At 71.2% G+C, this 115,343-nt stretch carries 92 protein-coding genes, 5 tRNA genes and 1 pseudogene (2 of these 98 cut by a window edge); 62 read left to right on the plus strand and 36 right to left on the minus strand.

Annotation, left to right across the window (positions count from 1 at the left end; all coding sequences use genetic code 11):
• From IF29_RS0105935 to IF29_RS0105965, 7 genes are all read right to left on the minus strand, one after another.
• Positions 1 to 916 carry the 5' portion of an N-acetylglucosamine kinase gene (locus tag IF29_RS0105935; RefSeq protein ID WP_380520838.1) on the minus strand. 113 nt of this gene lie to the left of the window's left edge, so only the first 916 of its 1,029 coding nucleotides appear in the window; the start codon lies at positions 914 to 916; its stop codon lies beyond the left edge, outside the window.
• A gap of 143 nt (positions 917 to 1,059) precedes the next feature.
• Positions 1,060 to 2,343 (minus strand): 6-phospho-beta-glucosidase, encoded by a 1,284-nt coding sequence (locus tag IF29_RS0105940; RefSeq protein ID WP_030250557.1) that lies wholly within the window; start codon positions 2,341 to 2,343, stop codon positions 1,060 to 1,062.
• A 41-nt stretch (positions 2,344 to 2,384) separates the two neighbouring features.
• Positions 2,385 to 3,323, minus strand: coding sequence for a carbohydrate ABC transporter permease (locus IF29_RS0105945; RefSeq protein ID WP_030250559.1), 939 nt, complete (start codon positions 3,321 to 3,323; stop codon positions 2,385 to 2,387).
• A 69-nt stretch (positions 3,324 to 3,392) separates the two neighbouring features.
• Positions 3,393 to 4,391, minus strand: a complete 999-nt coding sequence (locus IF29_RS0105950) for a carbohydrate ABC transporter permease (RefSeq protein WP_084713622.1) — start codon at positions 4,389 to 4,391, stop codon at positions 3,393 to 3,395.
• Between the two features lie 100 nt (positions 4,392 to 4,491).
• Positions 4,492 to 5,868 (minus strand): ABC transporter substrate-binding protein, encoded by a 1,377-nt coding sequence (locus IF29_RS0105955; protein WP_232242039.1) that lies wholly within the window; start codon positions 5,866 to 5,868, stop codon positions 4,492 to 4,494.
• Between the two features lie 116 nt (positions 5,869 to 5,984).
• Complete coding sequence (locus IF29_RS0105960) at positions 5,985 to 7,214, minus strand: ROK family transcriptional regulator (protein ID WP_084713624.1); 1,230 nt, start codon at positions 7,212 to 7,214, stop codon at positions 5,985 to 5,987.
• A gap of 189 nt (positions 7,215 to 7,403) precedes the next feature.
• On the minus strand, positions 7,404 to 8,513 hold the full coding sequence (locus IF29_RS0105965; RefSeq protein WP_051725006.1) for a mechanosensitive ion channel family protein: 1,110 nt from the start codon (positions 8,511 to 8,513) through the stop codon (positions 7,404 to 7,406).
• A 281-nt stretch (positions 8,514 to 8,794) separates the two neighbouring features.
• Between IF29_RS0105965 and IF29_RS0105970 the strand changes: the two genes are divergently transcribed.
• Positions 8,795 to 9,364, plus strand: coding sequence for an HNH endonuclease (locus IF29_RS0105970; protein WP_042402598.1), 570 nt, complete (start codon positions 8,795 to 8,797; stop codon positions 9,362 to 9,364).
• A gap of 37 nt (positions 9,365 to 9,401) precedes the next feature.
• Here the strand turns inward: IF29_RS0105970 and IF29_RS0105975 are convergent, their stop codons facing one another.
• Complete coding sequence (locus IF29_RS0105975; RefSeq protein ID WP_198037312.1) at positions 9,402 to 9,806, minus strand: YrdB family protein; 405 nt, start codon at positions 9,804 to 9,806, stop codon at positions 9,402 to 9,404.
• On the minus strand, positions 9,803 to 13,957 hold the full coding sequence (locus IF29_RS43235) for a glycoside hydrolase family 84 protein (protein ID WP_051724944.1): 4,155 nt from the start codon (positions 13,955 to 13,957) through the stop codon (positions 9,803 to 9,805). Before IF29_RS43235 ends, IF29_RS0105975 begins: the two co-directional genes overlap by 4 nt.
• A gap of 250 nt (positions 13,958 to 14,207) precedes the next feature.
• Between IF29_RS43235 and malQ the strand changes: the two genes are divergently transcribed.
• The gene (gene malQ, locus IF29_RS0105985; protein ID WP_408640789.1) at positions 14,208 to 16,448 is read left to right on the plus strand and encodes a 4-alpha-glucanotransferase; all 2,241 of its coding nucleotides are present in this window, start codon (positions 14,208 to 14,210) and stop codon (positions 16,446 to 16,448) included.
• Positions 16,449 to 16,487: 39 nt separating this feature from the next.
• On the opposite strand, the gene pepN (IF29_RS0105990) is transcribed toward malQ, so the two are convergent.
• Positions 16,488 to 19,082 carry an aminopeptidase N gene (gene pepN, locus IF29_RS0105990; protein ID WP_030250581.1) on the minus strand — a complete coding sequence of 865 codons (2,595 nt, stop codon included), beginning with the start codon at positions 19,080 to 19,082 and terminating at the stop codon, positions 16,488 to 16,490.
• 108 nt (positions 19,083 to 19,190) lie between these two features.
• Between pepN (IF29_RS0105990) and IF29_RS0105995 the strand changes: the two genes are divergently transcribed.
• Positions 19,191 to 19,877, plus strand: coding sequence for an alpha/beta hydrolase family protein (locus IF29_RS0105995; protein WP_030250583.1), 687 nt, complete (start codon positions 19,191 to 19,193; stop codon positions 19,875 to 19,877).
• A 15-nt stretch (positions 19,878 to 19,892) separates the two neighbouring features.
• Here IF29_RS0105995 and IF29_RS0106000 read toward each other — a convergent pair whose 3' ends face one another.
• Positions 19,893 to 21,560 carry an outer membrane protein assembly factor BamB family protein gene (locus tag IF29_RS0106000; protein ID WP_030250585.1) on the minus strand — a complete coding sequence of 556 codons (1,668 nt, stop codon included), beginning with the start codon at positions 21,558 to 21,560 and terminating at the stop codon, positions 19,893 to 19,895.
• Between the two features lie 311 nt (positions 21,561 to 21,871).
• Complete coding sequence (pepN, locus tag IF29_RS0106005) at positions 21,872 to 24,493, minus strand: aminopeptidase N (protein ID WP_030250588.1); 2,622 nt, start codon at positions 24,491 to 24,493, stop codon at positions 21,872 to 21,874.
• Positions 24,494 to 24,702: 209 nt separating this feature from the next.
• On the opposite strand from pepN (IF29_RS0106005), the gene IF29_RS0106010 reads away from it, so the two are divergent.
• The 6 genes from IF29_RS0106010 to IF29_RS0106035 all read left to right on the plus strand — a co-directional run bounded on the left by IF29_RS0106010 (position 24,703) and on the right by IF29_RS0106035 (position 29,216).
• A complete protein-coding gene (locus IF29_RS0106010; RefSeq protein WP_030250591.1) occupies positions 24,703 to 25,338 on the plus strand; it encodes a DsbA family oxidoreductase in 636 nt (211 codons plus the stop codon).
• Positions 25,339 to 25,547: 209 nt separating this feature from the next.
• Complete coding sequence (locus IF29_RS0106015; RefSeq protein WP_030250593.1) at positions 25,548 to 26,147, plus strand: biotin transporter BioY; 600 nt, start codon at positions 25,548 to 25,550, stop codon at positions 26,145 to 26,147.
• A 48-nt stretch (positions 26,148 to 26,195) separates the two neighbouring features.
• Positions 26,196 to 26,681 (plus strand): ribose-5-phosphate isomerase, encoded by a 486-nt coding sequence (locus IF29_RS0106020; RefSeq protein WP_030250596.1) that lies wholly within the window; start codon positions 26,196 to 26,198, stop codon positions 26,679 to 26,681.
• 11 nt (positions 26,682 to 26,692) lie between these two features.
• Positions 26,693 to 27,556: an Fpg/Nei family DNA glycosylase gene (locus IF29_RS0106025; RefSeq protein ID WP_030250599.1), complete on the plus strand. Its 864-nt coding sequence runs from the start codon at positions 26,693 to 26,695 to the stop codon at positions 27,554 to 27,556.
• 50 nt (positions 27,557 to 27,606) lie between these two features.
• On the plus strand, positions 27,607 to 28,764 hold the full coding sequence (locus IF29_RS0106030) for a PP2C family protein-serine/threonine phosphatase (protein ID WP_030250601.1): 1,158 nt from the start codon (positions 27,607 to 27,609) through the stop codon (positions 28,762 to 28,764).
• A gap of 254 nt (positions 28,765 to 29,018) precedes the next feature.
• Positions 29,019 to 29,216 (plus strand): hypothetical protein, encoded by a 198-nt coding sequence (locus IF29_RS0106035; RefSeq protein WP_030250604.1) that lies wholly within the window; start codon positions 29,019 to 29,021, stop codon positions 29,214 to 29,216.
• A 35-nt stretch (positions 29,217 to 29,251) separates the two neighbouring features.
• Here the strand turns inward: IF29_RS0106035 and IF29_RS0106040 are convergent, their stop codons facing one another.
• Both IF29_RS0106040 and IF29_RS0106045 read right to left on the minus strand, forming a co-directional pair.
• Positions 29,252 to 30,016, minus strand: coding sequence for a DUF6348 family protein (locus tag IF29_RS0106040; RefSeq protein ID WP_030250606.1), 765 nt, complete (start codon positions 30,014 to 30,016; stop codon positions 29,252 to 29,254).
• A 239-nt stretch (positions 30,017 to 30,255) separates the two neighbouring features.
• A tRNA-Gly gene (locus tag IF29_RS0106045) sits at positions 30,256 to 30,326 on the minus strand.
• 167 nt (positions 30,327 to 30,493) lie between these two features.
• Between IF29_RS0106045 and IF29_RS0106050 the strand changes: the two genes are divergently transcribed.
• The 6 genes from IF29_RS0106050 to clpX all read left to right on the plus strand — a co-directional run bounded on the left by IF29_RS0106050 (position 30,494) and on the right by clpX (position 36,981).
• Positions 30,494 to 30,570 (plus strand) — tRNA-Pro (locus IF29_RS0106050).
• Between the two features lie 67 nt (positions 30,571 to 30,637).
• Entirely contained in the window at positions 30,638 to 32,137 is a 1,500-nt protein-coding gene (locus IF29_RS0106055; RefSeq protein ID WP_051724945.1) for a DHA2 family efflux MFS transporter permease subunit, read from the plus strand.
• Positions 32,138 to 32,381: 244 nt separating this feature from the next.
• Complete coding sequence (tig, locus tag IF29_RS0106060; protein WP_030250612.1) at positions 32,382 to 33,767, plus strand: trigger factor; 1,386 nt, start codon at positions 32,382 to 32,384, stop codon at positions 33,765 to 33,767.
• A gap of 308 nt (positions 33,768 to 34,075) precedes the next feature.
• Positions 34,076 to 34,693, plus strand: coding sequence for an ATP-dependent Clp protease proteolytic subunit (locus IF29_RS0106065; protein WP_030250614.1), 618 nt, complete (start codon positions 34,076 to 34,078; stop codon positions 34,691 to 34,693).
• 75 nt (positions 34,694 to 34,768) lie between these two features.
• Entirely contained in the window at positions 34,769 to 35,431 is a 663-nt protein-coding gene (locus tag IF29_RS0106070) for an ATP-dependent Clp protease proteolytic subunit (RefSeq protein ID WP_030250617.1), read from the plus strand.
• 266 nt (positions 35,432 to 35,697) lie between these two features.
• Positions 35,698 to 36,981, plus strand: coding sequence for an ATP-dependent Clp protease ATP-binding subunit ClpX (gene clpX / locus IF29_RS0106075; protein WP_030250620.1), 1,284 nt, complete (start codon positions 35,698 to 35,700; stop codon positions 36,979 to 36,981).
• Between the two features lie 79 nt (positions 36,982 to 37,060).
• Here clpX and IF29_RS0106080 read toward each other — a convergent pair whose 3' ends face one another.
• Positions 37,061 to 38,047 (minus strand): serine hydrolase, encoded by a 987-nt coding sequence (locus tag IF29_RS0106080; protein ID WP_030250623.1) that lies wholly within the window; start codon positions 38,045 to 38,047, stop codon positions 37,061 to 37,063.
• A gap of 71 nt (positions 38,048 to 38,118) precedes the next feature.
• The gene (locus tag IF29_RS0106085; RefSeq protein WP_030250625.1) at positions 38,119 to 38,817 is read right to left on the minus strand and encodes a peptidylprolyl isomerase; all 699 of its coding nucleotides are present in this window, start codon (positions 38,815 to 38,817) and stop codon (positions 38,119 to 38,121) included.
• A 390-nt stretch (positions 38,818 to 39,207) separates the two neighbouring features.
• Between IF29_RS0106085 and IF29_RS0106090 the strand changes: the two genes are divergently transcribed.
• From IF29_RS0106090 to rodA, 9 genes are all read left to right on the plus strand, one after another.
• On the plus strand, positions 39,208 to 41,790 hold the full coding sequence (locus IF29_RS0106090) for a valine--tRNA ligase (RefSeq protein ID WP_051725007.1): 2,583 nt from the start codon (positions 39,208 to 39,210) through the stop codon (positions 41,788 to 41,790).
• 235 nt (positions 41,791 to 42,025) lie between these two features.
• Complete coding sequence (folC, locus tag IF29_RS0106095) at positions 42,026 to 43,384, plus strand: bifunctional tetrahydrofolate synthase/dihydrofolate synthase (protein WP_051725008.1); 1,359 nt, start codon at positions 42,026 to 42,028, stop codon at positions 43,382 to 43,384.
• A gap of 70 nt (positions 43,385 to 43,454) precedes the next feature.
• Positions 43,455 to 43,787 (plus strand): DUF4233 domain-containing protein, encoded by a 333-nt coding sequence (locus tag IF29_RS0106100; protein WP_030250633.1) that lies wholly within the window; start codon positions 43,455 to 43,457, stop codon positions 43,785 to 43,787.
• A 104-nt stretch (positions 43,788 to 43,891) separates the two neighbouring features.
• A complete protein-coding gene (gene ndk / locus IF29_RS0106105) occupies positions 43,892 to 44,305 on the plus strand; it encodes a nucleoside-diphosphate kinase (protein ID WP_030250636.1) in 414 nt (137 codons plus the stop codon).
• A 252-nt stretch (positions 44,306 to 44,557) separates the two neighbouring features.
• Positions 44,558 to 45,583, plus strand: a complete 1,026-nt coding sequence (locus tag IF29_RS0106110) for a rod shape-determining protein (RefSeq protein ID WP_030250637.1) — start codon at positions 44,558 to 44,560, stop codon at positions 45,581 to 45,583.
• Positions 45,584 to 45,671: 88 nt separating this feature from the next.
• The gene (gene mreC, locus IF29_RS0106115) at positions 45,672 to 46,577 is read left to right on the plus strand and encodes a rod shape-determining protein MreC (RefSeq protein ID WP_037594420.1); all 906 of its coding nucleotides are present in this window, start codon (positions 45,672 to 45,674) and stop codon (positions 46,575 to 46,577) included.
• Positions 46,578 to 46,581: 4 nt separating this feature from the next.
• Positions 46,582 to 47,280 (plus strand): rod shape-determining protein MreD, encoded by a 699-nt coding sequence (mreD, locus tag IF29_RS0106120; protein ID WP_030250643.1) that lies wholly within the window; start codon positions 46,582 to 46,584, stop codon positions 47,278 to 47,280.
• Between the two features lie 55 nt (positions 47,281 to 47,335).
• Positions 47,336 to 49,549, plus strand: a complete 2,214-nt coding sequence (gene mrdA, locus IF29_RS0106125; RefSeq protein ID WP_063757440.1) for a penicillin-binding protein 2 — start codon at positions 47,336 to 47,338, stop codon at positions 49,547 to 49,549.
• Positions 49,546 to 50,769 carry a rod shape-determining protein RodA gene (gene rodA / locus IF29_RS0106130; protein ID WP_030250647.1) on the plus strand — a complete coding sequence of 408 codons (1,224 nt, stop codon included), beginning with the start codon at positions 49,546 to 49,548 and terminating at the stop codon, positions 50,767 to 50,769. The genes mrdA and rodA overlap by 4 nt, the downstream gene beginning before the upstream one ends.
• 54 nt (positions 50,770 to 50,823) lie before the next feature.
• Here rodA and IF29_RS0106135 read toward each other — a convergent pair whose 3' ends face one another.
• Positions 50,824 to 52,401, minus strand: coding sequence for a S53 family peptidase (locus IF29_RS0106135; RefSeq protein ID WP_030250649.1), 1,578 nt, complete (start codon positions 52,399 to 52,401; stop codon positions 50,824 to 50,826).
• A gap of 174 nt (positions 52,402 to 52,575) precedes the next feature.
• Here IF29_RS0106135 and IF29_RS0106140 point away from each other — a divergent pair, with 174 nt between their 5' ends.
• On the plus strand, positions 52,576 to 53,271 hold the full coding sequence (locus IF29_RS0106140; RefSeq protein WP_037594422.1) for an AfsR/SARP family transcriptional regulator: 696 nt from the start codon (positions 52,576 to 52,578) through the stop codon (positions 53,269 to 53,271).
• Between the two features lie 37 nt (positions 53,272 to 53,308).
• The gene (locus IF29_RS0106145) at positions 53,309 to 55,279 is read left to right on the plus strand and encodes a TIGR03960 family B12-binding radical SAM protein (protein ID WP_030250655.1); all 1,971 of its coding nucleotides are present in this window, start codon (positions 53,309 to 53,311) and stop codon (positions 55,277 to 55,279) included.
• 56 nt (positions 55,280 to 55,335) lie between these two features.
• On the opposite strand, the gene IF29_RS0106150 is transcribed toward IF29_RS0106145, so the two are convergent.
• Positions 55,336 to 55,920: a TerD family protein gene (locus IF29_RS0106150; RefSeq protein WP_030250657.1), complete on the minus strand. Its 585-nt coding sequence runs from the start codon at positions 55,918 to 55,920 to the stop codon at positions 55,336 to 55,338.
• A gap of 279 nt (positions 55,921 to 56,199) precedes the next feature.
• Here IF29_RS0106150 and IF29_RS0106155 point away from each other — a divergent pair, with 279 nt between their 5' ends.
• The 11 genes from IF29_RS0106155 to IF29_RS0106205 all read left to right on the plus strand — a co-directional run bounded on the left by IF29_RS0106155 (position 56,200) and on the right by IF29_RS0106205 (position 69,790).
• Entirely contained in the window at positions 56,200 to 56,991 is a 792-nt protein-coding gene (locus IF29_RS0106155) for a TIGR03936 family radical SAM-associated protein (RefSeq protein WP_030250660.1), read from the plus strand.
• A gap of 215 nt (positions 56,992 to 57,206) precedes the next feature.
• Positions 57,207 to 60,953 (plus strand): Rne/Rng family ribonuclease, encoded by a 3,747-nt coding sequence (locus IF29_RS0106160; RefSeq protein ID WP_030250662.1) that lies wholly within the window; start codon positions 57,207 to 57,209, stop codon positions 60,951 to 60,953.
• A gap of 278 nt (positions 60,954 to 61,231) precedes the next feature.
• On the plus strand, positions 61,232 to 61,546 hold the full coding sequence (rplU, locus tag IF29_RS0106165; RefSeq protein ID WP_030250665.1) for a 50S ribosomal protein L21: 315 nt from the start codon (positions 61,232 to 61,234) through the stop codon (positions 61,544 to 61,546).
• A 12-nt stretch (positions 61,547 to 61,558) separates the two neighbouring features.
• Entirely contained in the window at positions 61,559 to 61,813 is a 255-nt protein-coding gene (gene rpmA, locus IF29_RS0106170) for a 50S ribosomal protein L27 (RefSeq protein ID WP_030250668.1), read from the plus strand.
• A 223-nt stretch (positions 61,814 to 62,036) separates the two neighbouring features.
• Positions 62,037 to 63,521, plus strand: coding sequence for a GTPase ObgE (gene obgE, locus IF29_RS0106175; protein WP_030250670.1), 1,485 nt, complete (start codon positions 62,037 to 62,039; stop codon positions 63,519 to 63,521).
• Between the two features lie 5 nt (positions 63,522 to 63,526).
• The gene (locus IF29_RS0106180) at positions 63,527 to 64,558 is read left to right on the plus strand and encodes an adenosine deaminase (protein WP_051724946.1); all 1,032 of its coding nucleotides are present in this window, start codon (positions 63,527 to 63,529) and stop codon (positions 64,556 to 64,558) included.
• An 81-nt stretch (positions 64,559 to 64,639) separates the two neighbouring features.
• Positions 64,640 to 65,779, plus strand: a complete 1,140-nt coding sequence (gene proB, locus IF29_RS0106185; RefSeq protein ID WP_030250674.1) for a glutamate 5-kinase — start codon at positions 64,640 to 64,642, stop codon at positions 65,777 to 65,779.
• 108 nt (positions 65,780 to 65,887) lie between these two features.
• Positions 65,888 to 66,379, plus strand: a complete 492-nt coding sequence (locus IF29_RS0106190) for a hypothetical protein (RefSeq protein WP_030250682.1) — start codon at positions 65,888 to 65,890, stop codon at positions 66,377 to 66,379.
• 133 nt (positions 66,380 to 66,512) lie between these two features.
• Positions 66,513 to 67,859 (plus strand): glutamate-5-semialdehyde dehydrogenase, encoded by a 1,347-nt coding sequence (locus IF29_RS0106195; RefSeq protein WP_084713634.1) that lies wholly within the window; start codon positions 66,513 to 66,515, stop codon positions 67,857 to 67,859.
• 103 nt (positions 67,860 to 67,962) lie between these two features.
• A complete protein-coding gene (locus tag IF29_RS0106200) occupies positions 67,963 to 68,442 on the plus strand; it encodes an SCO2583/SCO2584 N-terminal domain-containing protein (protein WP_030250685.1) in 480 nt (159 codons plus the stop codon).
• A 109-nt stretch (positions 68,443 to 68,551) separates the two neighbouring features.
• On the plus strand, positions 68,552 to 69,790 hold the full coding sequence (locus tag IF29_RS0106205) for an SCO2583 family membrane protein (protein WP_051724947.1): 1,239 nt from the start codon (positions 68,552 to 68,554) through the stop codon (positions 69,788 to 69,790).
• Positions 69,791 to 69,841: 51 nt separating this feature from the next.
• On the opposite strand, the gene IF29_RS0106210 is transcribed toward IF29_RS0106205, so the two are convergent.
• Positions 69,842 to 70,936: a M48 family metallopeptidase gene (locus tag IF29_RS0106210; RefSeq protein ID WP_030250688.1), complete on the minus strand. Its 1,095-nt coding sequence runs from the start codon at positions 70,934 to 70,936 to the stop codon at positions 69,842 to 69,844.
• A 233-nt stretch (positions 70,937 to 71,169) separates the two neighbouring features.
• Here IF29_RS0106210 and IF29_RS46750 point away from each other — a divergent pair, with 233 nt between their 5' ends.
• From IF29_RS46750 to IF29_RS0106250, 8 genes are all read left to right on the plus strand, one after another.
• Entirely contained in the window at positions 71,170 to 71,313 is a 144-nt protein-coding gene (locus tag IF29_RS46750; protein ID WP_166682523.1) for a hypothetical protein, read from the plus strand.
• Between the two features lie 115 nt (positions 71,314 to 71,428).
• Positions 71,429 to 71,584, plus strand: coding sequence for a hypothetical protein (locus tag IF29_RS46755; RefSeq protein WP_198037314.1), 156 nt, complete (start codon positions 71,429 to 71,431; stop codon positions 71,582 to 71,584).
• A gap of 109 nt (positions 71,585 to 71,693) precedes the next feature.
• Positions 71,694 to 72,326, plus strand: coding sequence for a nicotinate-nucleotide adenylyltransferase (nadD, locus tag IF29_RS0106225; RefSeq protein WP_030250691.1), 633 nt, complete (start codon positions 71,694 to 71,696; stop codon positions 72,324 to 72,326).
• 16 nt (positions 72,327 to 72,342) lie between these two features.
• Complete coding sequence (locus tag IF29_RS0106230; RefSeq protein WP_030250693.1) at positions 72,343 to 74,031, plus strand: LCP family protein; 1,689 nt, start codon at positions 72,343 to 72,345, stop codon at positions 74,029 to 74,031.
• Positions 74,032 to 74,113: 82 nt separating this feature from the next.
• Complete coding sequence (gene rsfS / locus IF29_RS0106235; RefSeq protein WP_051724948.1) at positions 74,114 to 74,584, plus strand: ribosome silencing factor; 471 nt, start codon at positions 74,114 to 74,116, stop codon at positions 74,582 to 74,584.
• The gene (locus IF29_RS0106240) at positions 74,581 to 75,234 is read left to right on the plus strand and encodes a histidine phosphatase family protein (RefSeq protein ID WP_030250699.1); all 654 of its coding nucleotides are present in this window, start codon (positions 74,581 to 74,583) and stop codon (positions 75,232 to 75,234) included. The genes rsfS and IF29_RS0106240 overlap by 4 nt, the downstream gene beginning before the upstream one ends.
• A 91-nt stretch (positions 75,235 to 75,325) precedes the next feature.
• Positions 75,326 to 75,398, plus strand: a tRNA-Ala gene (locus IF29_RS0106245).
• 27 nt (positions 75,399 to 75,425) lie between these two features.
• A tRNA-Ala gene (locus IF29_RS0106250) sits at positions 75,426 to 75,498 on the plus strand.
• Between the two features lie 86 nt (positions 75,499 to 75,584).
• Here IF29_RS0106250 and IF29_RS0106255 read toward each other — a convergent pair.
• The 7 genes from IF29_RS0106255 to IF29_RS0106285 form a co-directional block, all read right to left on the minus strand.
• A complete protein-coding gene (locus IF29_RS0106255; protein ID WP_030250706.1) occupies positions 75,585 to 76,322 on the minus strand; it encodes an NPP1 family protein in 738 nt (245 codons plus the stop codon).
• Positions 76,323 to 76,661: 339 nt separating this feature from the next.
• Positions 76,662 to 77,918, minus strand: coding sequence for an MFS transporter (locus IF29_RS0106260; RefSeq protein WP_030250708.1), 1,257 nt, complete (start codon positions 77,916 to 77,918; stop codon positions 76,662 to 76,664).
• A 5-nt stretch (positions 77,919 to 77,923) separates the two neighbouring features.
• Positions 77,924 to 78,472 carry a GNAT family N-acetyltransferase gene (locus IF29_RS0106265; RefSeq protein WP_030250709.1) on the minus strand — a complete coding sequence of 183 codons (549 nt, stop codon included), beginning with the start codon at positions 78,470 to 78,472 and terminating at the stop codon, positions 77,924 to 77,926.
• Complete coding sequence (locus IF29_RS0106270) at positions 78,462 to 79,694, minus strand: type III PLP-dependent enzyme (protein ID WP_051724950.1); 1,233 nt, start codon at positions 79,692 to 79,694, stop codon at positions 78,462 to 78,464. Before IF29_RS0106270 ends, IF29_RS0106265 begins: the two co-directional genes overlap by 11 nt.
• The gene (locus IF29_RS0106275; RefSeq protein WP_030250717.1) at positions 79,691 to 81,022 is read right to left on the minus strand and encodes a DUF6271 family protein; all 1,332 of its coding nucleotides are present in this window, start codon (positions 81,020 to 81,022) and stop codon (positions 79,691 to 79,693) included. Before IF29_RS0106275 ends, IF29_RS0106270 begins: the two co-directional genes overlap by 4 nt.
• Positions 81,004 to 82,104, minus strand: coding sequence for a phytanoyl-CoA dioxygenase family protein (locus IF29_RS0106280; protein WP_030250719.1), 1,101 nt, complete (start codon positions 82,102 to 82,104; stop codon positions 81,004 to 81,006). Before IF29_RS0106280 ends, IF29_RS0106275 begins: the two co-directional genes overlap by 19 nt.
• 556 nt (positions 82,105 to 82,660) lie before the next feature.
• Entirely contained in the window at positions 82,661 to 83,548 is an 888-nt protein-coding gene (locus IF29_RS0106285; protein WP_030250720.1) for a helix-turn-helix transcriptional regulator, read from the minus strand.
• 218 nt (positions 83,549 to 83,766) lie between these two features.
• Here IF29_RS0106285 and IF29_RS0106290 point away from each other — a divergent pair, with 218 nt between their 5' ends.
• Together IF29_RS0106290 and IF29_RS0106295 are read left to right on the plus strand one after the other, a co-directional pair.
• Positions 83,767 to 85,146: an MFS transporter gene (locus IF29_RS0106290; protein WP_232242041.1), complete on the plus strand. Its 1,380-nt coding sequence runs from the start codon at positions 83,767 to 83,769 to the stop codon at positions 85,144 to 85,146.
• Positions 85,147 to 85,226: 80 nt separating this feature from the next.
• Positions 85,227 to 85,299: transfer RNA gene (locus tag IF29_RS0106295), tRNA-Ala, on the plus strand.
• 61 nt (positions 85,300 to 85,360) lie between these two features.
• On the opposite strand, the gene IF29_RS0106300 is transcribed toward IF29_RS0106295, so the two are convergent.
• From IF29_RS0106300 to IF29_RS43250, 8 genes are all read right to left on the minus strand, one after another.
• On the minus strand, positions 85,361 to 85,627 hold the full coding sequence (locus IF29_RS0106300) for a hypothetical protein (protein ID WP_030250730.1): 267 nt from the start codon (positions 85,625 to 85,627) through the stop codon (positions 85,361 to 85,363).
• A 518-nt stretch (positions 85,628 to 86,145) separates the two neighbouring features.
• On the minus strand, positions 86,146 to 87,105 hold the full coding sequence (locus IF29_RS0106305; protein ID WP_157623624.1) for a helix-turn-helix domain-containing protein: 960 nt from the start codon (positions 87,103 to 87,105) through the stop codon (positions 86,146 to 86,148).
• A gap of 56 nt (positions 87,106 to 87,161) precedes the next feature.
• Complete coding sequence (locus tag IF29_RS43240; protein ID WP_030250736.1) at positions 87,162 to 87,731, minus strand: nucleoside 2-deoxyribosyltransferase; 570 nt, start codon at positions 87,729 to 87,731, stop codon at positions 87,162 to 87,164.
• Positions 87,732 to 88,136: 405 nt separating this feature from the next.
• Positions 88,137 to 89,123 carry a LuxR C-terminal-related transcriptional regulator gene (locus IF29_RS0106320; protein WP_198037316.1) on the minus strand — a complete coding sequence of 329 codons (987 nt, stop codon included), beginning with the start codon at positions 89,121 to 89,123 and terminating at the stop codon, positions 88,137 to 88,139.
• Positions 89,124 to 89,175: 52 nt separating this feature from the next.
• A complete protein-coding gene (locus tag IF29_RS43245) occupies positions 89,176 to 90,213 on the minus strand; it encodes a LuxR C-terminal-related transcriptional regulator (RefSeq protein WP_030250741.1) in 1,038 nt (345 codons plus the stop codon).
• 252 nt (positions 90,214 to 90,465) lie between these two features.
• Complete coding sequence (locus IF29_RS0106330) at positions 90,466 to 91,227, minus strand: methyltransferase domain-containing protein (protein ID WP_030250743.1); 762 nt, start codon at positions 91,225 to 91,227, stop codon at positions 90,466 to 90,468.
• Between the two features lie 67 nt (positions 91,228 to 91,294).
• Positions 91,295 to 92,815: an NADH-quinone oxidoreductase subunit NuoF family protein gene (locus IF29_RS0106335; protein WP_198037318.1), complete on the minus strand. Its 1,521-nt coding sequence runs from the start codon at positions 92,813 to 92,815 to the stop codon at positions 91,295 to 91,297.
• Entirely contained in the window at positions 92,812 to 94,275 is a 1,464-nt protein-coding gene (locus tag IF29_RS43250; RefSeq protein ID WP_051724951.1) for a hypothetical protein, read from the minus strand. Before IF29_RS43250 ends, IF29_RS0106335 begins: the two co-directional genes overlap by 4 nt.
• Positions 94,276 to 94,589: 314 nt before the next feature.
• Between IF29_RS43250 and IF29_RS0106345 the strand changes: the two genes are divergently transcribed.
• The 13 genes from IF29_RS0106345 to holA all read left to right on the plus strand — a co-directional run bounded on the left by IF29_RS0106345 (position 94,590) and on the right by holA (position 113,178).
• Entirely contained in the window at positions 94,590 to 96,716 is a 2,127-nt protein-coding gene (locus IF29_RS0106345; protein ID WP_084713640.1) for a S53 family peptidase, read from the plus strand.
• Positions 96,717 to 96,979: 263 nt separating this feature from the next.
• A complete protein-coding gene (gene leuS / locus IF29_RS0106350; RefSeq protein ID WP_030250752.1) occupies positions 96,980 to 99,910 on the plus strand; it encodes a leucine--tRNA ligase in 2,931 nt (976 codons plus the stop codon).
• Between the two features lie 151 nt (positions 99,911 to 100,061).
• On the plus strand, positions 100,062 to 100,658 hold the full coding sequence (locus IF29_RS0106355) for a hypothetical protein (protein WP_051724952.1): 597 nt from the start codon (positions 100,062 to 100,064) through the stop codon (positions 100,656 to 100,658).
• A 57-nt stretch (positions 100,659 to 100,715) separates the two neighbouring features.
• On the plus strand, positions 100,716 to 101,555 hold the full coding sequence (locus IF29_RS0106360) for a DegV family protein (protein ID WP_030250756.1): 840 nt from the start codon (positions 100,716 to 100,718) through the stop codon (positions 101,553 to 101,555).
• Positions 101,556 to 101,658: 103 nt separating this feature from the next.
• Positions 101,659 to 102,522: a ComEA family DNA-binding protein gene (locus IF29_RS0106365; protein ID WP_198037319.1), complete on the plus strand. Its 864-nt coding sequence runs from the start codon at positions 101,659 to 101,661 to the stop codon at positions 102,520 to 102,522.
• Entirely contained in the window at positions 102,519 to 104,648 is a 2,130-nt protein-coding gene (locus IF29_RS0106370) for a ComEC/Rec2 family competence protein (protein ID WP_051724953.1), read from the plus strand. The genes IF29_RS0106365 and IF29_RS0106370 overlap by 4 nt, the downstream gene beginning before the upstream one ends.
• A gap of 181 nt (positions 104,649 to 104,829) precedes the next feature.
• Positions 104,830 to 105,714: a TnsA-like heteromeric transposase endonuclease subunit gene (locus IF29_RS0106375; protein WP_232242042.1), complete on the plus strand. Its 885-nt coding sequence runs from the start codon at positions 104,830 to 104,832 to the stop codon at positions 105,712 to 105,714.
• Positions 105,711 to 107,969 carry a DDE-type integrase/transposase/recombinase gene (locus tag IF29_RS0106380; protein WP_030250766.1) on the plus strand — a complete coding sequence of 753 codons (2,259 nt, stop codon included), beginning with the start codon at positions 105,711 to 105,713 and terminating at the stop codon, positions 107,967 to 107,969. Before IF29_RS0106375 ends, IF29_RS0106380 begins: the two co-directional genes overlap by 4 nt.
• Positions 107,966 to 109,225 (plus strand): AAA family ATPase, encoded by a 1,260-nt coding sequence (locus tag IF29_RS0106385; RefSeq protein ID WP_030250768.1) that lies wholly within the window; start codon positions 107,966 to 107,968, stop codon positions 109,223 to 109,225. The genes IF29_RS0106380 and IF29_RS0106385 overlap by 4 nt, the downstream gene beginning before the upstream one ends.
• A 9-nt stretch (positions 109,226 to 109,234) precedes the next feature.
• Positions 109,235 to 111,139, plus strand: a complete 1,905-nt coding sequence (locus IF29_RS0106390) for a TniQ family protein (RefSeq protein WP_030250771.1) — start codon at positions 109,235 to 109,237, stop codon at positions 111,137 to 111,139.
• Between the two features lie 451 nt (positions 111,140 to 111,590).
• On the plus strand, positions 111,591 to 111,887 hold the full coding sequence (locus tag IF29_RS0106395; RefSeq protein ID WP_030250773.1) for a ComEC/Rec2 family competence protein: 297 nt from the start codon (positions 111,591 to 111,593) through the stop codon (positions 111,885 to 111,887).
• Positions 111,877 to 112,158, plus strand: a complete 282-nt coding sequence (locus IF29_RS0106400; RefSeq protein ID WP_030250776.1) for a hypothetical protein — start codon at positions 111,877 to 111,879, stop codon at positions 112,156 to 112,158. Before IF29_RS0106395 ends, IF29_RS0106400 begins: the two co-directional genes overlap by 11 nt.
• Before the next feature lie 36 nt (positions 112,159 to 112,194).
• Positions 112,195 to 113,178, plus strand: a complete 984-nt coding sequence (gene holA, locus IF29_RS0106405) for a DNA polymerase III subunit delta (protein WP_030250779.1) — start codon at positions 112,195 to 112,197, stop codon at positions 113,176 to 113,178.
• Positions 113,179 to 113,438: 260 nt separating this feature from the next.
• Here the strand turns inward: holA and rpsT are convergent, their stop codons facing one another.
• Both rpsT and IF29_RS0106415 read right to left on the minus strand, forming a co-directional pair.
• Positions 113,439 to 113,705: a 30S ribosomal protein S20 gene (rpsT, locus tag IF29_RS0106410; protein WP_030250781.1), complete on the minus strand. Its 267-nt coding sequence runs from the start codon at positions 113,703 to 113,705 to the stop codon at positions 113,439 to 113,441.
• Positions 113,706 to 113,847: 142 nt separating this feature from the next.
• Positions 113,848 to 114,156, minus strand: a complete 309-nt coding sequence (locus IF29_RS0106415) for an antibiotic biosynthesis monooxygenase family protein (protein WP_030250784.1) — start codon at positions 114,154 to 114,156, stop codon at positions 113,848 to 113,850.
• Between the two features lie 60 nt (positions 114,157 to 114,216).
• Between IF29_RS0106415 and IF29_RS0106420 the strand changes: the two are divergent.
• Positions 114,217 to 114,609, plus strand: a pseudogene (locus IF29_RS0106420) (DoxX family protein); the annotation flags it as partial.
• Between the two features lie 175 nt (positions 114,610 to 114,784).
• A protein-coding gene (gene lepA, locus IF29_RS0106425; protein WP_030250787.1) for a translation elongation factor 4 crosses the window boundary here: on the plus strand, positions 114,785 to 115,343 show its beginning. It continues 1,313 nt past the right edge of the window; only the first 559 of its 1,872 coding nucleotides appear in the window; its start codon is at positions 114,785 to 114,787; its stop codon lies beyond the right edge, outside the window.

A 115,343-nucleotide genomic window follows, 5' to 3' on the forward strand; every position in this document is an offset into this window, starting at 1 on the left:
CCAGTCCCAGCAGGGCGGCGCCCACCACCGGCGGGGTGGTCACGATCCGCGGCAGCGCCTTGGGGGCGTCCGCGGCCAGCCGGGCGTTGATGCCGTCCAGCAGCAGCGGCTGCCGGGAGGCCAGCACCCCGCCGCCCAGCACCACGTCGGCGGGGGAGTCCAGCAGGTCCAGCCGCCGCAGCGCGACCACCGCCAGCCGCACCACCTCGTCGGCCTGACGGTCCACCAGCTCCAGCGCGATCGGGTCCCCGGCCTCCGCGGTCGCGAACAGCACCGGCACCAGCTCGTGCAGCCGGGCCTCGTCGATGCCGCCCAGGTGCACCGCCTCCGCCACGGCCAGCGTCGTCTCCAGGCCGAAGTGGGCGGCGGCCGCGGCCGCGAGCGCGGTGTGCGGCCCGCGTCCGTCCTCCGCCCTGGCGGCGGCCCACATCACCTCGTTGGCCAGGCCGCCACCGCCGCCCCAGTCCCCGGTGATCATGCCGAGGGCCGGGAAGCGTGCGGTGCGCCCGTCCGGGAGCAGCCCCACGCAGTTGATGCCGGCGCCGCAGACCACGGCCACCCCGCGCGGGGCGTCCGTGCCGGAGCGCAGCAGCGCGAAGGTGTCGTTGGCGACGACCGTGGTCCTGGACCAGCCGTAGCCGGCGATCAGCTCCTGCAGCCGCTGCTCCTCGACCGGCAGGTCGGCATTGGCCAGGCAGGCCGAGACATGGGTGGCCAGCGGCCCGCGACCGGCGCCGATGTCGAGCCCGGCCTCGGCCGCGGCGGCCGCGACCAGCGGCGCCAGTCCGGCCACGGCGACCTCGCTGCCGACGATGTGCGGGACGAAGCCGCCGCCGCGGGCGGTGCCGAGCACCTGCCCGTCGGCACTGACCAGCGCCACGTCCGTCTTGCTGTTGCCCGCGTCGATGGCGAGCACCCCGGGGACCAGTTCCCGCCCCACCGCACCGACGCTGCCGGCCCCCAACGGGTTGCCGACGGTGCTCTCCCCGTCACTCACTTGCTGCTGCCCCACTGGGATTCCGCTCTCCGTACCGGTAGTCGGCCGCTCGTCGATCGTGGTCACGCCCATGCCAGATGTTCATGGTTGTGCGCGATCAGACGGTCGGTCAGGCCGTCGGCGAGGTCGATCTGACCGACCAGCGGGTGCGCCAGCAGGGCCTGGAAGACCCGGTCCCGGCCCCCGCGCAGCGCGGCGTCGAGCGCCAGCTGCTCATAGGCCGTCACATGGGCGATCAGCCCGGCGTACAGCGGCTCGACGGCGGGGACGGGCAGCGGGGCCGCACCGGTGGCGTCCACCGTCGCGGGCACCTCGATCACCGCGTCGTCCGGCAGGAACGGCAGGGTCCCGTTGTTGGGGACGTTGACGACCTGCACCGCCCCGGCCGGCGAGCCGGTCCCGAGCAGCGAGGCCACCAGGTTGACCGCCGCCTCGGAGTAGAACGCGCCGCCGCGCTTGGCCAGCAGCGCCGGCTTCTCGTCCAGGTCCGGGTCCCCGTACATCTCCAGCAGCTCCCGCTCGATCGCGGCCACCTCGGACGCGCGCGAGCCCTTGACCCTGAGCTCCTCCACCACCCGGTCGTGCTCGTAGAAGTAGCGCAGGTAGTAGGACGGCACCGTGCCCAACTGCCGTACCAGCGACAGCGGGAGCTCCAGGTCGTCGGCGATCTCCGGGCCGAACCGCTGCAGCAGCTCGGGCAGCACGTCCCGGCCGGTGGAGCCGCCGGGCTGGTCGAGCAGATGGACGCCGCGCTCCCAGGTGAGGTGGTTCAGCCCGACGTGGTCCAGCCGGATCCGCTCCGGCACCACACCCAGCAGCGAGGCGAACTTCCGCTGGAAGCCGATGGCCACGTTGCACAGCCCGACGGCCTTGTGGCCGGCGGTCTGCAGGGCGCGGGTGACGATGCCGACCGGGTTGGTGAAGTCGACGATCCAGGCGTCCGGGTTGGCCCGGCGGACCCGCTCGGCGATGTCCAGCACCACCGGGACGGTACGCAGCGCCTTGGCCAACCCGCCCGCGCCGGTGGTCTCCTGGCCGATGCAGCCGCACTCCAGCGGCCAGGTCTCGTCCTGGTTGCGGGCGGCCTGGCCGCCGACCCGCAGCTGCAGCAGCACCGCGTCGGCGCCCTGCACCGAGGCGTCCAGGTCGCCGCTGGTGGTGATGGTGCCGGGGTGCCCCTGCTTGGCGAAGATCCGCCGGGCCAGCCCGCCGACCAGCTCCAGCCGGTCGGCGGCCGGGTCGACCAGCACCAGCTCGCCGATGGGCAGGGAGTCCCGGAGCCGGGCGAACCCGTCGATCAGCTCCGGGGTGTAGGTCGACCCGCCGCCGACGACGACGAGCTTCAGCGGGCCGGGAGCGGCCGGGCCTGTGGTGGACGTGCGGCTCATCAGCCCTTGACCCCTGTCAGTGTCACGCCTTCGATGAAGGCTTTCTGTGCGAAGAAGAAGACGACGATCACCGGTGCCATGACCAGCAGGGTGGCTGCCATGGTCATGTTCCAGTTGGTCTGGTGCGCCCCGTGGAAGGACTGGAGCCCGTAGGAGAGGGTCCAGGCGGCGGGGTTGTCGGAGGCGTAGATCTGCGGGCCGAAGTAGTCGTTCCAGCAGGAGAAGAACTGGAACAGGGCGACCGCCGAGATGGCCGGCTTGGCCATCGGCAGCACCACCTTGAGCAGGGTGCGGACCTCGCCGCAGCCGTCCACCTTGGCCGCGTCCAGGTACTCCTTGGGGATGGTCAGCAGGAACTGGCGCAGCAGGAAGATGGAGTACGCGTCACCGAAGGCCATCGGGATGATCAGCGGCCACAGCGTGCCGTCCAGGTGCATCTGCTTGGCCCAGAACAGGTACATCGGGATGATGATGACCTGCGGCGGCAGCATCATCATCGAGATGACCAGCAGCATCGCCAGCCGGCGGCCGGGGAAGCGGAACTTGGCCAGCGCGTAGGCCACCGGCACCGACGACAGCACCGTCAGCGCGGTGCCGAGCACCGCGTACTCGATGGTGTTCTTCCACCAGGTGCCGAAACCGGGGACGTTGAAGACGGTCCGGTAGTTGCTCCAGACCCAGTGCTGCGGCCAGAAGTTCGTCGTGAGGGCCTGACTGTCCGTCATCACCGAGGTGAGGAACAGGAAGACGAACGGCAGGATGAAGAGCAGCGCCACGGTGATCGCGATCGAGTGGACCGCGATCCACTCGAGCCGACGCTGCCGCTTGGCCTTGCGCCAGGCCGCGTCCGAGCTGGACGGGACCCCGCTGCGGGACCGGACGGTGACCGGGGCGCCCCCGGGAGCCTCGCCCGGGGTCTGGACTGCTGTGTCGCTCATGGTTGGGGGACCCGACCTTTCGGGGGACTGCGGCGTGCGGGGGGACTGCTGCCTTTCGCTGGACACAGCTCAGTCCTCGCCCACGAGACCGGCCCGGCGGCGCATGAGCAGGGCGGTGAAGGCCATCGCGACCACGAACAGGATGATCGAGATGACACAGGCGGAGCCGTAGTCGAAGTTCTGGAAGCCGATGTTGTAGACCAGTTGCGGCAGGGTCCAGGTGGAGCCGCTCGGGTAGCCGGGCTGGAACTGCTGCCCGGAGTTGCCGACCACGCCCGAGGCGACCTGCCCCGCGACGATCGCCTGGGTGTAGAACTGCATGGTCTGGATGACCCCGGTGACCACCGCGAACATGATGATCGGGGTGATGTTGGGCAGGGTGACGTAGCGCCAGCGCTGGAACGCGTTGGCCCCGTCCAGCGAGGCCGCCTCGTACTGCTCGGTCGGCACGTCCAGCAGCGAGGCCATGAAGATGACCATCAGGTCGCCGATGCCCCACAGCGTGAGCAGCACCAGCGAGGGCTTGGACCAGGTAGGGCTGGTGAACCAGCCCGGCTGCGGCAGGCCCAGCTCGCCGAGGAAGTGGTTCACCGGTCCGGTGCCGGGGTTGAACAGGAAGGCGAAGCCGATGGTCGCGGCCACCGGCGGGGCCAGGTACGGCAGGTAGAACGCGGTGCGGAAGAAGCCGGAGCCGCTGCGCACCTTGACGATCAACTGCCCGATGCCCAGCCCGAAGACGGTGCGCAGCGTCACCATCACCACGACCAGCCAGGCCGTGTTGCGGGCGGCCTGCCAGAAGTCCGCGTTCTTGCTGAGGATGTAGGTGTAGTTCTTGAAGCCCACGAAGGTCGGCGCGTTGAAGCCGTCGTAGTGGGTGAAGGAGAAGTACACGGTGGAGATCAGCGGGTACGCGAAGAAGACCGCGAAGCCGATCAGCCAGGGGGAGAGGAAGCCGACCGCGGTCGACAGCTCCTTGCGGCGCTTGCGGCGCAGGGCGGGCGGAACCGGCAGGCTCGCGGCGCTGCCGGAGCCGCGTGGGCCCCTGCCGATTCCGAGGACGGTTGCCATCTGAGTGTCACCACCAGGTCAGGACGGGTAGGAGGAGGGAGTAGCGGGGGGAGGGGGCCGGTGCCCTCGCGGACACCGGCCCGGGTCCTGCTCCGTACTGCTACTGACCGGCTTGCGCCAGGTCGTTGTCGATGGTGGTGTCCAGGTTCTTCAGCCCGGCCTGCAGGCTGGGCACCTTGCCGGACTCGAAGTCGTACTCGAAGTTCTGGATCGAGGTCAGGTACTTGCCGCCGTTGACGGTGGCCGGGGTGGTGTTGGTGTTGGGGTTGTTGGCGATGTTCAGGAAGGTCTGGAACTGCGCCGAGTGGTCCAGCCCCGGGTCCTGCAGCGAGGCGAAGGTGCTGGGGACGTTGGAGATCGCGTTGGCGAACTGGACCAGCATCTTGGTGTCGGTGGTCATGAACTTCAGGAACTTCCAGGCAGCGGCCTGCTTGGTGCTCTTGGCGTTCATGCCGATGATGGTGCCGGTCTGGTAGCCGCGGCCGTAGGTGCTGGCCAGCGCGTCCGGGACCGGGAACGGCGCGGTGGCGTAGTGCAGGTCGGGGGCGTCGGTCTTGAGCATCGAGACCCGCCACTCACCGTCCATCGCCATGGCGACCTTGCCGGTCTCGAACGGGTTCTTGGCGCTGAACTCGTCGCCGAAGGTGTTGCGGTACTTCTCCAGCTTGCTGAAGCCGCCGAGCGACTTGGTCAGGCCCTGCTCCCAGGTGAGCATCTGGGTGAAGGCCGGGTCGGCGGCGACGTTGGACTTGCCGTCCGCGGTGAAGTAGGTCGGGCCCCACTGGCCCATCAGGTGCTCGGACTGGTTCTCGTAGCCGTGGAAGTTGGGCATGAAGCCCAGCTGGCTGTAGCTGCTGCCGCTGACCTTGGTGAGCTTGACCGCGTCGGCGTCGAACTCGCTCAGGGTCTTCGGCGGCGAGGCTATGCCGGCCGCCTTGAACATGTCGGTGTTGTAGTAGAGGCCGTAGGCGTCGCCCAGCTCGGGCAGCGCGCACTGGTCGCCCTTGTAGTTGGTGTAGTCCAGCATCGACTTGGGGAAGGTCTTGGCCGGGTCCAACCCGTCCGCCTTCATGAACGGCGTCAGGTCCGCGAAGGCGTGGCTGCTGCAGTACTCGCCGACGTTGTTGGTGGAGAAGGTCGACACGACGTCAGGGGCGTTGGCACCGCCGGCCCGCAGCGCCTGGTTGACCTTGTCGTCGGTGTCGTTGCCGACCGCCTTGACCTTGATGTTGGGGTTGGCCGCCTCGAACGCCGCGATGCTGGTGTTGATCGCCTTGAGCTCGTTCGGGGCGCTCCAGCCGTGCCAGAAGGTGATGGTGACCGGGGCCGCCGAACTGCCGACGTTGCCGGCCGAACCGGCGTTGCTGCTGCCGGTGCAGGCGGCGGCGGTCAGCGTGAGCGCCGCCGTACAGGCGAGGGCGGCGGTGGCGCGCCGGAAGCTTGCGCTGCGGATTCTCTCGGAGGGAGAGGTCGTCACGGGTTTCCTCCAGTGCTGCTGTGTGGACCTGGCTGATGCTGCGTCTGGGTGTGCTGATCCACGGCCCCGGCGCCGCGCGCCGGTCCGAGGAGAATCGTGGGGGTGGTTACTGCTGGTCAGTGGGTACTGAAAACGCGTTCCCTGGCCGTCGTCAGCGCCGACTGCAGCGCTCCGACGACCACCGGTGAGCCTTCGACGGTGCTGATCCCCAGCCGCGGCCGGGACACGGCCAGACCGGTCAGCTCCTCCTGGACCAGGAAGCGCAGGCGCTCCCCGCCCGCCTGCGGGATGTCGCCGCTGAGCAGGACGAGCTCCGGGTCGACCACCGCGACGATCGCGGCCAGACCGGTCGCCAGCCGCCGCGCCAGCGCGGCCAGCATGGCGTCGTCGCCGCCCTCGGCCGCGGCGACCGCCCCGGTCACGGCCTCCGGCGCGGTGCGTCCGCCGATGCCGTGCTCCTTGGCCAGCGCCAGCACGGCGGGGGCGCCGGCCAGCATCTGGAACCCGCCGGCGTTCTCCCGGCGGACGTTGCGGACCAGCGGTGCGCCCGGAAGCGGCATGTAGCCGACCTCGCCCGCGCCGCCGGTGTGGCCCCGGTGCAGCTTGCCGCCGAGCACGACCGCCGCGCCGACCCCGTCCTCGACCCACAGCAGGACGAAGTCGTCCACGCCGCGGGCCTGGCCGACGCGCTGCTCGGCCACCGCGGCCAGGTTGACGTCGTTCTCCAGCGCGACCGGCACGCCCAGACCCTCGGTCAGCTCCGCCAGCAGGCGCGGCGAGTGCCAGCCCGGCAGGTGCGGGGCGTAGCGCAGCTTGCCGGTGGTCGGGTCCAGCGCGCCGGGCGTGCCGATCACGACCTGCCCCAGCACCCCCAGGTCCAGCCCGGCCGCGTCGGCGGCCGCCGAGACGGCCTCGCGGACCCGGTCCACCGTTCCGGCGGCGTGCCGCCCCGGGGTGGCCAGCCGGTACTCGCCGACGACCTGACCGGTGATGTCGGCCACCGAGGCGCGGATCCGCCACGGGTTGACGTGCAGACCCGCGACGAAGGCGGCCTCGGGGTTGATCTCGTACAGCTGCGCCCCGGGACCCGGCCGTCCGGCGGTGGTGCCGACCGGCACCACCAGCCCGGCGCTCTCCAGCCGCGCCAGCAGCTGCGACGCGGTCGGCTTGGACAGTCCGGTCAGGCCCCCGAGCTGGCTCCGCGACAGCGGCCCCTGCTCAAGCAGCAGCTCCAGCGCGGCCCGGTCGTTGATGGCGCGCAGCAGGCTCGGCGTCCCCGGCTGCCCGGCACCGCCGCCGGTCGCTCCGTTGCCGCTGTGGCTGCTGCTGTGGCCTGTGGCGGACATCTGCCTCTTCACTCCTCACACCGGACCACCGGGACACCTGAACTATTAGGAAACTTTCCTAACTGTGGGCAGGAACGTACGGCCCCCGGCAAGAGCGTGTCAATGCCCCGCACGCGCTCGGGCCCCCAGGAAACCGAAGCGTTACCTGGGGGCCCGATGTGTACCGGAGTGCGTCCGGCGCGCCGCCCGCTACCGCCCGTCCTCGTGTCCCGGCTGCCGGGTGTTGGACTCCGTCTGCGTCGGCGTCTGCGTCGGCGAGGCCGCGGGCGCTATCGCGGTGGCGGCGCGCGACTGGGCCGAGGTGGGGTCGGCCAGTACGGACGGCGCGGCGATCTCCGCCGCCGCGGCCGACTCGTCCTCGGTCCTGGCCGCCGGCAGCGACACCGTCCCGACCTGGATGCCGTTCTCGTCCAGCACGGTCTTGATCCGGCGGCGCAGCTCTCGTGCCACCGGCATGGCCTTGCCCGGCATGGTCTTCGCGGCCACCTTGACCACCACCGTGTCCGCACCCAGCGAGTCCACGCCGAGCACCTTCACCGGCTCCCAGAGCTGTTCGGTCCAGGGGTCGTCCTTGGCCATCTCCTCCGCGGCGGCCAGGATCAGCTCCTCCACCCGGCCGAGGTCCTCGTGGTAGCCGACCGGGACCTCGACCGTCGCGGTGGCCCAGCCCTGGCTCATGTTGGCGATCCGCTTCACCTCGCCGTTGCGGATGTACCAGATCTCACCGCCGTCGCCGCGCAGCTTGGTCACCCGCAGGCCGACCTCCAGCACCGTCCCGGAGGCGACGCCGGTGTCGATCTGGTCGCCGACCCCGTACTGGTCCTCCAGGATCATGAACACGCCGGAGAGGAAGTCGGTGACCAGGTTGCGCGCGCCGAAGCCGATCGCGACGCCGGCCACCCCCGCGCTGGCCAGCAGCGGGGCCAGATTGATGCCCAGCACGGACAGCGCGGTGAGCGCGGCGGTGCCGAGGATCAGGAACGAGGCGACGCTGCGCAGCACCGACCCCATCGCCTGCGAGCGCTGCTTGCGCCGCTCCGCGTTCTCCAGCAGGTTCGTTATCAGCGCGGGCTGGTTCTCCCGGTGGGCCTGGGCCATCCGGGTCACCATCTTGCTGATCATGGTCCGGATCACCGCGCGCACGACCATCGCGACCACCAGAATGAAGATGATCTTCACCCCGCCGGTGACCCAGCCCTCCCAGTGGCTGCTGAGATAGCCGACGGCCTGACCTGCACTCTTCGTCGCGTCGTCGATCGAAGGGGCCGACGGTGTGGGAGAGGGAGTCTGCGTAGCCATCAGCACACCCTACCGAGGGCGGCTGTCGTCCCCCGGCGGGGAAGCGCGGGGGAAGCGCCGGGGAGCACCAGGAAGTGCAGCTCATGAAGATCTGGGGCATGAAGGATGTGGGACAGGACACACTGTCCCTGTTCTTCCGGTTTAGTGGCGCCACGGGGAGGCCTGCGGCGACACTGAGGGGAGATCGTGAAGCGAACCATGTGTGACCGGTACGGAGTCCGTCCGGACTGCGTGCTCGTCCCGGCGCGAGCCACGCGCCGTCGGCGTAAAGGGAGGCCCTCGTGCCGCATGTCCTGGTCCTCAACGCGTCGTACGAGCCACTCGGCGTCGTATCGATGCGCCGCGCCCTCGTTCTGGTCCTCGACAAGAAGGCTGTCAGCCTTGAGGACTCCGGGGTTCTGATGCATAGCGCCACCAGCGCCATTTCGGCGCCGTCCGTCGTTCGTCTGACCCGCTTCGTGCGGGTCCCTTTTCGTGGTCCTGTTCCGCTCACCCGGCGTGCGCTCTTCGCCCGCGACGGGGGCCGGTGCGTGTACTGCGGTGCCGTCGCAACCAGCGTCGACCACGTGGTGCCCCGCAGCCGGGGCGGGCAGCACCGCTGGGACAACGTGGTGGCGGCCTGCCGCCGCTGCAACCACGTCAAGGCCGACCGCCACCTCGCCGACCTCGGTTGGCGGATGAAGCGGCCTCCGGCCCCGCCCAGCGGCCTCGCCTGGCGGATCATCGGCACCGGCCACCGGGACCCCCGTTGGCGCCCGTATCTGGAGCCCTACGGCTCCCGTGAGGAGGTTTCCCACGTCGCCCCCGACGTCCCTCGACCGGAGGCACCGACCGAACGACTGTCCGCCTAGCCGTCGCAGCGGCGAGGCTCCCGTGTCGAACCCTCCGTCACCCGTTCAAGCCGGTGACGGGGGGTTCGGTGCTGTCCGGGCGCCGGCTGTGGAACAGCGCGTTGCGGTCCACCGTCGCCAGCGCGGTGTTGACCAGGGCGACGACGCCGAAGGCGATCGCCCAGCCGCCGTGGCCGAGCACCGCCAGGCAGGCGGCCGCACCGCCGAAGACCGCCGCCTTGAGCAGCAGCACCCCCGGCAGGGGGACCCGGAACTTCGCCTTGGGCGCGGCGATCAGCCCCCACAGCACCATTGCCGCGGCTGGCGTGCCGAGACCGAGCAGCAGGTGCACCGCCACCCCGCTCCCGGTGCTGAAGCCCCACCAGGCCAGCACCGCGAAGGCGGCCAGCTCCAGCAGGAAGGCCAGGCCCTCGTTCACCACGTGCACCTGTCTCGGGATCACCCGTCAGCCCCTGCTCCCGGATCCGGTGTGGCCGATGCGCTCGTGCTCGCCCCGGTCGTCGCCCCGCCGGTGCCGGTCGGGTCGGTGCTGGGCGGAGCCGAGGCGGTGCCGGACGCGGAGGCGCCGGCGGACGGGGTCGCCGTGGCCGAGGCGGACGGCTGGGTACTCGCGCCGGTGCCGGGAGCCTGCGACGGGGTCCCGGTCGGCGGGACGCCGGAGCCGCCGGTGGACTGGGTCCCGGCGACCGCGTAGAGCTCGATCCCGAAGAGCGAGTAGCCGAAGCGGGTCCCCCGCTGCACCCCCTGCATCCTGACGAAGCGGACATTCGGGGCGTCGAAGTGGACCGTCTCGTCGCCGCCCTGACCGTTCGGCACAGTGGCGACCGTGGTCCAGGTCACCCCGTCCGTCGAGGTCTCGATCCGGTACTGCGCGGCGAAGGTGTCCGGCCAGTGCAGCACCGCGGCGCCCAGCGTCGCGGCCTGCGGGAGCTCCAGCTGGACCCAGGCGTCGTCCTCGGCGGGCGAGAGCCAGCGGGTGGTCTCGTCGCCGTCGTTGACGTTGCCCGCCCCGAAACCGTTGCCGGCGTCGCCGGAGGCGGTGGCAGTAGCGGTGGGTGCCAGATCGGGCCCGGAGGTGCGCGGATACACGTGCACCTGCACCGTCCGGCTGATCTTCTGACCGCCCGCGGACGGTGTGAACACCACCGGTACGGCGTAACTGCCCAGCGGGGTGCCGGCCGCCGCGGTGATGTGCACCGCGGTCGCCGCCGTGCCGCCGCGCGGCAGAGCCACCGCTCCCGAGGTGGTCACCGCCAGGCCCTTGAGGCCCTTCGGCAGTTCGGCGGCCAGGGTGCCGGAGGCGCCGGAGAAGCCCAGCGCCTGGAGGTCGCCGGTCAGGTCGACCGAGTCGCCGCCCGCCTCGACGTCGACGCTCTGGTCGGGCAGCTGCAGCGTGGCCACCGGGGTGTCCGCGTACCAGGGCACCACCTGGTCCACCACCGGCGGGGGGCTGCCGGCGGCCCAGACCAGCCGGATCTGGTCGACGTCGGCGCGCGGGTCGGCGGCCAGCTCGGTGTAGCCGGCACTGAGCGGACCCAGCCGCACCCAGCCGGTCGCGGGCGCGGCGCTGGTGGCGCCCTTCGCCGTGCCCTTCGCCGGCGTCGCGGCCTTGGCGCCCTTGGCCGGCGTGGCGGCCTTCGCGGCCGTCTTCGGCGCCACCTGGTGCACCTCGATCCAGCCCTTGGCCGCCACGGTGGGATCGGTCAGCACCACCACCCGGCTCAGCGCCCGCGCGGTGCCCAGGGTCACCGTCAGCGCGTCGCCCGCCTGGGGCGCGGCCACGGCCCGGTAGGCGCTGTTGAGGTCACCGTCCGTCACGTTCGAGACCGGGAAGCCGGGCTGGCCCACCGGGCCGCCGCTCGCGGTCAGCGGGTCGCTCGGCGCGGTCACCGTGAACTCGCGCACCGCCACCGCGTTGGCCTGCGTCGCCGTGGCCCGCAGCCGGACGTAGCGGGCGGTGGTGCCGGCCGGCAGCGTCGCCCTGATGGTCTCCTGGTCGTGGTAGGTCCCGACGGTGTGCCAGCCGCCGTCCCCGGTGGAGTACTCCAGCACCGCGTCGTGCAGGTAGTCCCCGGCCGCCGGACCGTCGTCGCCCGAGCCCATCAGCACCGAGACGGTGCCGACCTGCTGCGCGCTGCCCAGGTCCACCCCGATGGTGTCGGACACCTGCGGCGGCGCGTCGCTCCAGTAGTAGGTGCTCGGGTCGCCGTCGACCATCAGCGAGGGGTCGTGGTCCTGGGAGGTGCCCAGGGTGCTGGTCGGAACGGTCGAGCTGGCGCCGAGGCCGGCCCAGCTGTTCGACGCCACCAGGACCCGCTTGAGGAACGCGTCGAGCACGCCGCTGCCTATGGTCGCGTCCGACTGGGACAGCTGCTGCATCAGCTGACGCAGCTTCAGCTGGTCCGCCCAGGCCGAGGCGCCGGCGCCGGAGCGCTGCGCCGTGAGCATGTCCACGGCGGTCTGCCCGGCCCGGCCGTACAGCGCGAGCTGGGCGAGCCAGTCGCCGTCCTCGGCCGGGACCTCCCCGGCGGCGAGGGCGGCCGGTGCCCCCGCCATGGTGGTGAAGGCCGCCCGCAGCGCGGCGGCGGAGCCGTTGCCGCCCAGGGTGGACCAGAAGGCGCTGATCAGCGGGCGCAGATAGGCCGACTCCTGCTGGTCCGCGGTCGGCGTCGTGGCCGCCTGGGTCCCGCCGGCCTGGAAGTCCCCGGTCTTGGCCGCCTGCGGCGCGAGGTTCTCCGCCGGCGAGGCGCTGTTCCCGGCCAGTGCCGCCAGCGCCGCCGCGGCCTTGGGCTGACCTGACGCCAGGTCCTGCTCCGCCGCCCGCCAGGACGCCTGGGCGTCGTAGCCGGTCGGGTTCCAGGCGAAGTCGGCCGCCGTGAACAGCGGTATCCGCGAGATGACCGGCTGCTGCATGGCATTGACCAGCAGTGCCGCGGAGCCGATGGCCACCCCGCTGTCCCGGCCGGCGTAGGGGCCGAGGTAGAGCCGGTCCGGGGTGGAGTCGTTCACCAGGTAGTTGTCCTGGGTCACCAGCGGATGCCCGAACGCCTGCGCGGCGGCGCTGGTCTGACTGCCGGTGATGGTCGTCGGCTGCACCCCGACACCGGTCCAGGCCACCTGCACCGACGGGTCCAGGTCCTTGGCCAGCGCGGTGCGGTACGGCGTCGCGCCGTCCTGGTAGTACTCGGTCGGCAGCAGCATCAGCGGAGCAGCGTCCGGATGGCCGGAGAGGAACCGTTGGATCACCACTGCGGCCAGGTCGCTCTGGGCCCTGGCCATCGCGGCCGCGCCCCGGCCGTACCGGGCCACGTCGGCGTCGCAGTGCCAGTGGCTGAAGCTGCTGTCCTGGAACTGCAGCTGGAACGAGCGGAAGCCCAGCGCCCAGAGCGACTCCAGCTTGGCGATCAGCGCGTCCTGGTCCTTGGCCGAGCTGAAGCAGACCGAACCGCCCAGGGACAGGCCGTAGCCCAGGGTCACGTGGTTCAGCGACGCCGCCTGACCCAGCGTCCGCAGTTGCTGCCGCTGGTCGGCGGGGTACTCCTCGCGCCAGCGCGAGGAGCGGAACGGGTCGTCGCCGGGGGAGTAGAGGAAGTAGTTCTGCTTGGTGCGGCCGAGGAAGTCGACCTCGTCCAGGGTCTGCTGCTCGGTCCAGGGGGTGCCGAAGAATCCCTCCTCGGTGCCGCGCACCGGGGTGGTCGGCCAGTCGCTGACCCGGACCCCGGGGAGCTCCGCGCCGGTCCCGGTCCGCACGAACAGCTGCCGCAGCGACTGCGCCGCGTTGTAGGTGCCGTCGGCGTCGACCCCGGCCAGCACGGCGGCGCCGGCGGTGCCCCCGGCGACCTGCTGCCGACCCACCGCCAGTACGTAGCCGCCGGCGGGCAGCCCGGCCGGGCTCAGCGGCTCCTCGGTGCCGCCGGAGGCCGCGATCCCGCGCAGGGCGCGGTCGGTGGCGCCGCCGGCCCCCTCGGCCAGGCCGCCGACGTAGACGGTGAGGCTGCCGGGCGCCGGGTCGGTGGTGGGGGTCGCGGTCGACTCGTCGATCTGCTGCACCCCGGCCGCCTTCAGCGCGGCCCGCACCTGCTCCAGGGCGCCGGGGTCGGCCTGCGGCGCGGCCACGACCGCGACCCGTTCGGGCACGGCCACCGCGGCGCCGTAGGACTCCTGGGACTGCGGCCGGGGGTAGATCTGCGGCGTCGTCACCGCACCGGACTGCACCGTCGTCGTCGCCTTCGCGGTCCCCGCCGTCGCCCCCGCGGACGGGGTCGCGGCGAGGGCGGTCTGCGGTCCGGCCGCGACCATCCCGCCCACCACGGCGGCCACGGTCAGTGCCGCGCTGGCCCGCAGCGCGGCCCCGCGCCGCCGGGTCCGGGCCGCGGCCACCCGCACCCGGTCCAGCAGCGGTTCGGTGCCCTTGAACTCCGAGATCAACCGGTCCGCCGTGGCCGGCGCCAGCCGCCGTACGGTCCTGGCCGCGGTACGCCGAGCGCTGAGCGCGGGCCCCGAGTACACCACCGACTGGAGCGCGGAACTCTGCTCCAACTGCCGACGGAGTCCGCTGCCGACGGTGGCGGGGAGGGAAGGCCGGTGCTCCACGCGGTCTCCTGGTGCCTGCGGTCAGTGAGTGGGCGGGCTAAGACCATCAGAGAGCCGTGTCCACTGTCAACGAGCGTGCTTCCCGCGAACGGCCGCCGATCCGGAACTCCACGAGTGAACCCCGGCGCTGCCGGTGTCGTTGTACCCCATACCCGGGTAGGAGCCTGGAGGCTGCGGAAGGTCCAGCCCGCTCCGATCACCGCTCCGCCCGCCCTGCCCCGCCTCCCTGCGCCGAGGAGCCCCCGTGGCCATTGCCGCCTCCGTCCCCGCCGACGTGCCGTCAGCATCCGCCGAGTCCGGCGCAGCCGGCCCCGCGCTGCTCGCGCTCGCCCGCGCGCACGGCGTCGACTCCGTCCGGGAGGGTCCCGAGGGGCGTGCCGCCGTCTCCGGCGACACCCTGGTCGCGGTCCTGGCCGCGCTGGACGTCGACGCCTCCACCCCGGACGCCGCCGCCCGCGCCCTGGACGCGCTGCACCACCGCACCGCGACCCGGCTGCTGCCGCGGGTCGTGGTCACCCGGGCCGGGCAGCCGCACGACCTCACCGTGCCGATGGACACCGAGGTCTGGATCGAGTTCTCGGACGGCCACCCGCCGCGCAACCTGGACCACCGCCCCGCCACCGGACGCATCCCCGGCGACCTCCCCCCGGGCCGGCACACCCTGTGCGCCCGCCGCAACGGCCGCGCCTCGGCCGCCCCGCTGCTGGTCACCCCGGCTCGGCTGCCGGGCGTGCGGCAGCGCAGCTGGGGCTTCCTGGCCCAGCTCTACTCCGTGCTCTCGCAGCACTCCTGGGGCATGGGCGACCTGGCCGACCTGGCCGATCTGGCGCAGTGGGCCGGCCATGCCCACGGCGCCGGCTTCGTCCAGGTCAACCCGCTGCACGCGGGTCTGCCGGCGACCCCGGGGGCGATGACCGACCCGTCCCCCTACCGTCCCTCCTCGCGCCGCTTCGCCGACCCGGTCCATCTGCGGGTGGAGGCCGTCCCTGAGTACCCCTACCTGGACGCGCCCGCCCGCGACCGCGTCCACGAGCTGGCCCGGCACGGCGCGGCGCTGCGCGACGCGGTGCTGCTCAGTGACGGACTGGTGGACCGCGACGCCACCTGGACACTCAAGCACGAGGCACTGACACTCCTTCACCAGGTCCGCCGCAGCCCCGGCCGGGAGGCCGCCTACCAGGCCTTCCTCCGCCGCGAGGGGGCCGGTCTGGAGGCCTATGCCACCTGGTGCGCGCTGGCCGAGGTGCACGGTCCGGCCTGGCGCTCCTGGCCGGCCGGGCTGCGCGACCCGGGTTCGGCCGCGGTCCACCGGGCCGCCGCCGACCTGTCCGGACGGGTCGAGTTCCACCGCTGGCTGGCCTGGCTGGTGGACGATCAGCTCGCCGCCGCCCAGTCCGCCGCCCGCGGCGCCGGGATGCCGGTGGGCCTGATCCACGACCTCGCGGTCGGCTGCCACCCCGAGGGCGCCGACGCCTGGGCCCTGCAGAACTGCCTGGCCACCGGCATCTCGGTGGGCGCGCCCCCGGACGCCTTCAACGCCCGCGGCCAGGACTGGGGCCTGCCACCCTGGCGTCCGGACGCGCTCGCCGACGCCGCCTACGAACCCTTCGCGGCGCTGCTGCGCGGCGTGGTGCGGCATGCCGGCGCGCTGCGGATCGACCACGTGATGGGCCTGTTCCGGCTCTGGTGGGTGCCGGAGGGCCGCCCGCCGACGGAGGGCACCTACGTCCGCTACGACCACGAGGCGATGCTGGGCGTGCTCGCCCTGGAGGCGGAGCGCGCGGGCGCGGCCGTGATCGGCGAGGACCTGGGCACGGTCGAGCCGGGCGTCCGCGAGCAGCTCGCCGACCGGGGCATCCTGGGCACCTCGGTGCTCTGGTTCGAGCGGGACTACGGCGACGACGCCAAGGGCACCCCGCTGCCGCCGGAGCAGTGGCGCGAGCAGTGCCTGGCCACCCTCACCACCCACGACCTCCCCAGCACCGCCTCCCGGCTCAGCGGCGAGCACGTCGAACTGCGGCACCGGCTGGGCCTGCTGACCCGTCCGCTGGCGGAGGAGCAGGCCGACGCCGAGTCGGACGTCGAGGAGTGGCTGGGCGAGCTGGCCGGCGAGGGGCTGCTCTCGGTCTCCCCGTACGGCGACGGGCCGGCCGCAGACCTGACCGAGCCGGCCGAGGGAGAGGTGGTCCCGGCGGCGGTCGCCGCCCTGCACCGCTACCTGCTGCGCACCCCGGCCCGGCTGCTGGGGGTCTGGCTGCCGGACACCCTGGGCGACCCGCGCCCGCAGAACCTGCCCGGTACCTCCAGCGAGTACCCCAACTGGCGGCTTCCGCTCGCCGACGCCCAGGGCCGGCCCGCCTCGCTGGAGCAGGTCACCGCCTCCCCCCGGACCGAGGCGCTCACCGCCGTCATGAACGAACCGGCCCTCGCCCCCCGCACCGGCGAAGCGGTGGGGGAGCAGGGGCCGGGAGCGGAGTCGAGCTACAGCTGACCAGCCGTCAACCCGACGACGGGTCAGCCGGTGGAAGGGTCAGCGCTGCCCCGCCGCCCGGTCGACGGCCTGGGCGCGCAGCGCGCGCTCCACGCCGGCCCGGCACTCGACGACCATCCGGCGCAGCGCCGGCGCCGGGTCGGCCGAGGCCAGCCAGGCGTCGGTGGCGTCCAGCGTCGCCTGCTCGACCTGCAGCGACGGGTAGAGCCCGACGATGATCTGCTGGCCCATCTCGTGCGAGCGCTGCTCGAAGATCCCCTTGATCGCGGCGAAGTACTTCGCCGTGTAGGGGGCCAGCAGCTCCCGCTGGTCGGCCTGCTCGAAGCCGGCGATCGCCGCCTCCTGGACGGTGTTGGTCAGCGTCTCCGCCTCCACCACCGAGGCCCAGGCCGCAGCCTTGGCGGCCGCGGTCGGGAGCGCGGCCCGGCAGGACGCCGCGTGCTGCTGCCCGGCCGCGGTGTTGTCGCGCACCAGCTCGTCGACGATGGTGTCCTCGTCGACCCGGCCGGTCGCGGACAGCCGCTCCAGGAAGGCCCAGCGCAGCTCGTCGTCGACGGTCAGGCCCTCGACGGTGCTGCTGCCGTCGAGCAGCCCGGCCAGCAGGTCCAGCTGCTCGTCGGTGCTGGCCAGGCCGGCGAAGGTGCGGGCCCAGGACAGCTGGTGGTCCCCGCCGGGCTCGGAGGAGCGCAGCAGCTCCAGCGCGGTGCCGGCGAAGCGGGCCAGGCCCTCGGCCCGCCACTCCGGGTCGGCGTAGAGCTCGACGGCCAGCTTGGCCTGCCGCTGCAGCGACTGGACCACACCGATGTCGGACTCCCGGCCGACGCCGCTGATCACCAGGGCCAGGTAGTCCCGGGTGGCCAGCTCGCCGTCGCGGGTCATGTCCCAGGCGGAGGCCCAGCACAGGGCGCGCGGCAGCGACTCGGTGAAGTCGGCGATGTGCGCGGTGACGTTGGCCAGCGACTCCGCGTCCAGGCGCACCTTGGCGTAGGACAGGTCGTCGTCGTTGAGCAGGACCACGGCCGGCCGCTTGCGCCCGGCCTGCACCGGCACCGACGTGAGCTCGCCGTCGACGTCCAGCTCGATCCGCTCGGCGCGCACCAGCGCGCCCTTCGCGTCCAGGTCGTACATGCCGACCGCGATGCGGTGCGGCCGCAGCACCGCCTCGCCCTTGGCGCCGGCGGGCAGCGCCGGGGCCTCCTGGCGGATCGAGAACGAGGTCAGCACGCCGTCGGCGTCCACCTCCAGCTCGGGGCGCAGGATGTTGATCCCGGCCGTCTCCAGCCAGGCCTTGGACCAGGAGGCCAGGTCGCGTCCCGAGGTCTCCTCCAGCGCGCCCAGCAGGTCGCTGAGCCGGGCGTTGCCCCAGGCGTGGCGCTTCATGTAGGCCTGCACGCCGGCGAAGAAGGCGTCCTGGCCGACGTACGCCACCAGCTGCTTGAGCACCGAGGCGCCCTTGGCGTAGGTGATGCCGTCGAAGTTGACCTGGACGTCCTCCAGGTCGTTGATCTCCGCCATGATCGGGTGCGTGGACGGCAGCTGGTCCTGCCGGTACGCCCAGGTCTTCATCTGGTTGGCGAAGGTGGTCCAGGAGTTGGGCCACTTGGTCCCGGGCGCCTCGGCCAGGCAGATGCCCTCGGCGAAGGTCGCGAAGGACTCGTTCAGCCACAGGTCGTTCCACCACTCCATGGTGACCAGGTCGCCGAACCACATGTGCGCCAGCTCGTGCAGGATCGTCGAGGCGCGGACCTCGTAGGCCGCGTCGGTCACCTTGGAGCGGAACACGTACTGGTCCCGGATGGTGACCGCGCCGGCGTTCTCCATCGCGCCGGCGTTGAACTCGGGCACGAACAGCTGGTCGTACTTGCTGAACGGGTAGACCGTGTCGAACTTCTCCTGGAAGTAGCTGAAGCCCTGCTTGGTCACCTCGAAGATCGCATCGGCGTCCAGGTACTGCTCCAGCGAGCGCCGGCAGTACACGCCCAGCGGCACGCTCTGGCCATCGGCGCCCTGGTAGCTGTCGAAGACACCGGCGTAGGGGCCGGCGACCAGGGCGGTGATGTAGGTGGAGATCCGCGGGGTGGCCGCGAAGCGGTGCACCTCGGTGCCCGCGACCGCGCCCTTCTCCGGCTCGGGGGAGACCTCGTTGCTGATCACCTTCCACCCGGTCGGGGCGGTGACGGTGAACCGGAAGGTCCCCTTGAGGTCGGGCTGCTCGAACGACGCGAACACGCGCCGGGCGTCCGGGACCTCGAACTGGGTGTAGAGGTAGGTCTCCTTGTCGACCGGGTCCACGAAGCGGTGCAGGCCCTCGCCGGTGTTGGAGTAGGCGCAGTCGGCGACGACGCGCAGCTCGTTCTCGGCGGCGAGCGACGGCAGCGCGATCCTGCTGTCCCGGAAGACCTCGGCGGGGTCCAGCGCGGTGCCGTTCAGGACGACCTCGCGCACGCCGGGCGCGACCAGGTCGATGAAGCTGGACGCTCCCGGAGTGGTGGCGTTGAAACGGACCACGGTGGTGGACCGGAACGTGCCCCCGTCGGTGGCCGTGCTCAGGTCGAGCTCGATCTCGTAGGCGTCCACATGGAGGAGCTGGGCCCGGGTACGGGCCTCCTCACGGGTCAGGTTGGTGCCAGGCACGCTGCGTGACTCCTTCGTCTCGGTGTCTGCCCGGCATCCTCCCATGTCGCACGGACAGCGGCCCGTGCCTCCGCGCACGGCGAACGCCGCCGTCCTAGGGTTCCCCCCATGAGCACCTCCAGCCCCGCCCCGACCCGGACCCTGGTCAGCACCCCCGCGGGGGACGCCAGGATCACCACCCACCCGGCCGGCACCGCCCGCCCGCTCGCCGTGCTGGCGCTCGGGCACGGGGCCGGCGGCGGCATCGAGGCACCGGATCTGCGGGCCCTCGCCGTGGCGCTGCCACCGCTGGGCGTCACCGTCGCCCTGGTGGAGCAGCCCTGGCGGGTGGCCGGCCGGAAGGTCGCCCCGGCCCCGAAGACCCTGGACACCGGCTGGCTGCCGGTGCTGGCCCGGCTGCGGTCCGGCCCCGCCGCCGGGATCCCGCTGATCAGCGGCGGCCGCAGCGCCGGCGCCCGGGTCGCCTGCCGCACCGCGGAGCAGGGCGGCGCCGACGCGGTGCTGGCGCTGGCCTTCCCGCTGCACCCGCCGGGCAAGCCGGAGCGCAGCCGGGCCGAGGAACTGCTCTCCTGCCCACGCCCGGTGCTGGTGGTCCAGGGCGCCACCGACCCCTTCGGCGCCGGATCCGACTTCCCGCCGCTCCCGGCGCACCAGCGGCTGCTGGCGCTCCCGTACGGCAACCACTCCTTCGCGGTCCTCAAGTCGGCCCCGGTCAGCGCCGAGGAACTGCTGGACCGGATCACCGGGGCGGTGGCGGAGTGGGCGCTGGGCCCGGAGGTGCGAGCGGCCGGGTAGCACCCTGATCCACCGTCACTTGTGGTACATGGACACCGCAGCCTCGTCGCCGTAGCTGCTCAGCGCGATGAGGCCGCCGTCGTTGGTGGCGTAGAGCATCCCGTCCGAGAAGGTCCAGCCGTCGGTGTCCGACGGCAGCGCGCCGAGCACGGTGGACTTGCCGGTCGTCGGGTCCAGGCTGACGAAGTGCGGCGAGCCGCTGTACGTCCCGGTGGACAGGGCGTAGAGCTTGCCGTCCCCGGTGGACTGGGCCAGCAGTGCGCCGTGGTTGCTCTCACCGTCGTAGGTCCAGGCCTCGGCGCCGGTGGCGAGGTTGAAGGCGACGATGTTCCCGGCGGTGCTCCCGTTGTCCGAGCTCAGGTCCTCGTCACCCTGCACCACCAGCAACTGCCCCGGCAGCGAAGCGGTCACCTCGTGGTACTCGTTCAGCTTCAGGTTGGGGGTCTGCAGGGTCTTGCCGTTGCCGCCGTTGGCGTCGTACATCTGCAGCGAGGTGTCGCCGCTGGTGGAGACCACGCTGACCAGGGGCGAGCCGTTGAGCAGGCTGCTGACGTCGGTGTGGTCGCTCTCGGTCTTGCGCCACATCTGCTTGCCGGTACTGGCGTTGAGGGCGGTCAGCGTGTACGACGGCTTGACGTCGGCGCAGAAGTCGTCCACCAGGACGATGCCGGTCGTCGCCACCGACGACTCGTTGCAGTAGTCCCCGCGCGGCTTCAGCCCCCAGACCTGGGCGCCGGTCCTGGTGTCGAACCCGCCCACCCGGTCGCCGCTGACGATGGTGGCCACCGAGCCCTGGATGTAGGTGCTGGCCGACATCGCGACCGAGTTGGACGCGCTGGTCAGCGGGACCGTCCAGAGGATCTTCCCGGTGCGGGAGTCGACCCCGGCGAAGACCGAGCAGGAGTTGTCGTCGCTGCCGAAGGCCATGGTCCCGATGCCGTCGGAGGTCATGGTCGGTGACATGGCGCAGGGCGTCTGCGCCGAGGACGGCGGAGTGAGCGTCCAGCTCTTGCTGCCGTCCGCGATGCTGTAGGCGGTCACACCGGTCGCCGAGCTGCTCCGCACCAGCGCGGTGCTGGTCAGCCAGGAACCGATGAGCTTGTCGTCGCTGCCCTGGGCCGGCACCGACCACGCCTTGGACAGCATGGAACCGGCCTTCTTGCTGCCGTTGTTGGCGATCATCACCCCGACCACCGCGATGCAGGCCAGCACGACCACACCGGCGACGATCCCGGCGATGGCACCCCCGCCCAGCCTGCGCCGCGGCGGCTGCGGCGGCGGGTAGCCGCCCTGCTGGGGGTACCCCTGCTGCGGATAGCCCTGCTGGGGCGGGTACCCCTGCTGCTGCGGGTACGCCTGCGGCGCCGGATACCCCTGCTGCGGCGGATAGCCCTGCTGCTGCGGCGGGTACCCCTGCGGGTAGCCGGGCGGAGCGGCCTGCGGGGTCTGCGGCTGCGGATAGCCGTACCCCCCGTGCTGCACCGAGGGGTACGCCCCGGTCGCCCCACCGGCCGGCCACGCCCCGGGCTGCTGCTGCGGCGCCTGCGGCTGCGGCGCGGGCGGCGTCCCGGGCCCCGCCGCGGCGGGGTTGTACGCCTGCGTCGGCGCGTAGGCGATCCCCCCGTCCGCCGAGGCCGGCGGAGCCTGCTGGGGTACGCCGGGCGTGTAGGTCTGGGTGGGCATGTACGCAGGCGGCGGCGGCACGTTCGACGCCCCGTCAGTTCCCCCCGCCGCGCCGCTCCGACCGTCAGCCCCTGGTCCTGCTCCGTTGTCCGCCATGCCCCCGTACGCCCTTCCCTCGACACCTCGACTAGCGGGCCATGCTACGAGGTACGACCAAACCCACCGTCACCAGGCAGCCCCCCAGGGGCGCGAGACTCTGCCCGATCAACAAGGCAGCCCCTCAGGGGCGCGGGGAACTGCGCGAGCAACCGCCCCCCGACGGCCACTCGCCCAGCAACCCCAGCCCCAGCCCCAACCCCCCGTCGCGCAACCTACCCCCGCGCCGCATCCCGCCGCTGCGCCCGCAACGCCCGCGCCAGATCGTCCCGCCCCTCCAGCACCAGCCTCCGCAACGCCGGCGCCGCAGCCTCGTGCTCCCGCAGCCACAGATCCGTCCGCTCCAGCGTGGCCTCCGTCGTCACCAGCCTCGGGAACAGCCCGCTGACGATCCGCAGCGCGATCTCGATCGACCGCTCGCTCCAGATCTTCTCCAGCACCTCGAAGTACGGCTCGGCGTACGGCGCCAGCAACTCCCGCGCCGCGCCCCCCGCCGCCGCCTGGAAGCCGCTGATCTGCGCTTCGACCAGCGCGTTCGGCAGCTGGTCCGAATCCACGACCTGCCGCCACACCTCCGCCTTGGCCTCCGCCGTCGGCCGCGCCGCCAGACACGCCGTCAGCAGCCGCTTGCCGCTGGCGGTGTCGTCCCGGGCCAGCTCCGCGTCCAACGCCGCCTCGTCGGCGACCCCGGCGGCGGCCAGCGTGTGCAGCAGCGTCCAGCGCAGCTCCTGGTCGACGGAGAGTCCGTCGACCCGCGCCGTCCCGGCCAGCAGCCCGCCCACCAGCTGCAGGTCCGCCTCCGACCGGGCCGTCTGCGCGAAGAACCGCGCCCACGCCAACTGGTGGTCGCCTCCGGGCGCCGCGGCCCGCAGCTCGCCCAGCGCGCCCTCGGCGAGCCGCCCGGCCCACTCCTCCCGCGCCTCGGGCGCGACATAGAGGTCGAGCGCGGTGCGCGCCTGCTGGTGCAGCGACTGGAGCACGCCGATGTCGCTCTCGCGGCCGGCGAACCGCAGCACGATCTCCAGGTAGTCGCGGGCCGGCATCAGCCCGTCCCGGGTCAGGTTCCACAGCGCGGACCAGCTCAGCGCACGGGCCAGCGGGTCCTCCAGCTCGCCCAGCGACTCCCGCAGCGTGGCCAGTGACGCCTCGTCGAAGCGGATCTTGCAGTAGGTCAGGTCCTCGTCGTTGACCAGCACCAGCGCCGGACGGGCGAGCCCGACCAGCTCCGGCACCTCGGTCCGGGCCCCGGCGACGACGTCCAGCTCGACCCGGCGCGTCCGCACCAGCGCCCCGCTGTCCGGGTCCCGGTCGAACAGCCCCACGGCGATCCGGTGCGGCCGCAGCGTCGGGTTCTCGGCGGCGGCCTCCTGCAGCACCGCGAACCCGGTGATGGTCCCCGAGGAGTCGGTGACCAGCTGCGGCGTCAGGGCGTTCACCCCCGCCGTCTCCAGCCAGGCCCGCGACCACTCGGCCATGGCGTCGGCACCCCGCCCGGAGGTCTCCGCGAGCACGGCGAGCAGGTCGGCGAGTGTGGTGTTGCCGAACGCATGGCGCTTGAAGTAGTGCCGCGCGCCCTCGAAGAAGGCGTCGCGCCCCACATAGGCCACCAACTGCTTGAGCACCGAGGCGCCCTTGGCGTAGGTGATGCCGTCGAAGTTGAGCTTGGCGTCCTCCAGGTCACGGATGTCCGCGGTGATCGGGTGCGTGGTGGGCAGCTGATCCTGCCGGTACGCCCAGGTCTTCCTGCGGTTGGCGAAGGTGATCCAGCCGGCCTGGTACTTCGTCACCTCCACCTGGGCGAACGCGCCCATGAAGTCGGCGAAGGACTCCTTCAGCCACAGGTCGTCCCACCACTGCATGGTGACCAGGTCGCCGAACCACATGTGCGCCATCTCGTGCAGGATGACGTTGGCCCGGCCCTCGTAGGCCGCCTCGGTGACCTTGGACCGGAAGACGTACTCCTCGCGGAAGGTGACCAGGCCGGGGTTCTCCATGGCGCCGAGGTTGTACTCGGGCACGAACGCCTGGTCGTACTTGCCGAAGGGGTAGGGGTAGTCGAACTCCTCGTGGAAGAAGTCCAGGCCCTGCTTGGTGACCGTGAAGATCTCGTCGGAGTCGAAGTACTGCGCCAGCGAGGCCCGGCAGAGCGCGCCCAGCGGGATCTCCAGCCGGCGGCCGTCCGGCAGTGCCCGGGTGTAGTGGTCACGGGCCACGTGGTACGGGCCGGCCACCACCGCGGTGATGTAGCTGGAGATTCGCGGCGTCGGGGCGAACTGCCAGGTCAGACCGGACTCCACGGCCACCGGGTCGCCGCCGGCGGGGGAGTTGGAGAAGACCTGCCAGTGCGAGGGCGCGGTGACGGTGAAGCTGAACGGCGCCTTGAGGTCGGGCTGTTCGAAGGTGGTGAACACCCGCCGTGCGTCGGCCGGTTCGTACTGGGTGTAGAGGTAGGTCTCGCCGTCGACCGGGTCGGTGAAGCGGTGCAAACCCTCCCCGGTGCGGCTGTAGGCGCAGGACGCCTCGACGACCAGCTCGTTCTCCTCGGCCAGACCGGGCAGGGCGATCCGGGTGCCGTCGAACACCAGCGCGGGGTCGAGCGCGGTGCCGTTCAGGACGACGCTGTGCACCTCGGGCGCCAGCAGGTCGGCGAAGCTGTCCGCCCCGGGTTCGGAGCAGCGGAAGCGCAGCAGCGTCCGCGAGCGGAACCTGCCCGCGCCCTCCCCTTCAGCCACGGGCAGCACGGCGGAGCGGAGGTCCAGTTCGACCTCGTAGCCGTCCACGCTGAGGATGCGGGCCCGCTCGCGGGCCTCGTCGCGGGTGAGATTGGTCCCGGGCACTGCGGTACTCCCTACTGGTGCATGCGGTGGCGCGCGAGCTTGTGGCCGCCCGTCCGGTGCCGGCCGGGTGTGGGCCCCGGACTGTCACCTGTTGCGGGCATCCTTTCACGGCACGCCGACAACGTTGGCGCACTCCCGCAGGGCGGGAATGCCCGTGCGCCGCCCTCTGTTCGCCACGTTGACCGCACGTTCCTGGCACCGGAGGACTCATGTCCGCAACAACCGCCACCCCCGTGACCGCAGACTTCTGGTTCGACCCGCTCTGCCCGTGGGCCTGGATGACCTCGCGCTGGATGCTGGAGGTCGAGCAGCAGCGCCCCGTCCAGGTGCACTGGCACGTGATGAGCCTCGCCGTGCTCAACGCCGACAAGGACGTCCCCGAGCAGTACCGCGCCTTCCTCACCGAGGCCTGGGGCCCGGTCCGGGTCTGCATCGCGGCCGCGCAGGCGCACGGCGACAAGGTCCTCGGCGACCTCTACACCGCCCTCGGCACCCGGTTCCACAACCAGGCCGAGCCCCGCACCAAGGAGACCATCGCGGCGGCCCTCGCCGACGCCGGGCTGCCGGTCGAACTGGCCGAGGCCGCCGACTCGACCGAGTACGACGAGGCTCTGCGCGCCTCCCACAAGGAGGGCATCGACCTGGTCGGCGAGGACGTCGGCACCCCGGTGATCGCGGTCCCCGGCGCCGACGGCGAGCGGGTCGCCTTCTTCGGCCCGGTGGTCACCCCCACCCCGCGCGGCGAGGCCGCCGCCCGCCTCTGGGACGGCACCCTGCTGGTCGCCTCCACCCCCGGCTTCTACGAGATCAAGCGCACCCGCACCGCCGGCCCCAGCTTCGAGTAGAGCTTCGAGTAGCGCCCCGACAGGGGCGCGGGGAACTGCGCGCCCGGCCACGCACCAAGGCGCACTGTTTCCCGCGCCCCCACTGCCCGGAGTCACCAACGCACTGACCAGCCCTTTTGTGGGGAGCGCGCTACACCACAGGTCACCAGGCAGGTAGGTTCACAGTCGTTAACCCAGACTCCGTCCCTCGCCCCTGCCCGGAGACCCGAATGGCCCTCGCCGCCACCGCTGCCCCCCGCCCCGGTACCGTCCTCGCCGACCTGCTCCCCGCCGCCACCCGTGCCCGCGCCACGGCCCGTGATCTCGCCCTGGTCGTCGGCGGTGCGGCCCTCACCGGCATAGCCGCACAGATCTCGGTGCCCGTCCCCGGCTCGCCGGTCCCGGTGACCGGCCAGACCCTGGCCGCGCTGCTGGTCGGGACCGCGCTGGGCACCCGCCGCGGGGTCGCCGCCATGGGCCTCTACCTGGTGGCCGGTCTGGCCGGGGTGCCCTGGTTCGCGGCCGGCAGCTCCGGCAGCGGCGTCACCCTCGGCTACATCATCGGCTTCATGCTGGCCGGGGTCGTGGTCGGCGAGCTGGCCCGGCGCGGCGCCGACCGCAGCCCGCTGCGCACCGCCGCGGCGATGGTGCTGGGCAGCCTGGCCATCTACGCCGTCGGCGTCCCCTACTTGGCCGTCTCGCTGCACGTCGGCCTGGGCCGGGCCGCCTCGCTGGGCCTGTACCCCTACCTGCTGGGCGACGCCCTGAAGGTCGCCCTGGCCATGGGCCTGCTCCCGGCCGCCTGGAAGCTGCTCGGCGTCCGGTCCTAGCCGGAGGCTGACCGGCGCACCGTCACCGGCTCGTGCCACACTGACGCCATGCGCGTGTACCTGGGATCCGACCATGCCGGATACGAACTCAAGCAGCACCTCGTCGAGTGGCTGACCAGCGCCGGTCACGAACCGGTCGACTGCGGCCCGCAAATCTACGACGCGGTGGACGACTACCCCCCGTTCATCCTCCGAGCCGCCGAGCGGACCGCGGCCGACCCGCAGGCGCTGGGCATCGTGATCGGCGGCTCCGGCAACGGCGAGGCCATCGCCGCGAACAAGGTCAAGGGCGTCCGCGCGGCACTGGCGTGGAGCACCGAGACGGCCACCCTCGGACGTCAGCACAACAACGCCAACGTGGTCAGCGTCGGCGCCCGGATGCACTCCCTCGACGAGGCCACCAAGTTCGTCGAGGTCTTCCTGGCGACGCCGTTCTCCGAGGACCCGCGGCACATCCGCCGGATCGACATGATCAGCGAGTACGAGACCACCGGCGAGCTCCCGCCGGTCCCCGCCCACCACCCGCAGGGCTGACCGCAGCTCCGATGCCAGAAGGCCACACCCTCCATCGACTCGCCGCCGCGTACCGCCAGGTGTTCGGCGGCGAGTCCGTGCGCGTCTCCAGCCCGCAGGGGCCCTTCGCCCAGGCCGCGCTGCGCCTCGACGGGCGCCCGCTCACCGGCACCGAGGCCCACGGCAAGCACCTCTTCCTCGGCTTCGGCGGCACCGCGGACCCCGCGTCCACCGACTGGGTCCACATCCACCTCGGCCTCTACGGCAAGGTCCGCTTCGGCGAGGGCCCGGCGCCGGAGCCGGTCGGGCAGATCCGGCTCCGGATCAGCACCGCCGACGACACCGCCCACGCCGACCTCCGCGGCCCCACGACCTGTGCCCTGATCAGCGATCCGGAGAAGCAGGAGGTGCACCGTCGGCTCGGCCCGGACCCGCTGCGGGACGACTCGGTCCCGGAGCAGGCCTGGCAGCGGGTGAGCCGCAGCGGCACCACCGTCGCGGCACTGCTGATGGACCAGAAGGTGCTCTCCGGCGTCGGCAACATCTACCGCGCCGAGGTGCTGTTCCGGCAGGGCATCGACCCGCGGCTGCCCGGCCGGGCGCTCACCCGGGAGCAGTGGGACGCGGTCTGGAAGGACCTCACCCTGCTGATGGCCGACGGCGTCCGCGACGGCTGGATCGACACGGTCCGCCCCGAGCACACCCCGCAGGCCATGGGCCGCCCGGCCCGCGAGGACGCCCACGGCGGCGAGGTCTACGTCTACCGCCGGGCCGGCCTGCCCTGCCTGGTCTGTGCCACTCCGGTCAGCGCCGGCACCCACGCCGGCCGCAACCTGTTCTGGTGCCCCGCCTGCCAGCCCGCCACACCGATCGGCTCCCTCCAGTACCGGCCGTAGTTCCTGGGAGCGTCGACGCGGACCGCACACCCTCGGTAGGGTCGACCCGGATGGCTGACGGAGCGGCCGAGGCGCCACCTCGGGAGACGATGACGGCACGGGGGCGCAGGGCGCTCTACCGGGCCCGACGTCGGTTGCGCCGATCCGCCGTCGACTACTTCCGCGGCGACGCCTCCGACTGGTTCGCCTTCGGAGCGCTGTTCCTGCTGGTGCCGCTGATCACCGTGGTCACGCTGATGGTCCCGATCTGGTGCCCGCCGACCGCCCTGGTGCTCCCGCTGCTCGCCGGGGCGCTGCTGCTGCGGCCCAGCAGCCTGGTGCTGCTCTACGCCGCCGCGGCCTCCGCGCTGGCTGTGGAGGCGGCCCTGCTGGGCCCGTACCACCTGGGCCCGGGCCGGGTCACCCCGGGCAGTGTGCTGGTCATGGGCGCGGTCGGGGCCGGCGGACTGCTGGTCGCCCAACTGCGCAGCCGGGTCGGCGTTCCCTGGCGCGGCGGCGGCACCATGCTGTTCGACCTGCGCGAGCGGCTCAAGGTGCAGTCGCAGATCCCGGCGCTGCCGCCGGGCTGGCACGCCGAGATGGCGCTGCGCCCGGCCGGCGGCCAGTCCTTCTCCGGCGACTTCCTGGTCGCCGCCCGCACCGGCGACGGCAGCCGGATGCTGGAGGCGGTGCTGGCCGACGTCTCCGGCAAGGGCATGGACGCGGGCTCCCGGGCGCTGCTGCTCTCCGGCGCCTTCGGCGGCCTGCTCGGCTCGCTGCCGCCGCACGACTTCCTCCCGGCCGCCAACGGCTACCTGCTGCGCCAGGAGTGGGACGAGGGCTTCGCCAGCGCCGTCCACCTGGTGCTGGACCTGGACACCGGGGAGTACGAACTGCTGTCGGCCGGCCACCTCCCCGGGATGCAGCGCTGCATGGGCAAGGGCCACTGGGAGACCAAGGAGGCCGAGGGCCCGCTGCTGGGCATCTTCGAGGGCGCCAAGTTCACCGGCCTGCGCGGCCGGCTGGAGCGCGGCGACGTGCTGATGCTCTGCACCGACGGCATGGTCGAGGCCCCGGGCCGGGACCTCTCCGAGGGCATGGACCGGCTGATGGGGGAGGCGGACCGACTGATCGGCTCGCCCTTCGTCGGGACGGCCTGGCGGCTCATCGAGACCGTCGCCAAGGACCTCAACGACGACCGCGCGCTGCTGCTGATCTGGCGCGAATAACCGTCCCCCGGTGCTCAGTTCACCGCACCTGTAACATCAGCCACACGTTCTCCGACGTGCTGTTCGGCCAATCTCGGCCGAATAGTGATCACTTGTAGAGCTGTGTCCCGGAAATGCTTTACGGAACCTGCCAGTCCGGAGACACTGAATGTCGGCCATGGGAGGGGGGAGGCAGTGTCGATGCACGGCGCGGCGGACCGGCCTGCCGGGTGGCCCGGGCCCCGAGCATGTCATGAACGAGGAAGTGGAACCGCGTGACAACCTTCTCCTTCTCCGCTGTTGTCCTGCTGGGCATCCTGTTGATCGTGTTCATCAGGAACGGGAGCATGAAGATCGGCTACGCCATCCTCGCTATGCTCTTCGGATTCTTCCTGGCCAAGACCTCGGCAGCGGCACCCATCCAGACCTTCCTGGACCAGATCGCCACCACCATCAACAATCTGACGAAGTAACAGCTACCGACCCGACAGCTGCCGGAGCAACAGCCTCAGCGCTCCCGCCACCGCCGCAGCAGCGCCCCTGCAGCGGCGCGCCGCCCGCCCACGGCGGCGTCGGCGGGCTCCGCGCCACCCTCCGCTCCGCGCAGGCTCAGCGGGTCGGCCGCCAGCAGCACGAAGCAGCGGGCCCAGGCCAGCCGCTCCCCGCGCGGCCAGGACAGTCGCCGCAGCGCGGCCGAGGCCGCGGCGACCGGTTCGCCGTTCACCCGCACCTCGGCGACCTCGTCGCCGGAGCGCCCGCCGAAGAAGAACTTCACCCCGTTCAGCACCGGGTCGCTCAGGTGCGGGAGCACCACCTCCGCGACCGCGGGCAGCAGTTGATGCTCCGCCACCCAGTCGCCCAGCGGTCCGCTGCGGAACCCGAACACGCAGGCAGGGCCCTGGACCGCGTGCCATCCGGCGACGCCCCCGGCCGCACCGGGCGCCACGTGGTCGCCGTGGACGCCGCGCCGCTCCAGCATCTCCACCACCGCGGAGGCGGTGGTGGTCCGCCACATCCGCACCGCGTTCTGGAGCTGCTCCTCCTCGGTCCGCCCGAGCCCGGCCGCGCAGTCCCAGACCACCGGCCCGCCGCCCTCGCCGATCCGCAGCACGTACCCCAGGTCGACGTGGCCGCCGCCCTGCCCCAGGTGCTCGCGCACCGCCACGGCGGTCGTCCCCGGACCGCGGACGACGTCGCCCTCGGCCTGGAACTCCCGCCCGAGGCAGGCCATCTCGCGCACCACGCTGCGCTGTATGACCTGGAGCCTGCGCACAGGGTCTCTCCGTGTGTGTGAGGGATGTACTCCGACGTTCCGGGGAGCGACTCCCGTTCGCCCGCACAACCCCCGGGCGGAGCAGGCCCTGTGGAGATTGTGGGGGGAAACCGAGTGAACATCCCGCCTCCGGGAGCGTACCCGCCCCCGTCCGCCCCCCGCACCCGTTCTGACGCGTGCAAAACACATCGGCCCCGACCCGGCATGATGATCGCCGAGTCGGGGCCGAGCCACTTCGGAGCGGGCGACGGGAATCGAACCCGCGTAGCTAGTTTGGAAGACTAGGGCTCTACCATTGAGCTACGCCCGCAGAGCGCACCGGTGCGGCGCGTTCGGGGGACAGCCTAGCGGACCTGGTCGGGCGGATGCACACCGGTTCTCCGGCGTGGCGGCCGGATGGGTGCGGCGCGGCGAAAAGCGGGCGAAGGGCCGGGGATCTGCCTGTACGCTACGTGTCGTTCGGCACGTCGGACGGTACGGGGTGTGGCGCAGTTTGGTAGCGCGTCCGCTTTGGGAGCGGAAGGTCGTCGGTTCGAATCCGGTCACCCCGACCATATGCACGGGATCCTGTCCGCCATGGCGGCAGGTCCTTTTTCGTTCTCCGGGAAGGCGTGCCGAGCCATGTCCGCAGCAGCGCAGCCGCACCGTCCGCGGATATCCGCCAAGACCGCGGTCGCGGTCGTCTTCGTCGCCGCGCTGTTCATGTCGATCATGGACACCACGATCGTCAATGTGGCGCTGCCGTCCATCGGCGACCAGTTCCACGTGGACGCGGCCTCCGTCGGTGTGGTCAACGTCGGCTACCTGGTCAGCCTCGCGGTCTTCGTGCCGCTCTCCGGCTGGCTCGGCGACCGCTTCGGCACCCGCAGGGTCTTCCTGGCGGCGCTGGCCCTCTTCACCCTGGCCTCGCTGCTGTGCGCGACGGCCACCGGCCTCAACCAGCTGAGCCTCTACCGGGTCCTCCAGGGCGTCGGCGGCGGGATGCTCAACCCGGTCGGGATGACCATGCTGTACCGGGCCTTCCCGCAGCAGGAGCGGATGCGGGCGAGCCGGGTGCTGATGGTGCCGACCGCCGTCGCCCCGGCGCTGGGTCCGGTGCTGGGCGGCTGGCTGGTGGACGCCGCCTCCTGGCACTGGGTGTTCATCGTCAACGTCCCGCTCGGCGCCGTCGCGATGACCTTCGGCCTGCTGTTCCTGCCGGACTTCGGCGCCGAGCGGGCCGGCCGCTTCGACACCGCGGGGTTCCTGCTGGCCGCCGTCGGCTTCGGGGCGGCGACCTACGCCCTCGCCGAAGGGGCGGACAAGGGCTGGGGGACCGCGGGGATCGTGGTCCCGGCGACGGTCGGGATCGCCGCGCTGGTCGCGCTGGTCGTGGTGGAACTGCGGATCGACGACCCGATGCTGGACCTGCGGCTCTTCAAGGACCGGCTGTTCCGCGCCACCAACCTGGTCGGCGTGGTCGCCGGCGCCGCCTTCCTGGGCATGCTCTTCGTCTTCCCCCTCTTCTACCAGAACGCCGCCGGGGCGACCGCCTTCCGGACCGGCCTCAACACCTTCCCCGAGGCCCTCGGGGTGATGCTGGCCTCGCAACTGGTCGGCCGGATCTATCCGCGGATCGGGCCGCGCCGGCTGATGACCGCGGGTGGCGTCGCCGTCTCCATCGCCATCGGGCTGATGTCGCTGCTCACGCCGGAGAGCAGCGTCTGGGCGGCCCGCGGGCTGATGTTCGCGACCGGGTTCTCCATGGCCCACCTCTTCATGCCGACCCAGACGGCCGCCTTCGCGACCGTCTCCCCGGCCGCGACCGGCCGGGCCTCCACCCTGTTCAACACCCAGAGCCGGCTCGGCCCGGCGCTGGGGGTGGCCCTGCTCAGCACGGTCCTGGGCGCCATCGGGACGGTGACCACCGGTCCGGACGGTACGCCGAGCGCGAACCTGGCGGCCTACCACGCGGCGTTCCGGGTCGCCGCCGGCCTGGCCCTGGCCGCGGCCGTGCTGTCGCTGTTCGTCTCCGACCGGGACGCCGCCCCGACCATGGCGCGGGAGACCCCGGTCGAGGGTCCGGGCGAGGGCTCCGCGGCGGGTTCTGGGAAGGTCCCGGTCCAGAGCCTGGACAGCTGACCCCTCCCGGCGGGACCAATGCAGATTGTGGTACCGGTAGGATGGACCGCTGGCGGCTGTCCACGTGCGCGTCTCCGCAGGGAGAAGCGGTGCGGGACACTCGCCCGAGGGCGAGGAGCGAGCTCACCGTCCACCCACCCCGGCGGGCGAAGTCGCCTCTGACTCATCACCCGTCTCGCCGTGCTCCCCACCAAGCGGGTGCGCGGCGGACACCCCGACCGCAAGCCCCCAAGGAGACCCAACCGTGAAGAGCGCCGTGGAGACTCTGAACCCGACCCGGGTTCGACTCACCGTCGAGGTGCCCTTCGAGGAGCTCAAGCCCAGCCTCGACGCGGCGTACAAGAAGATCAACCAGCAGGTCACGGTGCCGGGCTTCCGTAAGGGCAAGATCCCGGCTCGCGTCATCGACCAGCGCTTCGGCCGTGCCGCGGTGCTGGAAGAGGCTGTCAACGACGCCCTGCCGCGCTTCTACACCCAGGCCGTCGACGAGTCCAAGCTCGACGTCCTCGGCCAGCCCGACATCGACGGCCTCGAGGGCGTCGAGAAGATCGCGGACGGCGGCGACCTGAAGTTCACCGCCGAGGTGGACATCCGCCCCGAGATCACCCTCCCCGACTACACCGCCATCGAGGTCGAGGTCGACCCGATCGCCGTGTCCGACGAGGACGTCGAGGAGAGCCTGAACCAGCTCCGCGACCGCTTCGCCTCGCTGAAGACCGTCGAGCGCGCCGCCGCCGAGGGCGACGTCGTGGTCGTCGACCTGGAGGCCAAGGTCGACGGTGAGGTCCCCGAGGACGGCACCGCCACCGGCGTCAGCTACGAGATCGGCTCTGGCCGCCTGCTCGACGGCATCGACGAGGCCCTCACCGGCCTGGAGGCCGGCGGCACCGCGACCTTCACCACCGAGCTCAAGGGCGGCAGCGCCGAGGGCAAGGACTCCGAGGTCACGGTCAGCCTGACCACCGTCCAGGAGAAGGAACTCCCGGCCCTGGACGACGAGTTCGCCCAGCTCGCCAGCGAGTTCGACACCCTGGAGGAGCTCAAGGAGGACTCCCGCAAGCGGCTGGTCCGGATGAAGGAGTTCGACCAGGCCACCCAGGCCCAGGAGCGCGTGCTCGACAAGCTCATGGAGCTCATCGAGATGCCGTACCCGGAGAAGCTGCTCGCGGACGAGCTGGAGACCCGCAAGCACAACCTGGAGCACCACCAGCTGCCGCAGATGGGCATCGACCTGGACGGCTACCTCAAGCTCCAGGGCAAGACCGCCGAGGAGTTCGAGGCCGAGCTGCTCGAGCAGGCCCAGAAGGGCATCAAGACCCAGTTCGTCCTGGACGCCATCGCGTCCAAGGAGGAGCTCGCGGTCAACCAGGAGGAGCTCACCGAGCACCTGCTGCGCCGCGCGGCCGGCTCGGGCATGACGCCCGACCAGTTCGCCCAGCAGGTCGTCGAGGGCGGCCAGGTCCCGCTGCTGGTCGGCGAGGTCGTCCGTGGAAAGGCCCTCGCGGTGGTGGTGGAGTCCGCCAAGGTGGTCGACACCAACGGTGAGGTCGTCGACTTCGAGGACGACGACGAAGAGGACGAGACCGTCGAGGCCGCGGCTGAGGCCGTCGTCGAGGCGACCGAGGCCTGATCCTCCCCGGCACTGCAGCACCTCCCAGGAAGGGCCCGGACGCGACATGCGTCCGGGCCCTTCCGGCGTCCCCGGTCACCCTGCGCTCACAGCGAACAGTTCTGTGTAGGGGATGGCCAGGCCCTGCCTGCGCGTTAGGGTCCTTGGTACGAGGGGCAGGGTGACTGTCGGTCCATCAGGACTGTCCGTCAGGCTTCCCGATGCAACCGGCCTCCGTACCGGCCTTCGTAAGAGACGCAGTGACGGTGGACGATCAGCCGTCCGAACACAATGAGCGGGTGGATTACGTGATGACTCCCCAGTTCCAGATGCCCGGCCTGATGGCCCCCACCGCAGCCGGTGACATCGGCGGCGGCGGTCTCGGCGACCAGGTCTTCAACCGTCTGCTCAACGAGCGCATCATCTTCCTCGGCCAGCAGGTCGACGACGAGATCGCCAACAAGATCACCGCTCAGCTGCTGCTGCTCGCGTCCGACCCGGACCGGGACATCTTCCTGTACATCAACTCGCCCGGCGGCTCGGTCACCGCCGGCATGGCGATCTACGACACCATGCAGTACATCAAGAACGACGTGGTCACCATCGCCATGGGCATGGCCGCCTCGATGGGCCAGTTCCTGCTCACGGCCGGCGCCAAGGGCAAGCGCTTCGCGCTCCCCAACGCCGAGATCCTGATGCACCAGCCCTCGGCCGGCCTCGGCGGCTCCGCCACCGACATCCGCATCCAGGCCCAGCAGCTGGTGCGGCTGAAGCACCGGATGGCCGAGCTGATCGCCGAGCACAGTGGCCAGACCGTCGACCAGGTCACCAAGGACTCCGACCGCGACCGCTGGTTCCAGCCGCAGGAGGCCATGGAGTACGGCCTGATCGACGGCATCATGCACAGCGCCGCGGACGTCCCCGGCGGCGGCGGCACCGGCGCCTGACCGGCCCTTCGAGCCGCTCAGCACCGCCCCGCCCACGAACCAAGTCCGTACGCTTCCGGAGAGGCCACACCAGCTATGAACATCCCCAGCCTGTCCAGCGCCGAGCGGCGCCTGGAGGACATGCGCGCCGAGGGCCGCTACATCGTCCCGCGCTTCGTCGAGCGCACCTCGCAGGGTGTGCGTGAGTACGACCCCTACGCCAAGCTCTTCGAGGAGCGCATCATCTTCCTGGGCTCCCAGGTCGACGACGTCTCCGCGAACGACATCATGGCGCAGCTGATCTGCCTGGAGTCGATGGACCCGGACCGGGACATCTCCATGTACATCAACTCGCCCGGCGGCTCCTTCACCGCGCTGACCGCGATCTACGACACCATGCAGTTCGTGAAGCCCGACGTGGCGACCGTCTGCATGGGCCAGGCGGCCTCCGCCGCCGCGGTGCTGCTGGCGGCCGGCGCCCCCGGCAAGCGCCTGGCGCTGCCGAACGCCCGGATCCTGATCCACCAGCCCTACACCGAGACCGGCCGCGGCCAGGTCTCCGACCTGGAGATCCAGGCCGCCGAGATCCAGCGGATGCGCGAGCAGCTGGAGGAGATGCTGTCCAAGCACTCCCACCAGACCCCGCAGCAGATCAGCGAGGACATCGAGCGCGACAAGATCCTCACCGCGGCCGAGGCGCTGGAGTACGGGCTGATCGACCAGATCACCTCGACCCGCAAGAGCTCGCTCAACGACTGAGACCGTCCCCGGTCCAGTCACTGAGACGAGTACCACGCAGTCCGTCGGCCCCCGGCTATTGGAGCGGGGGCCCCGGCCTGGCACCATCGGTGACAGGCACTCTCAAAATTGCCGCGCCCTGCATCGCCCACCCTGACGGCACTTCGCCCAGGGCGGAAGAGGGAAGACCGCCGAAGTCGGCGGATCGGGGCTCCTGACGGAGTACCGTCGGAAACCAAGCACCAGGCTCCTGCCCCACGGAGCCTTTGGCGAAGGGGATTCACCTCGTGGCACGCATCGGTGACGGTGGCGACCTGCTCAAGTGCTCGTTCTGCGGAAAGAGCCAGAAGCAGGTGAAGAAGCTCATTGCCGGGCCCGGCGTGTACATCTGCGACGAGTGCATCGACCTGTGCAACGAGATCATCGAAGAGGAGCTCGCGGAGACCTCGGAGGTGAGGTTCGAGGAGCTGCCCAAGCCCCGCGAGATCTACGAGTTCCTCGACGGGTACGTGGTGGGCCAGGAGGCGGCGAAGAAGTCACTCTCCGTGGCCGTCTACAACCACTACAAGCGGGTCCAGGCGGGCGAGAACGGCAAGCACGGCCGCGACGACGGCATCGAGCTGGCCAAGTCCAACATCCTGCTGCTGGGCCCGACCGGCTCCGGCAAGACCCTGCTGGCGCAGACCCTGGCCCGGATGCTGAACGTGCCGTTCGCCATCGCGGACGCCACGGCGCTGACCGAGGCCGGCTATGTCGGCGAGGACGTCGAGAACATCCTGCTGAAGCTGATCCAGGCCGCTGACTACGACGTCAAGAAGGCCGAGACCGGCATCATCTACATCGACGAGATCGACAAGGTCGCCCGCAAGAGCGAGAACCCGTCGATCACCCGCGACGTCTCCGGCGAGGGCGTGCAGCAGGCGCTGCTGAAGATCCTGGAGGGGACCACCGCCTCGGTGCCCCCGCAGGGCGGCCGCAAGCATCCGCACCAGGAGTTCATCCAGATCGACACGACGAACGTGCTGTTCATCGTGGGCGGTGCCTTCTCGGGCCTCGAGCGCATCATCGAGTCCCGGGCCGGCAAGAAGGGCATCGGCTTCGGCGCGACGATCCGGTCCAAGCACGAGATCGAGTCCAGCGACCAGTTCCGCGCGGTCATGCCGGAGGACCTGGTGAAGTTCGGGATGATCCCGGAGTTCATCGGCCGTCTGCCGGTCATCACCAGCGTCCACAACCTGGACCGCGACGCGCTGCTGCAGATCCTCACCGAGCCCAAGAACGCCCTGGTCAAGCAGTACCGGCGGCTGTTCGAGCTGGACGGCGTGGAGTTGGAGTTCTCGGACACCGCGCTGGACGCCATCGCCGACCAGGCCATCAAGCGCTCCACCGGCGCCCGCGGCCTGCGCGCCATCATGGAGGAGGTGCTGATGTCCGTGATGTACGAGGTGCCCTCGCGCAAGGACGTCGCCCGCGTGGTGGTCACCGAGGACGTGGTGCTGGAGCACGTCAACCCGACGCTGGTGCCGCGCGATCTGCGCAGCCAGCGCGAGCGCCGCGAGAAGTCGGCGTAGCCGGACGTTCAGGAACCCCGCTCGGATCTCGGTCCGGGCGGGGTTCCTGCATGTCGGGGTGGTGCGGTGCGGGGCGGGCTCAGCCGACGCTGGTGATCGCGTTCGCGGCGGCCGAGGCGACCGACTCGACCAGGCTGATCGAACCCGCCTCGGTGCTGCCGCCGTCCGACACCACCGCGATCAGCACGCTGTGGCCGTCGACGGTCACCTTCCCGATGCTGTTGACGTCCCAGAGCCCGCTCTGGCTGCGCTGCAGCCAGCCGTTCTTCAGCTCGGTCGCGGTGCCGCTGTCGGCGGCGGCCGAGACGCCCCAGGCCTGGTCCGACTCGACCTGGCCCATCAGGCCCTGCAGGTACTTCTGCGAGGCGCTGTCGAGCGGCGAGTCGTCGCCGAACACCACCTGAAGCAGCGTCAACTGGTCCGCCGCGGTGGTCTGGGTCAGGCCCCAGTTCCCGTTGCTGCCACCGGTGGTGCCGGTCAGGCCGAAGGTCCTGTTGGCGGCGTTCAGCCCGTCCGCACCGCCGATCTCGTTCCACAGCGTGGACGCGGCGTCGTTGTCGCTCTGCTCGATCATCGAGGTGGCCAGGGCCTTCTGGGCGCTGCTGAGGCCGCCGCTGTCCTGGGTCTGCAGCAGCAGGGTCGCCAGGATGTCGACCTTGACGATGCTCGCGGTGTCGTAGCTGTTCCCGGTGTTGCCGTAGTCGGCGGTGGCCCCGGTGTCCAGGTCCAGCGCCGCCACCGAGACGTTTCCGGAGAAGCCGCTGACCAGCGAGGACTCGGCGGTGGCCAGGGCGGTACGGGCCTGCTCGTCCAGGCTGGGAGAGCTGGCGGAGGCAGCAGCGGAGGCCGAGGCAGAGGTGGAGGCGGCGACGGTGGCGGACGCGGAGCCGGTGACCGTGATGGTGCTGCTGCTCGCGCTGGCGACCATGGCCGGACTGCCGCTGCCCTCGGCGGCGTAGGCGAGACCGCCCAGGGCACCCGCGGCCATGACGGCGGTCACGGCGATCGACACCAGCTGCCGCTTACGACGACGGCGACCCTGGTCCGGCTCAACTCTGCTGCTCATGACTTCGACCTTGCGGGCCGAAATCTTGCAGAGAATGTGAACGTCGTGAACGCGTCATGAGAAAACCGAGGTCACTCCTTGGTCACCGGAACGCTGTTGATCACGACGTTGTCCTTGGGTTTTCCGTCGCTGCCGCCGCCCTGGACGCCGTCCCTGGCGATGTGCTGCAGGATGTCCAGGCCCGAGGTGATGGTGCCGAACGGGGTGTAGTTCGCCGCGAGCTGGCTGGCCTGGTAGACCAGGAAGAACTGGCTGCCGCCGGTGTGCGCGGTCCCGGTGTTGGCCATCGCCACCGTTCCGGCCGGGTAGCTGCCGCCCTGGACCGCCGGGTCCTTCAGGTACTCGTCGGGGAGGGTGTAGCCGGGGCCGCCGCTGCCGGAGCCGGTGGGGTCGCCGCACTGCAGCACATAGATGCCGCTGGTGGTCAGGCGGTGGCACTTGGTGTGGTCGAAGTAGTTCTGCTGGGCCAGGAAGACGAAGCTGTTGACGGTCTGCGGGGCGTTCTTGGCGTCCAGCTTGATGCCGATGTCGCCGCAGGAGGTCTTCAGTGTGGCGCTGTAGGCCGCGGAGGTGTCGATGGACATGGCCGGCGCGGTCTTCCACTGCTTGCCGTTGGGGCTGCCGGAGGCCGCGTCCCCGCAGAAGACCGGCCGGGTCGTCGCCCACACCAGCCCACCGGCGACCAGCGCGACCACCACCACGGCGGCCACCGCGAACACCGTCCGGCGCTTCTTCACCCTGGCCTTCTCGGCGGCCCGCAGCTCCTCGATCCGCGCCCGCCGAGCAGCGTTGCGCGCTGCCGCGCCGACCTCTTCACTACCGCCGTCCCCGCTGCTCACCCGCGTCCTCCCATTGCACGCACCAACAGCGCACAAGTGAACCCACCCACAGCCCCACCACGCGGGAGGCGCGACCGAAGGGGATGCAAAGCCTGCCGGGCTGCGGCTAAAGCGGTTCGTTACCACGCCCCCACTCCTCGTGCTGCAGTGCTGCGGGGGGCGACCCCCCGGACCCCCACGTCCTGCCGGGCTGCGGCTAAAGCGGTTCGTTACCACGCCCCCACTCCTCGTAAACTGTGCCGCGTGACCGACACGAACCAGCGCCCCGAGCCTGACGCGCACGACGCGAACGCCGGGGACCACAGCGCCCAGCCGAACACCCTGCCGACCCAGTACTCGCCGGCGGAGGTAGAAGGCCCGCTGTACGAGCGCTGGGTCGAGCGGGGCTACTTCGAGGCCGACGCCAAGAGCGAGAAGCCGCCGTACACCATCGTCATCCCGCCGCCCAACGTCACCGGTGCCCTGCACCTGGGCCACGCCTTCCAGCACACGCTGATGGACGCGCTGACCAGGCGCAAGCGCATGCTCGGCTTCGAGGCGCTGTGGCTGCCGGGCATGGACCACGCCGGCATCGCCACCCAGAACAAGGTCGAGCAGCAGCTCGCCGAGCAGGGCCTGTCCCGGCACGACATCGGCCGGGAGGCCTTCGTCGAGAAGGTCTGGGAGTGGAAGGAGCAGTACGGCGGCCGGATCCTCGGCCAGATGCGTCGCCTCGGCGACGGCGTCGACTGGTCCCGTGAGCGCTTCACCATGGACGAGGGCCTGTCCCAGGCCGTCCAGACCATCTTCAAGAAGCTGTTCGACGACGGCCTGATCTACCGCGCCGAACGCATCATCAACTGGTGTCCGCGCTGCCTCACCGCGCTCTCCGACATCGAGGTCGAGCACGAGGACCGGGCCGGCGAGCTGGTCTCGATCCGCTACGGGGACGGCGAGGACTCCGTCGTCGTCGCCACCACCCGTGCCGAGACCCTGCTGGGCGACACCGCGGTCGCGGTCCACCCGGACGACCCGCGCTATGCGCACCTGGTCGGCCGCACCATCGCGCTGCCGCTGACGGACCGTCGGATCCCGGTCGTCGCCGACGAACACGTCGACCCGGAGTTCGGCACCGGCGCGGTCAAGGTCACCCCGGCCCACGACCCCAATGACTTCGCCATCGGCCAGCGGCACAACCTGCCCAACATCAACGTCCTGGACGAGCACGGCGTCATCACCGTCCACGGCCCCTTCCTCGGACTGGACCGCTTCGAGGCCCGGGACGCCGTCGTCGGCACCCTGCGCGAGCAGGGGCGCATCGTCGAGGAGAAGCGCCCCTACATGCACGCGGTCGGGCACTGCTCGCGCTGCCACACCGTGGTCGAGCCGCGGCTGTCGCTGCAGTGGTGGGTCAAGGTCGCGCCGCTGGCCGGGCCCGCCGCCGAGGCGGTCCGCGACGGCCGGGTGCAGATCCACCCCAAGGAGCTGGAGGGCCGCTACTTCAGCTGGGTCGACAACATGTACGACTGGTGCATCTCGCGCCAGCTGTGGTGGGGCCACCGGATCCCGGTCTGGTACGGCCCGGACGGCGAGGTCGTCTGCGTCGGACCGGACGAGCAGCCCCCGACGGGTGACGGCTGGCACCAGGACCCCGACGTCCTGGACACCTGGTTCTCCAGCGGGCTATGGCCCTTCTCCACCCTGGGCTGGCCCGAGCAGACCCGTGACCTGGAGAAGTTCTACCCGACCGACGTCCTGCTGACCGGCCACGACATCATCTTCTTCTGGGTCGCCCGGATGATGATGTTCGGCCTGTACGCCATGGACGGCCAGGCGCCGTTCCACACCATCGCCCTCACCGGCCTGGTCCGCGACCAGTTCGGCAAGAAGATGTCCAAGTCCTCCGGCACCGCCGTGGACCCGCTGGACTGGATGGACGAGTTCGGCGCCGACGCGGTCCGGTTCACCCTGGCCAGCGGCGCTAACCCGGGCGCCGACGTGCCGATCGGCGAGGACTGGGTCAAGGCCTCCCGGAACTTCTGCAACAAGATCTGGAACGCCACCCGCTTCGCGCTGATGAACGGCGCGACCCTGGAGGGCCCGCTGCCGGCGGCCGAGCAGCTCACCGCCACCGACCGCTGGATCCTGTCCCGGCTGAACGCGGTGGTCGCCGAGGTGGACGGCCTCTACGAGGACTACCAGTTCGCCAAGCTCAGCGACGCCCTCTACCACTTCGCCTGGGACGAGGTCTTCGACTGGTACGTCGAGCTGTCCAAGTCGGTGCTGGCCGAGGGCGGCCCGCAGGCCGACGCCTCGCGCCGGGTGCTGGGCGAGGTCCTGGAGGTCACCCTGCGGCTGCTGCACCCGGTCATCCCCTTCGTCACCGACGCCCTGTGGACGACGCTGACCGGGCGGGAGTCCGTGGTGGTCGCCGAGTGGCCGACGGTGGACGCCTCCCGCGCGGACGCGGCCGCCGAGGCGGAGATCGCGCAGCTGCAGCAGGTGGTCACCGAGATCCGCCGGTTCCGCGCCGACCAGGGGCTCAACCCGGGTCAGAAGGTCCCGGCCCGGCTGGACCTGTCCGGCACCACGCTGGCGGCGCACGAGGGCGCACTGCGCTCCCTGGCCAAGCTCCAGCCCGCCGGTGCGGACTTCAGCGCGACCGCGACCCTCTCGGTTGCCGACGCCACCGTGGCGCTGGACCTGTCCGGCACCATCGACGTCGCCGCCGAGCGCAAGCGACTGACCAAGGACCTCGCCAACGCCGAGAAGGAGCTCTCGCAGGCCGGCGCCAAGCTCGCCAACGAGGCCTTCCTGGCCAAGGCGGCCCCGGTCGCGGTCGAGAAGATCCAGGCCCGGCAGGCCAAGGCCGAGGCCGACATCAACCGCCTCACCGCGCAGATCGCGGCCCTGCCGGCCGGCTGAGGAACAGGCCGACGCAGGACACGCCACCACACCGGAAGGACCGCCCCGCAGCCGCGCGGCGGTCCTTCCGCCGTACCAGAGGCCGAACCCGGGCCCCACCCGGCCCCGCCTCTCCCGAGCCCGGCGGGCACCCGCCCCGCCGTCCGCCGCGACTCCCCACGCTCCGTAGACTGGCGGGGTGAGCGACGCATCCCGCACCACCCCGCCGAACGACGCCGACGCGACCTCGGACGACATCACCTCGAACGACCCCGCGGCGCAGCTGCGTGCCGTCGAGGCGGAGCTGGCCTCGCGCTGGCCGGAGACCCAGCTGGAACCCTCGCTGGACCGGATCTCGGCGCTGATGGACATCCTGGGCCAGCCCCAGCGGGCCTACCCCTCGATCCACATCACCGGTACCAACGGCAAGACCAGCACGGCCCGGATGGTCGAGCAGCTGCTGCGCCACTTCGAGCTGCGCACCGGCCGCTACACCAGCCCGCACGTGGAGTCGGTGACCGAGCGGATCAGCCTGGACGGGGAGCCGGTCAGCCCCGAGCTGTTCGTGCACACCTACCGCGACATCGAGCCGTACATCGGCATGGTGGACGCCGCTCAGCCGATCCGGCTGTCCTTCTTCGAGATCCTCACCGGGATGGCCTACGCCGCCTTCGCCGAGGCGCCGGTGGACGTCGCGGTGGTTGAGGTCGGCATGGGCGGGTCCTGGGACGCCACCAATGTCATCGACGCCCCGGTCGCGGTGATCGCCCCGATCTCGCTGGACCACACCGACAAGCTCGGCGACACGCCCGGCAAGATCGCGACCGAGAAGTCCGGGATCATCAAGAAGGGCGCCCTGGCGGTGGTGGCCCAGCAGCCGCTGGACGCCGCCGAGGTGATCCTGCGGCGCGCCGTCGAGGAGGACGCCGTGGTCGCCCGGGAGGGCATGGAGTTCGGTGTGGTGCACCGGGACGTCGCGGTCGGCGGGCAGCTGCTGACCCTGCGCGGCATCTCCGGGCACGAGTACACCGAGGTCTTCATCCCGCTGCACGGCGCGCACCAGGCGCAGAACGCCGCGCTGGCGCTGGCCGCGGTCGAGGGCTTCTTCGGTGTCGGCGCCGCGCACCAGCAGCCGCTGGACATCGACAAGGTCCGCGCCGCCTTCTCCGGGGTCAGCTCCCCGGGCCGGCTGGAGGTGGTCCGCCGCAGTCCGACCATCGTGCTGGACGCCGCCCACAACCCGGCCGGGGCGCGGGTCACCGCCGACGCCATCGGCGAGTCCTTCGGCTTCACCCGGCTGATCGGGGTGATCGGCACCAGTGGCGACAAGGACTCCAGCGGACTGCTGGAGGCCCTGGAGCCGGTCCTCGCCGAGGTCGTGATCACCCAGAACTCGACCCAGCGGGCCACCTCCATCGACCGCCTCGCCGAGCAGGCGGTCGAGATCTTCGGCCCGGACCGGGTGCTGGTGGAGACCCGTCTGGACGACGCCATCGAGGCGGCGGTGACGCTGGCGGAGGAGGAGGGCGACCTCGGCGGCTCGGGCGTGCTGGTCACCGGCTCGATCATCACCGTGGGCGAGGCCCGCATCCTGCTCAGCCGCAACCGTCGCTGACGGCTCCCACCGAACCCTTCCCGCCACCGAACCGTCCTGCCACCGAACCGTCCTGTCCGAAAGGCCTCCCGTGCGCACCCTCTGCTCGTCCACGCTCATCGCCGAGGCGATGGTGGTCGGCTTCGCCGCTCTGGTCGCGATGCACCTCTCCGATGTCTCCTCCACGACGCTGTGGACGGTCTGCGGCGCCGCGATGGCCCTGTGCGTGCTGCTCTGCGGTGTGATCACCCGTCCGGGCGCGGTCGCGGTCGGCTGGGTGCTCCAGGTCGCGCTGATCGCCAGCGGTACCGTCGTGGGGATGATGTACGGACTCGGTGTCATCTTTGCGGCGCTGTGGTGGGCCTCGGTCCACTACGGTCGGAAGATTGACATCATCAAAACGGCGCGTGCACAAGCGAGCTGACGTCCACCTGGCGTTCGAATGCCCAGGCCGTCTCGGGTAGGCTCGCCACACCCTCCCAAGCTGTTCTCCCACCCGTTCGGCTCGACCCCCCTCGGAGCTCCGCCATGCCGCAGCGCACCCTTGTCCTCCTGAAGCCCGACGCCACCCGACGCGGCCTCATCGGCGAGATCATCAGCCGGATCGAGCGCAAGGCGAACTGGACCATCGCCGCGATGGAACTGCGCACCCTGGACACCGCCACGCTGGAGCAGCACTACGGCGAGCACATCGGCAAACCGTTCTACGAGCCGCTGATGGAGTTCATGGGCTCGGGCCCGGTGGTGGCCCTGATCGTGGAGGGCGAGAGCGTGATCGAGGGGATCCGCGCGCTGGCCGGCAAGACCAACCCGCTGGAGGCGGGCCCCGGCACCATCCGTGGTGACTTCGCCACCATCACCAGGGAGAACCTGATCCACGCCTCGGACTCGGACACCTCCGCCGAGCGTGAGATCAAGATCTTCTTCCCCGGCCTGAGCTGACACGCCGGTATTTCTACGGCGCTGCTTCTGTCGGATTATGGGGATAGCGGAATAATCTATTCCTGAGTTCCGGCCGTCCAGGAACTACGCAGCCGACACCGGCGTCCCAATAGCAGGAAATGTGATCGTCTGCCCCGACAATGGCAGGGGGTCCATCGTCACCCTCAGTGTGTACTTGGCTACCATGGGGACGGCCCGCCGCCCCAAACCCCCTCGACCCCGGGAAGGCCCCGCATACCCATGGCGAACAACATGTCGTTCATTGGTCGTGACATGGCTGTCGACCTCGGCACCGCCAACACGCTGGTGTACGTCAGGGGCCGGGGGATCGTCCTCAACGAGCCGTCGGTCGTCGCGGTGAACACCAACACCGGCAGCATCCTGGCGGTCGGCACCGAGGCGAAGCGGATGATCGGGCGCACCCCCGGCAACGTGGTGGCCATCCGTCCGATGAAGGACGGGGTGATCGCCGACTTCGAGATCACCGAGCGGATGCTCCGCTACTTCATCCTCAAGATCCACCGGCGCCGCTACCTGGCCCGTCCGCGGGTCGTGGTCTGCGTGCCCAGCGGCATCACCGGGGTGGAGCGGCGCGCCGTGATCGAGGCTGCGGCCCAGGCCGGCGCGCGCCAGGTGCACATCATCGAGGAGCCGATGGCCGCGGCGATCGGCGCCGGGCTGCCGGTGCACGAGCCGACCGGCAACATGGTGGTCGACATCGGCGGCGGCACCACCGAGGTCGCGGTGATCTCGCTGGGCGGGATCGTGACCGCCCAGTCGATCCGGGTCGCCGGCGACGAACTGGACAACGCGATCATCCAGCACATCAAGAAGGAGTACTCGCTGCTGCTCGGCGAGCGCAGCGCCGAGAACATCAAGATGACCATCGGCTCGGCCCACCCCGTCGACGGGGACAAGGAGGAGCACAGCGAGCTCCGGGGCCGCGACCTGGTCAGCGGTCTGCCCAAGACCATCGTGATCTCCGCGGCGGAGGTCCGGCAGGCGATCGAGGAGCCGGTCAACCAGATCATCGACGCCGTCAAGACCACGTTGGACCAGTGCCCGCCGGAACTCGCCGGTGACATCATGGACCGCGGCATCGTTCTCACCGGGGGCGGCGCACTGCTGCGCGGCCTGGACGAACGGCTGCGCCGGGAGACCGGGATGCCGGTCCACATCGCGGAGAACCCGCTGGACTCGGTGGCCCTCGGCTCGGGACAGGTGGTCGAGGACTTCGAGGTGCTCCAACAGGTACTGGACGCCCAGCCGCGCCGCTGACCCCGCACACCGGATCTGACGCCGGCTCAACCGGTCTGCCGGGCACCCAAGACGCACACCACGACAGCGAAGGGCACCGCCGAGGACCGTGAGGGACACACGAGAGAGCCGGCTGCTGCTGGTCCTGCTGATCGCGGTGGCGTTCGCGCTGATCACCGTGGACATCCGGGGCGGTGACACCTCGCCGCTGAACGGGCCGAGGAACGTCGCCGCCTCCGTCCTCGGGCCGGTCGAGAGCGGGGTGTCCGGTCTGGTCAACCCGGTGGCGGACACCGTCCACTCGGTGACCGACGCCAGTGCGCAGCACAACCGCATCAGCGCGCTGGAGCAGCAGAACCTGCAGCTCAAGCAGCAGCTGAACAGCTCCGACCTGGCCCGCGGCCAGTCCACCGAGCTGAGCCGGATGCTGGGCGCCGCCGGTGCGGGCCAGTACACCGTCAAGGCCGCCCAGGTGGTGGCCATCGGTGCGGCGCAGGGCTTCTCCTGGACCGTCACCATCGACATCGGCGGCAACGACGGCATCAAGCGCGACATGACCGTCATCGACGGGGACGGCCTGGTCGGCCGGATCACCACGGTCGCTCCCACCACCTCCACGGTGCTGCTGGCCAGCGACCCAGGCTTCTCGGTCGGCACCCGGATGGAGGGCAGCGGCGAGGTCGGCGTGGCCACCGGCGAGGGCACCGGGCCGCTGCGGGTGGAACTGCTGAGCGCGCAGGCCGTGGTGAAGGCGGGCGACCGGCTGGTGACCTTCGGTTCGCAGAACGACCGCCCGTTCGTCCCCGGCGTCCCGGTCGGCACGGTGACCAAGGTGGAGAACGACCCCGGCCAGCTGACCCGGACCGTGCTGGTCCGACCCTTCGTCAACTTCACCAGCCTGGACCTGGTCGGCGTGGTGGTCCAGCCGCCGGCCACCGACCCCAGGGACGCCGTGCTGCCGCCCAAGCCGGCCAGTACCCCTGCCAGCAAGTCCGCCAACGGGAAGGCCCACTAGTCCCATGTGGCTGCACCGCATCCTGCTCTCCACCGTGCTGGTCGTCGTCGCCCTGGTCGTCCAGGTGAGCGTGTTCGCCAGGCTCGGACTGCCCGGCGCGGTACCGGACCTGATGCTGCTGGTGGTGATAGGGCTCGCGCTGGTGTACGGGCCGAAGGGCGGCTGCCTGGTCGGCTTCGGCGCCGGGCTGCTGGCGGACCTGGCACCGCCCTCGGACCACGCGGTGGGCCGCTACGCGCTGGTGCTCTGCGTGCTCGGCTACGCCGCGGGGCTGCTGCGGCCGGAGAGCGGCCAGATCCGCTCGGTGCTGACCCCGCTGCTGGTGGTCGCCGCGGCCGCGTTCGCGGCGACCCTGCTCTACGCGGGCGTCGGCGCGCTGGTCGGCGACTCGGCGGCGCGGCACGTGGGCGTCGGCAGCCTGCTGGTCACCTCGGTGATCTACGACGTGCTGCTGGCCCCGTTCGTGGTGCCGGGAGTGATGGCGCTGGCCCGGCGCTCCATCGCGGTGCCGGTCAGCAGCGGCGGCGGTACCGCGGGTTCCGGCGGCGGTTCGCCGAAGGCCGCCAGGGGCGGTCTGAGCCGGCGCGGTTCGATGTTCGGCCAGGGCGGCAGCCGCAGCGGCGGCAGCGCCGGCCTGGGCACGGTCTCCGGCTTCGGGGGCTCCAAGCCGGGCCGAACCAAGATCAAGACCAGCGGCGAGTAGTTCAGACAGCATTCAGCCACCGCGCAACGACCCCCAGGGGCGGGAAGCGACACCCATGACCAACATCCCGCAGACCGGCCGCACCGGCCGGGTCACCGGACGCCTGCTGATCCTCCAGGTCCTCGTGCTGTCGCTGCTGGCGACCCTGGGCGGGCGGCTCTGGTACCTGCAGATCCGCAACGGGCAGGAGTACCAGGACCAGGCCTCGTCCAACCACATCCGCACGGTGCTGGTGCCGGCGGTGCGCGGCGAGATCCTGGACGCCAACGGCAAGCCGCTGGCCGACAACGAGACCCAGCTGGTGGTCTCGGTCAGCCGGACCTCGCTGCTGCAGCAGAAGGACGGCGGAAAGGCGGTGCTGGACCGGCTGGCCCAGGTGCTGGGCATGACGCCCACCGAGGTCCACGACAAGGTCAGGCTCTGCGACGCGAAGACCCCGCAGCCCTGCTGGAACGGTTCTCCGTACCAGCCGATCCCGGTCACCGACAAGGCCACCACCCAGCAGGCCATGCAGATCATGGAGCGCCGCGAGGACTTCCCCGGGGTCACCGCCGACCCCACCGCGGTGCGCACCTACCCGGCGCCCAGCGGCGCCAACGCGGCCCAGGTCCTCGGCTACCTCTCGCCGGTCACCCAGGACGAGATCACCGCCGCGACCGGCGCCGACGGCAAGTCCGCCTACGCCGCCTCGGACCAGATCGGCCGTTCGGGACTGGAGTCGGTCTACGACAGCGCGCTGCGCGGCAAGCCCGGCACCACCGACCTGGAGGTCGACAACCTGGGCCGGGTCCAGGGCACCGCCGGCGGCACCGCGGCCCAGCCCGGCGACTCCGTGGTGACCAGCATCGACGCCCGGATCCAGAGCATCGCCGAGCAGCAGCTGCAGCAGGCGCTGGTGACGCTCCGCAAGACCTACGACCCGGTCACCCACGAGAACTTCAAGGCCGACTCCGGCGCGGTCGTGGTGATGGACGTGCACACCGGCCGGGTGGTCGCCATGGCCAGCGCGCCGACGTTCGACCCCAACATCTGGAGCGGCGGGATCTCCGCCAAGGACTACAAGGCGCTGACCAGCACCTCCTCCGACTTCCCGCTGCTGAACCGGGCCATACAGGGTCAGAGCGCACCGGGCTCGACGTTCAAGGTGGTCACCACCTCGGGCGCGATCAACGCGGGCTACAGCTACGACGACACCTTCCCCTGCACCTCCTCGATGACCATCGGCGGACGGGTGTTCAAGAACTTCGAGGGGGAGAACTTCGGCGCCATCAACCTGTCGAAGGCCCTGGAGGTGTCCTGCGACACCGTCTTCTACAACATCGCCTACAGCCAGTGGCTCAAGGACGGCGGCACCAAGCCGAAGGCCCCCGCCGACTGGCTCTACAAGGCGGCGCACCAGTTCGGCCTCGGCGCCAAGACCGGCATCGACCTCCCCAGCGAGGCGTCCGGACGGGTCCCGGACCGGGCCTGGCACCAGGCGTACTACGACGCCATGAAGGACACCTGGTGCAAGCAGGCGCAGAGCGGCAAGAACGACTACGCGACCGAGATCGCCAAGGAGGACTGCACCGACTTCGCCACCCTGCGCGCCGGTGACGAGGTCAACTACGCGATCGGCCAGGGCGACACCCTGGTCACCCCGATCCAGATGGCCCGGGTCTACTCGGCGCTGGCCAACGGCGGGACGCTGTACCAGCCGCAGATCGCCAAGGCCGTGGTCTCGCCGACCGGCAAGGTGGTCCAGAACCTCAAGCCGGTGGTCCAGGGCAAGCTGCCGGACAGTCAGCGGACCATCCAGTACATCGACCAGGCCACCGCCAACGTCATCACCTCGGGTACCGCGGCCTGGAAGTTCCAGGGCTGGCCGCAGGACAAGATCGCCCTGCACGCCAAGACCGGTACCGCGGAGGTCGTCGGCAAGCAGACCACGTCCTGGTTCGACACCTACACCAAGGACTACGCCGTCGTCATGACCATCTCCCAGGGTGGTACCGGGTCCGGCGGCGCCGGTCCGGCCGTGCGCAACATCTACAACGCGCTGTACGGCATCCAGAAGGACAACAGCATCGACCCCAAGAAGGCGCTGCTGCCGGTCCCGCAGCAGAACCTGCCGACCTTCCACCCGGACGGCAGCGTCACCCAGGCCCAGCAGACCGCCTACACCCTCAGCGCCGCCGGAGCCCCGTTGGCGCCGACCACCCCGCTGCCGGGGACCGGCGGCCCGCTGGCCGCCTTCGCGCTGAGCCCGGAGCGGAGGGTGCTGGCATGACCGCCTCGGGGAACTGGAGCGCCGGGGCGGGCGCCGGCTACCGCGCGCCCCGCTACGCGCCCAGCCGCTCCACGCTGAGCAGGCTGGTGTCCCGGGAGTCCCCGCTGCGGCGGATGGACTGGATCCTGGCCATCGCCGCCCTGGCGCTGTCCGGCATCGGCGCCCTGCTGGTGTGGTCGGCGACCCGCAGCCGCACCGAGATCAACCACGGCGACCCGCAGTACTTCCTGATCCGCCATCTGATGAACATGGCCATCGGTCTGGGCCTGTGCGTCGGGGTGGTGCTGCTGGGCCACCAGCGGCTGCGCACCATCGCACCGGTGGTCTACGGGCTGGCCGTGCTCGGCGTGCTGGCCGTGCTCAGCCCGCTGGGCTCCACCGTCAACGGCGCGCACTCCTGGATCGTGCTGGGCGGCGGCTTCTCGGTGCAGCCCTCCGAGTTCTGCAAGATCGCGATCATCCTGGGCATGGCCACCCTGCTGTCCGCCCGGGTGGACGCGGGGGAGCGGGCCTTCCCCGACAGCCGCTCCATCGTCCAGGCGCTGGCGCTGGCGGCGGTCCCGATCGGGATCATCCTGCTGATGCCCGACCTGGGCTCCACCATGGTGATGGTGGTGATCATCCTGGGCGTGCTGCTGGCCTCCGGGGCCCCCAAGCGCTGGCTGTTCGGCCTGATCGTGGTCGGCGGCGCGGGCGCCTTCGCCATCGTCCAGCTGCACGTGCTGAAGCAGTACCAGATCGCCCGCTTCGCGGCCTTCGCCGACCCGGGCCTGGACCCCTCCGGCGTGGGCTACAACACCGCCCAGGCCAGGATCGCCATCGGCTCCGGCGGCCTGCTCGGCAAGGGCCTGTTCCACGGCACCCAGACCACCGGGCAGTTCGTGCCGGAGCAGCAGACCGACTTCGTCTTCACCGTCGCCGGCGAGGAACTCGGCTTCCTCGGCGCCGGGCTGATCATCCTGCTGCTCGGCGTGGTGCTCTGGCGGGCCTGCCGGATCGCCCGGCAGGCCAACGACCTCTACAGCACCGTGGTCGCCGCCGGGGTGGTCGCCTGGTTCGGCTTCCAGGGCTTCGAGAACATCGGGATGACCCTGGGCATCATGCCGGTGGCCGGTATCCCGCTGCCCTTCGTCAGCTACGGCGGCTCCTCGATGTTCGCCATCTGGGTGGGCATCGGGCTGCTGCAGTCGGTGAAGATGCACCGCACCATAACGTCATGACCGCCCCGGCACCTGAAGCCCTTCCAGGTGCCGGGACGGCCCGGACCCGCCGGGTCAGATCTGCTGCAGCAACAGGTTCCCGTTGATCCGGCCGATGCCGGAGCAGGCGTCCCAGCCCTTGCCGGCCGAGTAGCCCGGCGCCGGCTGGACCGCGTTGCTGCCGCTGTCCACGTCGAAGTACAGGTTCGGCTGCGAGGCCAGCTGGTACAGGTACGGGCCGATGAAGCCCGGCATGGTCCCGCTGCTGGCCGCGATCACCGCGAACAGCCCCGCGTACAGCGGCGCCACCGCGCTGGTGCCGCCCACCGACATCCAGGCGCCGTCCACCACGACCTCGTACGGGCTGCGCATCGGGTCGGCGTTGCCGGCGACGTCCGGGACCCCGCGGCCCTGCTGTCCGGTGTCGACCTGGAGCGGGACCTCGTCGGCGGTCTGCCAGGGCAGGATCAGGAACTCGTTGCTGATCCCGCCGCCGGTGGCCCAGCCGTTGCCGTTGTTCCAGACCACCTCGTTCCGCAGCATGCCCTTGTTGTCGAGCTGCAGCGAGGTGCCGCCGCAGGCCAGCACGTACGGGTCGGAGGACGGGAAGTCGCAGTGCGCCATCCCGTCGTAGACCCCGTCGTTGCTGCCGTTGTCGCCGGAGGCGGCGAGCACGGTGATGCCCAGGGCCGCCGCGACGAAGCAGGCGAAGTCCATCCCGCTCCGCCCGGCCGCCGTCCAGCCGGCGTCCTCCGGCGCACCCCAGCTGATGGAGATGCAGGTGGCCGGGTGCTGGGTGCTGGTCGCCGCGGCCAGCACGGCGTCGATGAAGCCCTGCTCGCTGTTGGGCGCGAAGTAGACCGCGATGGTCGCGGCCTGGGCGATCGACGCGGCGATCTCGATGTCCAGCTCCACCTCGCCGTCCGCACCGCTGGGGTCGCCGTAGGAGTTGGAGGCGCCGTCCACCCCGATCGACATCACGTTCGGCGAGGGGATCCCCGCGTTGTTGAAGTAGGTGTCCAGGTCCTGCTGGCTGTAGCCGCCGCCGAGTTCGATCAGCGCGATGGTCTGGCCCGAGCAGTCCACCCCCTGCGGGAAGTCGTACAACTGGGCGACCTGCTGGGCGGTGACGCCGGACGGCGACCGGGGGATCAGCTTGTGGTGCGGCTGCGCCAGCGGACGGTTGGTCAGCCCGGACACCCGCTCGATCACGCCCTGCAGGTGCCGGGGCACATGGACGCTGCCCTGACGGCTGCGGAAGGTCCGGTCTCCCTCGCGGTACTGCTTCAACTGCACCCCGAAGGCCTGGTTGAACTGCTCCACCGTGCCGGTGAGGCGGATCGTCCGCTGCGCCGGGTCGGCCTGCTCCGCCTTGAGCTTGAACTGCTGCGCGAACTGCTTGACCTGGTCGAGGTCCTTGGGGTCGGCGCCGAGCGCCGCCAGTACGGACTTGCGGTCCACCGGGGCGCGCCGGCTCGGGCGCTGCCGGCCCAGCTCCGCCAGGTCGGGTGCGGCGGCGGCGTTGGGGTGGCGGCGGACCTGCACGGTCACCGTCAGCTTCTCGTGGGAGTCGGCAGACCCGATGAGGCTCTGCCCCTTCGACATCTTCCGTTCGCTGCCGATCAGTGCCACACGGTCATGGGCGACGGACATGGGTCCTCCTGAGGGAATCAATCGGCTGTCACGCCCCTGCCTACGGCCTGTCGCGTCACCTGTCCGTCACCGCTCGCGCACCGGGCCCGCTCCGGAGGCGTTGACACAACCCCGAGCCGCGTCAAGAGTGCACAGTGCCGAACGATCCCAGGCACGGAGCGGACGGAGGTCGCGATGATCGAACTCTCACTGCTCGGCGGCTGGCGGCTGACCTCGGACGGAAGCCCGGTCGCGCTCCCGGAGGCCGGCCGCAGGGTCGTCGCCTACACCGCACTGCACGGACCCTGCACCCGGCTCCAGCTGGTCGGCGCGCTGTGGCCGGAAGCGCCCGAGGCCCAGGCGCACGCCTGCCTCCGGTCCACCCTGTGGCGGATCAGACGCTGCCTGGACCCGCTGCTGCTGCTCCGCGACGACCTGGTGATGCTCGACCTGGCCCGGATCCGGCTCGACCTCTCCGAGCTCAACGCCCTGCTGCTGCGCCCGCCGGACCCGCCCCGCCCCGAACCCGCCTACCTCACCGGCGGCGACCTGCTGCCGGACTGGTACGACGACTGGGTGCTGCCCAAGCAGGAGCAGCTGCGCCAGCACTGCCTGCACGCCCTGGACCGGCTGGCCGCCGCACTGCTGGAGCACGGCGACTGCGCCGGCGCGCTGGAGATGGCCATGGGCGCGGTTGCCATGGAGCCCCTGCGGGAGAGCGCCCACCGGGCCGTCATCGAGGTGCACCTGAGCGAGGGCAACGCCTCCGAGGCACTGCGCCACTACCAGTCCTACCGCCGGCTGCTCTGGTCCGAGCTGGGCCTGGAGCCCTCCCCGCTGCTGCGGCGGCTGCTTCCGGTCCGGACTTCCTCCACCTCCGCGTTATCCTGAAGGGTCCGCCCTGCCGTCGTCACGAAAGTCCCCCTCTATGCCTGTCGAGTCGGTCTTCCCGCGCCTGGAGGCACTCCTCCCGCACGTCCAGAAGCCGATCCAGTACGTCGGTGGCGAGCTGAACTCCACCGTGAAGGACTGGGACGCGTGCGATGTGCGCTGGGCCCTGATGTACCCGGACGCCTACGAGGTCGGGCTGCCCAACCAGGGCGTCATGATCCTTTACGAGGTGCTGAACGAGCGCGAGGGCGTGCTCGCCGAGCGCACCTACAGCGTCTGGCCGGACCTGGAGAAGCTGATGCGCGAGCAGCAGGTCCCCCAGTTCACCGTGGACGCGCACCGCCCGGTCAAGGCGTTCGACGTGTTCGGCCTGAGCTTCTCCACCGAGCTCGGCTACACCAACATGCTCACCGCGCTGGACCTGGCGGGCATCCCGCTGGAGTCGAAGGACCGGACCGTCGACGACCCGATCGTGCTGGCCGGCGGGCACGCCGCGTTCAACCCGGAGCCCATCGCGGACTTCCTGGACGCGGCCGTGGTCGGCGACGGCGAGCAGGCCGTGCTGGACATGACCGAGATCATCCGGGCCTGGAAGGCCGAGGGCCGCCCCGGCCTGGACGGCCGCAGCCCCCGCGACGAAGTGCTGTTCCGGCTGGCCAGGACCGGCGGCTTCTACGTCCCCCGGTTCTACGACGTGGAGTACCTGCCGGACGGCCGGATCGGCCGGGTCGTCCCCACCATCTCCGGCGTGCCGTGGCGGGTGTCCAAGCACACTGTGATGGACTTGGACGAGTGGCCCTACCCCAAGCAGCCTCTGGTTCCGCTTGCGGAGACGGTCCACGAGCGGATGTCCGTGGAGATCTTCCGCGGCTGCACCCGCGGCTGCCGTTTCTGCCAGGCCGGCATGATCACGCGCCCCGTGCGGGAGCGAAGCATCACCGGCATCGGCGAGATGGTCGACCGCGGCCTCAAGGCGACCGGGTTCGAGGAGGTGGGCCTGCTGTCGCTGTCCTCGGCCGACCACACCGAGATCGCGGACATCGCCAAGGGGCTCGCCGACCGCTACGAGGAGGACAAGGTCGGCCTGTCCCTGCCGTCCACCCGGGTCGACGCCTTCAACATCGACCTGGCCAACGAACTGACCAGGAACGGTCGCCGATCCGGGCTGACCTTCGCCCCCGAGGGCGGCAGCGAGCGGATCCGCAAGGTGATCAACAAGATGGTGTCCGAGGAGGACCTCATCCGCACCGTGGCGGCCGCCTACGGCAACGGCTGGCGCCAGGTGAAGCTCTACTTCATGGCCGGCCTGCCCACCGAGACCGACGAGGACGTGCTGCAGATCGCCGAGATGGCGAAGAACGTCATCGCCAAGGGCCGCGAGGTCACCGGGCAGAACGACATCCGCTGCACCGTCTCCATCGGCGGTTTCGTGCCCAAGCCGCACACCCCGTTCCAGTGGGCGCCGCAGCTCGGCGTCGAGGAGACCGACGCCCGGCTGCTGAAGCTGCGCGACGCCATCCGCAACGACCGGAAGTACGGCCGCAACATCGGCTACCGCTACCACGACGGCAAGCCTGGCATCGTCGAGGGCCTGCTCTCGCGCGGCGACCGCCGGGTGGGCGCGGTGATCCGCGCGGTCTACGAGGACGGCGGCCGCTTCGACGGCTGGCGCGAGTACTTCTCCTACGACCGCTGGATGCGCGCCGCCGAGAAGGGCTTCGCCGGCACCGGCGTGGACGTCGCCTGGTACACCACCCGCGAGCGCCAGTACGAGGAGGTCCTGCCCTGGGACCACCTGGACTCCGGCCTGGACAAGGACTGGCTCTGGGAGGACTGGCAGGACTCGCTGGAGGAGGTCGAGGTGGACGACTGCCGCTGGACCCCCTGCTTCGACTGCGGCGTGTGCCCGCAGATGGACACCCAGATCCAGATCGGCCCGACCGGGGTCAAGCTGCTCCCGCTGACGGTCAAGCAGCCGGCCGCCGGCGGCGCCGCGCACAACCACTGACCGACCGGTCCTGCGGCCCACCCGGGCCGCAGGACCGCGGTCCGCCCGCTACCCGCTCACTTGCTGATGGCGAAGCGCATCAGGGACTGCTCGTCGCCCTGCTTGATCTTGCCGGTCTCGTTGACCACCTGGAGCTTCCAGCCGTTGCCGACCCGCATGGCCTTGGCCACCGCGCAGCCGTTGTCCGTGCTGAGCAGGCTCGGCCAGATGTCGGCGACCTGCTGGGAGCTGCCGCCGGTGGCGTCGTAGACCTTGAAGCTGATGTTGCGCGCCTTCTGGAAGGAACTGCCCTTCTTGAAGGCGGCCGCGACGAACACGATGGCCGTGATGTTGCCGGGGACCTTGGCGAAGTCCACCGTCAGCACCTCGTCGTCACCGTCACCGTGCCCGGTCTGGTTGTCGCCGCTGTGGACCAAGGAGCCGTTCCCCAGCGGGTCCAGCGAGTCCAGGCCGGCCAGTCGGACCGGGTCCGCGCCCTGCATGGCGATGCCGATCAGGTCCAGGTCGGTGCCGACCTTGCGGCGGACCATGCCGGCCAGCTTGCCGCTGCTCCCGGCGGTGGCGTCCCAGGAGGCGCCGATGGAGAGGTGGGTCACCCCGTCCAGGTCCGCGGGGCCGTCTTCCTTGGTGAGCGTTATCATCCGTCGATCGTCCTTTGGTGAAGGTACCGTGATGGGCACAGTGTGCCTGTTCGGTGTCGTCTGAGACACCGGCATGGCGACGACCGGTTCCCGGAATATCCGCGGGCCGGGACATGTTGAATGGACATCAACAGCAGGTCAGTGGGTGGGCTTCCCTCGGCCGTCAGAGCTTGATGTCCGGTCCGCGTACCCTTGGACTGGTCCGGACACACCCCTACTACCTGAGGACTGAGCGCACTGGCACGCCGTACGCCCGACGGTCCGCCGCCCGCACCGGTGGTGCAGCGCATCCGACTGCGCTACACCAAGCGCGGCCGTCTGCGATTCACCAGCCACCGCGACTTCCAGCGGGCCCTTGAGCGCGCACTGCGCCGCTCGGCCGTGCCGATGGCGTACTCGGCGGGCTTCTCGCCGCACCCCAGGATCAGCTTCGCCAACGCGGCGCCCACCGGCTCCGCCAGCGAGGCCGAGTACGTCGAGCTGGCGCTGAGCGCGCCGCGCGACCCGGAGCAGCTGCGGGCGCAACTGGACGAGTCGCTGCCGACCGGGCTCGACGTGATCGACGCGGTCGAGGTGCGCACCCCGAACTTCGTGGAGCGCCTCGAGGCGTCGGTCTGGGAGCTGCGGCTGGACGGAGTGGCCCCGGAGGCGGCTGCGGCGGCTGTGGCGGCGTTCCTCGCCGCCGAGAGCGTCGAGGTGCAGCGGCAGACCAAGAACGGCATCCGCAGCTTCGACGCGCGCGGCGCCGTGGTGGCCCTCCAGGTGGTCGAATCGCAGGTCGTCGCTGGTGCGACCGGCCTACCTGAAAGTAGTACCGATATCGCCGCAGGCCGTGCCTGTGCGATACTTCGGCTGGTTGTTCGGCACGCAACACCCGCCGTGCGACCCGATGACGTCCTGTCCGGTCTCCGTGTGACGGCCGACCTGGCGCTGCCGGTCCCCGCTGGGGTGACCAGGCTGGCGCAGGGGCCGCTAGACGAGGAGTCCGGCACGGTGACCGACCCGTTCGCGCCCGACCGCGGCGCGGCACCGGCCCTCCCATCCGAGGCGGCCGAGCCGCAGCCCGCGTAGGCGGCGGCGGTCGGCCGTCCGGCGTCGTCGGAGCCCGTCCAGGGCCCCTGGGAGCCACCCGGGACTCCGGACACAACCCACTTGATTGCCACAGGCTCGACCAAAGACTTATCGGCGCACCGCACAGCGGAGCACCGATCGACATACGCAAGCCCCTGTGCGGCGCCCGCTCACCATGCGCGGCGCCCGGGGGCATGAACGGGAGAACCGCCCGGATGCTTGAAATCAACGAACAGAACGAAGAGAACGAACGAAGCGAAGCGGGGGGCACGGAGGCTGCGGCCCCCAAGGCCGCACCGCGCCGCCGCCGGGCGGCCAGCCGCCCGGCCGGACCGCCGCAGGGCGAGGGTGCCGAGGCCTCGGCCGGTACCGCCGCTGCCGCACCCGCCGCGGAGGAGGCCGCTCCGGCCGCAGAGCCGGTGAAGCGCGCCCGCCGCACCCGCAAGAAGGCCGAGGCCGAGCCGGTCCTGGAGACCGTGGCCGAGGCCGCGACCGTCGACGCCCCCGCCGAGGAGGCGGCCCCGGCCGCAGAGCCGGTGAAGCGGGCCCGTCGGACCCGCAAGAAGGCCGAGGCCGAGCCGGTCGCGGTGGCCGAGCCGGTCGTCGAGGAGCCGGCACCGGCCCCCGCCGCCGAGGCGCCCGCGCCGGTCGCGGAGGCCCCTGCCGCCGTGGCCCCCGCCGCCGAGGAGCCCGTCGTCGAGGAGACGGCGGCCCCGCGCTCGCGCCGCCGGGCGGTCCGTCCGTCCACCGCAGTCTTCCAGGCCCCGGTGTTCCAGGAACCCGCAGAGATCGTGGTGCCGGCCCGTCCGGCCGTGCCGCAGGCCGCGTTCACCGCGCCGGCCGCCGAGAGCCCGGCCGAGGCCCCCGAGGACGGCCGCCGCCGCAACCGCCGCCGGGCCACCGCTCCGGTCGCCGCGCCCGCCGTGGACAGCGCCCCGGCCGAGGCCCCCGCCGTCGACGAGGCGACCGCGGCACCGGCCCGCCGCGGCAGCCGCCGCGCTTCCGCGCCGCCGCCGCCGAGCGCGCCCGCCGTGTTCCAGCAGTCCTCCGGCCGCGCCCCGCTGGGCGCCGACGAGCGCCGCGCGCCGGCCGCTCCGGTGCAGGCCCCGGTCGAGGAGCAGTCCACCGAGACCGCCGTCGACGAGTTCGACGCGCCGACCGGTCGTCGCCGCAACCGCCGCCGCGCGGTCTCCCCGGCCGCCACCTTCGAGGCCCCGCAGCCTTCCGTGGACGAGGACGACACCGACCTCGACGACGCCGACGAGCTGGACGAGGACGAGCAGGACGGCATCGACCAGGACGGCATCGATCAAGACGCCGAGTCGGCCGAGGAGCAGGACTCCCAGGACTCCGCCGCCGGCGACGACGAGGGCCGGCCCTCGCGCCGCCGCCGTCGCGGTGGCCGCCGTCGCCGTCGCGGTGACGGCGACGACTTCGACGCCCCCGCCGCCGAGCGCGGCAGCGGCCAGTCCGGCGCCCAGGCGCAGGACGAGGACCACGAGGGCGACGACGAGGACGACGACGAGGACCTGGGCGAGGCGCTGTCCGCGTCCAGCCGCCGCCGTCGGCGCCGCCGCCGTCGCAGTGGTGACAGCGCCGCCGAGGTCGAGAGCGGAGCTCCCGGGGACGACCCCGAGCGCACCGTGGTGAAGGTCCGCGAGCCGCGCCGCCGTGGCTCCGCGGGCGCCGCTGACCGCGCCGACGCCCCGTTCGACCCGGACGAGGTGCAGTCCATCAAGGGCTCCACCCGACTGGAGGCGAAGAAGCAGCGCCGCCGCGAGGGCCGCGAGCAGGGCCGCCGCCGGGTGCCGATCATCACCGAGGCCGAGTTCCTGGCCCGCCGCGAGGCGGTCGAGCGGGTCATGGTGGTCCGTCAGAACGGCGAGCGCACCCAGATCGGCGTCCTCGAGGACGACGTGCTGGTGGAGCACTACGTCAACAAGGAGCAGGCCACCTCCTACGTCGGAAACGTGTACCTGGGCAAGGTCCAGAACGTGCTGCCGTCGATGGAGGCCGCCTTCATCGACATCGGCAAGGGCCGCAACGCGGTGCTCTACGCCGGTGAGGTCAACTTCGGCGCCCTGGGCGTCAAGGGCGGACCGCGCCGGATCGAGTCGGTGCTGAAGTCCGGCCAGTCCGTGCTGGTGCAGGTCTCCAAGGACCCGATCGGCCACAAGGGCGCCCGGCTGACCAGCCAGATCTCGCTGCCCGGCCGCTACCTGGTGTACGTGCCCGAGGGCTCGATGACCGGGATCAGCCGCAAGCTGCCGGACACCGAGCGGGCCCGGCTGAAGAACATCCTGAAGAAGATCGTCCCCGACGACGCCGGCGTGATCGTGCGCACCGCCGCCGAGGGCGCCTCCGAGGACGAGCTGACCCGCGACGTCCAGCGGCTGCAGCAGCAGTGGGAGGACATCCAGAAGAAGGTCAGCAGCGGCAACGCGCCGACGCTGCTCTACGGCGAGCCGGACATGACCGTCCGGGTGGTCCGTGACATCTTCAACGAGGACTTCACCAAGGTCATCGTCTCCGGTGACACCGCCTGGAAGACCATCCACGAGTACGTGGCCGGGGTCGCCCCGGACCTGGTGCCCCGGCTCCAGCGGTGGACCTCCGAGGTGGACGTCTTCGCGACGTACCGCATCGACGAGCAGCTGATGAAGGCGCTGGACCGCAAGGTCTGGCTGCCCAGCGGCGGCTCGCTGGTGATCGACAAGACCGAGGCCATGGTCGTGGTCGACGTCAACACCGGGAAGTTCACCGGCCAGGGCGGCAACCTGGAGGAGACGGTCACCCGCAACAACATCGAGGCGGCCGAGGAGATCGTCCGTCAGCTGCGGCTGCGCGACCTCGGCGGCATCATCGTGATCGACTTCATCGACATGGTGCTGGAGTCCAACCGGGACCTGGTGCTGCGCCGGCTGCTGGAGTGCCTGGGCCGGGACCGGACCAAGCACCAGGTGGCCGAGGTCACCTCGCTGGGCCTGGTGCAGATGACCCGCAAGCGGGTCGGCCAGGGCCTGCTGGAGTCCTTCTCCGAGACCTGCGTGCACTGCAACGGACGCGGCGTCATCGTGCACATGGAGCAGGCACCGCCGCCGCCGAAGGGCTTCTCCGGACCGATGCACCTGGAGCAGGCCGCTCCGGTGGAGTCCGACGAGGACGCCCAGTCCGAGCACGGCAGCGGCAGCGGTGGCAGCAAGCGCCGCCGTCGCGGCCGGGGCGGGGACCAGGCGCACCAGGCGGAGACGCCGGTGCGCGAGGAGACCCTGGAGGAGCTGGCCCAGGACCTGGTCTCCAACGGCCTGACGGCCGAGGACACCGCCGAGGCGGAGGACCTGGAGATCGTGCTGCCCGAGCCGGTCGTCGTGGCCGAGGCGGTGGTGGAACCGGCCGTCGTCGTGGAGCCCGCTCCGGTGGACGCCGCGGTGCAGGCCGAGGCCGAGGAACTGGCCGAGGCCATGATCGAGTCCTCGGCCCGCCCGGCGCGCACCCGCCGCCGCGCGGTCCGCAAGGCGACCTCGCCGGCCGGACCGCCGGCCGCGCAGGAGGCGGCCGTGGTGGTCGTCCCGGCGCGGACGCCGGAGCCGGTCGAGGCAGCGCCCGAGGTCGCGGCGGCGCCGGAGCCGGTGGCTGTCGCCGAGCCGGTCGCCGAGCCCGAGCCGTTGGTGGAGCCGGTCACCGAGGCCGTCGTCGAGGAGGCGCCGGCCGAGGCCGCCGCCCCCGCGCCGCGCAAGCGTGCCCCCCGCAAGGCCGCGGCCAAGAAGACGGCGGCGGTCGAGGGCGAGTCGGCCGAGGAGAAGCCGGCCCCGGCCAAGAAGGCGGCGAAGAAGGCCGCGGCCGACAAGGCCCCGGCCAAGAAGACCGCGGCGAAGAAGGCGGCGGCCAAGAAGACCGCCACCAAGCGCGCCGCCAAGAAGACCGCGAGCGCTGACGCTCCCGCCCCCGAGGCGGCCGAGTAGCACCGCAGGCACAGCCGCAGCCCGCACCTGTCCCCGAAACGGGGACAGGTGCGGGCTGCGGCTTTCCCCGGCGGACCCTGTCCCACCTGGGGCGGTTTGACCCGCAGGCCGTGGTTCCGTAGCCTTGACCCTCGGCGTGCTTTGCATTTCGGCACCGTCACGCCCAGCTCCTGAGCAACCACCTTCCGAGCCTCGCGCCCGGAAGAGGCCCCCTGCCGTTCCGCTGCGGGGAGTGCTGGCATCAGGGGCTCCGACCGAGTGATGAGAGTGGGTTCGCGGTGTACGCGATCGTGCGTAGCGGCGGTCGGCAGCACAAGGTTGCTGTCGGCGATGTGTTTGAGTCCGACAAGGTCGACGCCAAGGTCGGCGAGACCGTTGAGCTTTCGACGATCCTGGTCGTCGACGGTGACTCGGTCACCAGTGACCCGTGGGTCCTGGCAGGCGTGAAGGTCTCCGCCGAGGTTGTGGACCACCACAAGGGCGAGAAGATCAACATCCAGAAGTACAAGAACAAGACCGGTTACCGCAAGCGCATGGGCCACCGTCAGCGCCACACCGCGCTCCGCGTGACCAGCATCAACACCGCGAAGTAAGGGGAGGCGACAATGGCTCACAAGAAGGGCGCAAGCTCTACTCGTAACGGTCGTGACTCGAACGCTCAGCGCCTCGGCGTCAAGCGTTTCGGCGGCCAGAAGGTCAACGCCGGCGAGATCCTGGTCCGCCAGCGCGGCACCCACTTCCACCCGGGTTCCGGCGTCGGCCGTGGCGGCGACGACACCCTGTTCGCGCTGAACGCCGGTGCGGTGGAGTTCGGTACCCACCGCGGCCGTCGCGTCGTGAACATCGTCCCGGTCGCCTGATCCAGGCCTGCCGTTGGATGAGCGCTGCAATCCCTCGGGGGGCGACCCCCCGAACCCCCGCGTGAACCCGCCTTGGCGGGCGCAGGCGGGTTGGTGGCGCGCGGATTGCCAGTGCAATACGTGACACTGAGGGTGGATCGGAACATTCCGGTCCACCCTCGGTGTTTGCACCACGGGTTTCCCGTTCGAACATTCCTGTTGCCTATCGAGAGGCGCTCCAACCATGACCACCTTCGTGGACCGCGTCGAGCTGAATGTCGCCGCGGGTAACGGAGGCCACGGCTGCGCCTCCGTTCACCGGGAGAAGTTCAAGCCGCTGGGCGGCCCCGACGGGGGCAGCGGCGGCAAGGGCGGCGATGTGCTGCTCGTGGTCGACCCCCAGGTCACCACGCTGATCGAGTACCACCACCACCCGCACCGCAGCGCCACCAACGGCAAGCCCGGGGCCGGTGACCACCGGACCGGCGGCGAGGGCAACGACCTGGTGCTGTCCGTGCCGGACGGCACCGTGGTGCTGGACAAGAAGGGCAACGTGCTGGCCGACCTGGTCGGCTTCGGCACCAGCTTCGTGGTCGCGGCCGGCGGCCGCGGCGGGCTCGGCAACGCCGCGCTGGCCTCCTCCCGGCGCAAGGCCCCCGGCTTCGCGCTGCTCGGCGAGCCCGGCGAGAGCCTGGACATCGTCCTGGAGCTCAAGTCCGTCGCCGACGTGGCCCTGGTGGGCTACCCCAGCGCCGGCAAGTCCTCGCTGATCTCGGTGCTCTCGGCCGCCAAGCCGAAGATCGCGGACTACCCCTTCACCACCCTGGTCCCCAACCTGGGCGTGGTCACCGCGGGCGACATCACCTACACCATCGCCGACGTGCCCGGGCTGATCCCCGGCGCCAGCCAGGGCAAGGGCCTCGGCCTGGAGTTCCTGCGCCACGTCGAGCGCTGCGAGGTGCTGGTGCACGTGCTGGACTGCGCCACCCTGGAGAACGACCGCGACCCGCTCTCCGACCTGGACACCATCGAGGCCGAACTGGCGCTCTACGGCGGCCTGGAGGACCGGCCCCGGCTGGTCGCGCTGAACAAGACCGACGTCCCGGACGGGCAGGACCTCGCCGACATCACCCGTGCCTCGCTGGAGGAGCGCGGCTACGAGGTGTTCGACGTCTCCGCGGTGTCCCGCAAGGGCCTGCGCGAGCTCAGCTTCGCCCTGGCCAGGATCGTCGCCGAGGCCCGCGCGGCCAAGCCGGTCGAGGAGGTCACCCGGGTGGTGCTGCGGCCCACCGCCGTGGACGACGCCGGCTTCACCGTCAGCTGGGACGCCCAGGAGCAGGTCTACCGGGTGCGCGGCAGCAAGCCCGAGCGCTGGATCAGGCAGACCGACTTCTCCAACGACGAGGCCGTCGGCTACCTCGCGGACCGGCTGGCCCGGTTGGGCGTCGAGGTCGAGCTGGCCAAGGCCGGGGCCAAGGAGGGCGACCCGGTCGCCATCGGCAGCCCCGACAACGCCGTGGTCTTCGACTGGGAGCCCAGCATGGCCGCCGGCGCGGAGATGCTCGGCCGCCGCGGCGAGGACCACCGCTTCGAGTCGCCGCGTGACGCGGTCACCCGCCGGCGCGAGAAGGAGGCCGTCCGCGACGACGCCGCCTCCGAGTTCGCCCGGTTCGACCCGCTGCCGCGCCGCGAGATCGAGCCCGCCGCCGAAGAGTTCGAGGACAACTGACCAGCATGAGCACCACGCACCGGGCGCCGCACGACGCGGCGCCGCACACCCCGCTGCCCAAGGCCGAGCTGCACCTGCACATCGAGGGCACCCTGGAGCCCGAGCTGGCCTTCGCGCTGGCCGAGCGCAACGGCATCGACCTGCCGTACGCGACGCCGGAGGAGCTGCGCTCCGCCTACGCCTTCAGCGACCTGCAGTCGTTCCTGGACCTGTACTACCGGCTGACCGCGGTGCTGCAGACCGAGCAGGACTTCGCCGACCTGGCCGAGGCCTACCTGGAGCGCGCCGCGGCGCAGGGCGTGCGGCACGCCGAGATCTTCTTCGACCCGCAGGCGCACACCGCCCGCGGCGTGGACATCGGCACGGTGATCCGGGGGCTGACCTCGGCGCTGGACACCAGCCGGGAGCGCCACGGCGTCTCCACCGGACTGATCCTCAGCTTCCTGCGCGACCTCTCCGCCGAGGACGCGCTGCGGACCCTCGCCGACGCCGCCCCGTACCTGGACCGGATCTCGGCCGTCGGCCTGGACTCCGCCGAGGTCGGCCACCCGCCGGCCAAGTTCACCGAGGTGTACGCCGAGGCCAAGCGGCTCGGCCTGCGCCTGGTCGCGCACGCGGGGGAGGAGGGCCCGCCCTCCTACATCACCGAGGCGCTGGACCTGCTCGGCGTCGAGCGGATCGACCACGGCATCCGCTGCCTGGAGGACGAGGCGCTGGTGGCCCGGCTGGTGGCGGAGCAGATCCCGCTGACCGTCTGCCCCTTCTCCAACGTCCGGCTGCGCTGCGTGGACCGGCTGGAGGAGCACCCGCTGCCGGCGATGCTGGCGGCCGGGCTGCTGGTCACCGTCAACTCCGACGACCCGTCCTACTTCGGCGGCTACGTCGAGGACAACTACCGGGGGCTGCGTACCGCCCTCGGGCTGACGGACGATCAACTGCGGCTGCTGGCGCGGAACTCCTTCAAGGCGTCGTTCCTGGACGAGGACCGCAGGGCGGAACTGCTGGCCGAGCTGGACGCGCACGGTCCCACCGGCTGAAACGAAGATGAGTGCGGTGTCCGGTTCGCGTACATTGCTGCGCGGCGGACGACACCACTGACGATCCCGGGAGCGGACGACGTGACAGGCAGCCTGCGGGAGGACGTGCTCAAGGCGCGCCGGATCGTCGTCAAGGTCGGCTCCTCCTCGCTGACCACCGCGTCCGGCGGGCTGGACGCGGACCGGGTGGACGCCCTGGTCGACGTCCTCGCCAAGACCCGGGGCGAGGGCGCCGAGGTGGTGCTGGTCTCCTCCGGGGCCATCGCCGCCGGGCTGGCCCCGCTGGGGCTGGCCAAGCGGCCCAGCGACCTGGCCCGGCAGCAGGCCGCCGCCAGCGTCGGCCAGGGCCTGCTGATGGCCCGCTACACCGCCTCCTTCGCCCGCTACGGGCTGCGCGCCGGGCAGGTGCTGCTCACCGCCGAGGACGCCAGCAGGCGCGCGCACTACCGCAACGCCTACCGCACCCTGGAGCAGCTGCTGGTGATGGGCGCGGTGCCGGTGGTCAACGAGAACGACACCGTGGCCACCGCCGAGATCAAGTTCGGCGACAACGACCGGCTCGCCGCGATCGTGGCCCACCTGGTCCGCGCCGACCTGCTGGTGCTGCTCTCGGACGTGGACGGCCTCTACGACGGCGATCCGGGTAAGCCGGGCAGCAGCCGGATCGAGGAGGTGCACGGTCCCGAGGACCTGGCCGGGGTGGAGATCGGCACCGCCGGGAAGGCCGGGGTGGGCACCGGCGGCATGGTCACCAAGGTCGACGCGGCCCGGATCGCCACCGGCGCGGGCATCCCGGTGGTGCTGACCGCCGCCCGGCACGCCGCCGACGCGCTGGCCGGGCGGGGCACCGGCACGCTGTTCCACCGCACCGGGCGGCGCTCCGCCGACCGGCTGCTGTGGCTGGAGCACGCCAGCGCGCCGCGTGGCGCCGTGCGCCTGGACGCCGGGGCGGTCCGGGCCGTGGTGGAACGCCGAACCTCGCTGCTGGCCGCCGGTGTCACCGGAGTTGAGGGCAAGTTCGCTGCGGGCGATCCGGTGGACCTTCTTGACGAAAACGGCCACATCGTGGCGCGAGGGCTGGTCAACTTTGATGTAAGGGAGCTTCCCAGGCTGCTGGGGAGGTCCACCCGGGACCTGGCACGGGAGCTGGGTCCCGAGTACGAGCGCGAGGTGGTGCACCGCGACGACCTGGTGGTGCTCCCGGACGCCCGGGAGCACTGAACGGGGCCGTCCTGACAGCGTTGTCCGAACCGCACCGTTGCCAACTGCACCGTTGCGAGCAGCACCGCCCGAACTGCACCGCCCGAGATCGTCGACAGGAGGCCGCCGGTGGGACGCAGGCGCCAGGGTGCGAGATCGGCGGGGACAGCTGATCCGGTGCTCACCAGTATCAACGGGGGCGCGTCGCGGACCGCGCGCGCCGATGGCGCAACCCAAGACGCCCCCGGCCCGTCGGCCTCCGTGGAGGAGGACAGCAGCCGGTCCCGGCTCTGGCACGTCGTGCTCAGCGTGGCCGGTCCGGCCACCCCGCTGACCGAGCTCAAACGCGGCCTGGAACAGCTGGCCCACGACCACACGCCCTTCCTGACCGCGCGCTACGCCGCCGACCACGGCGAGATCCGCTACTGGGAGCAGGCCGAGGACCTCCAGGACGCGGCGGCGATGGCGCTGCGGCTGTGGGGCGAGCACAAGGCCACCGCACAGCTGCCGCCCTGGGAGATCGTCGGCCTGGAGGTGGTGGACCGGCCGACCTACCACAAGCGGATAGCGGAGGGGTACGGGGAGTCGCGGGCCTTCCTCGGCGGGGTGCACCCGTACTGAGCCCCGTACTGAGCCCCGCAGTGAGCCCCGCGGCCGTCCTCGGGGCCCGTCGCTGCCGGGGAAGTCGCCGGGATCTTCTCATTCCTCGGGAGGACCCGCTGCCCGCCCGCCCCGGGCGGCTACGCTTTCCGCCATGAGCAGCAGCCCCGAATCCGACCTCCCCCTCGACGGCACCCCGCTGACCGCGTTCCCCTCGCCGGACCTGCCGTCCCCGCTGCCGCAGTCGCCGGTGCTGAGGGCCGCCTACCGGGCCAAGGCCGCGGCCAACGAGCTGGCGCCGCTGCCGCGCACGCCCAAGGACGAGGCGCTGCTCGCCATCGCCGACGCGCTGGTGGTGCGCACCCGGGAGATCGTCGAGGCCAACGCCGAGGACGTGGAGCGGGCCCGGGAGGCCGGCACCAGCGAGTCGATCATCGACCGGCTGACGCTGAACCGGGAGCGGGTCGCCGCCATCGCCGCCGACGTGCGGCACGTCGCCGGGCTGCCCGACCCGGTGGGCGAGGTGGTCCGCGGCTCGACCCTGCCGAACGGGCTGGACCTGCGCCAGGTGCGGGTGCCGCTGGGCGTGGTCGGGATCATCTACGAGGCCCGCCCCAATGTCACCGTGGACGCTGCGGCGCTCTGCCTGAAGTCCGGCAACGCGGTGCTGCTGCGCGGCTCCTCCTCCGCCTACTCCTCCAACCGCAAGCTGGTGGAGGTACTGCGGGACGCCGTCGGCGGCGCGGGCCTGCCGGCCGACTGCATCCAGCTGGTGCCGGGGGAGAGCCGGGAGTCGGTGACCGAGCTGATGCGGGCCCGGGGCATGGTGGACGTGCTGATCCCGCGCGGCGGGGCGGCGCTGATCCGCAACGTCGTCGAGAACTCCACCGTTCCGGTGATTGAGACCGGTACCGGGAACTGCCATGTCTACGTCGACGCGGAGACCGACCTGGCCATGGCGGTGGAGATCCTGGTGAACTCCAAGGCCTCCCGGCCGAGCGTCTGCAACGCGGCGGAGACCCTGCTGGTGCACAAGGACGTCGCCGACGCCTTCGTCCCGCTGGCCCTGGACGCGCTGGCCGAGGCCGGGGTGACCGTGCACGCCGACGACCGGGTGCTGGCGTACGCGCCGGACTCCAAGGCGACGGTGGTCCCGGCCACCGTCGAGGACTGGGAGACCGAGTACCTCTCCTACGACATCGCGGCCGGCATCGTGGACTCGTTGGAGGCCGCCGTCGCGCACATCCGGCTGTGGTCCTCGGGCCACACCGAGGCGATCGTGACGACCTCTCAGTCCGCGGCCCGCCGGTTCACCCAGCTGGTCGATGCCACCACGGTCGCCGTCAACGCCTCGACCCGGTTCACCGACGGCGGCCAGTTCGGCTTCGGCGCGGAGATCGGCATCTCCACCCAGAAGCTGCACGCCCGCGGCCCGATGGGCCTGCCGGAGCTGACCTCAACCAAGTACATCGTCACCGGTGACGGACACGTACGGGGGTGACAGCGCGGTGACAGCAGTGTGACCCGTACGGTAAGCCACAGACAAGAACGGGGCCCGGCGCTACTCTGCTGGGAGTGGTGCGACCGAGTACCTGGGGGGTCCCGTGAATCCCGATGGCTTCGACACCGGCTCCGGCGACGCTGACGCCGGACAGCCCGACAGCGACCCGGCCGACATCTTCGACGGCGTGGTCTTCGACGAGGCGTTCGTCCTCGCCGCGCTGATCCATGAGCCCTCGGCCGCCGAGCGCAGCCTGGCGCTGCGCGGCCCCGGCCGCCGCCGGGGCAGAGCCGCGGCCGGCTCCGCCGCGGGCCGGACCGCCACCGCCGGTCGGCCGGTCTCCCCGTTCGGCCCTGTGCGGGGGCGGCACCAGGCGCACCCCGGCCGCTGGCAGCGCATCGTCGCCCGGATGATGCTGGTGGTGATCGGCATGCTCGCGGTGATGGTCGCCGCCGCCGCCGTCTACCGGGGCACCGGGAGCGAGAACGGCCAGTCGGTGCAACGGCCCACCAGCGGAACCGGGGGCAGCGCCTCGGCGTCGGCCTCGGCCGTGTCGGCGACCGCGGCGGCATCACCGCGCTAGGTCCAGTCCGGAGTTCCGGCGCCGACCGGGTGAGGAATCTCTCAGTACCGGCGCAGAAGTTGGCCCATGAGCACCCTTCACTCTCCCCGTGCCGACATACCCTTGTGCCATGGGTGGCCGGGCAGAACCACCGGAGGGCACGCCCGAGGGCGGTGCCGGTGGTGATGACGAGTTCCGATCCGTCGTTTTCGACGAGTCGTTCGTCAGGGCTGCCCGGATCCAGGAGCTCTCGGCGCAGGAACGGCTCTCCGCGGGCAGCCGGCCGATCCGCGGACGCGGCCTTCGCGGCGGGGGGCTCTCGCGGCAGGCCCTGGCGCTGATGCTGCTGATCGCGATCGCCTTCTCGGCCGCCGTCTACCTGGGGACCAAGCACCCCTACCCCCAGGCGGGCGCCGGTTCCGCCGCCGAGCTCAGCATGTCCGTGGTCCCGCTGCAGCCGGGCGCCGGCGGCGTCCCCACGCTGGCGCCGGTGGCCAGCGGCAGCGCGGCGGCGACGGCGAGCGCGGTCGCCACCACGAGCTCCACCGCGACCGCCGGCGCCACCCCGTCCACGGACGCGAGCGCGAGCGCCGGCGCCTCGACCGAGGTCGACCCCAGGACCTACGCGCTGGGACCGGCCGGGCTGGCCCTGCCCAACGCCGGTGCGACCGACCACTTCAGCAAGAACCAGGTGGCGCAGGCGCTGATCCTGGCTCAGAACTACGCGGAGGTGTCCTCGCTGGACACCGGCGTGCTGTTCGGCGGCAAGACCGACCCGGTCCGCGACCTGCTGGCGTCCGGGCAGCGCAGCCAGTTCGACCAGAGCATCAAGAGTCCGGTCGACGACGGCAAGCACGAGGCGACCGGCTGGCTGGTGCGCTTCGACTCCACCGAGGTGGGGCCGACGGCCGGCCAGGAGACCCGGGTGCAGGGCTCGTTCACGGTGCCGGTGGAGGTGGACGGCGCGCTCCAGCTGACCGGTGACCACACCTTCGTCTACGCGCTGACCCCGGTCTCCACCGACGGCACCCAGCAGCCGACCGTGCTCTTCACGGTGCGCCGGGAGGTCGTCTACCGGTTCACCGCCGCGGACCTGGCCGCCAACCGGGTCGAGCTGACCTCCTCGGCGACCGAGGCCGGTCCGATGGCCTGCGACGCCGCGAGCGCCGCCAGGTACTTCACCCCGGTCCTGCCCGCCACGGCGTCCGGGACGGCGTCGGCCTCGGCATCGGCGTCCGCCTCCGGCAAGGCCTCCGCGGCGGCCACTGTCTCCGCCGCCGCCTCGCCGTCCGGGGCGGTCGTCGACCCCTACGACAAGACCCGCAGCGCCTGGGCGGTCTGCGGGGTCATGGGCGGGCCGACGCCCTGAGCGAGCGCCGGCCCCGTTCGGTACAACTGCTGAGCGGTTGCTGAGCGGCCGTCAGGCCGGGGCCGCCCCCGGCTCGGCCGGCGGCTCCTCCGCGCTGTCCCGGGTGCCGCGGTTCCCCGCACTGCGACTTCCCACGAAGGCGTCGCGCAGCTTGCCGCCGATGTCCCCGGCGCCGCTGGCGACATCGCGGACCAGGCCCATCAGCGGGTCCTTGGTCTCCTTGAAGGACTGGGCGTAGGAGTCCGCCGCCGCCTTCATCTGGTCGGTGACCGAGGCGTCGCCGTCCTGCTCCCGGCGCGGGTAGGCGCCGGCCATGATCGAGCTGTACTCCTCGCTCTCGGCCCACTTCTTCAGCTTCTGCACCCGCACCGCCACGAACGGGTGGGTCTGCGGCAGCAGCTGCAGCAGCTTGATGACGCCGTCGCGCAGGTCACCGGCGCGGTCGTACTCCTCGGCCTGCTCCAGGAAGGCGTCGGTGTTCATCTCGTGCAGGTGGTGGCCGCCGGCCAGCTTCATCAGGCCGCGCATCGACGCCTGCAGGTCCTGGCCGACCAGCAGCCCGGCCCGGTCGCAGGAGATCTCCGACTTGCGGAACCACTCCTTGAGCGCGGTGATGATCGCCAGGATGGCGATGTTGCCCAGCGGGATCCAGGCGATCCTGGTGGCCAGGTTGGTGAGGATGATCAGCATGGTCCGGTACACGGCGTGCCCGGACATGGCGTGGGCGACCTCGTGGCCGATCACGGCCCGCATCTCCTCCTCGTCGAGCAGCTCGACCAGCGAGGTGGTCACCACGATCACCGGGGAGTCCATGCCGATGCACATGGCGTTGGGGACCGGGTCCTGGGTGACGTAGAGCGGCGGGACCTTCTCCAGGTCCAGGATGTAGGCGGCGTCCCGCACCATGTCGTGCAGGTGCGCGAACTGCCGCTCCGAGGCCCGGACCGCCGAGGCCAGGAACATCAGCCGCACGGCGCGCTCGGAGACCATGCCGCCGAGCTTCTTGAGGATGTCGTCGAAGCCGCTGAGCTTGCGCAGGGCGACCAGCGCGGAGCGGTCGGCGGGGTGCTCCCAGGCACGAGTGGAGATGCCCGGGAAGCGCTTGCGGTTCCGGCTCGGCACGCTGCCTTCGGTGGGTTGGGTCATCTGCTGCTTCCTCCCGATCGACAGCGGACCCCGGCGCCACCGCCGGGCCCCCGCCGTCCTGTGTAAGTCCTCTGCTGCACAGCTGCTCGCTGCCCTGCTGCCGCTCGTCCCCGGAACTCCGTTCGCCACACTACGCCGGGGGACCGACGACGACCGGCGATCCCGCCGACAATTCCGCAGTGGGCCGGGTCTAGGCTGAGTCGTCCGGCCTTACCCCCGAGGAGTCCCGCCCCATGCGCACCACCACCGCTCTGCAGCAGCTGGCCGCCATCTCCAACGGCAGTGGCCCGGGGATGTTCCTGCGGATCATCGTCATCTGCGCCGTCGTCGGCGTCGTGTTCCTGGCTGTCTTCCTGCTGCGCGGCTACCGGGAATGAGCGCACACGGAGTCAGACGTGTGGAGCCGCCGAGCAGTTCCTGGTGTGCTGCCCGTACCATGAGCACGATCAAGCAGGCCCCCCGCACGCCTCCGAGCCAGAAGGTCCGCCACCGATGAGCCTCCACGCAGCCGCTGCGCCCGCCCTCTCCGTTCTCGCGGACGGCAGCGACAACCACGACAGCCTCAACCCGTTCATCACCGGCGGCGGCGCGCTGCTCCTGCTGCTGATCCTGCTCTTCCTCACCACCCGCTTCAACAAGGACCGCTAGCAGCGACCGCCGCCAGCAGCGCCGGGGCCGCCCCCCGGCCGCGTCGGGCCCCGTCCGGCCCGCGGCCGGGGCGCACGTCCGCCGCGCGGACCACGTAGGGTGAGCGCTCATGGGAGAGCAGCCTGAGCTCGGAGACGGGCCAGTGAAGAAGCGCATCGGCGTCATGGGCGGCACCTTCGACCCGATCCACCACGGTCACCTGGTCGCCGCCAGCGAGGTGGCCAGCCAGTTCCACCTGGACGAGGTCATCTTCGTGCCCACCGGCGAGCCGTGGCAGAAGGACCGCCGGCCGGTGTCGCCTGCCGAGGACCGCTATCTGATGACGGTCATCGCCACCGCTTCCAACCCCCAGTTCTCGGTCAGCCGCATCGACGTCGACCGCAAGGGTCCGACGTACACCACGGACACCCTGCGCGACCTGCGCGCCGAGCACGCCGACGCGGACCTCTTCTTCATCACCGGCGCCGACGCGCTGAGCCAGATCTTCTCCTGGCGGAATGCCGAGGAGCTCTTCGACCTCGCGCACTTCATCGGAGTGACCCGTCCAGGGCACACTTTGTCGGACCCGGGTCTGCCCGAGGGCGGGGTGTCCCTGGTCGAGGTGCCCGCACTGGCCATCTCCTCCACCGACTGCCGGGTCCGGGTCGCCAGCGGCGAACCGGTCTGGTACCTGGTGCCGGACGGTGTGGTCCGCTACATCGACAAGCGCAGGCTCTATCTCGACCCGAGCAGCACGAACTGAAAGGGGCTGGGTCGCCGTGACCGGAACCGCAGACCGCCGGGGGCCGGAGGGCGAGCCGCAGCCGCAGTCCTACGGCTACGAGCAGCAGGCGTACGGCTACGGTCAGTACCCGGACTACCCGTCACAGCCCCAGGAGCCGGTCTACCAGCCGGCCTACGGCTACGACGCGTACGGCCGCCCGATCGAGCAGCAGCAGGGCTACGCGGACCCCGGTTATCAGGACGCCGGGTACCAGGACCCCGCCTACCAGGACCCGGCCTACCCGAGCGCCCCCTATCAGGACCCGGCCTACGGCTACCAGCAGCAGCCCCAGTACCCCGGGTACCCGTCGTACCCCTCGGAGTACGAGCAGCAGTCGGCGCAGCAGCAGCCGCAGCAGGCCCAGACCGCCTACGACACCGGCCAGTACACGATCCCGCAGCAGCAGCCCGCGCCTCCGGTGGAGTCCGTGCGCCCGTCGTCCCGGCCGGCCGCGCCCGCCGGGCCCACCGTGCCGACCTCGGAGGAGTTCGCCTTCGTCGACGACGCGGAGGAGTCCGACGACGTCATCGACTGGATGAAGTTCAGCGAGACCCGCGGCGAGCGCCGGGACGAGCGCCGCAAGCAGCTGCGCACCCGGCTGATCGCCCTCGGTGTGGTGCTGATCCTGATCGCCGTCGGCGGGGCCGGCTACCTCTGGCTGCGCGGCGGCTCCTCGGCGGGCAGTGTCGCCGCCTCGACCAAGCGCACCGTGATCGCCGTCCACCTGCACGACCTCAACAAGAACATCTACACCGCGCTGCTGGTCTCGAACCCGGCCTCGGGGCAGGGCAGCACGCTGCTGCTCCCGGGCACCCTGGCGGTTCCCACCGACAGCGGCGGCGCCTCGGTGACACTGGCCTCCTCGGTCAACGCCCAGGGCAACGCGGCCACCAGGGACGGGCTGCACGCGCTGCTCGGCGCGGACGTCTCCGCCACCTGGTCCCTCTACACCCCGTTCCTGCAGAACCTGGTCGACCTGCTCGGCGGGGTCAGCATCGACTCCAACACGACGATCACCCAGAACGGCAAGACCCTGGTGAAGCCCGGCAAGGCCATCGTCAACGGGGCCGCGGCCATCGCCTACGCGGACTACCAGGCCAAGGGGGAGAGTGCCGGGGCGCAGCTGTCCCGCTACGGACAGGTGCTGGCCGCACTGGTCCAGGCGATGCCCCAGGACGCGACCTCGGCCGCGAGCGACATCACCAAGATGGGCGCCGTGGCCGACCCCTCGCTCCCGGACGCGACGCTCGGAGCGCTGATGGCGGCCCTGTCCAAGGACGCCCAGGCTGGCAAGTACTCCACCGTGACGCTCCCGGTCAACGCCAACGGGACGCCGGCGAGCAGCGCGGGCGACATGGTGAAGCAGCTGCTCGGCGGCACCGTCACCACCAGCAGCGGGGCCACCGCGGCGCGGGTGGCGATCACCGACGCCACCGGGACCGGCAACAAGATCAACCTGGCCGAGGCGGCCGTGGTCAACGGGGGCTACACCCTCGTCCCCGACAGCTCCAAGGCTCCGTCGACCCAGAGCACCAGCAGCATCACCTACAGTGACGACTCCCGTGCCGCGGACGCCAAGCAGCTGGCCCAGGACCTCGGCCTGCCGACCACGGTGGTGACCAAGGTCACCAGCTCCCAGTCGGCGGACCTGGTGGTGGTGCTCGGAAAGGACTACGAGGGCTGAGCGCGACCGAAACGCCGGAGCGGGCCGTCTGCCGTCCATGAGATCCTGGAAGGCATCTGTGTCCCCGAACCGAGAGCATCCTGTGACCGCGACAGACCGGGCCGTAGCACTTGTCACCACCGCCGCCCAGGCGGCAGCCGACAAGCTGGCCCAGAACATCATCGCCTTCGACGTCAGTGACGTCCTGGCCATCACCGACGCCTTCGTGATCGCGTCCGCGCCCAACGACCGCCAGGTCAAGGCGATCGCCGACGCCATCGAGGAGGAGCTCGCCAAGCAGCACCAGACCAAGCCGGTGCGCCGCGAGGGCGAGCGCGAGGGCCGCTGGATCCTGCTCGACTTCCTGGACATCGTGGTCCACGTCCAGCACTCCGAGGAGCGCTCCTACTACGGCCTGGAGCGGCTGTGGAAGGACTGCCCCGAGCTCCCCCTGCCCGAGGACGCCGTGGCCAGCCGGAACCGTCCCGGTGACGAGGAGTTCGTCCGCGAGCCCAACGAGTTCGACCACGTCGAGGCCGTGCTGCAGGCCGAGGCCGATCGGAGCATGCGCTGAACGGGAGCACCCGCGGTCACGGCAGGCGTGTCGTCTTCTGGCGGCACGGCCAGACCTCATGGAACCTGGAAGGCCGCTTCCAGGGCAGTACCGACATCCCGCTGACGGACGCCGGCCGGTCGCAGGCGCAGCGCGCCGCCCGGCTGCTCGCGGCCCTCAGTCCGGATGCCATCGTCTCCTCCGACCTCCAGCGCGCGGCGGACACCGCCGCCGAGCTGTCGGCGGTCACCGGGCTCGAGGTCGTCCACGACTCCGGGCTGCGCGAGACCTACGCGGGCAGCTGGCAGGGGCTGACCAACGAGGAGATCCAGGAGCAGTACGGCGAGCAGTACCGCGCCTGGAAGCTCGGCGAGCCGGTCCGCCGGGGCGGCGGCGAGCTCGGCACGGAGGTCGCCGACCGCGCCGTGCCGGTGGTCCTGGACGCGGTGAAGCTGCTTCCGGACCGCGGCACCGTGGTCGTGGTCAGCCATGGCGGGACCATCAGGATGGCCATCGGCCGACTGCTCGGACTCGACCCCTCCAACTGGGAGGCGCTCGGCGGCCTCAGCAACTGCTGCTGGTCGGTCCTGGGCGAGGGCGCCCGCGGCTGGCGGCTGCTGGAGCACAACGCCGGCACCCTGCCCGAACCGGTGATCGGGGACGACACCTGAAGCGTCGGCACGGGGTCGGATTTCGCAGTTCGGCCCTCCTGCCGCTAAAGTTTCCTTCGTTCGCACAGCCGGAAACGGCCGGGGGAACAGCGGGGCTGTAGCTCAGTTGGTAGAGCGCTTGCATGGCATGCAAGAGGTCCGGGGTTCAATTCCCCGTAGCTCCACGCAGTACCAGGAGAACAACGCAATACGGGGCTGTAGCTCAGTTGGTAGAGCGCTTGCATGGCATGCAAGAGGTCCGGGGTTCAATTCCCCGTAGCTCCACAGTCGACGGGATCCCGTCCGATCACTGCGATCGGGCGGGATCCCGTCGTTCCGGGGTCCAGTGCGGTGCCGCTGCCGGGTGGTGGCTAGGCGTTGGGGTCGAACGGGATTCCGGCGGGCTTGGTCACGGTGAGGGCGTACTGGAAGTCGCCGTCGCCGATCTTGATCGTGGCCTCACCGAAGTCGGCGCTCAGGAGCTTGTCGCGGTAGCCGGCCGGGTAGCCGTTCCAGCCGACCAGGCGCGGGTAGAACCAGCCGCCGGTGGCGTTCTCCGGCGGCTCGTCGTTGGTGTTCGCGAAGCGGAAGTCGTGGGTCGAGGCGCCGTCCTTGTTGTACACGACCTTCGGGTGCGTCCCGTCGAAGCGCACGCCTGAAGCGGCGGAGATCGCATAGCCGCTGTGCTGCGACACGTCGACGTACTGGACCGCGTTGTTGTAGATCCACACGATGACGTGTTCCCAGTCGTGGCGGTGCCCGATCGCCAGGGGCCCCAGGGTGGCCTGGTCCTTCTCGAAGTAGCTGGCGTACATGACCGCGCACCAGCCGTTGTTGCACTTCTCGCGGGAGTACGTGTTGTCGTTCGTGAGCTGGGCCATGTCGTGGCAGTGGCCGTTCACGTCGCCGCCGAGCGCCAGGCCGGGGTTGATCGTGCCGTCGGCGCCGATCGCGGCGGTGGAGTAGCAGCCGTCCGTGTCGAAGTCGTAGGCCGGGGAGAAGGTCTGTTCCAGACCGTCGGCATTCTGGGGCAGAAGCGTGAGGACGTCCGCCCTCGCGGTGGTCGGGACGACCAGGACCAGAGCCGCGGCGCCGATGGCGGTCGTGATCGCGGACCGGCGGAGCGACCATCCCCGACGCCCGGCCCGGGGCCCGGCGTCCTCCGGGCTCTGCTCGGGGCTCACCGTCGATGACTGAGTGCTGCGCACACCAAACTCCTCAACATGCGATGGAAGGGGCAGGGACCCTCGCCCGGGAATTCTCTTGGACGTGGGCATGTCATTCGCGTGAGGCGAAATCAAATTAGCCCAGGGGGGCACGGGTGGCAAGCAAACTTCCGGTGCCGAGATACCGGTGCGGTGCGTTGACCAGGGAACTGATCGCCAGTCAGGACCGTCTGAACGCAGGAGTTCGAGTGCGGGGCATTCGGTCCCGTGGGTCTGTTGTCGCTACAGGGCCTCGGCCTCGATCTGTGCGGCCAGTGGAGCGGAGTCGTGCGTGGTCCTGGCGGCGGGCGCCCACCGGATCCGGGTCGCGCACAGGGACACGATCAGGGCGCAGGCAGCGACCGCGCCCATGCCCCAGCTCAGCCCGCTCGCGTTGGCGATGAAGCCGATCACCGGTGGCCCGGCCAGCAGGCCGACCGTCCCCATGGTGGCGACCAGCGTCAGCGCGTCCGAGCCCTGGGCCGCCGCCGCGACGTAGACGCAGGGGGTGACCGCGGCCACGCCCAGCCCCACGCACGCGAATCCGATCAGCGCCGGCAGCACGCCGCCGGCCAGCAGCGCCAGGGCCAGCCCCAGCGCCGCCAGGGCGCTGCCCACGCGTACGATCGGCCCGTCGCCCCAGGCGCTGCGCCGGCCGTCGGTCAGCAGCCGGGCCAGCACCATGGTCACCGAGACCACCGCGATGCCCATCGGGGCCAGCTCCGCCGACGCCTTGGCGACGTCCTTCAGGTAGAGCGAGGACCAGTCGTTCATGGCTCCTTCGGTGACGGTGCCGAAGGCCATGGCCAGGCCGCACCACAGGGTGACCCGGGCGGGCAGGGCGAGCCTGCGGCGCTTCCTCCCGGCCTGCGGATCGGCGTCGGCCTGTTCGGCGGAGGAGGCGGCGGCGGCCTCGACCGGCTCGGCGGGCTTGTCCTGGGTCAGCAGGCCCGGGCGGGCGTAGCCGACCGCGACCAGCAGCACGGCCATGGCGACGGCGAAGTGCACCGGCAACGACGCGGTCAGCAGGTTCATGCCGGAGGCCAGCAGCGCGGCCACCAGCGATCCGCCGCTGAAGGTGGCGTGCAGCGTGGCCATGGTGTTGCGCTCGAACCGCACCTCCAACGCGGCTCCCTGCGCGTTCATCGCCACGTTCAGCGCGCCCACCAGCACGCCGTCGGCGCACATCACCACCAGCGCGGTCGGATAGTTGGGCAGCTCCGCCATCGCCGCCAGCAGCAGTGCCAGTCCGAGCGCCGACAGCAGCGACAGCCGGCGCGAGCCCAGCCGCTTCATCAGCAGGGCCACCAGCGGGAACGACGCGACCGCCCCCACGCCGGTGGCCATCAGCAGCAGGCCCACCTCCGCGGTGCTCAGGCCGAGCTGCGCCTTGATCGCCGGTATCCGCGAGGCCCAGGTGGCGTACTGGAACCCCAGCGAGAAGAACAGCGCCACCACCGCCAGCCGGCTCCGGTGGAACCCGTCCTGAACAGGGAACATGGGCGTCAGTCTCCTTCGTGCTGCGAGGGTGATCCGTGCGGCGGGACGCCGAGCGGTTTGGACATGTAGACGGCCCGGGCGCCGTAGTGCTCCGGTGCCGCGACCTCGCGGTGCGGCGCGAACCCGTGCCGCGACCAGAAGGCGTCGGTGCCGGCGACCGCCACCAGCGAGACGTGCCGGTGCTCCCGGGCCCGCGCCACCGTCTCCAGGCGGCGCAGCAGCCGGCCGGCCAGCCCGCACCGGCGCAACTCCTCGGCGACCACCAGGTCGTGCAGGTGCAGGTTGGGGGAGCGGAAGGCGGTCCGCTCCGGCTGGTCCAGCCCCGGGTAGCGGAACCGGGGGTAGGGCAGCGCCAGCAGGTAGCCCGCGACGCGCCGCCGCCGGTTCGCCCCGTGCTCCAGGACGAAGCAGGTGGCCGGTGAGGCGCGCACCCGGGACTGCAGCGCGGTCCGCCCCTCCGACAGGCCGAGCGCGGTGTAGGCGTTGGCCTCAAGTTCGACGATGGCTTCCCAGTCGTCCGGGCGGATCCCGCGGATGGTCGGGTCAGCGGTCACCGGACCTCCGGACGCAGTCGTACCCGAGCGGCGGGAAGCCGTTGAAGCCCAGGGTGAGGTAGCTGGTGGCGTAGGCGCCGGCGGAGAGCGCCCAGACCGGGTCGCCCGAGGCCAGCGCCTCCGGCACCTGGACCAGGCCGTGTCCGCGGCCGTAGGCGTCGTCGCCGTCGCAGGTGGGCCCGGCGATCACGGCGGGGACCCGCGGTGCGTCCGGGCGGTGGGTGGGGAACACCAGCCGGTACTGCAGCGCGTCCATCTCGTAGAGGCCGTTGAACTTGCCGCAGCTGAGGTAGAGCCAGTTCTCCCGTTCCCCGCCCGGCTGCTGACGGGTGGTCAGCCGGGCCACATGGGCCCGGACCGCACCGTGGTCGGCCACCAGGTGCCGGCCCGGCTCCATGACGAAGTCCAGCGGCCGGGCCGCCGCCTCCTGCAGCCGGGCCGTGCCCTCGCGGATCACGGCCAGGATCTTGTCCAGCGGCGGGTCCAGCGGCTGCCCGTGCCGGTCCAGGTAGCCGAGCGCGGGCAGGCCGCCGCCGAGGTTGACGTGGTCCGGATGGATGCCGCGCAGGTCGAGCGCGGTGAGCACACCGGCCAGCGAGTCGAACGCCTCCCGCCAGGCCCCGGCGGTCATCTGCTGGGAGCCGACGTGCACCGACAGTCCGGCCGGGGTCAGGCCCGCCGCCCGGGCCGCCGCCAGCACCACCGGCGCGTCCCGGACCGAGCAGCCGTACTTCCTGCTCAGCCCCCACAGCGCGCCCGTACCGCTGGTGGCCAGCCGGCAGAAGACCCGGGCGCCGGGGGCGTGCCTCGCTATCGCGGCGACGTCCGCGACGCTGTCGGTGGCGAAGTCGCGCACCCCCAGCCGGTGGGCCTCGGCGATGCTGCGGTCGGACTTGACGGTGTTGCCGTAGTGGACCGAACCGACCGGCACCCCGGTCCGCAGTGCCTGGGCGATCTCCTGGGGGGAGGCCGCGTCGAAGCCGGCGCCCCGTCCCGCCAGCGCGGCCAGCACCTCGTCCACCGGGCAGGCCTTGACCGCGAAGCGGACGGCCACCTGCGGCAGTTCGCGCCGCAGGTCGGCGTAGCGGTCCTCGATCCCGTCCAGGTCGAAGAGGATCCGGTCCCGGTCGGTGGCGGCGAGGGCAGCGGACAGGGTGTCGGACGGGATGGCGGACGGGGTGTCGAACGGGGTGGCGCCCGGCAGTTCGTTCTGGTGCGTCATGTGCCGCTTCGCTCCAGCTGTCGTCGCGGTTCCAGGGGGGTGGCGGCGTCGGCGGCCAGCATCAGCGGACCCCAGACCTCGGTCAGCAGGGCGAAGTCCTCGATGTCGCGCCGGGCCTCGTCCAGCAGCCGCGGACCGCGCGCCGCCAGCAGGTCGGCGAAGGCCGCGTACCGGCCGCCCAGGCTGCGGTAGCAGCGGTCCAGGACCTGGAGCCGCCGGACGTTCTCGGTGCGGTCCAGTTCGGCGCTGTCCCGCAGGAAGCCGGCGATCACCGCGGGCCGCACCCGGTCCCGCTCGTCGAGCATCGACTCGCCGGCCGCCGCCATCCGGTCGTAGACGGCGTTGAAGTAGAGCATCGACAGGAAGAACTTCACCAGCCGCACGTGGTAGGCGGCGAAGCCCGCGTCGGTACGGCGCTCCGGGGTGTAGTAGTTGACGATGTGTCGGTTGTGCAGCACCCCGGGCAGCGCGGCGTCGTGCACCAGGTGGATCAGGAAGTAGTCGCTGCCGATGGTCTCGGTCCCCGGCGGGAGCGGCACCAGCTCCTGCACCTGGTGGAAGCCGATGTTGGACATGTCCACCCGCATCGGGTCCACCACGGTCAGTGTCGCCCGGTCGCCGCTGAACGCCTCGGTACCGGCGCCGCGGAACGACTCGGCGACCAGCTCCCGCTTCTGCTCGGCCGACCAGTCCGTCGGCGCCCACAGGCTGACCATGTCGTGGTAGACCTCCGGGTCCAGCCGCTCGATCTCGCCGATGTCCACCGAGAGCTCGCCGATGAAGGAGGAGCCGACCATCGTCACCGGACGGTGTGCGCGCCCCGGGTCCAGTTCGGTCCCGGTGACATGGGCCGAGGCCTCGCTCGCCGGCAGCCCCAGCGAGGCCAGCTCGTGGTGGACCGGGTAGACCGGGACGCCGTCCAGCGACTGGTAGCGGATGTCGGAGTCGCGGCGCAGGACGGACTCGCAGCCCAGCGCCCGGGCGATCAGGAAGGCCCGGTTGGTGCACGCCCCGTAGGACGAACGGTCCGGCAGCATCAGCGACAGCACCAGGTCCGGCTGGGCCGGCCGGGCCTTCTCGATCACCTTGCGCAGGAAGACCCGCTGCGCGGCCTCGTCGAGGTGGTGCAGCACCACGTTGGGCACCGGGGGCAGCGCGTCGAGGGCGGCGGCGTGCTCGGCGACGGTCTCGTCGTCGGAGGAGTCCAGGATCAGCAGGTGCACCTCGACGTCGAAGCGCCCGGTCGCGTAGGCCGCCTCCTGGTGCACGGCGGCGATGGTGCCGGCGCAGGCCCGGTCGGTGGGGAGGGTCAGACAGACACGGCGCATGCTTGCGCTCCGTTCGTCAGTTCGGACTCGCGGTCGGACTCCCGGTCGGACTCCCCGTCGGAGGCGGAACCGCCCCAGGAGTCGAGGCCCAGCAGCTTGCGGCCCAACTCGTCCAGCTCGGCCGGCCCGTAGCGCAGCGACTCGTGCCTGACCGCGTCGCCGACCAGGGTCCCGTTCCAGTCCGGTGTGGTGAGGTTGCGCCAGGAGTCGATCCGGGAGCGGCGCAGCTGCTGGTGCGACTCCAGGGCGGGCATCATCGACAGGTACTGCACCGCCCGCACCCCGCTCGCCGAGGTGTTCCGGGCCACCCCGTGGGCCAGCAGGCCGTTCCAGATCAGCAGGTCCCCGGCGTGCAGCTCCGGGCGCACCACCGGCATCAGCTCGCGGTCCACCCGCGGCCGGATCGGGTCGCGGTCGGCGGGCTGCGCGGTCCTCCAGCGGTCGAACTGGCGGAACAGTTCGGGGTTGCACTGGAACCCGCCGGTCTCCGGGGTGGTGTCGTTCAGCGCGATGATCCCCTGCACCCGCTGCGGCAGCACGCCCAGCGTGGTGTCGACGTCCCAGTGCAGTTCGATGTCGAAGCCGCGCTCGGTGGGCGCGATCAGCGCCCGGTCGCGGTTCCGGACGTTGGGCGGGTTCAGGTTGAGCCGGTCCAGCGAGACCCACAGCTCCTCGCAGCCCCACACGTCCGCGAACGCCTCGTAGACGCGGCGGTTCTGCCGGCTGTCCCAGATGAGCTGGTGCTGGTAGGCCTCGACGAAGCCGTAGATGTGCAGCTCGCGGTCCAGGTCGGTGCGGTACGGGCGGTCCTGGTACCAGGAGTCCGGCCGGTCGGGGTCCAGGCCCTGGAAGTCCCAGGCGAAGTCCAGCAGGCGGGCGGCAGCGGCGGCGGGGATCGCCTGCCTGACCACGACGTAGCCGTAGTCCTGCCAGAAGGCGAAGTCATCGGGGGAGAGGACCCGCAGCGGACGGGGCCGTTCCAGGTCCCGCAGGGGGGTGAGCGCCAGGTACTTCTCGCCGTCCGAGCTGAAGTACGGCAGGTCCGAGGCGGCTCGGTACAGGTAGGGGTCGGACATCGGCATGGGTCGCTCCAGGATTCGACGGGGAATCGGCATGGGTGCGAAGCGCCGGGCAGCCCGGGACGGGCTGACGCTGCGGCGGGTCATGCGCGGGGGTGGTGCGTGGGGTGCAGCACATGGGGATGGCACATGGGAATGGCACAGGGGAATGAGCTGGGGGCCGACAGAGGCTCGGAGGGACTCGGATGTCGCGCAGGCCGGCTGCGCGCTGGTCAACCTTGAGGAGTCGGATTACTTGGCGGGGGCGGCAGTCGGGTTGTCTCTCTCGGGTCGAGCGCCGTCGCGTCCTTCACTCGGTGAACTCCCGCCCCACCAAATTGGACTAGACCAAGTGGTCATGTCAATGGCCGACTTATGGAGATTGTGTGGGTAGGAAGTCATGGAGATGTGAAGGGCGGGCGCAGGTGCAGGTCGGGGCGGCTGCCGCGGCGATCCCGCTATTTCAAGCCAGAAGTGCAGGTCAGTGGCTCGATGAAGATCCCCTTGACAGGTCCGGGTAGCCCACTGCACCATCCATTGGTCCGTACCAACGACTCCGCGGAGGAGGTGCTGCGCCTGTTCAGTGCGTGTGGTTGACCACCGGCAGACCAGGGTTGGCCATCAGCCACTCGATCCGCAGCCGGCTCTCCTCGTCCTCCGGGGTGTAGACCACCAGCCGTCCCTCGGGCATGCCCATCGCGGTCAGATTGGTCGCCGACATCCGGACCTCGCCGACCGCCGCGTGCCGGAACACCTTGTGCCGGATGGAGTGGGTGGCCACGTCCTGCTGGGCCCAGAGCCGGGCGAACTCCGGGCTGGCCCCGATCAGGTCGCGGATGAAGTCCTCCCAGTACGGTTCGCCGACGTGCTGGCCGTAGCCGGAGCGCAGCACCGCGACCATCCGCGGCAGCTCCTCGGCGCGGTTGACGAAGGCGTTGCAGCACTCCGGGACCGTGGCGGTGCACCACATGGTGTTGCGGCGTCCCTGGTCGGTGAGGGTGGCGCCCGGGAACAGCGCCTCATAGGCGGCGTTCCAGCGCAGGACGTCATAGCGGGAGTTGGCGATCGCGGCCGGGAGCGGGGACAGCGCGTCCAGGATGACCTGGATCTCCGGGGTCAGCATGCAGGAGTCGGCCGCGGGGACCGTCGGCTGCAGCCCGGCCAGCGTGAAGAGGTGGCCGGCCTCGGCACTGTCCAGCTTCAGCGTCCGTGCGATCGCCCTGAGTACCTGCTCGCTGGCATTGATCGGACGCCCCTGCTCCAGCCAGGTGTACCAGGTGACACCGACACCGGCGAGCTGCGCCACCTCCTCGCGCCGCAGCCCCGGCGTGCGGCGGCGCAGACCGGGAGCCATGCCGACGTCCTCGGGGGAGACCCGGGCCCGGCGGGCCTTGAGGAAGGCGGCCAGCTCGGTACGTCGCGGGGCGGCGGCCGACCTGTTGCTGACGGGTGCGTCCATCACGCTCATGTGTTCATGGTGCCGGATCGGCGGGATCCCTGACAGGTACTCCCAGTACCAGCATCGGCAGGCTCTAACTACCTGTACCGGGCCGCCGCCACGATGGTCGCATGGCCGATACGCGAATCACTCCGAACACCACAACTTCCACTTCCACCAAGCCAGTTGGGTCAATCATCCCTGGTGCTGCGCCACCGGCGGCACCAGCGGCACCGGCGCCACCGGTAGTGGCCCGGCCGGGACTGCTGCTGGCGCTGATCCTGGTCGGCCAGTTCATGGCCGTGCTGGACGTCTTCATCGTCAATGTCGCCGCCCCGGTCATCCGCACCGACCTGCACGCCTCCGGGGCGGCCCTGCAACTGGTCATCGCCGGATACACGATCGCCTACGCGGTGCTGCTGATCACCGGGGCGAGACTGGGTGAGCGGCACGGCTTCAGCCGGGTCTTCCGGTTCGGCGTCGCCGGCTTCACGCTCGCCTCGCTGGCCTGCGGTCTGGCGCCCGGCGCCGACTCGCTGATCGGCTTCCGGATCCTGCAGGGCGTCGGCGCCGCGCTGATGGTGCCGCAGGTGATGAGCCTGATCCAGCGCACCTTCCAGGGGCCGACCCGGCTGCGGGCCCTGGGCGGCTACACCGCGGTCATCGCCGGAGCGGGGGCCGTGGGCCAGGTGGTCGGCGGGGCACTGGTCAACGCCGACCTGTTCGGCTCCGGATGGCGGCCGGTGTTCCTGGTGAACGTCCCGATCGGGGTGCTGCTGCTGGTCGCGGGGCGGAAGCTGCTCCCGGCGATCCCCGGCAACCGCGAGCGCAAGCTGGACCTGCTCGGCCTGGTCACCCTCGCGGCGGCGCTCGGCTCGCTGGTGGTGCCGCTGGTCATGGGCCACGAGGAGCACTGGCCGGTCTGGGGCTGGGTGGTGCTCGGCGCGAGCGTGCTGCTGTTCGCCCTGTTCGGGCTGGTGGAGAGCCGGGTCGCGGCGCGCGGCGGCAGCCCGCTGATCCGGGCCCGGGTGCTGCGCTCGCCCGGACTGCTGCCGGCGGCCTCCGCGCTCTTCCTGGTCATGTGCTGCGTCGGCGGCATCATGTTCGCGATGGCGATGCACGTCCAGGCCGGGCTCGGACTGAGCCCGCTCGACGCCGGGCTGGTCTTCCTGCCGATGTCGGTGGGGTTCGGGATCTCGGGCATGTACTGGCAGCGGCTCCCCAAGCGGCTGCACCAGCAGCTCCCGGTGGTCGCCCTGGCCCTGAGCGCGGTCGGCTACCTGGCCCTCGGTCTGCTGCTGCGGGACGGCCAGCGGGTGGGGGTGGCGGTCGAGGCCGTGTTCCTGCCGCTCGGCCTGATCGGCGGCTGCGCGTACGGCCCGCTGATGGGCCGCGCGCTGGGGCGGGTCGCCCCGGTCGACGCCGCGGACGCCAGCGGGGTGCTCGTCACGATGATGCAGTTGGGCAGCGTCATCGGCGTGGCGGCCCTGGGAACCCTCTTCCTGAACCAGGTGAGCTACCCGGCCCCGCCCTCGACCTCCGGCCACGCCCTCGCCACCACCACGGCAGGGGTCGCCCTGCTGATGCTCATCGGAGCGGTCCTCGCAGGTAGGAGGCGTGACAAGTAATTGGTGGGGCGCCTTCCCGACCGTGTACAGTGAGACACGTCGCGAGGGGGACCGGAGACGGAACCTCTCGGCGACGGTCCGGGGCTGTAGCTCAGTTGGTAGAGCGCTTGCATGGCATGCAAGAGGTCCGGGGTTCAATTCCCCGTAGCTCCACAACGGACAGCAAAGGGATCCGGTCAGGTCGCTCAGACCCGGCCGGATCTTCTTGTTGTGGTCAGGATGCCTGTGATGCCGGCGGATCCCAGTGCGAAACAGACACGGTGTCGTTCATCGTCCCGCTGTCTGCACTTGCGCCACTGAGCATCTGCTCCAGTTGGCTGACCTCGCCCTCTCGCAGCCCCATCACCTGCGCGATGCTACTCGGAGCCGCGCCCGCACGGAACGCGCGGACCGCAAGATCCCAGAGCTCTTGCTTGTGTTCGCGGGCTCGCAGATGGATCTGCGCCAGCAGTGGGATCGCTTCGGAGGTATCGCTTGGCATGTCCCCATCTTCCCTGGTTGGTGGTCAAGGGGGAAGTGCCTTTATGGGCGCGTCTCAAGATTAACCCCGTGGAGGGGTGTCACTGCTGGTGAATGTGACGGTGTGCCAGATGTTGCAGGGAGGGAGCCCGGTGGAGCTGCGGCCGATCAAGGTCGCTGCGGTCCCGCGCGCCTATCGTTGACGTGCAGTCATGAGATACGATTGTCTGCGTACTGGCATGATTGCCAGACTCTAGCGGGCATGACGGGGCACCCTCGGCCCCACCGAGAGGAGTCAATCAAGTGGAGCGCAGCCGAATTCGAATAGCAGTCCTATCGATGCTGGCGGTTGGGGCTGCTGTGGTCGGCGTGAGCACGGGTGCGGTCTCGCCCGGGGCCCTCGGTCTTCAGCGGGCCACTACGGTTCACAGTCAGAGTCATGTCACAGAAGCCGACTCGGTCTGGGGATTCAGTCCCCTGTCGGTGGCGTCGAACCAATAGAGCAGCAGCTGAGTAGGGCAGTTGATATTTCGTGCTGCCCTACTTGATGCCGTCCGGGAACCGTTCACGAAGCAACCAGCCGAGACGGATGGCCGAGTCGGTCCCGTACTCGTCGTTGATTTCTGCCCGCAGGCGGGTGACCATTCGTTCGCTGAGCTTCAGTTCGCGTGAGATCTGTCGAGTACTCTTGCCGTCGACCAGCATGCGAATAACGGTCAGCAGTGTTTCGCCGATCTGTTCTTCGCGGCTCATCTGACCCGGGAAATCCTCACCCAGACTCCAGAGAAGTTCGAAGAATTCGACCATTGCATTCACGGTCGACGGATCCTGGATGAAAACTGCCGCATTGCTGTCGCCCTGATGCGGCACGATCGCGGTGTCGTCGATGATGAACTGACGCAGCGGTAGTTTCGGCAGCGTACGGATACCCGCGCCGGCGGCGGTAACTGCTTCCATGTAGGCCCGCACGGCGACCTGTCGACGCACCGGACTGAGATAGATGCTTCGCACGTCCACACCACGCTGGATAACATCCAGATCCCGGCCCAGCACGGACTCGAGAGCTGTCTCGGGGCGCCTGGGCTCCGGGTGAATCGTCAGCATTCGCCTCCTGCTGCTCTCCAGCAGCAGACCCAACCGTTGGCCGATCACCTGCAGCCCGGTGACCACTTCGATCACACCGCTCTGCGACTTCTGAGCCCTCCAGTACTGCTGTGCGAGGGCGGAGGTCGCCTGAGGAAGGCGTGACACCCACACCAAATCCCGGACAATTTCCTCCAGCACGCGTGAGGACTGGCGTGCTGCAGCGAGAGAGGGGTCCACCGCGGCGACGATGTCAGGAAAGACAGGGTCGATCGCCAGCAGTCCGAACTCCATAAGGTGCGCGAGGGCGTCCTCACCGCCAGGCTGCTGCTTGACCTCGACCGCTGGAATCTGGCCTTGTTCAAGCACCAAGCGGTAGACGGCCTCCTCTTGGGGCGTCAGATCGCGCCGCTCCACCGCCAGCTCTCCCCAACCGTCGCTGTCGGCCTGTTCCAGGCCGCGTCAGGCTGACCTTAACTGGTGACGGTGGAAGTCGCACCCATCTCGTCGGCGCTGGGCCAGATGGTGTGGTCCGCCCAGTCCAGCGCGGTGACCAGGATCTGCTGGAGCGCTGTCGCGGACCACGAATTGTCGTAGGCCAGGGGGAAGACCGGGCAGACCTCTTCGAGCGATTCCACAAGGGGGTTGTGCTCGACCGCACGGTCGACCAGCAGGATGATCGGCTTGCGCATCGCCGAGGCCCAGCCGAGTTCCAGGGCGACGCCCGAGGACAGCGGGGAGCCAATGCAGGCGACCACCACGTCGGCGGCCATCACCGCACGGTGGGTGGAGGGGACACGGGGGCTCTCGGCAGCGCCGCGAGCAACCCAGGACTGGTCGTGATGCGAGGAGAAGACCCGCACGCCGCTGTTCAGCAGCGCCTCACGAAGAGCGGTCACTCGGGCCCGCAGGGCCAGGGGGAAGACGCCGTCGGCAGGACCGGTCAGGCGCAGCGAGGGAGTGGCCAGAAATACCCGCAGGAGCTGCGCTTCCACAGCTGCGGTCCTGTCGGCTGTGCCGTCCTCGACCAGGTACTCACTCATGCTCAGCTCCGTCGAGACAGCCGACAGCCCCGACCAGTTGCAAAGAACCAGGTCGGAGTGTCGGTGGGACTGGGATCGAGCGGCCGGCGCCGGCGGCCCTTCGGGGGGATGTCCAGAATCCTCGCCCGGACCTCGCACGCGTGTCCAGGTCTTCCCGTCGGCCACTGCTGGCATGGCAAGCGGTAGCCACATTCGACCGCAGGCTCTCTCGGGCTGAGCGCCCGGCTCTTCAAGGCCGGCTTCTGCAGAACCACTGGCAATCGCTGGCATGGCACATACTAGCCGTACTCAGGGCATGGACGCGCCAACTCGGAACGCGCAATGATCGGTGCACACCCCGGGCCGACCCTCCTCGGCGGTCCAGGTACGAGGCGCCGCGTCACCCCCGGTCGCGGCGCCTCGCTTTCAATCGTCGGCGTCGATGCCTCCTGCGGCTCGCGGCCCCGGGATCGACTGGCTGTCCTGCAGCGCCTGCCAGCGGCTGCCCAGCGCGTACAGGCTGGTGACGTTGAACTTCCCCTTCAGCTGGGCCAGGCGGTTGCTGAGTGTTCGCTCCGACACCCGGAGTCGGTTCGCGATGGCGTCCATGGTCAGTCCCTGGTCGAGGAAGCGAAGGATGGCCAGTTCCTCGTCGTCCAGAGTGATCGGCATGGGGTCCCTGTAGGCCGAGGCGCCGTCCCAGTGCTGGGCCAAGGCCCACAGCATCTCGAAGTGGTCGACGAAGTGAGTGACCACGTTGGGGTTGGAGATCTGCAGATGGCGTGCTCCTGGTCCGTCCGGCGCGGACTTGCCGGAGACCTGGGAAGCCACGGCCTCGGGGAGGAAGGCGATCCGTCGATCGACGATCAGTGCCTGGGTGAAGAGCCAGGGAACAGTTCGGACCTGCGCGCCGCTGCGAGTCAGCGCCTCGACATGGAAGCGCAGATGCTCCTGCTGCCGCGCCAGGTTGGGGTAGATCATCCGAACTGGGAGGCCCCGTTCAAGGGCGGCTCGCACACCCGCGGCCACTTGGTGCGCGGCAGTGTCCGGCGACCTTTGCGGGAGGCAGGCGAGGATCTCGTAGGCGACACCCTGGATCGCCTCGGTGACCGCCCCCTCGATGGATTCCTCGCCCAGGAGGAACTGGACCTCATCGCGCTCACGGGCAGCCTGACGGGACTCCAGTGCGAGCCTTTGAAGAGTTGTCAGCAGTGGCGCCGCTTCTCGTACCAGGGTCTCCGCCGTCGCGGTGTTGCGCTCACTCCACTCCGCCGCGACAAGGGCAGGGTCCAGCAGGGTCAGCCCGGAGGATGTCTCTCGGGTCTGTCGCACCAGACCGAGGGCGGACAGTTCCGCCACCTCCGATTCCCGGTCCCGGAGATCGAGATCGGGTAGCTCCAGGGGCTCCAGCATGCGTCGGAACAGTTCCTCGGCGCCAGGGCTCAGGACGGAGTCCGGGAGAGGTTCAACCATGCTGCACGCTCCGCGGGGGAGACGGCTCTGCGGGGAAGGGTTTCTGCTTCAAGCCCTGCCACTTGCGACCCAGACCGTAGAGCGAGTTGACCTCCATCTTGGTCCTGAGCGCTGTGAGCCGCTTTCCCAAGGTGCGTTCGGAGACCGACAGGCGCCGCGCGATCGTCTCCAGGGACAGGTCCTGGTCCAGGTACTCCAGGATCAAACGCTCCCACTGGTCAAGAGGCGGGGTGGCCTGGTCCCTGGCCGCAGTTCCGTCCCACTGCTGTCCCAGCGCCCAGGAGAACTCGAAGTGATCGACGAAATGCGCTACGAGTAGGGGGTCCTGGATGCACAGTGCCGTGGTGTAGAAGACTCTCTCGGCCTGCACCGCGACCTCCTGGAAGAATTCGCTGAGCCCATTGGTCGGCATGAACGCGAGCTTGCGGTCGACGATGATGGCCCGGGTGAACGGCCATGGGACGGTGCGCACGAGCTCCCCGGCACGGGTGGTGCGCCGGATGTGGTCACGCATCATGGGCTGCTGTCGCTGATTGGTCTGGTAGATCGTCCGGATCGAGACTCCCCGGTCCAGTGCCGCCCTGTCGCGGAGGAAGGCAGTGTCCAGGTTCTCCTGGGTGCGCCCACCGTGCGGTTGGGCGCACAGCATCTCGAACTCGACGTTCTCGACCGCTTTTGCGATCGCCGCATCGATCGCCTCCAGACCCCGCAGATATGCCACTGGTCCGCTGGAGCCCCGTTGGGCCTCGTCAAAGGCTTCGGCGATGCCGGCCATGCTCTGCTGCACCACTGCGGCCTCCTGCAGCAGTGCGTTGACCTCGGCGGCCAGTTGACGGCTCAACTCCAGCCCCACGGCCCCCGGGTCGTGCAGGACGAGGCCGCCCTGTGCGTGTCGGCTGACGAGGCCCAGGTGCAGGAGTTCGTCCAGTTCCTCCGACGGGGCGGTCTCCTGCGCTGACGCCCCGTTGCGGACCAGTTCTGCGTACAGCAGTTCGGCCTGCTTGCTCAGCCCCGTTGTACCGGTTTCCACCGACGTTCTCCCCGATCGGATCTGCTGTCATCCCCCCAAGAGCGCAAGAGCGGTGTCGATCCTAGCCACACCCCGTACGGGAGTTCGATGTCTGAAGCCTGTGAGGTGTTCCGGTTTCCGCAGTTTCCGGTTCAGGCAGGGCTAATCACTTGTTCGAAGGCAGTCTGATGATCATTGTTGACATGGCATATGCGCGCAGGGGGCAGCTGCACCAGCGACCTGCTGCCCCCTGCGCGCTTCGTGCCTTGTGCCTCATCCCGCCCTGCGGGCCTCGATCAGGAAGCGCGTGGTGTGCGCCACGAACGGGCCGTCACCGCGGATCTGCCGGTCCAGCTCGCGCAGCCGCTCGCGGTACTGCTCGACGGTGAAGCCGGGGACCATCCAGATGACCTTGCGCAGGAAGTAGACCACCGCGCCGATGTCGAAGAACTCGGTACGCAGGGTCTCCGCGCGCAGGTCCACGACCTCCAGGCCGGCGGCCTCGGCCGCTTTACAGGCGTCGTCGGGATGCCTGCCGCGGCGGGACCGCTCCGGCTGCGGGCCGAGGAAGTACTCCACCACCTCGAACACACTCGCGGGGCCCACCTGCTGGGAGAAGTAGGTGCCGCCGGGCTGCAGCACCCGGGCGATCTCGTCCCACCAGGTCCGTACCGGGTGACGGCTGGTCACCAGGTCGAAGGCGGCGTCGGCGAAGGGGAGCGGCGGGTCGTCCTGGTCGGCGACCAGGACGATGCCGCGCGGGTGCAGCAGTCGGGTCGCCTTGGCGACGTTCGGCGGCCAGGACTCGGTGGCCACCGCCACCGGCGGTACGACCGGCGCTGCGGCCAGGACCTCGCCGCCCCCGGTCTGGATGTCGAGCGCCGCGCTCGCCCGGGCCCAGCGCTCGCCCATCGCGCGCTGGTAGCCCCAGGACGGCCGCTGCTCGGTGGCCCGGCCGTCCAGCCAGGAGAAGTCCCAGCCGTCGACGGACACCGAGTCGGCCTCCGCCACCAGTTCTTCGAAGCTTCGCATCATGGGTCCGATGGTCGCCGAGCCACCCCTCCGCAGCGAACCGGTTTTCGGTGCGGTCAGGGAGCCGGCGTCACTGACGGTGCTTCAGTCGGAGCGCCAGCGCGGGGCACTGGCTGACGGCGCGTCGGGCGCTGTGCTCCAGCCACGGGGCGATCGGGGTGGTGCCGATCACCGGGTAGCCGTGCGGTCCCAGGGCGACCAGTTCCGGTGCCAGCGCCGCGCACAGGCCGTGGCCGTCGCAGCGGGCCCAGTCCACCTCCAGCGTCGCCTCGGCGTCCGCGTCGGTGGCAGGCAGCGCCGAGGCGGTCTCCCCGGGCAGCGGCAGCAGCCCCTTGACCGGGCGGCCGCAGCCGCGTCCGGACTCGTGGACGGCCAGGTCCTCGGCGAAGACCGTCAGCGCGGACAGCACGAAGCGTGCCGAGCCGTCGGGGTGGGCGCAGGCGCCCCGGCCCCGGACCGAGGCGATGGTCCGGCGGGCCTCGTCCAGCGCGGAGGGGCCGCCACCGCCGGTGGCGAGCTGGGCCAGGGCGTCGGCGGTGTTCGGCAGGCCCAGCCGGCAGGGCCCGCACTGCCCGGCGGACTGCGCCGCCAGCCAGGCGGCGATCCGGGCCACCTCGCCGATCGGGCAGGTGCTGTCGGCCAGCGAGGCGATCGCACCGGCGCCGAGGGTGCCGCCGACGGCGGCGAGCCCGGCACGGGAGATCGGTGTGTGCGCCGCGTCCTCGGGGCGCAGCCAGGCCCCGTGGTAGCCGCCGACCAGTAGTCCCTGGCCGGGCGGGATGCCGCAGGTGTCCAGGACCACGCCCATCGGGGCGCCCGCGGGGACCTCGACCACCAGCGGGGGGAGTGCGGTGCGGGTCAGGGTGAGCAGCAGTGTCCCGGGTTCGGCCGGGGTTCCGACGACCGCGTAGGCGTCGGGACCAAGCCGGCCGGCGACGGCGAGCTGGGCGTAGGTCTCGGCGTTGGAGAGCAGGGTGGGGCGGCCGCGGACCCCGGCCGGTCCGCCGTCGCTGGCACGCGCCTTGCGGGCCGGGGGGACGGCGGGCAGCCCGGAGATGCCCCGGATCAGCGCGCCCGACTCCCCGGCGACGAAGCGCTCGGGCAGGCAGACGGTCCGGATCCGGCAGGGGATCAGCGACTTGTTGCCCTTCCGGCGGCGTTCGTCCACGGCGCGCGGTACGGCCACCTCGCCGGGGCCGCCGGCGCTGACCCCGACCACGATCTCCTCGGCCCCGAAGGCCTCGGCCGCGAGGCAGGCGCCGTCCAGGATCAGGTGCGGGGTGCGGGCCAGCAGCATCCGGTCCTTGGCGCTGGCCGGCTCGCCCTCGGTGGCGTTGACGACCACCACCGGGGGCTGCCCGGTGCGGTCCGCGGTGGCCAGTACGGCACGCGCCTTGCGGGCGAAGGGGAAGCCGGCCCCGCCGCGTCCGCGCAGGTCCAGGCGGTCGGCGAGGGCGAGCAGTTCGTCCCGGTCGTAGCGCGGCAGCGGTCCGTGCGCGGTGCGGTGGTCCTCCAGGCCCAGCCGCACGTGCTGGTCCAGGCCCGCGGTGAGCCGCGCCGGCCCCAGCCGCATGACCTCCGGGGCCGTCACCAACCGCCCCCGTGCTCGCGGCCCGGTGCGACCTGGACCGGGATGCCGTACGGCGGGGTGTCCCAGGTCAGGGCGGACCAGGCGCCGCTGTCGTCCATCCAGTCGGGGGTGGCGCCACCGGACTGGGCCTGGCCGGGCGCGTAGGGGGTGGCGAAGAGATTGGTGGGGACGGCGAAGCCGTGCGGCGGGGTCTCCGCCAGGGCCGGGTGCGGACGGGCGTTGAGGTCGTCGGACCAGGGGGAGGGCGCCGCCGGGTAGCCGTAGCCGCCGGACGCGGCGTAGGCGTAGTCCGGCTGGTAGGGGTACTGGACGTGCCCGGCGTACTGGCTGTGCTCGGCGTACGGGACCTGGCCCGGGTACGGGGACTGACCGGTGTACTGGGCCTGGCCGGCGAAGGCGACCGGCTCGGCGTACACGACCTGCTCGGCGTACGGGACGTACTGGGGCTGCGGCTGCGGTTGGGGCTGCGGCACGCCCTGGTACTGCGGCTCGGCGAAGTACTGCGGCTCGGGCACCATGTACTGCGGCTCGGGCACGACGTACTGCGGCTCCGGCGCGTACTGCGGTTCGGGCGCCGCGACCGGCATGGTGGCGGTGACCGGCTCGGACGCGTAGCCCGGCTCGGGTGCGGACACCGGCTCGGCGACCGTGGCCTCGATCGAGGACGGCAGCTGCGCGTGGACCGCGAGGGTCAGCTCCTCCTCGGCCGCGGACGCGTTCTCCCGGGACGGCTCGTGCGCCAGCAGGGTCCGGTCCATGCGCTGCCGGGCCTTGCGGCGCTCGGCCGAGCCCAGCATCCGGACCGTCAGGGCCAGCCCCACCAGCGCCGCGCACACCCCGTAGCTCCACAGCACGTACGTCGCCGCCGCCCGGCCCGCGGTCAGGCCGTGCGCCAGCGCTATCGGCCAGCAGGCGTAGGCGCTGCCGTGCAGCAGCCGCCAGAGCCAGGGGCGGCGGCTGCCCGCGAAGCGGCCGCGGACCGCACCGGTCACGGCCGCGAGCACCAGCAGGTCGGCGGCGATGGTGCCGATGCTGACCGCGAAGGTGGCCCCACCGCTGAACGGCAGGAGCACCACCAGCGGCGAGGCCTCCTGCTCGGCGACCTTGACCGCGATGTGGGTGATCAGGAAGCCCAGCGCCGCCACCGCCGTCGCCCGGTGCACCGACTGCAGCGCCACCCGCTGCTTGGGGGTCAGCACCAGGCGGTCCGTGGCGGCGAGGCCGCAGACCACCGCGGCGGTCAGGGAGAGCAGGCAGAACACTCCTGCGAAGTAGTCCAGGAAGGCCATCAGCCGGCCGGCCGTTCCGGCCAGCGCGCTGCCCATGCTGGGCGCGTCCGCCCCACCGCCGAGCGCCCGCAACGAGGTGGCGCCGAGGGTCACCGCAGCACACACCACCAGCAGGAACAGCGGGAAGGGGATGGAACGCGCTGATGCGCTGCGCTTGTTACGGGCGGTCATCGTGATGCCTCCGACTCGTCCAAGGGATGCCGACATGCGGCCCTGGATCGCGCTTCCCCCGAATCGCTTGCGTGACCGTGATGCTACCGAGATGTTCGGGCCCTCCCGGGGGGTCGGCCGAAACCCATACGGAGGTGAGTGTCGTGACCTACCGTTCGCGCACCCGGCTCACCGCAATGCGGCCGAGATTGGCCCGAACTGATGATTATTCAGCTGATGATCAACCAATCGGACGCAGCCAGCCGTTAGATCCGACCTCTGCTGCACATCGTCTTGAGGACATGTCAGGACATGCCCCTGCCAGAGAGGTCCCCATGCGTCCCACCAGAGAACCGTCCCCGTCCCCCCGCTCCCGCAGGTCATCGCGTTCCCGCGCCGCGGTGCTGCTGTCCCTGCCGCTGATGGTGGCCGGTGTCGCCGCGCCGTCCGCGGTGGCCCAGGGGCATCCGGAGCGGGTGGTGCTTCCAGCCACCCTCCCCGCCTGGGCCGCGCCCTCCGCGGACCGGGGCGAGTTGGCGGAGGCGGCACCGGTCACGGTGCGGGTCTACTTCGCCGGTCGGGACCGCAGCGGCCTGCAGGCGCTGGCACGGGCCGTCTCCGACCCCCGTTCGCGCTCCTACGGCCACTATCTGACGCCGAGCCAGGTCCAGCAGCGGTTCGCGCCGACGCCCGCGCAGGAGCGGTCCGTCCACGACTGGCTCACCTCGGCCGGGTTCCGGATCGTGGCCACCACCCCGCACTTCCTGTCCGTCCAGGGCGACGCCAAGGCGGTCCGGCAGGCGTTCGGCATCCAGCTGCACTCCTACCGCAAGGACGGCCGGACCTACCGCGCCCCCGCCGCGGCGGCCACCGTCCCCGCCGCCGTCGCCTCGGCGGTGCTCGCGGTGACCGGCCTGGACGACGCCCCGCACATGGCCAGCCCGGCGAGCGCCGGCACCGCGAGCGCCCCGACGGGGGCCGTCACCACGACCGGGACCGGGCACAGCCGGCGTGACCTGCTGCCCCCGCCCGAGGCGGCCTTCGCCAACTCCGGCCCGTTCTCCGCCTACTTCGGCGCCACCCCGGCCACCGGCACCCCGGCCGCCTACGGCAAGGTCCAGCCCTACGCCCTGCGCGGCTACACCGGCACCCAGCTGCGCCACGCCTACGGCGTCGACGGCACCCGGCTGACCGGCGCGGGCGTCACCGTCGCCATCGTGGACGCCTACGACTCGCCGACCATCGGGGCGGACTCCGCCGCCTACGCGGCCGCGCACGGCGACCCCGCCTACCGTCCCGGCCAGCTGAGCCACGTCGACGCGAAGAACTGGACCGACACCGAGGACCCGAGCGCCACCTCCCCCAACGGCTGCGGCGCCTCCGGCTGGTACGGCGAGCAGTCGCTGGACGTGGAGGCGGTGCACGGAGTCGCGCCCGGCGCCGACATCCTCTACGCGGGGGCGGCCTCCTGCCAGGACCCCGACCTCAGCGACGCGCTGGACCGGATCGTCGACGGCCGGCTCGCGGACATCGTCAGCAACTCCTGGGGCGAGCCGGAGAGCGGCAGCGACCCCGCCGCCGACCCGGTCTACGACGACATCTTCCTGCGCGGCGCGGCCGAGGGCATCGGCTTCTACGCCGCCACCGGCGACGACGGCGACTACAAGGCCAAGACCGGCGTCCGCGAGACCGGCATGCCGGCCTCGCTGCCCTGGGTGACCGCGGTCGGCGGCACCTCGCTGGCCACCGACAAGAACGGCGACTACCGCTTCGAGACCGGCTGGGGCACCGACACCGCGAAGCTCGCCAAGGACGGGAAGAGCTGGGTGAAGCTGCCGGGGACCTTCACCGGCGGCGCCGGCGGCGGTACCAGCGGCCGGGTCGACGAGCCCTTCTACCAGTACGGCGTGGTCCCCTCGAAGCTGGCCAGGGCCACGGCCAAGGGCAGCGGACTGCTCCGGCACCGGGTGGTTCCGGACGTCGCCGCGGTGGCCGACTCGGCGACCGGGTTCCTGGTCGGCCAGACCCAGACCTGGCCGGACCACACGGTCCGCTACGGCGAGTACCGGATCGGCGGCACCAGCCTGGCCACCCCGGTGATCGCGGCCATCCAGGCGCTGGCGCAGCAGGCCCAGGGCGGTCTGCCGCTGGGCTTCGCCAACCCGGCGCTCTACGCCCGGTACGGCACGCCCGCCTTCCACGACGTCACCGACACCCCGCTCGGCGCCGGCACCCTGCTGGCGATGGTCCGCAAGGACTTCCACAACAGCGCCGACGCGACCGACGGGATCGACACCACGCTGCGGACCATGGGCCACGACTCCTCGCTGAGCGCCGTCACCGGCTTCGACGACGTCACCGGGGTCGGCACGCCCACGGCGCAGTACCTGGCCTCGTACTACCTGCCCGGCTTCCCCGGCTTCGGAAGCCCGCACGGCGTCACCGGCGCACCGCAGCGCTGACCGGGGGCGGGGGCCGGTCGGCTGCGACAGGAAGAGGCGGAGGAAGGGCGGAGGAAGGGGCGGGCGGACGGATCCGGCACTGCGGTACCCTGTGCCCATGCGATCCGTGCGCCTGCTTCTTAGCCGGCCGCGCTGACGACAACCGGCTTCAGGCCGGAGTCAGCGTGGCGACCCCTCATGTAGAGGGGTCTTTCTGCGTTTTTGAACTGTTTGCACAGTCGGAGCAGTCGGCAGCGAGCAACCCCTGATGGAGTCTGAGGACGATGAGCGAGACCACACCCGAGGCGCCCGAGGCGTACCGCTACACCCCCGCTCTGGCGGCGAGGATCGAGAGCGACTGGCAGGACCGCTGGGAGCGCGAGCGCACTTTCGAGGCGCCCAACCCGGTCGGCGACCTGGCCGGTGACGCCGGCGCCGCGGACGTCGAGTCCCGTCCGCATGCCTTCATCATGGACATGTTCCCGTACCCCTCCGGGTCGGGTCTGCACGTCGGCCACCCGCTGGGCTACATCGCCACCGACGTCTACGCCCGCTACCTGCGGATGACCGGCCACAACGTGCTGCACACGATGGGCTTCGACGCCTTCGGGCTGCCGGCCGAGCAGCACGCCGTGGCGACCGGCACCCACCCCCGGGTGTCCACCGAGGCCGCCATGGAGATGTACCGGCGCCAGCTGCGCAGCCTGGGCCTGGGCCACGACAAGCGGCGCTCGATCGCCACCATCGACCCCTCGTACTACCGCTGGACCCAGTGGATCTTCCTGCAGATCTTCAACTCCTGGTACGACCCGCAGGCCGGCCCGGTCGGCGAGTCCGGTCCCACCGGCGCGGCCCGCCCGATCACCGAGCTGGTGGCCCGCTTCGAGCGCGGCGAGCAGGCCACCCCGGACGGCCGCCCCTGGGCCGAGCTGAGCGCGGTCGAGCGCGGCGAGGTGCTGAGCGACTACCGGCTGGCCTACATCAAGCAGGCCCCGGTCAACTGGTGCCCCGGGCTGGGCACGGTGCTGTCCAACGAGGAGGTCACCGCGGACGGCCGCTCCGAGCGCGGCAACTTCCCGGTGTTCAAGTCCAACCTGCGCCAGTGGATGATGCGGATCACCGCCTACGGCGACCGGCTGATCGACGACCTGGACCTGCTGGACTGGCCCGACGCCATCAAGCTGCAGCAGCGCAACTGGATCGGCCGCAGCGAGGGCGCCAAGGTCGCCTTCGCCGTCGCCGGCCACCAGGACGCCTCGATCAGCATCTTCACGACCCGTCAGGACACCCTGTTCGGCGCCACCTACATGGTGCTGGCGCCCGAGCACGAGCTGGTCGACAGCATCGTCCCGGCCGCCTGGCCCGGCGCCGACCTGCCCGAGGAGTGGACCGGCGGCCACGCGAACCCGGCCGAGGCCGTCACCGCCTACCGCAAGCTGGCCGCCAGCAAGTCCGACGTGGAGCGCCAGGCCGACGCCAAGGCCAAGACCGGCGTCTTCACCGGCGCCTACGCGGTCAACCCGGTCAACGGCGAGCAGATCCCGGTCTTCATCGCCGACTACGTGCTGATGGGCTACGGCACCGGCGCGATCATGGCCGTCCCGGCGCACGACGTCCGTGACTTCGCCTTCGCCCGTGCCTTCAAGCTGCCGGTGCGCTGCGTGGTGCAGCCCAGCGACGGCCGCGGCACCGACGCCTCGCAGTGGGACGACGCCTTTGTCTCCTACGACGCGGCGATCGTGAACTCCGCCACCTCCGCGGTCTCCGAGGATGGATCTGGAGTGTCGCTGGACGGCCTGGGCGTCGTCGACGCCAAGCGCACCATCACCGAGTGGCTGGCCGCCCGCGGCATCGGCGAGGGCACCGTCAACTTCAAGCTGCGCGACTGGCTGTTCAGCCGTCAGCGGTACTGGGGCGAGCCCTTCCCGATCGTCTACGACGAGGACGGCGTGGCCCACCCGCTGCCCGACTCCATGCTGCCGGTCGAGCTGCCCGAGATCGACGACTACTCGCCGCGCACCTTCGACCCGGACGACGCCGACACCTCCCCGGAGACGCCGCTGTCGCGCCGCGAGGACTGGGTCACGGTCGAGCTGGACCTGGGACTGGGCGACGGTGTGCGGACCTACCGCCGCGAGACCAACACCATGCCCAACTGGGCCGGCTCCTGCTGGTACGAGCTGCGCTACGTCGACCCGGACAACACCGAGCAGGTCGTCGACCCGGTCAACGAGCAGTACTGGATGGGCCCGGACGCGGCCAAGCCGGCCGGCGGCGTCGACCTGTACGTCGGCGGCGCCGAGCACGCCGTGCTGCACCTGCTGTACTCGCGGTTCTGGCACAAGGTGCTGTTCGACCTGGGCTACGTCAGCTCCAGGGAGCCGTTCCACAAGCTGTTCAACCAGGGCATGATCCAGGGTCAGGTCTACCGCGACTCCCGCGGCTTCCCGGTACCGGCGGCCGAGGTGGAGGAGCGCGACGGCGCCTGGTTCTACCAGGGCGAGCAGGTCAGCCGGGAGATCGGCAAGATCGGCAAGTCGCTGAAGAACGTGGTCGCGCCGGAGGAGGTCACCGGCGAGTACAGCGTCGACACCCTGCGGCTGTACGAGATGGCGATGGGCCCGCTGGACGTCTCCCGCCCCTGGGACACCCGGGCCGTGGTCGGCTCGTTCCGCTTCCTGCAGCGGCTGTGGCGCACCGTGGTGGACGAGGAGTCCGGCGCGCTGGTGGTCACCGACGAGGTGCCGGACGAGGCCACCCTGCGGGCGCTGAACAAGGCCATCGACGGGATCCGCACCGACCTGGCCGGGCTGAAGTTCAACACGGCGGTCGCCAAGGCCACCGAGCTGAACAACTTCCTGGTCAAGCGGGGCTCCACGCCGCGGGTGGTGGCCGAGCAGGTGGTGCTGCTGGTCGCGCCGCTGGCCCCGCACATCGCCGAGGAGCTGTGGAGCCGGCTGGGCCACTCGACCTCGCTGGCGCACCACCCGCTGCCGGTAGTCGACCCGGAGTACCTGGTCGACGAGACGGTCACCTGCGTGGTGCAGGTCAAGGGCAAGGTCAAGGCCCGGCTGGAGATCCCGCCGACCATCTCGGACGCGGACCTGGAGGCGCTGGCGCTGGCCGACCCGGCCGTGGTCGCGGCGCTGGGCGGCACCGAGGTGCGCAAGGTGATCGTCCGGGCGCCCAAGCTGGTGAACATCGTCACCGGCTGACACGGCCCGCGCGGCTGTCGCCGATGCTCAGGGGGATCCCGTTCGGGGTCCCCCTGACCTTTCCCTGGCTTTCGCCGTTCGCGGCCGGATCGGGTAGGCGGCGGGGTGAGCGCGGCTTACCGTGGGGTGAGGCCTGGGAAGGGACCCCACTGTGGAACTGTTGGTCGTGCTGATCGGACTGCTCGTCGTGCTGGCGGGCACGGTCGTCGGGGTGGCGGCGCTGGCCGTGGTCAAGACGAAGCGGGCGGTGGCCAAGGCCGCCCCGCAGGCCCGGCGCGCGGTCGAGGACGTCGGCATCAAGGCCAGGTCGCTGACCCGGGGCGGGGTGCAGGGACGGGTCTCCGCGCTGCGGGCCGAGGTCAGGGGGGCGCTGGCGGCCTCCCGCCGGGTGCTGGAGACCGGCGCGGTGGAGGACGCCCAGCTGGGCGACGCCATGGCGCTGCTCGGCCGGCTGGAGGGCCACGCCGCGGTGCTCGACGGCGAGCTTCGACTGCTGGAACGGGAGCCCGAGCTCAGCAGGGTCGAGGCACGGTTCGCGGTGGCCAAGGAGCGCGGCGAGCGGATCGTCCACCTGGCCTCGTCGCTGCGCTGGGCCGCGCAGGACCGGCTGCACCGCTTCGCGGACGAGGACCTGCTGCGGTTGGGCGAGGAGTGCGAGGCGGAGGCCGGGGCGCTGCGGCACTGGGCACCGGTCGAGGACGTGGCCGTGCCGGTCGCGGACAGGGCCGCGAAGCGCCTGCCCGGCTGATGTCAACAGGGGTTTCGGCCCTGTCCCTGGTAGGTCCTGGCAGGTAATCTCCCCGATATGCCCGTCGCTCTGGTCACCGATTCCACCGCCTACCTCCCGGACGAGGCGGTAGCGCGGCTCGGCATCGACGTGGTGCCGCTGAGCGTGGTGCTGGGCGACCAGGTGCTGGAGGAGGGGATAGAGGTCACGCCGGGGGACGTGGCCGAGGCGCTGCGGCGAAAGGTGCAGGTCACGACCTCGCGGCCGAACCCGGAGGCCTTCGCGGCGGCATATCGGGCCGCCGCCGGGCGCGGCGCCGACGGCGTGGTCTCGCTGCATCTGTCGGCGGAGCTCTCCGGCACCTACGAGGCGGCGGTGCTGGCGGCCGAGGCGGCGGAGATCCCGGTACGGGTGGTGGACACCCGGATGGTCGCCATGGCGCTCGGCTACTGCGTACTGGCCGCTGCCGAGGTGGCCGGGAAGGGCGGCGGGATCGACGAGGTCGCCGCCGCGGCCGAGAAGCGGGCCGGGGCCACCACCGGGTTCTTCTACGTGGACACCCTGGAGTACCTGCGGCGCGGCGGACGGATCGGCGCGGCCCGGGCGATGCTGGGCTCCGCGCTGGCGGTCAAGCCGCTGCTGCACCTGTCCGGGGGCCGGATCGAACCGCTGGAGAAGGTGCGCACCTCCAGCCGGGCCATCGCACGGCTGGAGGAGATCGCGATCCAGCAGGCCGGCGCCGACGAGGTCGACCTGGCGGTGCACCACCTGGCGGCCCGGGACGGGGCGGAGCAGCTCGCCGAGCGGCTGCGGGAGCGGGTCCCCGGGCTGCGGGAGCTGTACGTCGGCGAGGTGGGCGCGGTGATCGGGGCCCACGTCGGGCCGGGACTGCTGGCGGTCGTCGTCTCGCCGCGCTGAATCTCACCCCTGCGGGTGAGCGGGTTCTGCACACCCCCGGGTCTGTCCACAGGGCGTCAGCAGGCGTGCGGCAGGCGGCTTTCACGGGTCTAGCGTCGGCGCCATGAGGACCTTGACGCGGGACCGCGACACAACCACAGAGCTGGTGCGACAGCGCATGGACGCGCTGTTCGAACCCGGGCCCGCGGGGCGCGGACGGGGAGGCGGGTCGGCAGCGCGAGCCCCGTTGGCGGCCGCGGCGCCGCCTGCGCCGGGGGCGGGGCCGTCGCCCGAGCCGGCGCCCCTGCCGGTACGGCGGCGGCTGCCGCTGGCCCTGCAGGAGCGGCTGGACCTGGACCGGCGGGCGGTGGTCGGCCTGTCCGTGCTGCTGGTGCTCGGCGTCGGCTACGGGGCGCAGCAGTTCTGGGCGGGACGACCGGAGCCGGTCGCCGTTCCGACGGCCGAGGTCAGCGCCGGCGCCTCACTGTCACCGCCGCTGTCGTCGACGCTGCCGTCCGCGGCGTCGTCGGTACTGGTGCCTTCCGGGGCCGGGGCCGGGGCCGGGGTCGCTGGCGGGGTGGTCGTCGATGTCGCCGGGCGGGTCCGGGAGCCGGGCGTGCGGACGCTGCCGGCCGGGTCACGGGTCCAGGACGCCTTGAAGGCCGCCGGGGGAGCGGCGCCGGGAACGGATCTGACCGGATTGAACCTTGCGCGGCGGCTGAACGACGGCGAGGAGATCATCGTGGGCGCCGCTCCGGGGGCGGCCGGCGCCAGCGGCTCCTCCGCACGTCCGGCCGGTCCGCTCAGCCTGAACTCGGCGACCGTCGAGCAGTTGGACGCGCTGCCCGGCCTCGGTCCGGTGCTGGCGCAGCGGATCATCCAGTACCGGGACCAGCACGGCGGCTTCACCTCGGTGGACCAGCTGCGCAAGGTCAGCGGTTTCGGCGAGCGTCGGCTCGCCGATCTGCGGGCCAAGCTCCAGCCATGAGCGGCCCGGGCGCGGGCGCGGAGGAGCAGGGGAAGCCGCCTCCCGACCTGCGGCTGGTCGGTCCCGCACTGGTGGTGTGGACGACGACGGCCGTGGTGCTGGGCGCCGGCCCCGGCGCGGTGCTGCGGGTGGTGGCCGGGGTCGTCGCCGCGGTCTGCGGGGTCGTGCTGCTGCTCTGGTCCGGACGGCGCTCCCGTGGGCGTCAGCTCGCCGGGCTGCTGCTGAGCGTCGGCGCCGCCGCGCTGGCCGCGACACTGGCCACCGCCGACCTGCACCGGGGACCGCTGCCGGGGCTGGCGCGGCGTCAGGCCGTGGTGGAGGCCCGGCTCACGGTCACTCGGGATCCCCGGGAGGGCGCGGGCGGCGGGGCGGCGCCCTACGTCGTGGTCCGGGCGACCGTCGACGAGGTCGAGGGCATGTCGGTGCGCACACCGGTCACGGTGCTGGCCGAGGGCGCCGAGGCCGGGCGCTGGCTGGCGCTGCTGCCCTCGACCCGGCTGGCGGTGTCGGGACGGCTGCGCCCGGTCGAGGGCGGGGACGTCGCGGTGCTGCTGGTGGTCCGCGGGCCGCCGCAGGTGGTGACCGGTCCGGACACGGTGCAGCGGGCGGCCGGTGCCCTGCGGGCCGGGCTGCGTTCGGCCGCCCGGCCGCTGGAGCCCGACCCCAGGGCGCTGCTGCCGGGCCTGGTGGTGGGGGACACCAGCGCGGTGCCGCCGGATCTCGACGAGGCCTTCAAGGCGACCGATCTCGCGCACATCACTGCCGTTTCAGGCGCGAATTTGAGCATCGTCCTGGTGCTGCTGGTCGGTGCGGCGGCGCGGGCGAGGACGGTGGAGCGCGGCGGGCTGGCGGCCCGGGTGGGGCTGCCGCTGCGGGTCACGGCCGGTGGCGGGGCGGCGCTGACGGTGGGGTTCGTGATCCTCTGCCGTCCGGATCCCAGCGTGCTGCGGGCCGCGGGCACCGGCCTGATCATGCTGCTGGCGCTGGCCACCGGCCGCCGGGCGGCCCCGCTGGCGGCCCTGGCCGGGGCGACCCTGCTGCTGATGCTGGTCGATCCCTGGCTCGCCCTGTCCTACGGGTTCGCCCTCTCGGCCATGGCCACCGCCGGGCTGCTGACACTGGGTCCGCGCTGGGCCGAGGCGCTGACCCGTCGGGGCTGGCCCGGCTGGGCGGCCGAGGCGCTGGCCTGCGCGGCGGCCGCACAGGTGCTGTGCGGGCCCCTGCTGGTGGTGAAGGCGGCGCGGGTGAGCCTGGTGGCGATCCCGTGCAATCTGCTGGCCGAGGCGGCGGTCGCCCCGGCCACGCTGCTGGGCTTCGCGGCGCTGGCCGCGGCACCGGTGTCGATGGCCGTGGCGGAGTTCCTGGCCTGGCTGGCGTCCTTCCCCACGGACTGGATCATCGCCCTGGCTCGGTTCGCCGCGGACCTGCCCGGTGCCGAGGTCGCCTGGCCCGGCGGCTGGGGCGGTGCCGTCCTGCTGGCGGCCGTCAGCTGCGCGGCGGTGGCCTGCCTGCCGGTGCTGCGGCACCCTGCGGTCGCCGTGCTGCTGGCGCTGTCGCTGCTCGCAGTGCTGCTGCGTCCGGCGCCGCTGACCAGGCTGGTGACCGGCTGGCCGCCGGACCACTGGCGGGTCGTCATGTGCTCCGTGGGGCAGGGCGACGCGGAGGTGGTCTCGGCCGGGTCCGGTTCGGCGCTGGTCATCGACGCCGGCCCGGACCCGCATGCCGTGGACCGGTGCCTGCGCAGCCTGGGGGTGGTCCGCATCCCGTTGCTCCTGCTGACGCACGACCACGCGGACCACGTCGAGGGACTGCCCGGGGTGCTGCACGACCGGCAGGTGGGCGCGATCGAGACCACCCCCAGCCAGGACCCGCCGGCCGAGTGGGCCAGGATCCGCCGCTGGGCCGGCCAGGCCCGGGTCCCGCTGCTCACCGCGGCCCCCGGCGAGAGTCGGGGCCTGGGCGAGCTGCACTGGCAGGTCCTGTGGCCGGACGGCCCGCTGGACTCCGCCGTCCGCGGTCCCAACAACGCCAGCGTCGCCCTGCTGGTGACCGCCCCGGGCCTGCGGATGGCCTTCCTGGGCGACCTGGAACCCCCGGCCCAGTCCCGCCTCATGGAACACCTGTGAGAATGTCAGTCGCGGTTGGCACTTTATGAGTGCACTGGCCTGCGGTGCCGACGCCTTCCGACAGTCATGGTTGGCACTGAATATCAATGGAGGGTGGCACCCTATGCGAGTTTCGGCGCTTCTGGCATCTCTTTGATCAAATTGCTCCGTGCCTCTCGGCATGCCTGCGTTTGCTGTACCCATGAGGCAGATCAGCGTGGATGGGTCGGTCGGCCCGCGTGTCCATGAGGGAAGGGTGACCAGCCCGCTCTGGTCGGATGTATGCGGGTGGGAGGATCTGGCCCTTCTGTGTGATGACGAGGACCTGGCTGTCGGCCGGGCGATGCTGAACCTCGGTCAGGGCTGGTCAGAGCGATGGTGTGCGACGTGGAAGGTCGGCAAGGTGAAGCAGGCCGGCTCGGTCGCGGGGTTGAACGCGGTGTCGTTGACGGGCTGTGTCCCGTGGCGTGGCTTCGCCTGGCGCACGCAGCAGTCTCATAGGCCTGGGCTGGAGCCGATGCTGCCGACCGGGCGCCAGCACGCATTCGAGTCCCATCGTGAGGACCAGTTCGTTGTGATGGCGGACTTTGCGGGTGATGCGGACGAAATGCTCTCGCAGCCTTTCCTTCTGAATTTCGAGTCCAAGGAAGGGCCGCGCGAGCACATTCCCGATTTCCTGCTGGTATCCAGCCGTGAGCGGTGGCTTGTGGATATCCGTCCTGCAGGCCGGATGAGCGTCGATGACCTCATGAAGTTCGCGGCCACCTCCGAGGTCGCTCTCGCATTGGGATGGGGCTACGCGGTGGTTACCGGCTGGAGGCCGTTGACCTGGAGAAACATCGATCTGTTCTACTCCAGGCGGCGCCCGATGCAGGATCCGCTGGGATTGAAGCCGTTACTGCTGCAGGCGGCCCGGGCCGCGGCGGAACCGCTCACCTTCGGGCAGTTGGCGGCTGGTTTCGAGTTCCCGGCCCTGGCGAGACCGGTGATCTTGCACCTGCTCTGGCACCGGCGCTTGGCCGTCGACCTGACGGTGCCGTTCAAGGATGGAAGCGCCCTCCGGGTCGCGCGGGAGACAGCCCGGTGAGCGGGCAGGCAGCGGGATTCCTGGAACTGGTGGTCGGCGAGAACTTGATCCTGGACGACGAGGAATGGCAGGTGGACCTCGTCGAACCTCAGTTCGGCCGGGTGCTTTTGGCGTCCCGGACGGGGACTCGGCAGACGGTGTCGTTCCGCATGCTCGCCCACCACCCTCGCTGCCGGCGGTCGACGGTCTCGACTGCGTCGGGTCAGCATCTGCAGCCGAAGACAGAGAGTGATCTCAGCGTCCACCAAAGGAAGTTGCTGCGGATCAGGCGGGGTCACCTGCTGGAGGTCGAGACGGGATATCGCGACGGTGATCCCTTTCATCCGGGGCTGGGTGAGCCGCGGCCCCAGTACGATCCGGACTGCACCACGGTCACTCAGCGGCGCCGGGCGAAGGTTGCCGAGCTGCAGGCCCTTGATCCGGAACACGCGAAGGTGCTGGGCCTGTCGCATGTGAGCTACCGGACGCTGACGCGCTGGGAGTCCAAGCGGCGGGTCGATGTCACGATGGGATGCGCCGACGACCGCTGGACGCCCGCGTCGCGCGGGCATCCGAGCATCACGGAAGCGGTCCGCAAGGCGATCCTCGCCGTTCGGCAGGAGACGCTGCACCGATCGAAGATCAACATGAGAGCCCGAGTCGGACTCATCCACCAGTACGTTCTGGAGACGTTCGGCGAGGAGGCCCTCAAGGAGATCCCGAGCTACGGCACCCTGCGAGTGGTTTGGCAGGAGTGGTTCGGCACAGGTCGCGCGCGTCAGCGCTATGCCCGGTCCGCACTGCTGGAGACCACCGGTGAACACGTGATCCTGGAAAGACCCGGGCAGGTCGTCGCCCTGGACACCACGGTGCTACCGGTGATGCTGCGGGAGGCGGTCTTCGACGATCCGGTCACGGTCCACCTCACATTGGCCATGGACGTCTACACGCACTCGCTGGTCGGGTTTCGTCTGACGCTGGTCTCGGACACCTCGACCGATGTCGCGATGCTGCTGCGGGATCTGACGATGCCGTTGCCCATGCGGGCCAGCTGGGGCGAGGACATGGAATGGCCCTACCCCGGGGTCCCGGCCGCGTTGGTTGCGGAGTTCGCCGGGCATTCAGTGGCCGCGTTGCCGTTCTTCTCGCCAGAGACGGTCACCACCGATCACGGGAGTGTCTACCGCAGTCATCACCTCGTTCAGGTCCAGAACGTTCTCGGAGTGAGGGTGCTCCCGGCCCGGGTCTTGAGGCCGACCGACAAGCAGGCAGTCGAACGGGCCTTCGGCGCCGTCCGTTCGATGCTGTTCGAGTATCTGCCCGGCTACACCGGCGTCGACGCCTCCGACCGCGGCGCCGATGTCGAGGGCGACGCGGTCCTGACGGTCGAGCAGATGGAACAGCTGCTGGCGACCTGGATTGTCAAGGTGTGGCAGCGGCGGCGCTTGGGCGAACACGCCCCTTGCTGGGATCCGGTCGGCGATCACAGCCCGAACACGCTTTTCGCCGCGTCCATGGCTCAGGGCGGATGGGCTCTGGAGATTCCCTCACCGAGCCTCTACTATCAGCTGCTGCCCCGGCACCAGGTCCTCATCCAGGGCAAGCGCGGGGTGAAGATCCGCGGACTTTGGTATGACGGCAGGGCCCTGGACGCCTATCGGGCGGAGGAGGGTTCTGGGCGGGGCGGACGGCACAAGGACCGCTGGACGGTGCATCGTGACCCCCGCGACGCCCGGCTCGCGTTCTTTCAGGACCCGCGCACCCATGAGTGGCACGAGCTGCGGTGGACGGGCCTGCCGCCGGAGGACGAGATCCCCGCCTTCACGGACGCTCGGGTACGCGAGCTATTGACCGCGGCGAAGCAGGCCGGCCTCAAGCCCCGTTCGGACAGCGAGCTGCTGCCCCTGCTGCTGGAGTTGCTCGCTGCCTATGCCAAGGCAGAGCAATGGCCGGGGCAGCTGACCAAGGCCCAACGCAGCGAACGGGCCCGTGAGGCTGCCCAGGTGAAAGCGGCGGCGGCAGACCGACCAGCCGCCGGCACGGTCGGCGCCGCCGTCGGAAGCAGACCGGCTCGTCCGGTCCTGGTCGACGAGGCCGTGGACGCCGAACGCCGCACCCGCCGCGAGGCCACCGTGCTGCAACCGCCCAACGCACCGAGTCGACTGGGCGACGGATCGCGCCGCAGGGCCCACGCTCTGTTGGCCGTGGACGACATCGTCGCAGCGGACGCGGATTCGGCAGGCGACAACGAGGCAGACGGAGAGGACCGGCAGTGACCACCGAAACTAGGCCCTCGGCCAGCGGGTTTATCCTGCCGGGCGAGGTCCCCGACCGGGAGACCGCCGAGGGCTGGACGACGTGGAGGAAGACACGGCAGTCCTTCGTCCCCGCTCCCCGCATCACCTTTGCCCGCTACCAGGCGATGGGCAAGCGTGAACGGGCCCTTCACGACCTCCATCGCAGGGCGACGCACGCAAACCTGCCGCTGCAGGACACCCCGATGAGCCTGGTCGTGTCCGAGTTGCTGGAGACCCGGCTGCTGAACAACGCGATGAAGCAGAAGCCGACCACTCGGCCCGGCATCATGATCAACGGTGGTGGGAACCAGGGCAAGACCGAGACGGCCGTCGAGGCGGCAGCCGCCTTCGAGGACCTGTGGCTGGGACTTGAGGAATTCGTGGACGTCCCCGAACTGCCCGGCGCCCGCGACCTGCGGTCCACTGTCGCCTACGTCCAGACCCCTGTCACCGCGACACCGAAATCGACCTGCCAGGCCATCCTCGACTTTTTCGGCACTAGCGGCCGCAACATGACCCTGACCCAGCTTGTCCAGCAGGTCCGCGCGTCCTTGCGTGATCACCGCACCCGCGTCCTGATCCTTGATGATTGCACCCGGTTGCGCATGCACCGCAAGGATGACCAGGACACCCTCGACCTGATCAGAGCCCTGATGAGCATGCGCGTCACCCTGATCCTCATCGGTGTCGGTATCCCCGGTTCCGGCCTGCTCAGCGGTGGCTGGCAGAACCGGGAGACCGGCCAGTGGGAGTTTCCCGAACCAGGCCACCGGGACTGGAAGGACGATGCCTCCACCCAGACCGCGCGGCGGTTCGACCTCGTCGACCTGAAGCCGTTCACCTACGACACGCCCGCCGACATCGCCCACTTCGTCGACCACCTCACCGGCCTTGAAGGCCAGTTGCGGCTGTTCAAGGCTGGCGAAGGCATGCTGACGGGCGGCGGCATGCCCGAGTACTTCTACCGACGCACCGCCGGCGTGGTCGGCCTGATCGAGCGGTTGATCGAGGACGGGGCTTCGCTGGCCATGGACCTTGGCACCGAAGAGATCACCGAGGAACTGCTGGACCGCATCGTCATCCGCACGCGGCACCCCAAGCGGGACCGGGCCGCAGGGGAAGAGGGCGACGTCCCGCATGTTCCCCCGGCGAAAAGGAAGACCCAAGGCCCCAGGCCGCGCAACACCGTTTTCGACGACAAGGGTGTCCCCGAGATCACCGCCTCGGGAAAGTGAGCCGGCTTCATGCCCCCGCTGCGTCCCCTGGCCCGGAGCCTTGCCCCGCTGTCGGATGAGTCCCTGCCCGGACTCCTCCTTCGCCTGGCCTTCCGTCTGGGCACCTCGCCAGCAGAGCTGGCCGTCCGCACCGGACTTGCCGACCGTCCGCACCTAGCGGTGCTGCCGACGTCACTTCTGATCGGCCTCGACCGCGACCGGCGACACACCTTCGCGCAGATGGTTAAGGCCGAGGACGACGAGGTGGACGCCATGCTGCTGGACACTTTCAAAAGCCGCTACCCGCACGCGCAACCGTCCCCGAGCGGCCGCAACGGCCTGGCAAATCAGCAGCACCGCTGGCTCTTCATACACGCCACCCGATACTGCCCGCAGTGCCTGGCAGGTCAGAACAATCCACTGGAAAGAGCATTCGGCGGTCCCTGGAAGAGCACGTGGCGCCTCCCGCCCGTTTTCGCATGTCTGGAACACCGCCGCTTCCTGGAACACTCCTGCCCCGCATGCAACTCGCTGGTCCTCCACACCGCGACCCGCAGCGGCGTCCGGCACATGCCCCGCTGGCGCGACTGGGGTCTCCACCCAGCGCAATGCAGGGCATTCATGGACGGAGAATGCGGGCACCGTCTCGACCGGGGCTCCACCGCCTCCCGGAAGCTGCCGACCGACTACCGGAAGTTCCAGAGTTTTCTCCTCGATCTGCTGCGGGCTGACGGTCCCGCAACTGTTGAAGTTCTCGGGCACTCCACCTCACCGGCTCACTACTTCACCGATCTGAGAACGGCCTGCCACATTCTGCGGACTTCCTGGCCCAGATCCCGCTACCTCCTGGACAGCCAGGAACTCATGATGCTCTTGTCTGCGGGCCCCGCCGACAAGGAGGAGCTCTCGCGGTCAACGTTCGCCCGCGCCTCGAACGACATGCCGATCCTGGCGGCACAGCCGCACGCGGCTCTCCTTCTGGCGGCTGACCGACTACTGCGGCCGACCGGCCCGGATGCGTTCGCCGGCCACCTGCGGATCCTGCTCAACGAGCCGGACCTTCGCCCCTCCAGGGTCGGTTGGGCCCGGGCATTCCTCGATTCTCGCCCCCAGGTCTCCGAAGGCTTTCTCCAGGCGGTCTCGACAGTAATTGAGACATTTGCCAAGCCCTCCCTCGCACGGAGCCTGAAGAATCCGGTCCGCAGGACGCGCTTTCGCCCCGAGCACATTCCGCAGTTCTTGGAGGAAGACTGGTATCGAAGGTATTTCGCCCACATGGACGGTGTCGCGACCGTCCACCTCCGTCGCACGGCCGCACTTCGCCTCTGCCAGGCAGCTTCCGGCGGATCGATCCAGAAGGCCGCCGCCCGGCTGAGCCTCTTCCTAAGCAACCCGGCCGTGACAGCCCGGCTTGCCGATAGCCCGAAACGAGTTCACCGATGGGCACGGACGCGCCCCGACCCTCTCGAATTCGAATCCGCAATCCGAGATCTGGCAGCTGAGCTCGAGTCTCGCGACGAGTTGATCAACTACGAGCAGCGCAGAAGGATGCTGACGGCGTGGTCCATCGGGCCGCAGCCATGGGAAGTCATCGCCAGCCGCATCGCCGTCCCAGCGGGCGGTTACGCCCCCGGGGGAGGGTTCGCCATCGATCTCAGTGATCGGAAGCGAAACACCGCATCCGTCATACTCTGGTCCCTCGTGACCCAGGGCGAGCACGTCTTTGCCCCGACGCCGATCGGCGACCAGCAAGATCCAGAAACGCAGAGACAGTGGCGAATGGGCACCGATGCAGTCTGGTCACGCATCCAGCGTCGCATCACGAGACCCACCGACAATCAGCTGATCACGGCGCTTGACGAGTACGCCGCTTACCTGATCCCGATCATCGACCGCGGCACGACACCACCGATTGACGCCAGTCCCTGGACCTGAAGACCGGGGTGGTGCTGTTGAGCGCATATAGCCCACCTGTTGCCGATCATCAACCATGGCAGGGGGGCGCCCACGGAGATCAATTGATGAACTGACGCGATCAGAAAGCAAGCCCCGCGACCGTCGTCCTTCAGGAAGCACGTACTACTACGCCGTGGCTCGGGCGAACCCTTTTCAGCCACTATTGTCTCCAAGGCGACTTGAATTTTCGGATGAATTATGGCGCGCGTCCTAGTGCTGTCGAGTGATGCTGCAGCACAGCTGTGATAACTATGGCATGCGCGGCGGGATCTGAGGAGCGAAATGTCGCAACTCTCGCCGTTTCGCAGGCGATCAAGGAAGTGAGGCTGGGAGCCATCCGCCATACCAGCCCCTTCTTGGCTGCGCGTGGCGCAGATAGGAGACACGCTGGCTCGTCGAGACGCGCGGAAATGACAGTTCTCACTGAAAGGTGCCAACTCTCGCTGACATTCTCAACCTGGACGCCTACCCGGGCCTGCGCCACCTGGACGTGCTCAAGGTCGCGCACCACGGGTCGGCCAAACAGGACCCCGACCTGATCCGTGCCCTGGCCCCGCGTCTGGCCCTGATCTCCTGCGGCGCCGGCAACACCTACGGCCACCCGGCTCCGGTCACCCTCGCCCTGCTCCGTTCGCTCGGCGCCACCGTGCTGCGCACCGACCTGCAGGGCGACCTCGCGGTCCTGGACGACGGCGGCCGACTGTCCGTGGCGACGCATGAGCGATAATTCCGGCGTGCACAACGATCACGATCCCCTCGTCTTGGTCCTCCCCGACCGCGACGCCGCCGAGGCCGTCGCCGAGCGGCTGACCGAGGAGCACCCCGCACTGCCGGAGCCCGAGCTGCACCGCGAGGCACTGGCCGGGGAGGACGACGCCGAGGACGCCCAGTGGCTGGTCGTACTGCACCCGCCGCTGCCCGCCGGCCTGACCCCGGCGGACCTGGACGCGCTGGCCGCGGCCGAGGACGGCTGGCTGGAGGGCCACGAACCGGCATGAGCGGCGTTGTCGGTGCCTGCCACTAGGCTGACCCCGATGCCCAAGCAACCAACCGATGACCTGCTCGCTCCGCTGACGGTGGTGGTCGGCCAGGAGGAGCTGCTGCTCGACCGCGCCGTCGCGCAGACCACCGGCGCCGCCCGCCGGGCCGACCCGGACACGGACGTCCGGGACCTGCAGCCGGGCGGCCTGCAACCCGGCATGCTCAGCGAGCTCACCAGCCCGTCGCTGTTCTCCGAGCGCAAGGTGATCGTCGTCCGGGCCGCCCAGGACCTCGCCGCCGACACCGTCAAGGAGGTCAAGGCCTACCTGGACGACCCGGCGCCCGAGGTGATGCTGGTCCTGGTGCACGCCGGCGGGGCCAAGGGGAAGGGCCTGCTGGACGCGGCCAAGAAGGCCGGAGCCCGCGAGGTCGCCTGCCCCAAGCTGACCAAACCGGCCGAGAAGCTGGCCTTCGTCCGCGCCGAGTTCCGGGTGACCGGCCGCTCGGCCACCGAGGACGCCTGCAAGGCGCTGCTCGACGCGGTCGGCAGCGACCTGCGCGAGCTGGCCTCGGCCTGCAGCCAGTTGGCCGCCGACACCGAGGGCACCATCGACGAGACCGTGGTCGCCCGCTACTACACCGGCCGCGCCGAGTCCTCCGGCTTCCAGGTCGCCGACCTGGCCGTCACCGGCCGCACCGCCGAGGCCCTGGGCCAGCTCCGCTGGGCCCTGGCCGTGGGCGAGAAGCCCACCGGCATCGTCTTCGCGCTGGCCTCGGGCGTCCGCGCGATCGGCAGGGTCGCCACCGCGGACCGTGGGATGCGCCCCGGCGACCTGGCCCGCGAGCTGGGCATGCCGCCCTGGAAGATCGACCGGGTCCGCCAGCAGCTCCGCGGCTGGAGCGGCGACGGCGTGGCCGCCGCCCTGCGCGCCATCGCCGAAGCCGACGCCGCCGTCAAGGGCGGCTCCGGCGACCCCGCCTACGCCCTCGAACAGTGCGTCGTAGCCGTCTCCCACGCCGCCCGCTCCCAACGCTGAGCAGCGCACCGCTCCGAACAGCGCACCGCTCCGCGCAGCACAAGGGCCCCGCCTCGAAGAACGAGGCGGGGCCCTTGTGTCGTCTGAAGCCTTCAAACGGCACCGCACCCGCGTGGCGAACGCAGGCCGCGTGCGGTGCAGGGGGTCGTACGGAGTCCGGGTAGAGGGCCGGACGGTTTCCGTGCGACGGGGTCGGAACGGTGCGGTTGAGAGGGACCGCGCGGTCGTTCCGACCGGAACAGATCAGAGCAAGGAGCTTGTCAGCCCTGCAGAGCCGAGACCTTGGAGCTGAGCGCCGACTTCTTGTTGGCGGCCTGGTTCTTGTGGATGACGCCCTTGCTGGCGGCCTTGTCGAGCTTCTTGTTGGCCTCGCGGGTCAGCGCGGTGGCCTTCTCGAAGTCGCCCGCCTCCACGGCCTCACGGGCCTTGCGGATCGCGGTCTTCAGCGAGGACTTGACAGCCTTGTTGCGCTGACGAGCCTTCTCGTTGGTTTTGATGCGCTTGATCTGGGACTTGATGTTCGCCACGAAATAGCCTCAGTCTGATTGGTTGGTGGTACTGCGTCTTCTGTGGTGCTGTCATGTCCGTCGGTCACCCGCCCGGAGGGCATGGGGTACCGCAGACACGATGGCCCAGGCTATCAGCCGTCCCCGGCTCGGCCCAAACCGGTCAGTCCAGGCCCGGCACCGGCTCCCCGTAGTGCTCGACCAGCGGGAAGGGGTCGTAGTAGGGGTGCAGCAGCCGGCCCCACTCGGGGTACTCGGCGGAGCGGCGGAAGCCCTCGGTGTGGTCCTCCAGGCGCTCCCACTCCACCTGGAGCAGGAAGCGCGAACTGCGCCCCTCGTCCAGGCAGGGCAGCAGCCGCAGGGACAGGAAGCCGGGCTGGGCGGCGATCAGCGGGCGGGCCCGGCGGAAGTCGGCGAGGAACGCCTCCTCCCGGCCGGGGACGACGTCGAGCAGTGCGGATTCGAGGATCATGGGCCGGGATCATGCCGCACCCCTCCCGAAGCTACTACCGGGTATGCCAGTGTGGGCGCCATGAATCCCGCCCTCGGCCGGTTGCGCGACGCCACCACCGGCACCCGGTCCGCCCTGCTGCTCTCCGGCGTGCTCGCCGGTATGGGCACGCTGCACTTCGCCGTGCCCGGACCGTTCGACGCGATCGTCCCCAGGGTGCTGCCGGGCAGCCCCCGGCTGTGGACCAGGGCCAGCGGGGCGGCCGAGCTGGCCGTCGCCGCCGCGGTGGCGCTCCCGCAGACCCGCCGGGTGGGCGGCCTCGCCGCCGCCGGGCTGTTCGCCGCCGTCTATCCGGCCAATGTGCAGATGGCCTACGACTGGCGGAACGCCTCGAAGCTCAAGCGGGCCGTCGCCTTCGGCCGGCTGCCGTTCCAGGCGCCGCTGATCGGCTGGGCCCTCGCCGTCCGCAGCGGCGTCCCCGGCGTCCCCGGCGCACCGGGCGTCCCCGGTGGCCCCGGTGTGCTCCCGGCCGCCGGCCCGGGCCGGTCCCCGGCGGGGGCGCGCAGGAGCGCATGAGCGGCGAGGTCCCCGGTCATGGGACGATGGGGGCAATCGCTAGCCTCTCGCCACCGACACCATTGGATCCTGAGTGCCCGCCATCCCCGTCAACGTCCCGGAGCCCAGCCGCACCGACCCGGCGCTGATCCGCAACTTCTGCATCATCGCCCACATCGACCACGGCAAGTCCACGCTCGCCGACCGGATGCTGCAGATCACCGGCGTCGTCGACCCGCGGCAGATGCGTGCCCAGTACCTCGACCGGATGGACATCGAGCGCGAGCGCGGGATCACCATCAAGTCGCAGGCGGTGCGCCTCCCCTGGGCCCCGCACAGCGGTGAGCAGCAGGGCACCACGCACATCCTGAACATGATCGACACCCCGGGCCACGTGGACTTCACCTACGAGGTCTCCCGGTCGCTGGCGGCCTGCGAGGGCACCCTGCTGGTGGTGGACGCGGCCCAGGGCATCGAGGCGCAGACCCTCGCCAACCTCTACCTGGCGCTGGAGAACGACCTCACCATCATCCCGGTGCTCAACAAGATCGACCTGCCGGCCGCCCAGCCGGAGAAGTACGCCGAGGAGCTCGCCCGGATCATCGGCTGCGAGCCCGAGGACGTGCTGCTGGCCAGCGCCAAGACCGGTCTCG

The sequence above is a fragment of the Streptacidiphilus jeojiense genome (assembly GCF_000719095.1).
In the GTDB taxonomy this organism is placed as follows: Bacteria; Actinomycetota; Actinomycetes; order Streptomycetales; family Streptomycetaceae; genus Streptacidiphilus; species Streptacidiphilus jeojiensis.

Excerpts from the sequence above, each read along its gene's own strand:
- IF29_RS0106015 (WP_030250593.1), top strand. The coding sequence starts at position 25,548 with ATGGCCCTCGCCGCCACCGCTGCCCCCCGCCCCGGTACCGTCCTCGCC.
- IF29_RS0106415 (WP_030250784.1), bottom strand. The coding sequence starts at position 114,156 with ATGATCCTCGAATCCGCACTGCTCGACGTCGTCCCCGGCCGGGAGGAG.
- IF29_RS0106080 (WP_030250623.1), bottom strand. The coding sequence starts at position 38,047 with ATGAGCAGCAGAGTTGAGCCGGACCAGGGTCGCCGTCGTCGTAAGCGG.
- IF29_RS0106370 (WP_051724953.1), top strand. The coding sequence starts at position 102,519 with ATGAGCGGCCCGGGCGCGGGCGCGGAGGAGCAGGGGAAGCCGCCTCCC.
- IF29_RS0106070 (WP_030250617.1), top strand. The coding sequence starts at position 34,769 with ATGAACATCCCCAGCCTGTCCAGCGCCGAGCGGCGCCTGGAGGACATG.
- IF29_RS0106180 (WP_051724946.1), top strand. The coding sequence starts at position 63,527 with ATGAGCACCACGCACCGGGCGCCGCACGACGCGGCGCCGCACACCCCG.
- mreD (WP_030250643.1), top strand. The coding sequence starts at position 46,582 with ATGTGGCTGCACCGCATCCTGCTCTCCACCGTGCTGGTCGTCGTCGCC.
- IF29_RS0106400 (WP_030250776.1), top strand. The coding sequence starts at position 111,877 with ATGAGCGATAATTCCGGCGTGCACAACGATCACGATCCCCTCGTCTTG.
- IF29_RS43250 (WP_051724951.1), bottom strand. The coding sequence starts at position 94,275 with ATGACCGCCCGTAACAAGCGCAGCGCATCAGCGCGTTCCATCCCCTTC.
- IF29_RS0106300 (WP_030250730.1), bottom strand. The coding sequence starts at position 85,627 with ATGCCAAGCGATACCTCCGAAGCGATCCCACTGCTGGCGCAGATCCAT.
- IF29_RS46750 (WP_166682523.1), top strand. The coding sequence starts at position 71,170 with ATGCGCACCACCACCGCTCTGCAGCAGCTGGCCGCCATCTCCAACGGC.
- IF29_RS0105960 (WP_084713624.1), bottom strand. The coding sequence starts at position 7,214 with ATGTCCGCCACAGGCCACAGCAGCAGCCACAGCGGCAACGGAGCGACC.
- IF29_RS0106260 (WP_030250708.1), bottom strand. The coding sequence starts at position 77,918 with ATGTTCCCTGTTCAGGACGGGTTCCACCGGAGCCGGCTGGCGGTGGTG.
- IF29_RS0106055 (WP_051724945.1), top strand. The coding sequence starts at position 30,638 with ATGTCCGCAGCAGCGCAGCCGCACCGTCCGCGGATATCCGCCAAGACC.
- IF29_RS0105995 (WP_030250583.1), top strand. The coding sequence starts at position 19,191 with ATGAGCACCTCCAGCCCCGCCCCGACCCGGACCCTGGTCAGCACCCCC.
- IF29_RS0106025 (WP_030250599.1), top strand. The coding sequence starts at position 26,693 with ATGCCAGAAGGCCACACCCTCCATCGACTCGCCGCCGCGTACCGCCAG.
- IF29_RS46755 (WP_198037314.1), top strand. The coding sequence starts at position 71,429 with ATGAGCCTCCACGCAGCCGCTGCGCCCGCCCTCTCCGTTCTCGCGGAC.
- IF29_RS0106375 (WP_232242042.1), top strand. The coding sequence starts at position 104,830 with ATGAGGCAGATCAGCGTGGATGGGTCGGTCGGCCCGCGTGTCCATGAG.
- IF29_RS0106110 (WP_030250637.1), top strand. The coding sequence starts at position 44,558 with ATGTCGTTCATTGGTCGTGACATGGCTGTCGACCTCGGCACCGCCAAC.
- IF29_RS43240 (WP_030250736.1), bottom strand. The coding sequence starts at position 87,731 with ATGAGTGAGTACCTGGTCGAGGACGGCACAGCCGACAGGACCGCAGCT.
- IF29_RS0106140 (WP_037594422.1), top strand. The coding sequence starts at position 52,576 with ATGATCGAACTCTCACTGCTCGGCGGCTGGCGGCTGACCTCGGACGGA.
- IF29_RS0106285 (WP_030250720.1), bottom strand. The coding sequence starts at position 83,548 with ATGAGCGTGATGGACGCACCCGTCAGCAACAGGTCGGCCGCCGCCCCG.
- mrdA (WP_063757440.1), top strand. The coding sequence starts at position 47,336 with ATGACCAACATCCCGCAGACCGGCCGCACCGGCCGGGTCACCGGACGC.
- IF29_RS0105965 (WP_051725006.1), bottom strand. The coding sequence starts at position 8,513 with ATGGCTACGCAGACTCCCTCTCCCACACCGTCGGCCCCTTCGATCGAC.
- IF29_RS0106360 (WP_030250756.1), top strand. The coding sequence starts at position 100,716 with ATGCCCGTCGCTCTGGTCACCGATTCCACCGCCTACCTCCCGGACGAG.
- IF29_RS0106160 (WP_030250662.1), top strand. The coding sequence starts at position 57,207 with ATGCTTGAAATCAACGAACAGAACGAAGAGAACGAACGAAGCGAAGCG.
- nadD (WP_030250691.1), top strand. The coding sequence starts at position 71,694 with ATGGGAGAGCAGCCTGAGCTCGGAGACGGGCCAGTGAAGAAGCGCATC.
- IF29_RS0106210 (WP_030250688.1), bottom strand. The coding sequence starts at position 70,936 with ATGACCCAACCCACCGAAGGCAGCGTGCCGAGCCGGAACCGCAAGCGC.
- IF29_RS0106000 (WP_030250585.1), bottom strand. The coding sequence starts at position 21,560 with ATGCCCACCCAGACCTACACGCCCGGCGTACCCCAGCAGGCTCCGCCG.
- IF29_RS0106205 (WP_051724947.1), top strand. The coding sequence starts at position 68,552 with ATGGGTGGCCGGGCAGAACCACCGGAGGGCACGCCCGAGGGCGGTGCC.
- obgE (WP_030250670.1), top strand. The coding sequence starts at position 62,037 with ATGACCACCTTCGTGGACCGCGTCGAGCTGAATGTCGCCGCGGGTAAC.
- IF29_RS0106145 (WP_030250655.1), top strand. The coding sequence starts at position 53,309 with ATGCCTGTCGAGTCGGTCTTCCCGCGCCTGGAGGCACTCCTCCCGCAC.
- IF29_RS0106345 (WP_084713640.1), top strand. The coding sequence starts at position 94,590 with ATGCGTCCCACCAGAGAACCGTCCCCGTCCCCCCGCTCCCGCAGGTCA.
- IF29_RS0106330 (WP_030250743.1), bottom strand. The coding sequence starts at position 91,227 with ATGATGCGAAGCTTCGAAGAACTGGTGGCGGAGGCCGACTCGGTGTCC.
- IF29_RS0106270 (WP_051724950.1), bottom strand. The coding sequence starts at position 79,694 with ATGACGCACCAGAACGAACTGCCGGGCGCCACCCCGTTCGACACCCCG.
- rpmA (WP_030250668.1), top strand. The coding sequence starts at position 61,559 with ATGGCTCACAAGAAGGGCGCAAGCTCTACTCGTAACGGTCGTGACTCG.
- IF29_RS0106320 (WP_198037316.1), bottom strand. The coding sequence starts at position 89,123 with ATGCTGGAGCCCCTGGAGCTACCCGATCTCGATCTCCGGGACCGGGAA.
- IF29_RS0106135 (WP_030250649.1), bottom strand. The coding sequence starts at position 52,401 with ATGTCCGTCGCCCATGACCGTGTGGCACTGATCGGCAGCGAACGGAAG.
- IF29_RS0106150 (WP_030250657.1), bottom strand. The coding sequence starts at position 55,920 with ATGATAACGCTCACCAAGGAAGACGGCCCCGCGGACCTGGACGGGGTG.
- rodA (WP_030250647.1), top strand. The coding sequence starts at position 49,546 with ATGACCGCCTCGGGGAACTGGAGCGCCGGGGCGGGCGCCGGCTACCGC.
- IF29_RS0106390 (WP_030250771.1), top strand. The coding sequence starts at position 109,235 with ATGCCCCCGCTGCGTCCCCTGGCCCGGAGCCTTGCCCCGCTGTCGGAT.
- IF29_RS0106065 (WP_030250614.1), top strand. The coding sequence starts at position 34,076 with ATGCCCGGCCTGATGGCCCCCACCGCAGCCGGTGACATCGGCGGCGGC.
- IF29_RS0106280 (WP_030250719.1), bottom strand. The coding sequence starts at position 82,104 with ATGCCGATGTCCGACCCCTACCTGTACCGAGCCGCCTCGGACCTGCCG.
- IF29_RS0106030 (WP_030250601.1), top strand. The coding sequence starts at position 27,607 with ATGGCTGACGGAGCGGCCGAGGCGCCACCTCGGGAGACGATGACGGCA.
- IF29_RS0106275 (WP_030250717.1), bottom strand. The coding sequence starts at position 81,022 with ATGCGCCGTGTCTGTCTGACCCTCCCCACCGACCGGGCCTGCGCCGGC.
- holA (WP_030250779.1), top strand. The coding sequence starts at position 112,195 with ATGCCCAAGCAACCAACCGATGACCTGCTCGCTCCGCTGACGGTGGTG.
- IF29_RS0106020 (WP_030250596.1), top strand. The coding sequence starts at position 26,196 with ATGCGCGTGTACCTGGGATCCGACCATGCCGGATACGAACTCAAGCAG.
- IF29_RS0106365 (WP_198037319.1), top strand. The coding sequence starts at position 101,659 with ATGAGGACCTTGACGCGGGACCGCGACACAACCACAGAGCTGGTGCGA.
- IF29_RS0105950 (WP_084713622.1), bottom strand. The coding sequence starts at position 4,391 with ATGGCAACCGTCCTCGGAATCGGCAGGGGCCCACGCGGCTCCGGCAGC.
- leuS (WP_030250752.1), top strand. The coding sequence starts at position 96,980 with ATGAGCGAGACCACACCCGAGGCGCCCGAGGCGTACCGCTACACCCCC.
- IF29_RS0106010 (WP_030250591.1), top strand. The coding sequence starts at position 24,703 with ATGTCCGCAACAACCGCCACCCCCGTGACCGCAGACTTCTGGTTCGAC.
- IF29_RS0105945 (WP_030250559.1), bottom strand. The coding sequence starts at position 3,323 with ATGAGCGACACAGCAGTCCAGACCCCGGGCGAGGCTCCCGGGGGCGCC.
- IF29_RS0106195 (WP_084713634.1), top strand. The coding sequence starts at position 66,513 with ATGAGCAGCAGCCCCGAATCCGACCTCCCCCTCGACGGCACCCCGCTG.
- ndk (WP_030250636.1), top strand. The coding sequence starts at position 43,892 with ATGCCGCAGCGCACCCTTGTCCTCCTGAAGCCCGACGCCACCCGACGC.